We start from the raw sequence: 113,022 nt of genomic DNA on the forward strand, positions 1-113,022 counted from the left end.
TGGCCGGCGGGACCACGACGTCCGGGTAGGGGCTGCGGATGATCATCGTGTGGCCGCCGGCTGGGGCGCCTTCGGTTCTTGCGGTCTTTTCGGTTCTTTCGGTTCTTTCGGAAGCCCGAGCAGCAGTTCGCCGACGATGCCGCGCTGCACCTGCGACGATCCGGCGTAGATCGTGCCGGCGCGCGAGTTCAGGTACACGCTGGTCCAGGACGCCGAGGAGTTGGGCGCACCGGGATCGTCGGTCTGGTACCAGTTCGGCGACGGCCGCCCGGACGGGGCGAGCGCGTCCAGGCCCAGCACATCCAGCGCGAGCTCGGTGGAGACCCGGTGGTACTCGCTCCACAGCAGCTTGAACGAGGCCGCCTCCGCTCCCGGCTCCTGTCCGGCGATCAGCTTGGCGGCGGTGCGGGCGCCGTGCGCGCGCAGCTGTTCGACCTGCACGTGGCACCAGGCGACCCGGCGGCGGATGTCCGGGTCGGCGGCCAGGTCGTGCTCCCTGACCAGCTCGATCAGTCGGTTCAGCTCATTGCGGAACCGGATCGGGGCGTGCAGCGCGGTCTCACCGCGCTCGAAGCCGAGCAGCGTCATGGCCACCGACCAGCCGCCGTCCAGCTCGCCGACGACCAGCCCGCGCTCGGTCGTCGCGTCGTCGAAGAACACCTCGTTGAAATCGGCGTCGCCGGTGAGGTTGCGGATCGGTCGGACGTCGACGCCCGGTTGGTCCAGCGGAACCAGCAGCATGCTGATGCCCCGGTGTGGCGCGGCGGTGGGGTTGGTCCTGGCCAGCACGAACATCCAGTTCGCGCGGTGCGCCCCGGAGGACCAGAGCTTCTGGCCGTTGAGTACCCAGCGGTCGCCGTCCGGCTCGGCGCGCAGCGCCAGGGCCGCCAGGTCGGAACCCGCGCCCGGCTCGGAGAAGCCCTGGGCGAACACGTACTCGCCGGAGACGATCTTCGGCAGGAAGCGCTGGCACAGCTCGGGGGAAGCCGTCCGCAGCATGGTGTTGCCCAGCATGCTGATGCCGAACGCATCGTTGTCCGAGCCGAACGGAACGCCCGCCCCGGTCAGCTCCTCGGCCAGCACCACCAGCTCGCGCGCGCCCAGCCCGGCGCCGCCGTACTCGGCCGGCCAGGCCGGGGCGACCCAGCCGCGCCCGGCCAGCGCGGCCCGGGCCGTGGCAAGGAACTCGGCGTGCTCGCGGTCTTCCAGCGCCCCGATGCCCTGCCAACCGGGTGGCACCAGCCCGGCGATGAACTCGCGTACCGCCGCCCGGAACTCGTCCACTCGGCTACCTCCTCATATGCCTCTGAACACAACAGTTGCGTAGATAGACCCACTAGTCAATGCTTTGAGGCGGACTTGTCGACGGCGAGGAGCACGAGATGGTGGACGGCTGGACCGGGCTCACCGAGGAGCACCGCGAGCTGAGCAGGACCGCTGCCCGGCTGCTCGCCGACGCGGCCCGCAAGGACCCCCTGCCGCCGGACTGGGATGCGCTGCCGCTCGGGCTGAATCGGTCGCTGTGGGCGGCCCTGGGCGAGCTCGGGCTGCTCGGCCTCGCCGTGCCGGAGGCGCTGGGTGGCGGCGGCGCCGGCGTGCTCGAGCAGTGTCTGCTGGCCGAGCAGGTGGGTGCGGCGGTACCGGCGGTGCCGTTCGCCGTGACCGCTGCGGTGACCGCTGTATTGACCGCTGTGTTGACCCGGAGTGCCGGTGCGGGGGCGGCGTTGAGCGGTGCGGCGTTGAGCGGTGCGGCGTTGAGCGGTGCGGCGGCCGACGTGCTGCGGGACGTGACCGCGGGGTCGGCCGTTGCGACGACGGCGTGGCAGACCTGGCCGGCATCGGTGGTGCCCTGGCGGCGTCCCGGAGTGTTGTCCTCGGACGGCTCGGTGGTCAGCGGGACCCTCGGCGCGGTGCCGTTCGGGATGGACGCCGACTGGCTGCTGGCGTTCGACGCCGGCGGTGCACCGTTGCTGGTCGACCTGGCCGGGCCGGGGGTGCGGCGTGAGTCGGTCGACTCGCTGGACGTCACGGAGCCGGTCGCCTCGGTGCGGCTGACCGACGCGCCGGCCACCGTGCTGCCGCTGCCCGAGCTGCCGGTCGCGGAGATCCTCACCGTGTTCGCGGCGGAGCTGGTCGGTACCGGGCAACGGGCGCTGGACGGCGCGGTCTCCTACGCCAAGGAGCGGCGCCAGTTCGGCCGCGCCATCGGGTCGTTCCAGGCGATCAAACACATGCTGGCGGACCGGTACGTGCAGCTGGACGCGGCCCGCCTGCTGGTGCGGACCGCCGCCGCCGATGCCGGGGCGCCGGCCGGACCGGAGTCGGAACTGGCCGCCCGGACCGCATTGGCCGCCGCCAGCGACGCGGCCGACGCCGCCACCGGCGACGCGCTGCAGACGCATGGCGGCATCGGGTTCACCTGGGAGCACCCGTCGCACGTGCTGCTCAAGCGCGCCAGAGCCCGCCGCGCGCTGCTCGGCTCCCAGGCACGCCAGCTCGCCGCCATCGCCGACCACGTGCTCTGACCCCCAAGGCCAAACTCCGCGGCCGGCACAGACCAGGTGCCGGCCGCACAGGGCGTACAAGCTCTGTACGGCCGCACCAGATGTGTGCGCCACCGAGCAACCTGGCCACCGCGACGGCGTCAGCGGGCGGTGGCCGCCTGGACTACCTCGCGGACCCGTTCGCTGTCCCGCTCGGCGGTGGCGCGCTCGACCTCGGTGGCCGGTTCCAGGCGTACCGGCATGTCCTTGTGGTGCGGGGTGCCGGCGATCGGGTCGCGGTCGGCGGCGTCGGTGATCACGTTGATCCGGGGGCCGTTGGTGACCCGGCCGCCGTGCCCGTCCGGGTAGGACATGCCGAACCCGTGCGGCAGTGCGAGCTGCATGGGGCGAAGGCTCTCGTCCGCCTCGGCGCGCACCACGATCCGGCCGACCGGAGTGACCACCGCGACCCAGTCGCCCGGGTCGAGGCCGACCGTGGCGAGGTCGGCCGCACGGGCCCGCAGGGCGCCCTCCGGGTCGGTCCGCCGCCAGGCCGGGGCGCGCAGGATCTGGTTCGCGTTGTGTGACCGGCGCTGCCCGTTGACCAGCGAGAACGGGTACCTCGGATCGACCTGCTCGGCCGCCGGGTCGAGCTCACCCAGCCAGGACAGCAGCTCCGGCACGGCGAGCTGGATGCGCTCGCGCTTCACCAGGTCCCAGACCTCGTCGTAGGTGTGCGTGCTGAACGGGGTGCCGCTGGGGCTGTCCAGGATCCGGGTGAACAGCTCCTCGCCCAGCTCAGCACCGGTCGCCGAGGTACCCAGCGCACGCCGCACCGCCACCGTCATGGTCGCCGCCGCCCGGTGGCAGCCGGCCCACAGCGGCGCCATCGAGGCCGACCCTGGCTGACGCTCGTCCAGAGCTGCGCCCAGCGTCCGGTAGAGCAGTACCGCGGCGATCGAGGCCAGCTCCGGGTTCTTCTTCATCAGCCCGCCGGCCGCCGATAGCAGCTTGGCCCGGTCGGTACGGGCGAGTCGGGTGAGCTCCGCCAGCTCGTCGGCCGACGGCAGCGCACCGAGCTCCTCGAACAGCCGCGCGTAGATCTCCGCCTCGACCAGCGTGCCGGGCAGCGGGTCGAGCAGCGGGCGGCGGATCTGGAAGTAGTTCGTCGGCCACTCGAAGTCGAAGAGGGTGAACTCCCACTTCTCGTGCTGCGACGCGGCGGGCAGGACGTACTCGGCCAGCGCCGCGGTCTCGGTGTAGGCGATGTCGACCACAACAGAGAGTTCAGCCAGCTCGACCGCACGCTCGACCGAGGCGGTGTCGGCGTAGGTGTTCGCCGGGTTGGACGACTCCACCCAGAGCACCCGGGCGCGGTTCGGGTGGTCGGCGAGGATCTCCTCGGCCATCGTGTTGGACGGCAGCAGCCCGCCGATGTACTCGAAGCCGGTGATCTCCGAGCGCTCGCCCCGGGAGTTGCCCCACAGCGGCACCAGCCAGGAGTGCAGGTTGTTCGTGCCCTCACGGCCGAAGTGGCCGGTGACCAGGTAGAGCAGCTTCTCCAGGTAGCTGTTCAGGGTGGAGTGGCGGCCCTGCTGGATACCCAGCTCGACCCGCACCGTCATGGCGCGGGCGGCCAGGATCATGTCCACCGCGCGCTCGACGTCGGCCCGGTCCAGCTCGGCGTGCGCGATCCACTCGTCCACCGGCACCCGGCCCAGCGCATCCCGCACCGCCTCGAAACCCTCGGTGTGCTCGGCCAGGAACTCCTCGTCCTGCCCGCGCCGCTCGAGGATCAGCGCGATGATCGCGGCGAGCAGGTAGGCGTCGGTGCCGGGGCGCAGCGGCAGGTGCAGCTCGGCGATGTCGGCGGTCTCGGTGCGCCGGGGGTCGATCACGATGATCTTGCGTTCCGGGTCGTTCTTGATCGCGTTCAGCGCGTGCCGGGCGTTGCTGAACCCGTGCGCCAGCCACGGGTTGCAGCCGATCACGAACAGCAGGTCACACTCCTCGACGCCCTCGGAGGTGTGGCAGTTCTGCGCGCCGAACATCTTGCCGTTGACCCAGAAGTCGCCGGTCTTCTCCTGCGACAGCGCGTTGTAGTACCGGGTGGAGTTCATCCACTTCATCAGCGCCGTGCCGTAGCCGCCGCCGGAGTGGTTGCCCTGCCCGCCGCCACCCACGTAGGAGAACGAGCCGGGCCGGCCGGCCTCGGTGTCCGCGTCCCGCACCGCCGTCAGCCTGGCGGCGATCTCGCGCAGCGCCGTGTCCCAGTCGATCGGCTCGTGGCCGCCGCCGGGAAGCCGGCGCAGCGGGCTGGTCAGCCGGTCGCCGTGGTTGCCGTACCAGGTCAGCCGCTGCGCCTTCTGGCACAGGTAGCCCGCCGAGCGCGGGTGCGCCTTGTCGCCCCGGACGCGGGTGATGGCCCGGCCGTCCAGCTGCACCTCCAGCCCGCAGTTGAGGTAGCAGAGGCTGCACGCAGTCTTGTGCCAGTCGGCGGCCGGGGCTTTCGGGGCGGTCATGGGCTCGTCCCTACGTGGTGGGTTACAGCGCGTGGAGGGTTACAGCGCGTGGAGGATGTCGAGGGCGCGGCCGAGGGTGGTCAGCTTCGCGTCGACGGTGTCGCCGTTCGGGTAGAGCCGGACGGTGTCCACGCCGGCGTCGCGCCAGACCCGCAGCCGCGCGCGCACCATGTCCTCGGTGCCGATCAGCGTGGTGCCCAGCACCATGTCGTCGGTGACCAGCTCGGCGGCGCCGTCCCGGTCACCGCCCTGCCAGCGCTCCCGGACCGCCGCCGCGACGTCGGCCCAGCCTTGGCGGCTGTACGCGCCGTTGTAGAAGTTGGTCTGCGCCGAACCCATCCCGCCGAGGCTGAACGCCAGTTCCTTCTTGCGACTGGCGACCATCGAGCGCAGGGCGTCTTCGTCCTCGGCGAAAGCCACCTCGGCGCCCTGGCAGACGTCCAGGTCGGTGCGCTTGCGGCCGGCCTTGGCCAGCCCGGCGTCCAGCGGGTCGAAGTAGGCCGACGCGCCCTCCGGCACGAAGCTGGTGCCCAGCCAGCCGTCCGCGATCTCGCCGGTCAGCTCCAGCGTCTTCGGCGAGATGGTGGCCAGATAGATCGGGATGTCCGGGTTGGCGTCCATGGACAGGCGCATCGGCTTGCCCTCGCCGCCGGGCACCGGGATCTGGAACTGGTTGCCCGAGTAGGCGACCTTCTCCCCGGCGAACACCTGCCGGATGATCTCCACGGTCTCCCGCATCCGGGTCAGTGGCTTGGCGAACGGCACCCCGTGCAGGCCCTCGATCACCTGCGGCCCGGACGCGCCGAGGCCGAGCAGGAACCGGCCCTGCGACATCTCGGCCAGCGTCAGCGCGGTCTGCGCGATGGCCACCGGGGTGCGGGTGCCCAGCTGGATGATCCCGGAGCCGAGCAGCATCCGTTCGGTGCGCGCGGCGAAGTAGCCCAGCGCGGACGGGCCGTCCGAGCCCCACGCCTCGGCCACGAAGCAGACGTCGAGGCCGAGCTTCTCCGCCTCCAGCACGAAGGTCAGGGTGTCCGCCCAGCTGCCCCGGTTGGACGCCTCGACGGTGGTGGCCGCGCGCATCAGACGCCGGCCGAGCTGGTCGCGGTGGCGCTCTCGACGCGCTCCTTGATCGCGGCCAGGGTGCCCGCCATGTTGGTCTCGAACTCGCGCATCCGGACGAAGACGATCTTCTGTTCCTTGTCCGGCATCTTGTCGATGGCGAAGCTCAGCCCGGAGCGGGCCGGCCCCATCTGCATCCACTGGCGCAGCGTCGTGCCGCTGTCGCGCGGTTCCAGGGTGAACCGCCAGACCGCGGTCGGCACCTCGACGTCCTGCACCGCCCAGGCGAACACCCGCTCCGGCTCGTACTCGATGACCGTCGAGGTGGTGTGCCACTCGCCGAGCGCCTCGTGCTTGCTGTACCCGACGAAGGTGGCGCCGACGCTGGGGCCGGTGGCGCCGTCCTGCCACTCCACGCGCTGCAGCTCGGGGCTCATCGACGGCATCAGCGCGACGTCGGAGACGAACCCCCACACCGCGGCCGCCGGGGCGTCGATGAACGTCTCGACCTCAACCGTCGGCTTGTCCGCGTAGCGCGCTCCGGTCCACTCCATTTGGCTCGACATCTCCTCGTCATTGGGGCTCTGAGCACCAGAGTTGCGTAGATAGACCTAGATGTCAACGCAGAGCGGGGCAGGCCACCCCGGCTCGGGCGCTCCTACTGGGCGAAGCGGCGGGCGACGTCCGGGCGCTCGGCGAGACGGGGCGGGTAGCCGGGGCCCATCCGGGCGCTGACGTCCCTGGCGTGCAGCGGCTCGCGGCAGTGCGCACAGACCACCTCGGCGTGGGTGTCGTGGTCGCAGGTCCGGTGGTGCAGTGTGATCGGCGGGCCGGCCTCGTCGGCGAGCCAGCGGTCGCCCCAGCGGGTCATCGCGGCGATCACGCCGTAGAAGTCGCGGCCCATCTCGGTGAGCACGTAGTCGTAGCGCACCGGTTCGGACTGGTAGGCCCGCTTCTCCAGCAGTCCCTCGTCGACCAGGCGGCGCAGCCGGTCGGCCAGGGTGTTGCGGGCGATGCCCAGCTCCTGCTGGAACTCGTCGAAGCGCCGGAAGCCGTAGAACGCCTCGCGCAGCACCAGTGGCGTCCACCAGTCGCCCAGCAGGTCCATGGTGCGCGCGACCGAGCACGGCCAGTTTGCGAAGGAGGTCCGCCTCATGATCGGAGCATACCGTCCGACCAGCAAAGTCTCTGAATTAAACTATGAATGCGGCGGATCGGGGGCGGCCAGGGTTTCCGGTTCGGCCCCGCTGGTCCCGACCGTGGCCGGCAGAGCTGACGGTCGCGCGCGGTCCGACGGTGAGGTCCATACTGAACGCGATCCGAGTGCGGGCGTGGTCGGGGAGGAACACACGGTGGACGCGGTGGCCGGGCGGGCACGATGACTTCCGGCCCCATCCACCTGGCGGTCTCCGGTACGGCGCCGGCCGGGCGGCGGTTGCCCGGCCGGGACGTCGCACCGCGCCGGCTGCTGGTTATCAGCGCGACGACCGGGCAGGGGCACAATGCCGCGGCGGCCGCCGTCGAGGAACAGGCCGGCCGGCTCTGGCCGGGTTGCGAGATCCGCCGGGTGGACACCCTGGACGCGATGGGTCCGGTGCTCGGCCCGGCGTTGGGACTGGCCCATCGGGTGAGTGCGGACCGGACCCCGTGGCTGTCCGGCCTCTGCTACCGCCGGCTGTGGCGCCAGCCGTGGTTCGCCGAGACGTCCGGCCGGCTCACCGGAGCCTGGACCGGGCGGGCGCTGCGCCCGGTGGTCGCCGAGTTCCTGCCGGACCTGGTGGTGTCCACCTACCCGCTGGGGACCGCCGGGCTGGACTGGCTGCGCCGCCGCGGCGGGCTCGACCTGCCGGTCGCCGCGATCGTCGCCGACTTCGTGCCGCACCCGTTCCGGGTGTACCCGGAGATCGATCTGCACTACGTGGCGAGCGAGCCCGGCCTGCGGGAGATGTGGCTGGCCCGCCCGGATACGAGGGGAGCGGTCGGCGCGCCGCCGGTGGTGTCGGCGTTCCACCCGGTGGGCACCGAGGACCGGGCGGCCGCGCGGGCAGCGTTCGGCCTGCCCCCGGACCGGCCAGTGCTGCTCATCTCCCTCGGCCCGGCCGGCTCCGGCTCGGTGCGGCGGGCCGTGCGCGGCGCGCTGGCCGCCGACCCGGGGACCTGCGTTGTCGTCGCATGCGGGCGCAACGAGGCGCTGCGCCGGCGACTGGTCGGCGGGGACGAGCCGACCGGCCGACTGGTGGCGCTGGGCTGGACGGACCGGATGCCCGAGCTGATCTCGGCGGCGGACGTTGTGATCACCGGTGCGGGCGGGGCCAGCGCGTTGGAGGCCTTGGCCACCAGCCGGCCGGTGTTGCTGTTCGAGCCGGTCGCCGGGCACGGCGAGGTCAACGCCGCACTGATGGAACGGGCCGGCCTCGGCCGGGTCTGCGCGGACCCCGTCCAGCTCACCGCCACCCTCCGCGGCCTGCTCCGCTCCCCGGACCTGCTGGCCGCCGCCGAGCGCCGGGCGGCGGAGCACACCGGTGGCCTTGACTTCACCGCCGAGGTCGCCGCGCTGCCCGGGCTGCCCCGCCACCGGGGAAGCCGGCCGCTGGCCGCCGCCGACGCGCTGTTCGTGGCCGCGGCCAGCGAAGCCGTGCCCCAGCAGGTCGGCGCGGTCGCGCTGCTGGAGGTTTCCGAGGCCGCCGCGTTGGACCCGGAGCGGATCGCGGTGGGCCTGCGGGCCCGGCTGTTGGCCAGGTCCGCGCAGCTACCGGTGTTGCGCCGGCGACTGTGGCTGCGGCCCGGGCGGCGGCCCCGCTGGCTGGACGTCGACGACCTCGACCCGGCGCGGCACATCACCTCCCGGGTGGTCCGCGGCGGTTCCGGGCCGGACTGGGCGGAGGCGCTGCGGGAGTTCTTCGACGTGCCCCTGCCGCTGGACCGCCCACCCTGGCAGCTACAGGTACTGCGGGAGACCGAGCCCCGGGCGGCGGTCGGCGAGCGGACCGCGGTGCTGGTCAAGCTGCACCACGCGCTGGGTGGCGAGCAGGTGGCCATCGCCACCCTGGCCGGTCTGCTGTCCGACCGCCCGGCGCCCGGCCTGCACGCGGTGCCCCCGGTCGAGCATGCGCAGCGGAGTCGGGGCGGGACGGCCGGGCGGAGCGGCCCGCGCCGGCTGCGCGGGGCGATGGCCGAACTGGGCGACACTCTGCGGGCCGCCGCGCGCACCCCGCGCCCGAACAGCCCGAGGCGTCACTACACCCTGGTGCGGCTGCCGGCCGGCGAGGTCCGCGTGGTGGCTCGCCGGCTCGGCACCAGCACCAGCGCGCTGCTGCTCGGCCTGCTCGGCGAGGCGCTGTACCGGCAGCGAGCGCCGGCGACCGGGGCGGCCCGCCGGCTGCGCACGATGGTGCCGATGACCGCGCGCGGCGGCCCGGGGACAGCCGGCTCCGAGCCGACCTCGGCCGTGTTCGACCTCCCGGTCGGGGCGATGTCGGTGCGGCGGCGGATCGACGAGGTGGCCGACGCGCTGGACTGCCCCGGTGGCCCCAGGTCGGTGGCCGCCCGGTTCGCGGTGCGGGCGCTGGGTCGGCTGCCCGGCGCGGCGCAGACCCGGCTTGCCCGGCTGGTGTACGGCGGCCGGTTCTTCGGCCTTGTCGCCTCCGTGCTGCCGGATTGGCGCCGTGAGCTGCGGCTGCTGGGTGTCCTGGTCACCTCGGTCCACCCGGTGTTGCCACTGGCCGACGGAGTGGCGCTGGCGGTCGGCTACCTGAGCTGGGGTGAGGTGCTCGGCGTCGGGGTGACGGGCGACAGCGCGCTGTTCCCGGACGCCGACGGTCTCGCCGACAACCTGCTCGGGGTCTTCGCCGAGCTCGCCGGCGACATCCGGATCGGCCGCACCGGCGAGTTGGCCGGGCGGCTCTAGCACTGGCTGTCTGGCTACCGGGCTACCGGCAGAGTTCCGCGATCAGCTGGTCCAGGATCGCGCCGACCCGTTGGCGCTCGTCCTCGGCGACCGCCGCGACCGCGGTGTCCTCTGCCTCCCGGACGAGGGGCGCGGCCCGGTGCAGCGCGCGCTCGCCGGCGGCGGTGAGGGTCAGTCCGATGGGCAACCCCGGGCTGCTCGCCGCGCGTTGGACGAGCCCGGCTGTCACCAGTCGCTGCACCAGCCCGCCGACCGCCTGCGGTGTGGTGAGCAGCAGGCGGGCGACGTCCGCCCTGCTCAGGCCCGGTGTTCGACCCACGTGGGCGAGCACGGTGAACTGGCGCAACGTCAGCCCCACCTCCTCGAGCGCATGGTCGAGACGCTGCTCGAGCAGATGCTCGGCCTTCGCGAGCCGATAGGTCAGATGGTTGACGTCGATCGGCTCGACGTCATCGAGCGCTGTGATGGCGCGGACAGACTCCACGGCCGGACCCCCCTGGCTGTGCACCGGACCAATACTGGCGGGTAGTTAGCCCGTCGAACAAGCCCCGAAAGGCGGTCCCCGCACGGCCGAGTTCGGCTGGCGTTCGGCCGGCGTTCGGCGAGTGAAACCCCTACCTGCCGGCCAATCGGTGCTGAGGAGGCGCCACCAAGGGTTGACGTTGTCGTCGTGGCCGAACAAGCATGGAACGGGCCGCGCGCCGTCGGGCGCGGGCGGGATCACCGGCCGGCTCCGGATCTGTTCGACGTGGGTGGGGGATGGGTTGAGATGACGGATCGCCTCGGCTGGCCGATCTACAACAGCATGTGGCAGTTGCGCCGGGACACCTGGAGCAACCTCGAGGAGCTGTGTTCCCGACTCACTCCCGGGGCCGGTGGCGTGGTGGACCCGACCGGGTCGAAGGCGGTGCTGGACCGGGTACGTGAGCTGCTGGCCACGTTGGAGCCGATGGAGCACTACTGGGGTTTCCCCGGGCGGCGGCGCTTCCAACAGGTGCAGCGCCTGCTGGCCGGCGGTGACGTCAGCGGCCTCTGCCGACTGGTCAGCGACATCAACCGGTCACTGGTGAACGACTCCTTCCGTGGCGGCGTCGGGCTGACCTCGCCGGAGCAGGACGGTGCCGCGCAGCCGGAACAGCCGCGCACCGAGGCCGCCGGCCGGCCCTACTTCGAGGTACTCGTGGTGGGCGAGCTGACCTCCGCGCAGGAGCGGGCGCTGCGCGAGGAGCTGCGCCGGCTGCGCCGCCGGGAGGACGAGTTCGTCTACGAGCTGGTCGTGGTGCCCAGCTTCACCGACGCGGTCACCGCCGTGTTGTTCAACTTCAACATCCAGGCGTGCATCATCCGGCAGCGGTTCGCGCACCGATCCGCGCACGACCTGTCGGACCTCGGCGTGGTGCTGGACGAGCGGCTGTCCGAGGAGTCCGCCGACCAGCCGCCGGACCAGCGCGCCCAGGCGCTGGGGCGCCGGCTGCACGACATCCGCCCGGAGATCGACCTGTACCTGCTGGCCGAGGTGGCGGTCGAGGAGATCGCCGGGCGCCTCGGCCAGGACTTCCGCCGGGTGTTCCACGCCCGCGAGGGGTCGCTGGAGCTGCACCTGAGCGTGCTGCGCGGGGTGGCGCACCGGTACCGGGCGCCGTTCTTCAACGCGCTGCGCGACTACAGCCGGCAGCCGACCGGGGTGTTCCACGCGCTGCCGGTGTCGCGGGGCAAGTCGGTGGTGGACTCGCACTGGATCCGCGAGATGGTGGACTTCTACGGGCTGGACATCTTCCTGGCCGAGACGTCGTCGACCTGCGGCGGACTGGACTCGCTGCTGGAGCCGACCGGGCCGCTGCGCGAGGCCCAGCAGCTGGCGGCGGAGGCGTTCGGCTCCCGGGAGACGTTCTGGGTCACCAACGGCACCTCCACCGCGAACAAGATCGTGGTGCAGGCCCTGGTCAAGCCCAACGACATCGTGCTGGTCGACCGCAACTGCCACCAGTCGCACCACTACGGGCTGGTGCTCGCGGGTGCGCAGGTCAGCTACCTGGACGCGTACCGGCTCAACGAGTACTCGATGTACGGCGCGGTGCCGTTGCGCGAGATCAAGCGGACCCTGCTGGAGCTGCGCCGGGTCGGCAAGCTGGACCGGGTCAAGCTGCTGATGTTGACCAACTGCACCTTCGACGGCGTGGTCTACGACGTCGAGCGGGTGATGGAGGAGTGCCTGGCGATCAAGCCCGACCTGGTCTTCCTCTGGGACGAGGCATGGTTCGCCTTCGCCCGGTTCCACCCGGTCTACCGCTCGCGGACCGGGATGGCCTCGGCGAAGACGCTGCTCGAGCGGTTGCGCGACCCGGAGTACCAGCTGGAGTACGCGCGCTACGCGGAGCAGTTGGCGGCCGGGTCCGACGGGCCGGTCAGCGACGAGACGCTGCTGGACACCCGGCTGCGGCCGGACCCGGCGAAGGCCCGGGTGCGGGTGTACGCCACCCAGTCGACGCACAAGACGCTCACCTCGCTCCGCCAGGGCTCCATGATCCACATCTTCGACCAGGACTACAGCCAGAAGGCCGAGGAGACGTTCCACGAGGCGTACATGGCGCACACGTCGACCTCGCCGAACTACCAGATCCTCGCCTCCCTCGACCTCGGCCGGCGCCAGGTCGCGCTGGAGGGCCTCGAGCTGGTGCAGAAGCAGGTCGAGTGCGCGATGAGCCTGCGCGACGCGATCGACAACCACCCGCTGCTGAGCCGCTACGTGCGCTGTCTGACCACGGCCGACCTGATCCCGAGGGAGTACCGCCCCAGCGGCATCGACCAGCCGCTGCGCTCCGGGCTGACCAACATGATGACCGCGTGGCACTCCGACGAGTTCGTCCTCGACCCGTGCCGGATCACCCTGTCCATCGGCGCGACGGGGATCGACGGCGACACCTTCAAACGGACCCACCTGATGGACAAGCACGGCGTGCAGGTCAACAAGACCTCCCGCAACACGGTGCTGTTCATGACCCACATCGGCACCACCCGCAGCTCGGTGGCCTATCTCATCGAGGTGCTCGTGGAGATCGTCCGCGAGCTGGACGAACGTTTCGCCGACCAGAGCCCCCGGGAGAAGGCCGCACGCGCCGCGACCGTGGAGGCACTCACCGTCCCGACCGCCCCGCTGCCCAACTTCAGCGCCTTCCACGACACGTTCCGGGCCGGCGAGAACCCGGTCACCCCCGAGGGCGACATGCGCCGCGCCTTCTTCACCGCCTACGACGAGCACCTGTGCGAGTACCTCACACCGGCCGAGGTGACCGCGCGGATGGCGGGCGGCGAGCAGGTGGTCTCGGCCACCTTCGTCACGCCGTACCCGCCCGGGTTCCCGGTGCTCGTGCCGGGGCAGTGCTTCAGCAGCGAGATCCTCGAGTTCATGTCCAGCCTGGACACCCCGGAGGTGCACGGCTACCGGCCCGAGCTCGGCTACCGGGTACTCACCGCGGAGGCACTCAAACCCGACACCGCCGCCACCCAGCACTGAGGGCCGGCCGGGCACTGAGCCGGCACCGGGCCGACACCGCGCCGGCGCCGAGCCGGTGCTGACCGTCAGCCGTGCAGGTCCCGGTACGCCGCGACGGCGCCGGGGTGCAGCGGGATGCCGGCGGTGACGATCAGGTTGCGCGGGTCCAGGAACTGGGTGCCCAACGCCTGCTCGGGCACCAACCGCGCGGCGTGCGTGACCAGCACCCTGGCCACCGTGGCGGTCAGCGCGGGGTCGGCGTCCGGGTGGCAGACCAACAGGTTGGCCACCCCGATGGTGGCCACGCCGGCGGCCGGTCCGTAGGCGTCGGCGGGTACCGCGGTCGGCTCGTACACCGGGCCGTAGGCCGAGCGCAGCGCGGGGATCACGCTGTCCAGTGCCAGCAGCCGGATCGGGCGGCGGCCGGCGAGCGCGGCCAACGCCGGGGTGGGCACCCCGCCGGACCAGAGCAGCGCGGCGATCTGGGCGCGCTCCAGGGCGGCGGTCGCGTCGGCGAGCAGCCGGTGTTGCACGGTGACCCCGGCGGTGGCGTTCGGCCCGCTGGCGTTTGGTCCGGCGGGGTTTGGTCCGGCGGGGTTCGGTCCGGCGGGGTTCGGTCCGGCGGCGCTGAGCCCGGCGGCGGCCAGCAGCCGGTCGCCGATCAGTTCGGCCCCGGAGCCGTGGGCGCCGAGTGACGCGGTCCGCCCGGCGAGGTCGGTCAGACGGTGCACCGGGCTGTCCGCCAGCACGACGAGCTGCAGGTAGTTCTCGTAGACCCGCCCGATGGCCAGCATCGGCACCGGTGTCGGCAGCCGCCCCCCGGTCGTCGCGGTGGCCTGGGCGGCGTCCGCGAGCACCAGCGCGAGGTCGGCCTTGCCGTCGGCCAGCAGCCCCACGTTGTCCAGGCTGCCCTCGGTGGGTACCGCGACCGCGCGCAGCCGGGGCTCCTCGTCGGTGATCTCGGCGGCCAGCAGCTCGGCGAACTCGATGTAGAACCCGCCCGGCTCGCCGGCGGCGATGGTCACGGTCCGGGCCGGCCCGGTGTAGCCCCGCTGCCCACAGCCGGCGGCGGTCAGCCCGAGCGCGGTCAGCCCCAGCGAGGCCAGCACCGCCCGCCGGGTGAGTGCCCCCGGGCCGTGCCCGCTCATCGGTCGGACGCCGCGGGATCGGACGCCGCGGGATCGGGAGCGACGGTCTCCGGGGGCGCGGTGGCGTCGGCGTGCGGGAGCGTCACCTGCACGGCCAGGCCGGTCGGTTCGCCGGGCCGCAGGCGCAGGCTGCCGGCGCGCGCGGTGACCAGGCGTTCCGCGATGGCCAGGCCCAGTCCGGTGCCGGGGCCGTTGCCGTCCTTGGCGGCCCGCCAGAACCGCTGGGTGGCCCGGGCCCGGTCGGCGTCGGGCAGGCCGGGGCCGGAGTCCTCGACGACCAGCCGAACCGCCCCGGGCTGGCGGTCGGCGCGCACCCGGGCGGCGGCGCCCCGGCCGGCGTAGCGGATCGCATTGTCCAGCAGGACGTCCAGGATCTGGGCCAGCTCGGAGTCGGTGCAGCCGACCGGGCCGATCGCGTCGTCCTCCGGCGGGAGCTCATCCACCAGCCGCACCCCGGCGTCGCGCGCGGCCGGCCGCCAGGCCGCCAGGCGGGCCCGCACCACCACGTCCGGCCAACACCAGGTGTCGTGCCCGAGCTCCGGGTGGGCGGCCACCTCGTCGGCGGAGGCCAACGCGAGCAGCCCGTCGAGCAGTGCCTCCAGCCGCTCGACCTCGGTGGCCAGCGAGTGGTAGCCGGCCAGGGCCGCCGGCGCGACGTCGGGTGCCAGTGAGTCCACCCGCAGCCGCAGCGCGGCCATCGGGTTACGCAGCTGGTGCGAGGCGTCGGCGACGAGCTGGCGTTCCTTGTCCGCCGCCGCGACCACGGCGTCGGACATCCGGTTGAACGACACGGCCAGCGCGCGCAGCTCGGGCGGGCCGCCGAGACCCGGTACGTGGGCGCCCCGGCCGGCGGTCACCGCGAGCACCCCGCGTTCCAGTTGCGCGAGCGGGCGCAGCACCCACCGGGCCAGCACCGTCGCCAGCAGGACGAAGCCCACCGCGGCGGTCAGCGCGCCCAGCACGATCAGCAGCCAGCGCCGGGCGACGTCGGCGGCCGCGGCGGTGACCGAGATGCGCAGTGCCACCACACCGCTGATGTGGGTGTCGGTCCCGACCGGGCGGATCAGCACCACGTGGCCACTGGACCAGGGACGCAGCTGGGGCAACCGCTGACCCGGCTCGTTGCGCAGCGCCCCGTCGATCAGCGGCTTGAGCCCCGGGTCGTCGGGGGTCATCCCACCGGCCGCGAGCAGCGGGCGGCGGCGCTGGTCGAGGAGCAGCACCCCTTCCCGGTAGAGCTCGGCGTAGGCGGTGGCCTCGGCGACCAGCGTGGTGGGGTCGCCGGTGTTGATGCCTTGCTGGGCGAGCACCGCGAACCGGTCCAGCGTCGCGGTGCGGTCGATGAGCAGGCGCTGGGTCCGCTCGGCGGCGGTGCTGCTCAACAGCGGCCAGGCGAACCCGGTGACGGCCACCGCCGCGAAGGTCAGCAGCGCGATCAGCAGCCGGCGCCGCACGCTGTCCCCATCCCGGCGCCCGTCGGCGGAGCTGTGCTCATCCCAGGCTCATCCGAGGCTCATCCGAGCCGGTAGCCGTAGCCGCGGATGGTGTGCAGCAGCTCCGGGCGGTCGAGCTTGGCGCGCAGCGTCGTCATGTGCACGTCCAGCGAGCGGGACACCGCCAGGTACGCGTCGCCCCACACCTGGTCCATGATCTGCTGGCGGCTGACCGCGGTGCCGGCCTTGCGGGCCAGTACCGCGAGTACGTCGAACTCCTTGGTGGTCAGCTCCACCGGTTGGCCGGCCACCCGCACCGTGCGGGCGTCCAGGTCGACGGACAGATCGGTCACCCGCACCACCGGTTCGGCCGGTTCGCCGGCGGCCGGTGCGCGCCGGCTCACCGCCTCGATCCTGGCCAGCAGCTCGCCCAGCCGGATGGGTTTGACCAGGTAGTCGTCGGCGCCGCCGCGCAGGCCCCGGACCACGGTGCGCTCGTCGCCGCGCGCGGTGAGCACCAGCACCGGGACCGTGCTGATCCGGCGCAGCCTGCGCAGCACCTCCAGCCCGTCGAGGTCGGGCAGCCCGAGATCGAGGAGCACGACGTCGGCGTCCTGGTGCGAGGTCAGCGCGTCCGCGCCGAGGCGACACCAGGTGGGCCGGTGGCCGTTGGCGCCGAGGACGTCGACGAGCGCGTTCGCCACCGCGTCGTTGTCCTCGACGAGCAGTACTCGCATCAGTGCTCTTTCACTCCGAGGGGAGAGCCTCGGCGTTGGCCCCGATCCGGGCGTCCAGCGGCGAGTTGCGCGAAGTTTCCCGCATCCAGCCGTAGACCAGCAACGAGATCAACGCGCAGCCCGCAACGTAGTAGAAGAACACCTCCTCGTGGCCGGCGTTCTTCAGCGCCAGCGCGACGTACTCGGTGCTGCCGCCGAAGATGGCCACGGTGAGGCCGTAGGGCAGCCCGACGCCGAGCGCCCGGATGCTGGTCGGGAACAGCTCGGCCTTCACGATCGCGTTGATCGAGGTGTAGCCGGTGACGATCACCAGGCCGGTCATCATGATGGCGAACGCGCCGACCGAGCTCCGGGTGTTCGCCAGCAGCATCAGCAGCGGCGCGGTGAGCAGCGTGGCGCCGATCCCGAAGAACATCAGCAGCGGGCGCCGGCCGATCCGGTCGGACAGTGCCCCGGCGATCGGTTGCAGGGCCACGAACAGCACCAGCGCGAGGAAGTTGATGACGGTCACGGTGCTGTTCGGAATGCCGCTGGTGAGATGCATGAACTTCTGCAGGTACGTGGTGAACGTGTAGAACGAGACGGTGCCGCCCAGGGTCAGGCCGACCACCAGCAGGCACTGCCGGGGGTACTGCAGCAACAGTCGCAGACCGCTGCGCGGCCCGTCGCCGGTGTGTGCGACCTCGGCCTCGAAACTCGCGGACTCGTCCATGGTGCGCCGCAGGTACATCGCCACCACCGCGCCGGTGGCACCGATGGCGAACGCGATCCGCCACCCCCAGCTGGTCAGCTGCTGCTCGGTCAGCACCCACTGCAGCACGATCTGCAGGCCGAGCGCGATCAGCTGGCCGGCGATCAGCGTGACGTACTGGAAGCTGGAGTAGAAGCCGCGCTTGCCGGGGGAGGCCACCTCGGACAGGTAGGTCGCGGACGTGCCGTACTCGCCGCCGACCGAGAGGCCCTGCAACAACCGGGCCAGCACCAGGATGACCGGCGCGGCCACACCGATGGTGCCGTACCCGGGGGTCAGCGCGATCAACAGCGAGCCGAACGCCATCAGCGTGACGGATACGGTGAGCGAGCGCCGGCGCCCGTACCGGTCGGCGAACCGCCCGAACAGCCAGCCGCCGAGCGGGCGCATCAGGAAGCCGACCGCGAAGATCGCCGCGGTGTTCAGCAGCTGGGCGGTGAGATTGCCCTTCGGGAAGAACGTGGCCGCGAAGTAGACGCTGAAGGCGGCGTAGGTGTACCAGTCGTACCACTCGATCAAGTTGCCGATCGAGCCCTTCATGACGTTGGCGATCACTCGCCGTTCGCTGAATTCGGTGGTGCTCGCTGAGCGCATCTTCGGGCCTCCCGCGTGTGGTCCGGTTCACAGTCGCCGCTGGATCCCGTGCTGACAAGCGCGAGTGGGCCGGCTTTACAGTCGCTTAGGTCTGTCGGCCGCTCAGGTCTGTCGGCGCTCACCCTGGGGCCGGGGTACTAGGCTCGGTTCCCCAATACAACGCAGGTGGGGGTGTGCGGTGCCGAACTTGGCGGACGCGGTCGAGCTGGGCCGGCCGGAGGGCTTCCTGGTAGTGGTGTCGACGGCCCGGGCGGACGGCACGGTGCAGTCCTCGGTGGTCAACGCGGGAGTGCTGCCCCACCCGGACACCGGCGATCAGGTCGTCGGGCTGGTCACCTACGGCCGGGCGAAGCTGGCCAACCTGCGGGCCCGGCCGTGGCTCACGGTGACCTTCCGGAGCGGGCCGAGGTGGCTCGCGGTGGAGGGCACGACGACGATCATCGGGCCCGACGACCCGCACCCGGGCATCGACGGCGAGGCGCTGCGGCTGCTGCTGCGCGAGGTGTTCACCGCCGCCGGCGGCACGCACGACGACTGGGACGGGTACGACCGGGCGATGGCCGAGCAGCGCCGGGCCGCGGTGCTGGTCACGCCGACCCGGATCTACAGCAACGGCGGCAGCTGAGCGGCGCCGGCGCGGTCGGGGTGAGCTTCGGCGCCGCGGTGCTGTGCCGGCCCGGCGGGGGTGGTGCGGCGGTGCTGTGCCGGCCCGGCGGGGTCGGTGCGGCCGTGCTGTGCCGGCCCGGCGGCGGCCCGCGCCGGCGATTGGCCATGATGGGCACATGGCGGTGCGGCTCGATCGGTTGTGGCTCGGTGTGGCGGCGGGTACCTGGGTACTCACGATGGTGGCCGGATGTGGTTCTTCCGCCTTGACCAACACGGCGCCGGCGAATACCGCGCCGCCGACCGCGAACGCCACCCCGACCGCCGGCCACGCGGTGGCCAACGCGGTGACCAAGCTGAACCTGATCAGCCAGGACGGCTGCCAGATCAGCCCCCCGGACCAGGTGTACCCGGTCTGCGACCGGTACCTCGCCGAACTGCGCTCCGCCGTGAACACGGTGCGCAACGGGTCGGCCCAGCTGCCCAACGGCCCCGCGGTGCAGACCACCTCGGCGGGGATCCTGGCCGCCGCGGACGCCTTCGACCGGGACGGCTGCGGCAGCGGGCCGTATGCCTCGGGCCCGGAGAACGCGGCGATCTGTACCACCGACCTCGGCCATGTCCGGGCCGGTCTGAGCACGCTGATCGAGCAGACCCGGGGTGTCGCCGGCAGTTGAGCGGGCGCGGGTGGCTGAGCCGGCGCGGCGGTTGGTGGCTGGGGCGGGCGGTCAGCTTCGCGGCGGCGCGGCGGCGGCGCTGATCCGGGTGCGACGCCGCCGCGGCCGTAAGGTCAACATCGTGACGAGCCCGCCGGCCGAGCAGTCGGCCGACGACCCGGCCGAGCCGGCGTGGCGCCGCCGTACCGAGGGGGAACACCGCTGGCCGCAGGCCCTCGCGGTGGTGGTCGCGATCGGACTGCAGCTGCCGTTGCCGGACCGGATGGTGCCGCAACAGCGCTACCTGCTGCCGGTGGCGGAGCTGGTGCTGCTGGTCGGGCTGGTGGTGGCAAACCCGTTCCGGCTCAACCGCGAGTCCGCCGTGCTGCGCGCCGGCGGATTGCTGCTCACCGGACTGATCGGGCTGTCCAACGGGTGGTCGGCGGTGCTACTCGTCGACGCATTGGTTCTCGGACGCCCGTTCACCCCGACCGAGCTACTCACCGCCGGCGCGACGATCTGGTTGACCAACGCGATCGCTTTCGCGTTGATCTACTGGGAGCTGGACCGGGGCGGTCCGGCGGCCCGGGCCGCCGGCGTCCGGGACTACCCGGACTTCGTGTTCGCCCAGATGCAGAGTCCCGAGCTCGCCGATCCCGACTGGGAGCCGACGTTCGTGGACTACCTCTACCTCTCGTTCACCAACTCCACCGCGTTCAGCCCGACCGACGTTCTGCCGCTGTCCAGATGGGCAAAAATGATCATGATGGTGCAGTCGGTGGTGGCGCTCGTGGTGGTCCTGCTGGTGGTGGCTCGCGCGGTGAACGTGCTGCGCTGAGCCGTCCTCGGTTACTCCACCGTAGGCCTAATCGCGATCACCTGACGGTGGGCTGTGCGGGGAGCGCCCCGGTGTGGTTGGGACCGGGGACTCGCGTGGGCGGAGCGATCGGCGCCCGCCCGGGCTGAGGAGCCAGTGCGATTTGCGTCGCGACTGGTCGGTGTCGATCGACGTTGCCGCGGCGCGGGTCGGCCGTGATCGCGACTCGGTCGCGACTCGGTCGCATCTATGGCCGGAGGTGCGCCGCGTTGCGGGTGCCGAGGATCCGGCGTACCGCATCGGCCGGGATGCGGAACGAGCGACCGACTCTGACGTGGGTTATCTCGTCTGAGTGCACCATTCGATAGATCGTCATCTTGGAGACCCGGAGTAACGCGGAGACTTCAGCGACCGTGAGTAGCTCTTTGCCGCTCGCCAATCGTGGATCGTCCTCCGCGTCGGGTCCGAGGCCCCCCGTGACCTTCTGCTCGCCGAGATTCATGTCAGTCAGGTCGCCAGCGTCCGGTGAACTGTTACGAGTGGGGAGCATGCCTGCGCCTGATTCACCAGTACGGGTAAATGAGGGTCCTCATTTGGGGCATGCACTACTGAAAGTAGCCATTCGTCTATGTCGCGGGTATGTCGGTCCTGTGCGTGAGCTGTGTGGCCGCCGAGTTGTCCACAGGAGATCGGGATGCGTTGCGGGCGCGGCTGCCCCGGGTGCCGTCCGTGCTGTTCACGCTGTTGATGACGTCCGTGCGTGGTCGCCCGGTCCGGCCCGGTTCCGTTAGGCGCCGGCGAACCGCTGCTCCAGTTCGGTGATCTCGGGCAGGCCGACGAGGTCGGTGAACTCGGTGAAGCTGGGCAGTCCGGGCAGCGCCGCGGCGGGGGTGCCGTCGCTGCGCAGCCGTGCGAGGAGTGCCCTCATCCCCGCGGTCGCGGCGAGCAGGGTGCCGATGGGATACAGCACCATGGCGAAGCCGAGCTCCCGGATGCGCGCCAGGGTCAGCGGCGGCGTGCGCCCGCCCTCCGCCCAGTTGAACACCAGCGGCGCGACCCCGCGCAGCTCGGTGGCCACCCGCGCGATGTCAGCCTCGCTGATCGGCGCCTCGACGAACAGCGCGTCCGCGCCCGCGTCGGCGTAGCGGCGGGCCCGGGCGATCGCCTCGTCCAGCCCGTGTACGGCGGCCGCGTCGGTCCGGGCGATCAGTACGAAGTCCGGGTCACGCCGGGCGGCCACCGCGGCCCGGATCTTGCCGACCATTTCCTCGGTGGGGATCACCGCCTTGCCGCTCAGGTGGCCGCACTTCTTCGGCATCACCTGGTCCTCGAGGTGGATGCCGGCCACCCCGGCCTGCTCGTAGGCGGCGACGGTGCGCAGCACGTTGACCGCGTTGCCGTAGCCGGTGTCCGCGTCGGCGATCACCGGGCGGTTCACGGCGGCCACCATGCGGCGCGCGTTGTCGACCATCTCGGTGCCGGTCAGCAGGCCGACGTCCGGCCGCCCCAGCAACCCCGCGGTGCTGCCGAACCCGGTCATGTAGACGGCGTCGAATCCGGCCTGCTCGATCAGTCGCGCGGACAGTGCGTCGTAGCCGCCCGGCGCGATCAGCGGCTCCGGCGCGGCGAGCAGTTCGCGGAGCCGGGCCCGGGGCGAACCGGTGTCCGGTGCGGCGGTCGAGGGCAGTAGGTCTCCCACGGTGTGCATCTCCCGTCCGTGCCGATGTTGCATACATCTAGCCGGAAGATACGCGCGATATGGTGGTTCTGCCGATCGGTCGACCTAGATTGCACACAATCATCGGGGGCAAAGTGACACGAGCAGCGGCGTCCTCGCAACCGGCGGGACCTGCGTCGTCGCCGCCGGCAGCGGGGGCGTTCTCGCAGCCGGCGGGACCTGCGTCGTCGCCGCCGGCAGCGCAGGCGTCGCCGCCGCCGGCAGCGGGGACGTCGTCGCCACCGGCAGCGGGGACGTCGTCGCAGCCGGCAGCGGGGACGTCGTCGCCGCCGACAGGACCTGCGTCCTCGCAGGCGGCGGAACGGGCGTCGCCGCCGCCAGCGGGGACGTCGTCGCAACGGGCCACCGGCGCGTTGCGCGAGCTCATCCTGCGCGGTGACCTCGCGGCCGGCGCGCGGCTCGGTGAGGTGGAGCTCGCGGACCGCCTCGGGGTCAGTCGTACGCCGGTCCGCGAGGCGCTCGCCCGGCTGGCCGCCGAAGGGCTGGTCGAGCTGGTGCCGAACCGGGGCGCCCGGGTGAGCCGTTGGACGGTCGACGAGCTGCGGGCTGTCTTCGACCTGCGCGTCCAACTGGAGCCCGCGCTCACCGAACTGGCCGCGTCCAGGGCCACCCCGGAAGACGTCACCGCGTTGCGCCAGCTGGCCCGCGCGATGCTCGCCGCCGGTTCGCCCGGCCCGCACCAGGACCTGGACGCGATCGTCACGCTGAACCGGCAGTTCCACGCCCGGCTGGTGAGCATCGCCGACCAGCCCGCCATGGCCTCGGCACTGGCCGGCGCGGTGCACCCGCCGATCGTGCTGCGCAACTTCCACACCTACGACGACGAGTCGCTGCACCGGAGCCTGGCGCACCACCTGGAGATCGTCGCGGCGATCTCGGCCGGTGACCCGGTCTGGGCGGGGGCGGTGATGACCGCGCACATCCGCAACGCCAGGGCCGTGATGCTCGCGGCGGCCCCTGCATGAGGATGGGTGCGGCTGACGGTGCCCAGCTGAGGTGGCTGAGGGTGCCCAGCTGAGGTGGCTGAGGGTGCCCAGCTGAGGTGGCTGACGGTGCCCAGCTGAGGTGCGCGGGTACCCCGGGCCGGGGCGGGCCTTGTGAGCTGCCGACCGCCGCGCGCGAAATCCCCGATCCCCGGGCGCCGCGCACCCTGTGTCGTCGCCGCACAACCACTGCGGCGGGTGTGCCGCGACGACACAGGGTGTGCTGTGTGGACTGAGCGCTCAGCACTGCGCTCCGACGCAACAGTGCGCCCGGGACCGGCGACCACCGGGTGCTCGCCGAGTGGTACACCAGCGGGGTTGCGGTCATGATCAAAGCCCGCTGGCGTACCACTCGGCGCCACCCCCGCCACCCCCGCCACCCCCGCCGCCACCGCCACCGCCGGCGAGGGCGCCGTGCTAGGTGGGCTCTAGGCGGCGCACGTCTGGTGTCGGCCGCACAGAGCGTGTACGCCCTGTGCGGCCGGCACCCGGTCTGTGCGACCGGAGAGGTTGGCCCCGGGCGGCGCCAGGGCGGGTGCGGCGCCGGGGTGCGGGGGAGTATGTATATGCCGTGCTGCTGCGCCAACTGGAGTACCTGAGCGCGCTGGCGCGGGAGCGGCACTTCGCGCGGGCGGCGGCGGCCTGTGGTGTCTCGCAGCCGGCGCTCTCGGCGGGCATCCGGCGGCTGGAGGCCGAGCTTGGGGTGCAGATCGTGCGCCGCGGCCGCCGGTTCGAGGGGTTCACGCCCGAGGGCGAGCGGGTGGTGCGCTGGACCCACCGGATCCTGGCCGACCAGGAAGCGCTGCGGCACGACCTGTCCACCCTGCGCGGCGGCCTGTCCGGGCAGCTGCGGATCGGTGCGATCCCCACCGCGCTGACCGCGATCTCGCTGCTCACCGCGCCGTTCCGGGAGCGGCACCCGTTGGTGCGCATCTCGGTGCAGTCGCTGTCCTCGCGGGAGATCGTGCACCGCCTCGCCGAGTTCGAGCTCGACGTCGGCATGACCTACGTGGACGGTGAACCGCTCGGCACCGTGCGCACGGTGCCGCTCTACGCCGAGCGGTACCTGTTGCTCACCGCGTCCGACGGCAAGTTCGCCGGCCGGGATGAGGTCGGCTGGGCCGAGTTGGCCGACACCGAGATGTGTCTGCTCGCGCCCAGCATGCAGAACCGGCGCATCCTCGACTCGCACTTCGCCGAGGCGGGCGTCACGGTGCTGCCCTCGATCGAGGCGGACGCGGTGTCGGTGTTGTACGCGCACGTGGGTACCCGGCAGTGGTCCACGGTCATCGCGCACCCGTGGCTGTACATGTTCGGCGTGCCGGCGGGCATGCGGGTGATCCCGATGGCGCGCCCCAGCCGCACCTACCAGGTGGGCCTGGTGCTGGCCGACCGTGACCCGGAGCCGATGCTGGCCCGGGCCCTGCTCGAGGTGACCAGGGAGATCGACCTCAGGGCCGCGCTGAACGACGTGGTGCGCACGCACCTCGACTCGCCGTGATAACCACCGGTTATCACGGCATAGCCGCAACTGGTCTTGACCGAGTGGGCCGGAACAGCCCACAGTATCTAGTATGCAATCTGGTCTGACTGACGTTTTCGCAGCTGAGAAGGTCAGAGCCATCGCGACCGCGCACAGCGGCCAGCGTGGCGCGCTGCTGCCCATCCTGCACGAGGTGCAGGCCGAGTTCGGTTACGTCGACGCGGCCGCGGTGCCGATCCTGGCCGACGTGCTGAACCTGTCCGTCGCCGAGGTGCACGGGGTGGTCACGTTCTACAAGGACTTCCGCCGCGAGCCGCCGGGCCGGGTCACCGTCCGGATCTGCCGGGCCGAGGCCTGCCAGGCGGTCGGCGCGGACCGGGTGCTCGCGCACGCCGAGGCCAGCCTCGGCACCAAGGCCGGCGCCACCACCGAGGACGGCGCGGTGACCCTGGACGAGGTGTTCTGCCTGGGCAACTGCGCGCTCGGGCCGACAGTGGCGGTCGGCGACCGGCTGCACGGGCGGGTCAGCCCGGCCCGGTTCGACGCGCTGTTGGGAGACCTGCGATGAAGGTGTTCGTCCCCCGGGACTCGGCCGCCTGTTCGGTCGGCGCCGACGAGGTGGCCGAGCGGATCGCCGCGATCGCCCCCGACGTCGACATCGTCCGTACCGGCTCGCGCGGCATGCTCTGGCTGGAGCCGCTGGTCGAGGTGGACACCCCGGCCGGTCGGGTGGGCTACGGCCCGGTGCTCGCCGAGCAGGTGGACGGCCTCCTCGCCGCCGGTCTGCTGGACGGCGCGCCGCACGAGCTGAACCTCGGACCGGTCACCGAGCTGCCCTGGATGCGGGCCCAGCAGCGGGTCACCTTCGCCAGGGTCGGCGTGGTCGACCCCCGCTCGGCGACGGACTACGAGCGGCACGGCGGACTGGTCGGACTGCGCCGGGCGCTGGCGATGGCGCCCGAGGACGTGGTCGCCGAGGTGACCGCATCCGGGCTGCGCGGCCGCGGCGGCGCCGGCTTCCCGACCGGGATCAAGTGGAAGACAGTGCTCGGCGCCAGCTCCCCGCTGAAGTTCGTCTGCTGCAATGCCGACGAGGGCGACAGCGGCACCTTCGCCGACCGGATGCTGCTCGAGGGCGACCCGTTCACCCTGATCGAGGGCATGACGATCACCGCGCACGCGGTCGGCGCCACCGAGGGCTACATCTACGTGCGCTCGGAGTACCCGGACGCGGTGGCCGCGCTGCGCGCCGCGATCGACGCCGCCTACCTGCAGGGCTGGCTGGGCGACCGGGTGCTCGGCAGCGACCTGCGGTTCGACCTGTACGTCCGGGTCGGTGCCGGCGCCTACATCTGCGGCGAGGAAACCTCCATGCTGGAGAGCCTCGAGGGCAAGCGCGGCACGGTGCGCCCCAAGCCGCCGATCCCCGCGCTGGAGGGCCTGTTCGGCCAGCCCACCGTGGTCAACAACGTGCTCACTCTCGGCTCGGTGCCGGCGATCCTGGCCGGCGGCGCGCAGGCGTTCGCCGACCTCGGGGTGGGGCGCTCGCGGGGCACCCAGGTGTTCCAGCTCGGCGGCAACGTCGCGCGCGGCGGCGTGGTGGAGACCGCGTTCGGCATCACGCTCGGCGAGCTCGTGCAGACCTTCGGCGGCGGTACCGCGTCCGGGCGCCCGGTGCGCGCGGTGCAGGTCGGCGGCCCGCTGGGGGCGTACCTGCCGCCCGCGCAGTTCGACCTGCCGATGGACTACGAGGCGTTCGCCGCGTCCGGGGCGATGGTCGGGCACGGCGGCATCGTGGTGTTCGACGACACCGTGGACATGAGCAAAATGGCGCGCTTCGCGATGGAGTTCTGCGCCGAGGAGTCCTGCGGGCGGTGCACCCCGTGCCGGGTCGGCGCGGTGCGCGGTGTGGAGACGATCGACCGGATCCGCGCCGGGGAGGACCGCAAGGCCAACCTGGTACTGCTGGGTGACCTGTGTGACCTGATGACCGACGGCTCGCTGTGCGCCATGGGTGGGCTCACCCCCATGCCGGTCCGCAGCGCGGTCAAGCATTTCGCCGAGGACTTCGGTGTGGATGATCTGAGAGCTGACCTGGAAGGCGCCACATGAGCCTGCTCAAGGAACCCGACTTCGGCACCCCGGCGCGGCCCGGTGCGGCCACCGTCGAACTGACCGTGGACGGGATGGCCGTCACCGTGGCGCCGGGTACCTCGGTCATGCGGGCGGCCAAGCACGCCGGCGTCGACATCCCCAAGCTGTGCGCCACCGACAGCCTCGAGGCGTTCGGTTCCTGCCGGCTGTGCGTGGTTGAGATCGACGGCGCGCGGGGCACCCCGGCGTCCTGCACCACCCCGGTGGCGCCGGGCATGGTGGTGCGCACGCAGACCGAGAAGGTCGCCAAGCTGCGCCGCGGCGTCATGGAGCTCTACATCTCCGACCACCCGCTGGACTGCCTGACCTGCTCGGCCAACGGCGACTGCGAGCTGCAGGACATGGCCGGGGTGACCGGGCTGCGCGAGGTGCGCTACGGCTCGGGGGTCGACGCCGACGCGAACCACCTGGACCTGCTGAAGGACACCTCCAACCCGTACTTCGACTTCGACGCCTCCAAGTGCATCGTGTGTTCGCGCTGCGTGCGGGCCTGCGACGAGGTGCAGGGCACCCTGGCGCTGACCATCGAGGGGCGCGGCTTCGACTCGAAGGTCTCGGCCGGCGCCGGGGTTCCGTTCATGGAGTCCGACTGCGTGTCCTGCGGTGCCTGCGTGCAGGCCTGCCCGACGGCGACGCTGCAGGAGAAGACGGTCGTCGAGCTGGGTATGCCGACCCGGTCGGTGATCACCACGTGTGCGTACTGCGGCGTCGGCTGCTCGTTCAAGGCCGAGCTGCGCGGTGACGAGCTGGTCCGGATGGTGCCCTACAAGGACGGCGGGGCGAACGAGGGCCACTCGTGCGTGAAGGGCCGGTTCGCCTTCGGGTACGCCTCGCACCCGGACCGGGTGCTGGAGCCGATGGTGCGCGACTCGATCGCCGACGAGTGGCGCACGGTGTCCTGGGAGGAGGCCATCGGCTTCACCGCGCGGCGGCTGCTGGAGATCCAGGCCGAGCACGGGACCGGCTCGATCGGGGCCATCACCTCGTCCCGCTGCACCAACGAAGAGGTCTACGTCGTCCAGAAGATGGTCCGGGCGGCGTTCGGCAACAACAACGTCGACACCTGCGCCCGGGTCTGCCACTCACCGACCGGCTACGGGCTCAAGCAGACCTTCGGCACCTCGGCGGGCACCCAGGACTTCAAGTCCGTCGCCAAGGCCGACGTGATCATGGTGATCGGCGCGAACCCGACCGACGGGCACCCGGTGTTCGCGTCCCGGATGAAGCGTCGGCTGCGCCAGGGCGCGAAGCTGATCGTGGTCGACCCCCGGCGGATCGACCTGGTCCGCTCCCCGCACATCGAGGCCAGCCACCACCTGGCGCTGGCCCCGGGCAGCAACGTCGCGATGATCAACGCGATGGCGCACGTGGTGGTCACCGAGGGCCTGCTCGACCGGGAGTTCGTGGACGCCCGCTGCGAGGACGTCGCCGGGTGGGAGTCGTTCATCGCCGGCGACGAGCACAGCCCGGAAGCCGTCGAGTCGATCACCGGGGTGCCCGCCGCCGAGGTCAGGGCGGCGGCCCGGCTGTTCGCCGAGGCCGGCAACGGGGCGATCTACTACGGCCTCGGGGTGACCGAGCACAGCCAGGGTTCGACGATGGTGATGGGCATGGCCAACCTGGCGATGGCCACCGGCAACATCGGCCGCGACGGCGTCGGCATCAACCCGCTGCGCGGGCAGAACAACGTGCAGGGCTCCTGCGACATGGGCTCATTCCCGCACGAGCTGCCCGGCTACCGGCACGTCTCCGACGACGCGGTGCGGTCGGTGTACGAGGAGCTGTGGGGCGTCCAGATGCTGGACGAGCCCGGCCTGCGCATCCCGAACATGTTCGACTCCGCGCTGGACGGCTCGTTCCGGGCGCTGTTCGTCCAGGGTGAGGACATCGCCCAGTCCGACCCGAACACCAAGCACGTGCACGCCGCGCTCGCCGCGCTGGACCTGGTGGTGGTGCAGGACCTGTTCGTGAACGAGACCGCCAAGTTCGCCCACGTGCTGCTGCCGGGCACCTCGTTCCTGGAGAAGGACGGCACGTTCACCAACGCCGAGCGGCGGATCAACCGGGTCCGCCCGGTGATGGCCTCCCGCACCGGCAAGCAGGAGTGGGAGATCATCGCCGAGATCGCGCAGGCGATGGGCTACCCGATGCACTACGACAGCTCGGCGCAGATCATGGACGAGATCGCGCTGACCACGCCGACCTTCGCCGGCGTCTCGTTCGAGCACCTCGACCGGGTGGGCAGCGTGCAGTGGCCGTGCAACGCCGCCGCCCCGGAGGGCACGCCGATCATGCACGCGGACCGGTTCGTGCGCGGCAAGGGCCGGTTCATCCAGACCACGTACGTGCCGACGAAGGAACGCAGCACCCGCAAGTACCCGCTGATCCTGACCACGGGGCGGATCCTGTCGCAGTACAACGTCGGCGCGCAGACCCGGCGGACCGCCAACGTCGCCTGGCATCCCGAGGACGTGCTGGAGATCCATCCGCACGACGCCGAGGTGCGCGGCATCAACGACGGCGACCTGGTGTCGCTGGCCAGCCGGGTCGGGCGCACCACGCTGCGCGCGATCATCGCCGACCGGATGCCGGTCGGGGTCTGCTACACCACCTTCCACCACCCGGTGACCGGCGCGAACGTGGTCACCACCGACCAGTCCGACTGGGCGACCAACTGCCCGGAGTACAAGGTGACGGCTGTGCAGGTGGCGCTCGCGGCGGGGCCGGTGGACGTCGCGCACGACGAGGCCGCGGTGCCGGTACGGGTGGCGGTGGCCGGTGGCTGAGCTGGCTGGTGTCACAGGGGTGACCGGGCACGCCGCGGTGGCTGGGCACTCCGCGACGGCTGGGCACTCCGCGACGGAACCGGTGCTGCGGCTAGCCGGTGAGATCGCCGCGCAGTTCGAGGGCCGGCCGACCACCGAGACCGCCGCCGTGATGGCCGACCACATCCGGCAGTTCTGGGATCCCCGGATGCGCAAGACACTGCTGGCCGCGGTCGACGCCGGGGCGGTGCACGACCCGGCCGTCCTCGCCACCGCCGAGCTGATCCGCCGCTGAACCCTGGGCTTTTAGTGCGACGGTCAGCGGTGGAAGACGACGCTGCGGCAGGCCAGGTGCAGGGCGAGGCGTTCGTCGGGGTCGGCGAGATCCACCGCGAGCAGCTCGCGGATCCGGGTGATCCGGGCGGCGACGGTGTTGCGGTGCACGCCGAGCACCGCGGCGGTCTCGGTGAGGGAGGACTCGGCGTCCAGGAACGCGGTGAGGGTCAGCAGCAGCTCGCCCGGCTGGCCGTCCAGCGGCTCCAGCAACGACCGCGCCGCCGGCAGGAAGGTGTCGGTGCGGGTCCAGGCCAGCAGCATCTGGCCGAGCCCCATCCGGTCCACGTGCACGTAGTGCCCGCTGGTGGAGCGCCCGGTGGCGAGCCGGGCCGCGTCGCCGGCCTCGCTGAGCGTCCGGACCAGGCCGGGTACCCCGTGGTGGGCCCGCCCGACGCCCATCGACGTCGGCAGCGACGAGCGCAGCAGCCACTGCAGCCGCCGCGCCGCCGAGGCGTGGTGCTGCAGCTCGGCGGGGCTGGGGGCGTGGTCGAAGGTCGACCAGGCGCCCCAGCCGGAGCCCTGCTCCACGACGACGGCCCGCAGGTGGGCGGCGGACACCGCGCGCAGGACCTCGGGACGGATCGCCACCGGGTCCACCGCGCCGGGCACGTCGATCCGGATGCCCACGTGCCAGCCCTCGATCTGCCAACCCGCATCGATCACCCGGCGCCGGGTGCCGGAGGTCAGCTCGCCGCTGCTCTGCGCGATCTCGGCCAGCAGCGCCATCCGCAGCCGGGCGTCCCGCTCGACGGCGAGGCGCTGCTCGGCCAGCCGCTGGCCGACCGACTCGACCGCGACCCCCAGCGCGGCGGTGATCGCGGCGACTTCGGCCGACACGCCCGCGGGCACCGCCGCCGCCAGCCGGGCGCCCCGGCCCTGGGGTCCCAGTGCCCTCTCCACCAGCTCGGTGCCGGGACCCCGCCCATTGTCGGGACCCGAGCCGGGACCTGAGCCAGGGCCGGGGCCGGGTTCGGGGCCGGCGACCACCCGGCCCGCCGCGTCCAGCAGCCACACCGGCCGCCGCCAGAGCCGGCCCAGGTCCGCGACCAGCGCATCGGTGCCCTGGCCGGCGTCGGCGCACGTGGCCGCGGTCCGGGTGACCAGGTCGGCGACCACCCGGTCCTGCTCGTGGATCAGCCGGGTGGCGGCCATGGTCGCGGCCAGCGGGTCCGGCGCACCGAGTACCGGCAGTCCGATGCGCTCGGCCAGCGCGAGGCTCGCCGGCTGCAGCGCCTCGGTCCCGGGCAGCAGCACGGCGGCGGCACCCTCGGCGTCGGCCCGGCGCAGCAGTGCGTCCAGGTGCCAGTCCGCGCGCGGTGCGGACAGCACGACGGCGAGCAGCTGGCCGGCGGCGCCGCGGGGTTCGGCCAGCACATCCGGCACCACGAGCACACCGTGGACCGGGTTGTCCGACTCGGGCGGCCCGGCCAGCACCACGACCGACGACCAGCCAGGGTGGCCGAGCAGCGCGGCCACGGCGACCCCGGCACTGCTCATACCGGCAACTCCACCGACGTCGACGGTGCCGCCGCCGACGGCGGTTCCGGCAGCAGCACGGCGTCGCAACCGAGGCCGAACGCGCGCGGGTCGACGTGCCGCAGCCGCTCCGGGGTGGCCCGCCACCAGGCCGGCCCCGGCAGCACCACGACGATCAGGTCGTCGCCGGGGCGCAGCGAGTCCACCGCGATCGGCGTGGCGGTCCGGCGGTCGAGCACGCAGATCAGGTCCGGGCAGCTGGCCACCGGCTCGCCGTCGAGCAGCACCAGCAGGTACTCGTTCTCCGCCTCCAACCGCAGCACTGGCCCCGCGCCGCCAGGAGCGCCGCCAGCAGTGCCGCCAGCAGTACCGCCGCGAGCGCCGCCGGGGGTGCCGCCGCCGGTGGACCGGCCGAGCACCGTGATGCTGGCCCGGCCGAACGAGGTCGACGGCAACCGGCTGATGTCGGCGGCCCGCCCGACGCCGAGCAGGTGGCCGCCGAGCGCGGCGGCGACCAGCTCCGGTTCGGGTTTGGCCGGCAGGTCGCGGTGTGCCCGACCGAGCCGCAGCGCGCGGCCGAGGCTGCCCAGACAGCAGTCGCGCAGCGCGTCGCTGGCCGGCGCCGGCACCATCGCAAAGCCGGCCCAGCCGCTGCCCTGCGCGACGAACGCCCGCGCGATCCGCTCCAGCCCGTGCGCGGTGGCGGAGGTGACCAGCACTGTCTGGCCACCCGGCTCGGACATGCCGATCGGGGTCACCGCACCGCCGTGCACCGCCCGGGTGAACTGGTCCACCCGGGGCAACGCACGGCCCATCAGGTCGGCGTCCACCAGCGGCAGTCCGAGCTGGGCCGCCGTGGCAACAGCCAGCGCGCCGTTCAGCCCGGCCGCTTCGAACGGCATCAGCGCGGCCGGCTCGACGCCGGTCCAGCGGGTCAGCGCCCGCAGTGCGGCGATGATCTCCTGGCCGCCGGGTAGTTTCTCGGCGAACATCCGGGTAGCGCCGAGCATGCCGACCGGCACCACCGCCGCATCGCCGAGGTCGGCCGGGTCGTGCAGCACGATCTCGGTGTGCCGCAGCGCGGTGCGCAGCGCGTGCCGATACGTCTGCGCCTCGCCGCCGCCGCCGGACCCGAGCAGCGCGAGGCCGGTGATGAAGGCGTCCACGTCCGCCGCGCCCAGCCGCACCCCGGTCACCCGAGCATGGTGCGCCACCGCCGCGCCGAACCGCGAGCGGACACCTAGCGGCCCGAGATGAGGCCGGCCACCCGCGCGTACCGCGAGGTGTGCAGCGTCTGGTCGTTCTCCCTGCGGTCGGCGGCCCGGTACAGCGCGTAGATCAGCTGGACGCCGAGCCAGCGCAGCGGCTCCGGTTCCCACTGCCGGACCTGGCGGCCCACCCAGGGCAGCCGGGTCAGCTCGGTGTCCTGGCGCAGCACCAGGTCACGCAGGGTGCGACCGGCCAGGTTCGTGGTGGTGACGCCGTGCCCCACATAGCCGCCGGCCCAGCCGAGGCCGCTGGTGTGGTCGACGTGCACGGTCGAGCACCAGTCCCTGGGCACCCCGAGCACTCCGCACCAGGCGTGCGCCAGCCGGGCGTCGGCGGCCTCGGGGAACAGTCGGGTGATCATCCGCCAGAGCGCGACCACGGTGCGGTCGTGGGTGGTGCCGCGGTTGTCCCAGTGCGAGCCGTACCGGTAGGGCACGCCGCGGCCGCCGATCGCGATCCGGTCGTCCGCGGTCCGCTGGGCGTAGATGTAGGCGTGCGCGCCGTCGCCGAGCAGCTCGCGGCCGCCCCAGCCGATCTGGTCCCACACGTGCGGGGGCAGCGGCTCGGTGGCCACCATCGAGCTGTTCATCGGCAGCCACTGCCGGTGCTGCCCGGCGATGCCGCTGGTGAAGCCCTCCACGGCACGGATCACGTACTCGGCGCTCACCTCGCCGCGGTCGGTCACCGCCACCGCGCTCGCCCCCGGGTCGGTCCTCGGCCGGATCTCGGTGACCGTGGTGGCTTCGAAGATGTCCACGCCGAGCGCTTCGACGGCCCGGGCCAGTCCCTGCACCAGCTTCGCCGGCTGGATGCGCGCGCAGTGCGGGGTGTACGACGCGTCCAGCGCGCCGGCGACCCGCAGCCGGCGGGTGCGCTCGCCCGGGTCGAGCAGCCGCAGGTCCGCCTCGCCGACCTGCCATTCGCGCGCCTCGGCGAGCTCGGTGTGCAGCCGCCGCCGCTGCGCCGGGTTGGTGGCGACGTGCAGCAGGCCGCCCTTGACGATGTCGGCGTCGATCCCCTCGGCCTCGGTGACCCGGATGACCTCATCGATGGACTCCCACATGGCACGTTGCAGCGCCACCACGGGCGCCCGGCCGTGCGTCTTCGAGTACCGCTCGCGGGAGCCGGACAGCTCGCCGCTGAGCCAGCCACCGTTGCGGCCGGAGGCGCCGAAGCCGGCGAACTCCCGCTCCAGCACGGCGATCCGCAGCTCGCGCCGGGCACGTTTGAGGTAGTACGCGGTCCACAGCCCGGTGTAGCCGCCGCCGACCAGGCACACATCGTAGGACCGGGGCCCGGGCAGCGGGGCGCGGCCGGCCGGCTGCCCGGTCCGGCGGTACCAGAAGGACACGTCGCCGTTGACGAAGTCGCTGGTGCGCGGGACGTCGTCGAGCGCCGTCGAAGTGCGGGCGTGCGGGATCACGTGACAGCAGCCTCCACATCGGGTCTTCAGGATCATCGGGGTCAGACCGAGGTGGGTGGACTGATGATCCACAGCACCTCGGCCGCGGAACTGCCGTGGCTGTCCAGTCGGTGCGGGCTCGACGTGCGGTACTCGATGCTGTCGCCGGCGCTGAGTCGGTGTTCGTCCTGCTGGCCCGGTTCACCCAGCCAGAGGACGACCTGGCCGTGCAGGACCAGCAGGAACTCCTGTGCGTCGCCGTGCGTGTACGGGTCCGGGCCGGTACTGGCGCCCGGTTCGAACTGGCCGGAGTAGACCTCGACGTTCTGCACCGGCTGCCGCGAGATCAGGAACTTGCGGGCACCGGGCCCGGCCGGCAGCTCCGGCCGGTCGGCGTGGCGCAGTACCCGAGGTCCGCTCGCGGCGTCCTCGCTGAACAGGTCGGCCATGGTCAGCCCGAGCGAGCCGGCGATCCGCCGCAGCATGCCGACGCTCGCGCTGGTGTGGCCCCGTTCGAGTTGACTGATGAAGCTGGCGCTGGCCCCGGCGTACTCGGCCAGCGAGCGCAGCGACATCTTCCGCATCGTCCGGTAGGCGCGGATCCGTGCGCCGAGGCGTTCCCGGTCGGAGTTGGCGGGGCCGTCAGACTCCACTGAACGCACTTTCGATGTCACTTAACAAGATGTTCAGTGGCATCGCATGAAGGTACAGCCGCCGTCGTTTCACCCGCAAGAGTGGCGACACGGGATGACAAACTTGGGGACGTGGCTGAGGCACTAGTGGTGGCGACTGCGTTCGCCGCCCACCTGCTGGTGGACCACCTGTTCGCCGGCCGGTGAGCCCGCTCGTCCGCCCCGCGCGGCCGACGGACGCCGAGGCGATGGGGCGGGTGACCGTCTCCAGCTACCTGGCCGCGCACCGAGGTCAGGTGCCCGAACCCGTCTGGCTGGCCCGCCGCGAGCACTGGACGCCGGAGGTCTCCGCCCGGGCCTGGGCGGCCGCACTGGCCGAGATCGCCGCCGACACCGACCCGACCGCGTGCGTCTACCTGGTCGTCGAGCCGTCCGCCGGCGAGGCCGGAGCCGCCCGTGAGTCGGGTGGGGAGGTCGTGGGCGTGGCGATGGGGCAGCGGGCCGATGCGGCACCGTGGCCGCGTACCGGCGAGGTCAGCGCGCTGTACGTGCTGCCCGGCCACCAGGGCCGTGGCCTGGGCCGGCTGCTGGTGTGGGCGGTCGCCGCCCACCTGCGGGAGCGCGGGCTGCCCGCCCTGACCATCGCCGTGCTGGTCGCCAACACTCCGGCCCGCCGCTTCTACCAGGCATTGGGCGGCCGCGAGGTGGCGGCGGAGGTGACCGAGGAGTCCGGTCACCGGCTGCCCCAGGTCGTCTACGGCTGGCCGGACACCGCGCACCTCGCGCCGGGGAGCAACCCGTGAGTGGCGAGTGGTCCTAGGGGACCACCCGCCACTCACGGGTGGTGCTCTCGACCGGGACGAACGGCTGGTCCAGGCCGAAGCAGCCGGGGCCGAACACGGCGAGCGCCTCGGGGGTGCGCATCAGCGCGGGGGTGGAGATGCCGACCACGACGACGCGCTGCCCGTAGCGCAGCGTCTCGGTGGTGATCGGCTCGGCGGACTCCGCCTCCAGCACGCAGATCAGGTCCGGCACGATGGCCCGCACCTGGCCGTCCACCTCGGCGACCAGGTTCTCGTTCTGGAACACGGTGCGCAGCGTCGAGGTGCCGTCGAACGAGGTGAACCGGGCGCGACCCTTGGCGAAGCCGTCCACGGTACGCCGCTCGACGTCGGCGACCTTGCCGGCGAACAACACCCGCAGGTGCGCGTACAGCGTCGGCGCCAGTGCCTCGGCCAGCGCGGAGATCGGGTCGCGCAGCTGCTCGCGGGCCTCGCGGATGGCCCGCCCGACGGTCAGCCCGAGCGACAGGGTGCGCGGGACGGCCGTGCGCTTGACCTCCGCGCCGGTCATCGCGTACTCGGCGATCAGCGCCGCGCCGCCCATCCGGATCGTGGCGCCGCGGGCCAGCCACTCCATCCGCTTGTTGTCGGTGCCGGTGTCGATGAGCACCAGCTCGCCGTGGTCACCGCTGACCGCCATCGGTGAGCCGGACACCCCGTAGACCCCGAACGTCTCCATCTGCAGCTCCGGGAACGCCCGGCCCATGCCGTCGGCGTCCACCACCGGCAGCCCGGTCGTCGCGGCCACCACCAGCGGGATCATCGAGTTGATACCGCCGCACTCGATCGGCATGGTGGCGTCCGCGGTGCGCCCCAGGTGCCGTTCCAGCGCGCGCAGCGACAGCACCGCCTCGTCGCCGCGCGGGATCTTCTCGATCATCACGGTCGGGGCGCCCATCATCGCGGTCGGGATGACGAACGCGTCGTCGGCCACCTCGTCCGGGTCCAGCACGGTGACCGGGCCGTGGCGGCGCATCGCCTCGGCGACCATCAGCCGCCCGACGTGCGGGTCACCGCCGCCGCCGGTACCGAGCAGTGCCGCGCCGCGGGCGAGGTCGGGCAGGTCGTCCGGGCCCAGGGACCAGCTCACCGGGCACCTCCGGGCCGCGCCGAGCCACCCCAGACCCGCACCGGGTCGTGGTCGTAGCCGAAGTACCTCGGCCCGACCAGTTCGATCGCCGCGGCGGAGTGCCAGCGCGGGTCGGCCGGCGCGCCGAGCACGCTCACCCGGTGCCCGAAGCGCAGCGCCTCGGTGGTGACCGGCTCGCCGGTGTCGCTGTCCAACACGATGATCAGGTCCGGTGTGCTGACCAGCACGTCCCCGTCGCGCACCGCCACCAGGTGCTCGTTCTGGAACCGCAGCTCCAGCACGCCGTCCGGGCCGGCGACCGTCGCGTCGCCCCGGGCGAACCCGGTGGTGGTGCGCCGCGCCACGTCGGTGACCTTGCCGGTGTGCAGCACCCGCCCGCCCAGCTCGTCGGCGACCGCGGCCACCGGGTCGCCGTGGTCGGCGCGCACCGCCTCGATCCGCCGGCCCAGCGTCCGGCACAGGCTCAGGGTGCCGGCCACCAGCGACTCGCGGGCCTGCGGGCCGCTCATCAGGTAGTTGGAGATGATCGCCGAGCAGCCCATGGTGATGGTCAGCGTCCGGGCCAGCGACTCCGCCCAGTGGTTGTCGATGGTGTGCAGTACGCCGACGTTGCCCTTCTCGTCGGCGATCGACATCGGGGTGGCGGCGATCCCGGACAGCGTCGGCAGCACCATCTGCAGCTCGGGGAAGGCCCGGCCCATGCCGTCGCCGTCCACCAGCGGCAGACCGAGCTGCGCGGCCGCGACCAGCGGAATCGTCGAGTTGATCCCGCCGGCCTCGATGCACGCCAGGTGCGTCGGGGTGACCCGCAGGTGCTCGGCGAGCGCGGTGACGGTGCGCCCGATCAGCTCGACCGACGGCGTCTTCTCCACCATCACGGTCGGCGCGCCCATCATCGCCACCGGCACCACGCAGGCGTCGTCGGGCAGCTCGGCGGGGGAGACCAGCCGCACCGGGCCGTACTCCCGCAGCGCCTGCTCGGCGAGCAGCCGCCCGACGTACGGGTCACCGCCGCCGCCGGTGCCCAGCACGGCGGCGCCGCGGGCCAGTGCGGCCAGGTCCTCGACGTGGACCAGATCGGCCACCGCCGTCGTCGCGGCGCTCACCGGACCTGCCCGGCGGTCGGGCGCGGCGAGCTGCTCTGCTCGATCCGCAGGTCGCCGACGGCCTTGCAGCGGATCCGGGTGGCGTTGCCCGGCAGGTACGGGATGGGTACCTCGTCGAAGTCGACGATGGTCACGCTGGCTGGGTCCGCGCCGGCCACCACCGCCCGGTCGACCGCCTCCTGGCGGGCCTCGTCGACCACCGCGTCGCGCCGCCCGGGTTCGATCGCGAACACCCGGTCCACCTCACCGCCGACCTGCGCGATCGCCGCGCCGATGGCGTTGGCCACCGCGAAGTGCTCCGGCCGGTGCACCGCGCCGAGGCCGGGGAACGCGTCGGGCAGCAGCACGGAACCGCCGCCGACCGCGACGACCGGCAGCGGGTCCGCCGAGATCCGCATCCGGTCCACCACGTCGGCCACGTCGGTGGCGATCCGCTCCAGCGCGGCCTCGACCAGCGCGCGCGGCAGGTCGGCCACCCGGGCCGGGTCACCGATCGAGGCGCGGCCGGCTGCCACCGCGATGTCCGTGGCGGTCAGCGTGTCACCGCCGAACACCAGCGCCCGCTCGGTCAGCCGGTAGCCCACCGAGTCCGGCCCGACGGTGAGGTCGGATCCGGTACCCCGGACTAGGCTGCCGCCGCCGAGGCCGATGCTGAGCACGTCCGGCATCCGGAAGTTGGTGCGGATGCCGGCCACGCTGACCTCGACGGTGGCCTCCCGGGGGAAACCGCCGGTGAGTACGCCGACATCGGTGGTGGTGCCGCCGACGTCGACCACCGCGCAGGTACCCAGCCCGGACAGCACCGCGGCGCCGCGCATCGAGTTGGTAGGCCCGGAGGCGAAGGTGGCCACCGGGTAGCGCCGCGCGTAGCCGACGTCCATGAGGGTGCCGTCGTTCTGGCTCAGGTACAGCGGGGCGGTGATGCCGTGGCCCTGCACCGAACCGGCCAGCGCATCCACGATGTGCGCGGCCAGCTCACGCAGCGCGGCGTTGATGATCGTGGCGTTCTCCCGCTCGAGCAGCCCCACCCGGCCGATCTCGTGGGACAGCGACACCGGTAGGTCCGGACCGAGCTCCTCGGCCAGGATCTCCGCGGCGCGCAGCTCGAACTCGGCGTTGACCGGGGAGAACACCGACGACACCGCGACCGAGCGCACGCCGTTCGCGGCCATGTCGGCGGCGTGGCGGCGCAGCTCGCCCTCGTCCAGCGGGGAGATCTGTCGGCCGTCGAACTCGTGGCCGCCGTGTGCCAGGTAGGCGCGGCCGGCAATCGCCTCGACCAGCCGGGCCGGCCAGTCCACCATCGGCGGCAGCGACGCGGTGGCCGGCAGGCCGAGGCGCAGCGCGGCGGTCGGGGCCAGCCGGCGCGCCTCGACCAGCGCGTTGATGAAGTGCGTGGTGCCGATCATCACCGCGTGCACCCCGGTCGGGTCGAACGCGTGCTGGGCCTGCAGGCCGTCCAGCGCGGCGACGATGCCGGAGGTGACGTCGGCGGTGGTGGCCGCCTTCACCGCGGCGAGCACCCGGTCGGACTGGGCGCCCGAGTCCATCAGGACCGCGTCGGTGTTCGTGCCGCCGACGTCAATGCCGATGCGCATCTCTCTCCTCTACTCCGAAACCGGTGTGGGGTGGGGGCTCGCGGCCGGCTCGATCGCGGCGGGGCGCGGCGTCACGCTGGTCCCGACACCGCGGACCAGGCCCAGTTTGCCCGCGACGACGTACAGCAGAAATGCCGCGACCAGCGAGTTGATGCTCGGCAGGCCCCACCCGACCAGGCCGCCGAGCAGCGCCGAGGCCAGCCAGATGAGCAGGGTCGCCGGCACCCAGGTGGGCGCGGACTCGGGCAGCTCGCCGGCGGCCCTGCTGCGCTCCAGCTCCGGGCGCCACAGCTTCACGACGAAGTACTCGGCGACCATGATCCCGGCGATCGGCGGGAACGAGACGCCGAGCAGCACGAGGAAACCGGTGAACTTCGCCAGGATCCCGCCGGCGGCCAACAGGCTGCCGACGATGCCGAGCACCAGCGTCACCACGCCCCGGTTCACCTGCCGGCCGAACACGGTGCTGACAAAGTTCACCACGCCGAGCCCGGAGCTGTAGAGGTTCCAGTCGTTGATCTTCAGCGTGCCCAGGATGATCACCAGGGTGCCCACCCAGCCGACCGATGAGGTCACGATGGTGATGACGTCGTCGGAGCGGACCGCGTGCGCCAGCAGAACGCCGGACAGGCCGATCAGGTACTCGCCGACGGTGAAGCCGAGCACGGTCTGCTTGACCACGTCGGCGGCGGTGCGGTTGAAGCGGGTCATGTCCGGGGTGATCACCGCGCCGACGATGAAGCCGCCGGCCACCAAGCGTGGTCCCCTGCAGCAGTGACATCGGCGGCCCGGGCGGCGCCGCGCTGAGGAGTGGGCCGAGCTGCTGGCCGAGCAGCTCCCGCCCGATGGACCAGGCGACCAGCACAAGGAACGCCGGCACCGTCACGAACGCGACCCAGTTCATCGAGGCGAAGCCCCACAGCACGATCAGCGTGACGACCAGCCCGAAGACCAGCGACCAGGCCCACGCCGGGAGCCCGCCGATCAGAGTGACCAACCCCTCGGCCGAGACCCCGGACTGGACCCCGAACCAGCCGATCAGGCTGATCCCGATGGCCACCCCGATCACCGCGCTGCCGCCGTGGCCGAAGCCGGTCCAGCGGGTCAGTACCGAGGTCTGGAGCCCCTCGCGGGCGGCGATGATGCCGACCCCGATGGAGACCAGCTCCAGCACCAGCGCACCCAGGGTGAACGCCCAGAACGCACCCCAGAACGTCATGCTGAACCCGATGGTCGAGCCGAGCAGGAACTGGCTCAGCGCGGACACCTGGCCGAACCGCTGCACCGCGACCGACCACCAGGAGTACCGCGCACTCAGTGGCACCCTCGCCAGGGCGTAGTCGTCGACTCCCACATGACCCGAGCTACCCATGGCGAGACCTCCTCGCGACGCTGATAGCGCACGACGGTAGGCGCTGGTCAGGGCTGCGTCACGAGTCAGGTTGCCAGGTCAGGTAGATCAAACAGTGCATATCGCACAGTGACCCTCCCTCGGTGGGTTCGCTCTTGCGGGGCGAGCCCACCGCACGGGTGCTGATCAGCTGTCAGAGGGCTTCGAGGAGGGTGGCGTTGGCCAGGCCGCCGGCCTCGCACATCGTCTGCAGCCCGTACCGCGCGCCGCGCTGGCGCAGGGCGTTGACCAGGGTCGTCATGATCCGGGCACCGCTGCCGCCGAGCGGGTGGCCGAGCGCGATGGCGCCGCCGTTGACGTTCACCTTCGCGAGGTCGGCGCCGGTCTCCCGCTGCCAGGCCAGCACCACGCTGGAGAACGCCTCGTTCACCTCGAACAGGTCGATGTCGGAGAGCGACAGGCCAGCGCGCCGCAGCACCTTCTCGGTGGCCGGGATGACCGCGGTGAGCATCATCAGCGGGTCGTCGCCGACCACGGTGAAGCTGCGCAGCCGGGCCAGCGGACGCAGGCCGAGCTCCGCCGCCTTCTCGCTCGACATGATCAGCAGCGCCGCGGCGCCGTCGTTGATCGGGCTGCTGTTGCCGGCTGTGACCGACCAGTTGATCTGCGGGAACCGCCGCGCCATCACGTCGTTGGCGAACGCCGGGCGCAACCCGGCGAGCACCTCGGTGGTGGTCCCGGGGCGGACCGACTCGTCGGTGGTGACCAGACCGTTCGCCGTGCTGACCGGGACGATCTGGCTGTCGAAGAGCCCCTGCGCGTGCGCGGCGGCGGCCCGCTGGTGCGAGGTGGCCGCGAACTCGTCCAGCTCGGCGCGCGACAGCGACCACTTCGCCGCGATCAGCTCGGCGCTGATCCCCTGCGGCACCAGCCCGTCCGGGTAGCGCCGGGCGATGTCCGGGCCGAACGGATCGGTGCCGGGCAGCACGGCGGAACCCATCGGCACCCGGCTCATCGACTCCACGCCGCCCGCGATCACCACGTCGTAGGCGCCGGAGATGATGCCCTGTGCCGCGAAGTGCACCGCCTGCTGGCTGCTGCCGCACTGCCGGTCGATGGTGGTGGCCGGCACGCTCTCCGGCAGTCCGGCGGACAGCGCCGCCCAGCGGGTGGTGTTGTACGCCTGCTCGCCGACCTGGCTGACGGTGCCGCCGATCACGTCGTCCACCAGGGCCGGGTCGATCCCGGTGCGCTGGATCAGCTCCCGGATCGCGCCGCCCAGCAGCTGGACCGGGTGCACGCCGTGCAGGGCGCCGCCCGGCTTGCCCTTGCCGATCGGGGTGCGTACCGCGTCCACAATCACTGCGTCTCGCATCTGATGCCTCCTTGCAGCGGATGTACTCCTACTGCAACGCTTCCACCACCTAAGTTGTATTTCAAGACTCAGTCGGTCGGGTAAAGTGTGGCCATGGCGACACGAGTGAGGGAGTGCTCGATCGCGGACGCACTGGCCGTGATCGGGGAGCGGTGGAGTCTGCTCGCGCTCCGGGAGGTCTTCTTCGGGGTGCGTCGGTTCGACCAGATCCAGCGCAACACCGGCGCCAGCAGGGACATCCTCGCGACCCGGCTGCGCACGCTGGTCGGCGCAGGCGTGCTGGAGAAGGTGCAGTACGAGCAGCATCCGCCGCGCTACGAGTACGTGCTCACCGATGCGGGCCGGGACCTGCAGGCGGTGCTGACCACAGTGCGCGAGTGGGGCGAGCGCCACGTCACCGAGGGCGAACCGCCCACCGTCTGGCGGCACAGCTGCGGGGCCGAGCTGGCGACCAGGACGGTCTGCGTCCACTGCGGCGAGGAACTGCGCCCCGGCAGCCTCGAGCTGATCCGAACCCGCTGGCTCGAGCCCGCGTAGCCGCGATGGCACGGCCGGCCCGGGCGTGGCCGGCGGTGCCGGGGTTGGCCGGCGGTGCCGGGGGTGGCCGGCGGGCCGGCGGTGCGCGGGGGTGGCCGGCGGGCCCGGGGGTCGCCGGGGGTGGCCGGCGGGCCCGGGGGTGGCTGGCGGGCCCGGGGTTGGCTGGCGGGCCTGGCGGTGCTGGGGAGTGGCCGGCGGGCCCGGGGGTGGCCGGCGGTGCGCGGGGGTGGCCGGCGGTGCGCGGGGGTGGCCGGCGGTGCGCGGGGGTGGCCGGCGGGCCCGGGGGTCGCCGGCGGTGCGCGGGGGTGGCCGGCGGGCCCGGCGGGCCCGGGGGTGGCCGGCGTGCCCGGGGGTGGCTGGCGGACCCGGGGGTGGCTGGCGGACCCGGGGGGTGGCCGGCGGTGCCGGGCTGCGCGTGTTACCGAGCTGCACACGGTGCAGGTTTTTCGGCGCGCGAACCTGCCTGTTGTGCAGCTCGGTAACACGGTGCAGGTGTTTCGGCGCGCGAACCTGCCTGTTGTGCAGCTCGGTAACACGCGACTCGACGGGCTGTCGGTCTGTGCGGGGCGGCCGGGGATGGACGGGGCGACGTGGTGTCGCAAGGTGCGCGGCAACCGCGTGAGGTGCGCGGTCACCGCGTGAGGTGCGCGGTCACCGCGTGAGGTGCGCGGCGACCGCGTGAGGTGCGCGGCAACCACGCGCGGTGCGGCAACCAGCCGCGGAACGGTCACCCGGCAGCTGAACCCGACGCCGCTCAGCCCGACATCGCCGAGCCCGACATCGCCGAGCCCGACATCGCCGAGCCCGACATCGCCGAGCCCGACATCCCTCAGCCCGACTTCTCTCAGCCCGACAGTCCGGAGCCCGGCGCGGCGGACTCCGGTACGGCCGCCCCGGCGGCGGTGCTCTCCGCGCAACCCCGCCGATGGTGCCGCGACGCCCACCGTCCGGCGGGCAGCCCGGTCTCCAGGTCGGTCGGCACGAGGCTCGCGGACGCCGGCCGACGCCGCCAGCGGTCGCCCGAGCTGAGCAACAGCAGCACCAGCGCATAGGGGACCAGGGCAAGCAGACCGCAGGCGACCAGCAGTGCCAGCTCGAGCGGGCGGGCCGGTGCGAGCGCGGTGACCACCCACCAGCCCAGCGCGATGACCGGCAGCATGGCGGCGGTGGCGGCGGTGACCGTCAGAGCGTGCTTCCGGTCGAACATCGGCTCGGGGCACATCGCCCGGCGCAGCCGGATCAGCGCGGTCAGTCCGCCGGCCAGCTCGCCGGCCAGGATCGCCACCGCCAGGCCGGTGAGCCGCCCGCCGGCCACCGGCAGCAGCAGCGAGCCGGCGCTGACCAGCACGGTGGCACCGAGTGCGGTGAAGCTGGCCAGCCGGGGCCCGCGGTCGTCGAGCCGGGCGAACAGCGCCTGCTGCCCGAAGTCGTGCAGCCCGCCGATCAGCTGGGCGAACGCCACCACCGCCAGGCAGGCGGCCAGTTCGGAGATGAGCTCGCCGTCCCGCAGGCCGCCGTTGGCCAGGATGTCGGCGGTGGGCCGGGCGAACACCGCGAGCAGGCACAGCAGCGGGATGCCGACGACCATCACGTAGAACACGCCCTGGCGCCAGGCGGTGCCGAAGCGCCGGTGGTCGCGCGCGGTCATCGCCTCGGCCAGGCCGGGCAGCGCGGCCATCGACACCGCGCGGGCGCCGACGAACGACAGTGCGTAGAACACCTGGTAGGACAGCTGCACGATCAGCACGCCGCCGGGGATCGTGGCGGCCACCACGGTGAGGCCGTAGTTGGCCACCGCCGGGCAGGCGGCCACCGGGATCGACCGGGCGATCCGGCGCAGCGAGTCGCGGGCGTCCGGGTCGTCGCGCCAGCCCCGACGCGGCCGCAACGCGACGCCGGCCCGGTACGCGCCGTAGCACTGCAACGCCGCGTGCAGCAGTACCGAGCCGGTCGTGCCCAGCCCGAGCAGGACCATCATGGACAGCGGCGCCTGCCCGACGTCCAGGCCGCCGCCGTAGATCCACACCGTGACCAGCAGCGTCGCGATCGTGCCCATGCTCTCCACTGCCGGCGCCGCCGCCGCGAGCGCGAACCGCTGCCGGCCCTGCTGAGCGGCCACCCCGAGCTCGGCCACCGTGTAGAGCAGCACCTGCGGCGTCACGAACAGGATCAGCACGATGCTCAGCAGCCAGGCCTTGCCGCGCTCCGGCTCGGGCACGTCGAACACCAGCGTCCAGGCCAGCGCCGGCGACAACAGCGCCAGGCCGACCGCGCACAGCCCGGCCACCGCGAGCAGTCGCCCGGCCACCCGACCGAGCACCTCGGACGCCCGGTCCAGCCCGCCGAGCGCCGCGGCACGGACCACGGCGGGCACCACGACCATGCCGAGCACCGGACCGGCCATCACCGTGAAGACGTTGCTGGGCAGCACGTAGCCGGCCTGGAAGACGTTGCTGAAGTAGGTCGAGCCGAGCAGCGCCCCGATCACCAGTACCCGCAGCAGGCCGGCGACCCGGCTCAGCAGGGTCCACGCAGCCACCGTCACCGAGTTGCGCACCGTCGAGCCGGTGCCGCGCTCGGCCGTGCCGGTGCCGGTGCCGGTGCCGGGCTCCGTCGTGCCGCCTCGCTCGGCGCCGTTCACCAGGTGCTCCGGGATCTTGGCCGCCGGTGCGGCTGGCACCTCGATTCGCCGTTGTCCATCGCGGACGAGCAGTGGGTCGCGCCGGTCATCGGCCACCGCGTACTCGTCGAACCACGGCTCGTAGGGTACGTCGTCCCTCGACTGTCGGTGCATGGCGCGCGGACGGGTGGCGCCCGCACGGCCGGGTGCCGAGGGGGTGGCGGACCGGTGACCGGGTCAGCGGTGCAGCACGGTGCGCAGCGCCTTCGCCAGCTCGCCGGGGTCGGCGCCGCGCCAGGCCACGATCCCGTCCGGGCGGACCAGCACGGTGCCGCGCGGGTCGGCGCCCAGCGGAGCGGCGGTGTGCACCTCATGGGCCCGCAGGTCGATCTCCAGCTCGGCGGCCGCCGCCCGGGCCGCCGCCACCCCGTCCGGGGCGCCGGTGAACACCAGGAAGTGTGGGCCGAGCAGCTCGCGCGGTGACACCGGCCCGTCCGGCCCGGTCAGCCGGGTGTGCGGCACTCGGGTGCCGGGCCGACCGGACGGCGCGTCGGGGTCGTCGAACATCGCCGCGCCGGCGCCTGGCTCGGCCACGAAGGCGCCGGCCGGGCAGGCGTAGCCGAAGCCCAGTGCGACCGGGTCCATCGGCTCGCCGATGCTCTCGTCGGCCAGGTCGGGGCGCTGCCGGACCACCATGTTGGCAACCTGCCAGTCGCACATCGCCTCGGCGTAGGGCCGGCGCTCGGCGTCGTGGCTGTCCAGCAGGGCCGGGCCGGCGTCGCCTCGGACCACGGCGGCCAGCTTCCAGCCCAGGTGGTAGCCGTCCAGCAGCGCTGTGTTGCCGCCCTGGCCACCGGTCGGCGGCATCACGTGCGCGGCGTCGCCGACCAGCAGCACCCGGCCGGCCTGGAAGCGGTCGGCCACCCGGTGCCCGATGTCCCAGGTGGCGCCGCCGAGTACGTCGAGCTCCAGGTCGGGTACGCCGACCAGGGTGCGGATCACCGCCGCTGTGGCCGCTTCGTCCCGCTCCGGGTCGGCCGCCATCCCGGCCACCCATTCGCCCTGCGTGTCCGTGCTGACCAGCACACCGGAGCCACCGGGCAGCGCGGCGTTGCGCAGGTAGTGCAGCACCACGGCGTCCCCACTGGCCCATGCGGAGAGGTCGGCCGTGAACCGCACGGTCGTCATCCGTTCGAAGATGCCCCGCCCGTGCGAGCCGATGCCGGCCAGTTCGCGCAGCCCGCCCCGGTGGCCGTCGGCGGCCACCACGTACCGGGCGCGCACCTCTCGCACCAGGTCGCAGTCCAGCGAGCGCAGCGTCACCGTGGCGCCGGCGGGGTCCTGGCTGACCGCTTCGCAGCGGGTCCGGAAGCGCAGCCGGGCGCCCAGCTCCCTGGCCCGGGCGGTCAGCGCGGCCTCGGCCCTGGCCTGGCTGGCCAGGCCGACCGGCGCGGGGGAGTACCGGGTGAGGTCGGGGTAGGTCTCGCTGAGGCTGTGCAGCACCGGCCCCGCCATGCTCCCCGAGATCACGATGCTCACCGCTTCCCGGCCCGGCGGGGCGGCGGCCAGGATGGCCCCGGTCAGGCCGGCGGTGCCCAGTGCCTCCATCGCGATCGGGTTCTGGCCGCGCGCCTTGGGCTGCACGGAGGTGCCCGGGTGCCGGTCCACAACCAGCGCCGGTACCCCGTGCAGGCCCAGGAAAACCGCGGTGGACAGCCCGGCGAGGCCGGCTCCCACGACCAGGACGTCGGTGCTCTCCTCGACCATGTGCCAAATCCCTTCGCCGGACCCTGGACAATTCGATGCGGTGGACAGCTCCGCTGCCGAGGTATCTTGACACGTGGGATATCTCGATGCATCGGAATAAATCCTGAGGAGGCGCGGTGTCGACCGGTAACCGGGGCGAGCGGGAGGATCAGCTGGTCGCGATCCTGCGCGAGCGGGCCAGTCGCACGCTGATGTTCCACCAGGCGGTCACCGACCTGGCCGGTCTCGGGCCCACCGACATGAAGGCCCTCGACCTGGCGCGCAACGAGGCTGACCTCACCGCAGGGCGGCTGGCCCAGATCACCGGGCTGAGCACGTCGGCGACCACGGCGGTGCTGGACCGGCTCGAGCGGCGCGGCTTCGTCGAGCGCCGCCGGGACCCGGCCGACCGCCGCAAGGTCGTCGTGATGGCCACCGGCCGGCACGACAGCGTGCTGGGGTCGATCTTCGGCGAGGTCGAGTCGTTCACCCGGGAGGTGCTGGCGGACTACGACGAGGACCAGTTGGCGCTGCTGGCCGAGTTCCTCGAGCGCCTCAACCGGGGCAGCGACCGGCTGACCCGGCAGGTCACCGCGCGGCCCCGGATCGGCTCGGCCGGGGTCTGCCAGCGGGCCGCGCGGGACTGAGCGGCGGTGCTGTCCGGCTTGTGGCGCGGGACTGAGTGGCGCGGGGCTGAGTTGTGGCGCGGGACTGAGTTGCGGTGCGGCACTGAGCTGCCACGATGGGTCCATGACGGACACCGTGCTCGGCGACCGGGCGCTGGGCTGGCTGCGCTTCCTGCACCGCAAGGCCACCACACCGGACGACTGGAGCGCTTCGGGCCGCCCGGCGCCGTGGTGGGACGACCGCAGCACCCCGCCGGTGCTGAACTTCGCCCGGTTCGACCTGTCCGAGTCCAGCTACGCGGTGCCGATGATGGCCGATGTCACGCCGGCCTGGCGCGAGGTCTACGTCGAGATCATGGACGGCCTGCTGGCCCGGCACACCACGCACTGGGCGGCGATCGACTGGCTGACCCAGATCGGGCACGACCCGGACCGCGCCAACTATCCGGCGGAGATGGTCAAGCTCTGGATGCCGTCGCACCTGGCCGGCAACTACGACATGCCCGGTTGGACCGCCAACGGGGTCGAGCCGTGGGGCCTGGCACCGGATCCGGTCGGCGCGGAGGGCAACCTGTTCTTCAAGGGCTGGTTCAACCTGATGCTGGGGTTCCACGGTTACGTGTCACGGGACCGCCGGTGGAACGAGCCGTTCAACGTGGCCGGGCTGGACGGCGCGAGCTTCTCCTGGACCCACGACGGCATCAACGCGCTGCTCGCCCGGCAGTGGACACAGCGCCCGGAGGGGCCGCACTGCGAAAACACCAAGATCTGGCCGTACTGCCTGAGCGCGGCCGGCCTCGGGCTGCGGATGCACGACATCCTCACCGGCGGCGCTGACCACTGGGTCTACGACCAGTGGCTGGAGATCGCCCGACAGCGGTTCCTCGGCATCACCCCGGGCGGGCGGGTCGAGTGGATGGCGCTCTACCACGACCCGATCGCCGACTACACGCACCGCGCTGGGCCGACCGCCGGGCTGTCGGTGGCCATCTACCTGCTGCCGCAGGAACCCGCGCTGGCCGAGATCCTCTACCGCACGGCCGTGGACAAGATCGGTTGGAGTGACCCGGCGCGGCCGGTCCGATCGCTGCCCGATCCGAGGTTCCTGCTGCTCGGGGTGGTGCTGGCCCGCGAGTTCGGCGACGAGATCACCCTGGCCCGGCTGTCCCGGTACGCGGCGGACACCTTCCAGCCCGGGTTCGCCGGGGCGGGGCTGGAGACTCCCGACGAGTTCGGCTGGGGCTTCGGGCTGGACGAGCCGTACCCGCGCGGCCAGCTCAACGGGCTGCTGATGATGGCCGAGATCGGGGCGCCCGGGGCCTGGTCGCGGGTGTTCACCGAGCCGAACCTGGCCAAGTTCGACGAGCCCACGGTGTGCGGGGTGGACTTCCCCCGCCTCGGCATCCGGGAGGCCTGGAACTCCCCGGCCCGCTCCGATGGCTCCGCCCGCGCGGGCGGAGCCATCGGAGCGGACAGCGGCGCGGTGCTGCACATCGGCAGCTACCCGGCCACCGCGTCCGAGCGCGGAGCGCCGACCTCGTTCCGGGTCACCCAGCTGCCCGATGCGGCGTCCTGCGTGCTGCGTTGCGACGGCGCGCCGTACCCGCGCTGGCGGGTGCTCGACCCGCACACCATCGAGGTCGACCTGGACGTCGGTGAGCACCGGATCCAGGTGTTCAGCACGTCGGCCGCCGCCGCCGACTGGAGGCCCGACCCGGCCTCGGCCTCCCGCCCCGCCGGACCGGCCGGACCGGCCGGGTCCGATGGTGCACCCGGCGGTCCCGAGCCGCTCCCCGCTGTCGGCGTCCCCCGCCCACCCTGCCCCTGCTGCTGACCACCCGGCCGCCGCTCCCGGCGAGCAGGCCAGCGACCTCGGATTGGCCCTCGACTCGATCTCCGGCGCCGCATAGAACTGGGAGTCGTGGTTACCTCCCGAAAACTGGACCTCTCGCCGGTGAGCCTCCGGCAGCGCCCGGTCACCCGACTCGCCCAGCTGCTCGTCGGCCTGGCGCTCTTCGGTACCAGCATGGCGTTGTTGTTGCGGGCCGGGCTCGGGTTGGACCCGTGGGATGTGCTGCACCAGGGGCTGGCGCCTCGGCTGGGCTGGAGCTTCGGGGCGGTCACCGCGCTCACCGGCGTGCTCGTGCTGCTGGTCTGGATCCCGCTGCGGCAACGCCCCGGGGTGGGCACGGTGGCCAACGTGGTGGTGATCGCGCTGTCGGTCGACCTCGCACTGGCGCTGATCCCACCGGCGACCCGGTTGGGCTGGCAGATCGCGCTGATGGTCGGCGGTGTGGTCCTGAACGGGATCGCCACCGCCTGCTACGTCGGCGCCCGCCTCGGCCCCGGTCCCCGGGACGGGCTGATGACCGGGCTGCACGCCAGGACAGGGTGGTCGGTGCGGTGGGCGCGCACCGGGATCGAGCTCACCGTGCTGGCCGCGGGGTGGCTGCTCGGCGGCACGGTCGGCGTCGGCACGGTGCTCTACGCGCTGGCGATCGGCCCGCTGGCCCAGCTGTTCCTGCCCTGGATGGCGTACCGACCCGCGCCGCGTCCCACGGTGGTGCCGGCGTGCGCCGCGGCCGCCCCGACACCGGCCCCGGGCGTCGTGTGCGGCGAGGAGCCGCTGGCGGGGTGAGTCGGAGTGCGCCCAGGCCGAGGTGGCCGACGTCAGTGGCGCGCCAGTAGCTCGGCGAGCCAGCGCCGGGCCCGGTTGTCGGTGCGCACCGGGTGGTCGGCCGGCAGCACGCCGCGCCGCACCCGGTCGTCCAGGTGGAGCTCGAGCAGCACCGCCACCCGGTAGGCCGCGAACAGGTCGAACCACGCTCTGGCCCGGGGCGGCCGCCCGGTCCGGTCGCTCCACCCCAGCCACACCTCGTCCTCGGTCAGGAAGCCGGGCAGCGGCGGATCGGTCCCGGCGCGCAGCCGGTTCATCGCGTTGAGCCAGCTGACGTCGAACTCGGCGGCGCCGGTGCCGGCCAGCTCCCAGTCCAGCAGCGCGACCACGGCGAACCGCTCGTCGACCACGGTGTTCGCCGGCCGGGCGTCACCCCACAGCAGTACCGGGTGGCCGTCGTCCGGCGGCATCGTCGCGGCGAGCACCCGGTGGGCCCGCTCCAGCGGGTCGGGCGGGTCTGGCGGGTCGGGCGGGTCGCCGCCGGGCGGGCTGGCGCGCTGGCGCCGGCACCAGGACAGGTGGTCCGCGTTGAGGTAGAAGCGGTCGAACCAGCCCGGCGCCGCGCCCGGCGGACCGTGCGCGGCGAGCTGGTCGTCGACTGTCGTGGTCAGCGGCAAGGAGACTCCACGGGGTCGGCTCGGCGCCCTGATTCTGAATCGATATTAAAAAACGGCGCGCCGCTGACGCTACCCCGGGGCAGTAGGAGCAGCGCGGCGAGCAGCCCCAACACGGCGAACCCGCCGGCCACCCCGAACCCGACCTGCTCGCCGAGCACCAGCCCGGCGTCACCGAGGTGCCCAGCGGGACGCGCGGCGCCGGCCACCGCGGCGGCGACGCTGGTGCAGACGGCGACGCCGAGCGCGGTCCCGATGCTGAACGAGGTGTCGACCACCCCGGCGGCCAGCCCGGAGTCGGCGTCCGCCGCGCCGTCCAGAGCGGCGATCTGCGCACAGACGAACGCGGCGCCCATACCCACGCCGAAGACGAGCTGGCCGGCGATCAGCACCCCGAGCGAGCCGGCGGTGGACACCTGGGTGAGCAGCAGGCAGCCGCCGGCGAGCAGTGCCGCGCCGGTCACCGCCACCCGGCGCAGCCCGACCGCGAGCGCCAGCCGCTGGCTGACCAGGCCGCCGACCACCGAGGCCACCGTCATCACCGCCGCGACCAGCCCGAACCGCAACGCCGACCAACCCAGCGCCAGCTGTACGTGCCCGGTCAGGGTGATCAGCATGCCGTCCACCGCCATGCCGGCGGCGAGGACGAGTGCGTTGCCGCCGAGCAGGGTCCGGGAGCGCAGCAGCCGGCGCGGTATCAGTGGCGCCGCCGAGCGGGACTCCAGCAGGCAGAACAGGCCCATCAGGGCAGCCGAGGCGGCCAGCGTGCCGACGGTCCGCCAGGTCCAGCCGCCGGTCGGCAGGTCGACGATCGCGTACACCAGCAGCACGAGCGAGGTGGTGCTGGTCAGGACGCCGGGCAGGTTCAGCGGGCGCCGGCTCACCGGGGTGCCGATGTCGCGCAGCAGTCCGAGGCCGAGCGCCAACACGGCCAGCCCGACCGGGACGTTGATCAGGAACACCCAGCGCCAGCCGAACGCCTCGGTGATCACTCCGCCGAGCAGCAGCCCGGAGGTGGCGCCGACGCCGCCCAGCCCGCCCCAGATGCCGAGCGCCCGGTTGCGCTCCGGCCCGTCCGGGAAGGTGGTCATCAGCAGCGACAGCGCGGCCGGCGCGATGACGGCCGCCGAGATGCCCTGCAGCGCGCGGGCCGCCACCAGGAACTCCACCGACGGCGCCAGCCCGCAGAGCAGGGCGGCGGCCACCCGCAGCGCCATGCCGGCGAGGAACACCCGCTTGCGCCCGAGCAGGTCCGCCAACCGCCCACTGCACAGCAACAGACCGCTGAAGGCCAGTGCGTAGCCGGTCACAGTCCACTGCACGCCGACGGCGGAGACACCGAGCCCGGCGGAGATGGTCGGCAGCGCGGTGAGCAGGATCGTGCTGTCCAGGACGGTCATGAAGAAGGCCGCGCCCAGCAGTACGAGCACCTGCCAGCGGCGGGGGTCCGGTCGGTCGGTCATCACGCACTCCTCGGTCGGCGGTGAGCCCGCGGCGGCGGGCTGTCACCCAGTGGTCGGAGACGGGACCGAGTTCCGGACATCCGGCGGCGGCGGAAACCTCTCGCGGTGGCGATGTCGCTTGCGCCACGGTGGCTCCGACCTGTTGGCGAGACCTGTTGGCGCGACCCCGAACGGAGTGAACCGTGAAGTACATGATGTTGATCTACAGTTCGCCGGCCACCTGGGATGCGCTGTCCCAGTCGGAGCGCGACCAGATGGAGGTCGACCACTCGGAGCTGTACCGCGAGCTGGTGCGGTCCGGGGAGTGGGTGGGCGGCAACATCCTCGCCGACCCGTCGCGGTCGATCGGCGTGCGGGTACGCGGCGGTACGGCAGTGACGACGGACGGGCCGTACGCCGAGGTCAAGGAGCACCTGGCCGGCTACGACGTGGTGGACTGCGAGAGCCTGGAGCGGGCGTTGGAGATCGCCGCCCGGATCCCGGACGCCGCCGTCTGCGGGGTCGAGGTGCGGCCGATCATGGACGTCGGGGGTTTGGAGATGTGATGGCCCGGGATGTCGCGGCGGCCGACGGGCAGTACGGCGGTCTGCTGCGTGAGCTGGCGCCCCGGGTGCTCGGCGCGCTGCTGCGCCGCCACGGCGACTTCGACCGCACCGAGGACGCCGTGCAGGAGGCGTTGCTGGCGGCCGCGTTGCAATGGCCGGCCGAGGGGGTGCCGCGCAACCCGCACGGCTGGCTGGTCACGGTCGCCTCCCGGCGGCTCACCGACCAGTGGCGCAGCGAGGCGGCGCGGCGGGACCGGGAGGCCAACGCCGCGGCGATGGCAGCGGCCGCAACCCCGCCGGCCGACAGCGGGTTCGACACCGCCGACGGGGCCGACAGCGACGACACGCTCACCCTGCTGCTGCTCTGCTGCCACCCCGCGCTGAGCCCGGCGTCGCAGGTGGCGCTCACCCTGCGCGCGGTGGCCGGCCTGACCACGGCGCAGATCGCGAGCGCGTTCCTGGTCCCCGAGGCCACCATGACCCGGCGGATCACCCGGGCCAAGCACAGCATCGAGGAAGCAGGCGCGCGGTTCGGCCCGCCACCGGACGGGGACTACGCCGAGCGGCTGGGCGCGGTCCTGCACACGCTGTACCTGATCTTCAACGAGGGATACACCGCGACCAGCGGCGACGAGCTGCACCGCGCCGAGCTGACCGGTGAGGCGATCCGGCTGACCCGCCAGGTGCACCTGCTGCGCCCGGCCGACGGCGAGGTCGCGGGGCTGCTCGCGCTGATGTTGCTGACCGAGGCGCACCGACCGGCCAGGACCACCGCCGACGGCGCCCTGGTGCCGCTCGCCGAGCAGGACCGGAGCCGCTGGGACGGTGCGCTGCTGCACGAGGGCATCGAGCTGATCACCGCCACCCTGCCCCGTTCGGTGGTCGGCCCGTACCAGCTGCAGGCGGCCATCGCGGCGGTGCACGGCGAGGCACGGCGCGCCGAGGACACCGACTGGCCGCAGATCGTGGCGCTGTACCGGATGCTGGAGCGCCGGGCGCCGAACCCGATGGCCACCCTCAGCCACGCGGTCGCGGTGGCCATGGTGGACGGCCCGAGAGCCGGCCTCGACCTGATCGCCCCGCTGGACGACGACGACCGGATGGCCGGGCACCACCGGCTCGCCGCCGTCCGGGCGCACCTGCTGGAGCTGGCCGGCGAGCCGGTCGCCGCCCGCGAGGCCTACCTGCTCGCCGCCCGGCAGACCACCAGCGGCCCGGAACGGCGCTACCTGCGGGGCCGCGCCGCCGCGCTGGGCGGGTGACGGCTGGTCGTCGTTCTAGGTTGCGGCGGCCGGCTTGCGGGCCGGAGCCGGCTTGCGGCGCAGCACGTACCACTCGGCGAACAGCAGGTTGGCCACCCAACTCAGCCACACCGAGGCCGCGGCGGCCGTCTGGATCCGCGTGGTCTCGTCGCCGCCGAACAGCCCCGCGACCGACGGCACGTCGATCAGGATCAGTAAGAGGATCAGCCAGACCCGGTTGAACACGATCGACAGGGTCAGCGCGAAGTTGCGGACCATCCAGGTCCGGTGGTCGGCGAAACGGCGCTGTCGGGCCGCGCGGTAGCCGGCGGCCGCGGTGCCCAGCCAGAGCACGGCGAGCGTGGTGTTGCCGACGGCTGAGGTGAACCCGGTGCTGCTGACCGGCGCCACCCCGAGCACCAGCACGCCGGCCGGGAAGACGCCGCCGAACAGGTACAGCCGCCCCGACCACCGGTGCACCCTCGGGAACCGGCCGCGCAGCCACGGCCAGACCTGCAGGCAACCGGCCAGCAGCGCAACCGAGCCGAACATGATGTGGCCGACCAGCAGCGGGTAGTGCAGCGGATAGTCCGCCCGGGTCGGCAGTCGGGACCTCGCCGGGTCGAATCCGAGGTAGGGCGGCAGCGAGAAGATCAGGAACGGCACGCTCAGCACGATCAGTGGCGGTAGCCAGGCACGTTGCCGCGAGGTGCGGCCCCGGCGGGGTGGGCCGTCGGGCGCGGCATCGGGGGCTGCCTCAGGTGGTGTCTCGGTGGGAGCGGGGTGAGAAGTCATGGGCCGGCGGGCTTCCTCTGGTCGAATACTGCGTATTGAGTACGCAGTGAGCATGTCGGCCGCGGGGCGTATGAGATACGCAATAATCGGCCGGCGTCGGAGTGGCGGCGGAACCTCGGAGTGGGCGTCGGAGCCGGAGGAGGGCGCGTGGACAGTGAGGCGCTGCTGTGGGGCGAGGTGAGTACCCCCAGGCGTGGTCCGAAGCCGCTGCTCAACCGTGGCCGGATCGTGTGCGCCGGTATCGACATCGCCGACGCGGAGGGGCTGGACGCGTTGTCCATGCAACGGGTCGCCGGTCGGTTGGGCGCGGCAACCATGTCGCTGTACCGCCACGTGCCGGGCAAGGCCGAACTGGTCGCGCTGATGCTCGACGCCGCGATCGGACAGCCACCGGAGCTCCCGGGCGACACCGGGTGGCGGACCGCGCTGGCCGACTGGGCGCGCGGCAACCGGGATGTCTTCGTGAACCACCCGTGGACGTTGCCGCTGGTCACCGGCGCCCGGACGATGGGGCCGAACGAGCTGGCCTGGACAGAGGCGGCGCTGCGGGTGGCGTCCGGAACCGGGCTCCCGACGGCTGCGCTGCTGGACGTGCTGCTGTTGATCAACGGCTACGTGCGGGGTGCCGCGGTGGGGCTGGCCGGCGGGCCCACCGTGCCGGGTCCGGAGACGCTGCTGAGGTTCGGGCTGCTGGACCACTACCCCGTGCTCGCCGGGGTGCTCGACCGGGCCGGCACCCCGGAGGGGCCGGTCAGCCAGGATGCCCGGTTCGAGTTCGGGCTGGCGAGGGTGCTCGACGGCATCGGCCTGTACGTCCGCACGCACGGCTAGGGCTCACGCGAGCTCGGTCCGGCCAGTGGTCAACTCAACCTGAGCCGGGTTCGATCACGGTTTCGGGACGGCTCAGGTTGAGTTGACCATGCAACTCCCGGCGCGGCTCAGCTGACCGCGAGGATGCGGGCGAACGGGCCGGACCGGGGACGCATCGCGGCGAGCCCGACCGGGCCGGCGTCCGACGGTTCCAGCCGCGAGGACACCCGCTGCAGCAACCGTTCCAGCAGCACGGTCAGCTCGGTGGTGGCGAACGCGGCGCCGAGGCAGCGGTGTGGGCCGCCGCCGAACGGCAGGTACTCGTGCGGCCCCGGCTTGCGGGCCTCCGCCCGGTCCGGGTCCCAGCGGGTCGGCTCGAACCGCAACGGGTCCGGCCACAGCTCCGGCAGCCGGTGGGTGACGTAAGGGCTGTAGATCAGCTGGCTGCCGGCGGGCACCTCGACGCCGGCGAAGCTGAACGGCTCGGCCACCGACCGCACGCTGACCACCGCCGGTGGATACAGCCGCAGTGTCTCGCTGACCACGCCGTCCAGGTACCGCCAGCCCACCGCGCGGTCCAGGCTGGCCCTGGCCTGGCGCCACACCGAGCGGTCGGTGAGCAGTGCGCGCACGGCCCAGGCCATCGCGGCGCTGGTGGTCTCGTAGCCGGCCGCGATCAGGCTGATCACCTGGTCGGTGATCTCCCGATCGGTCAGCCCGGAGCCGGCGTCGTCCCGGCTGCCGACGAGCAGGCTGAGCACGTCCGAGCGGTCCGGGTCGGCAGCGGATGCCCAGGTGGCCGCGCGCCGCCGCTGCTCGACCTCCGCCAGGACGCGGTCGGCGACGGCCGCCCTGGCCGAGGTCGCCCGGCGCCAGGCCGGCGTTCCGAGCCGCTGCAGCCGTTGCCACGGCGGTGGTCGCTCCACCACGGCGAGCGCGTGCTGCAGCAGCCGGCCCAGCTCGGGCTCGTCGTGGGCCAGTCGGGGGCCGAACAGCACCTGGATGGTGGCGCGCCGGATGACGCGGCGGAACTCCTGGTAGAGGTCGACCCGCTGGCCGGGGCGCCACTTGTCGATCGCGGCGTCGGCGGTCGCGCGCATGGTCCGCGCGTAGCCGTCGATCTGGCGGCGGGTGAACGCCGGCTGTACCAGTCGCCGCCGCCGCTGGTGGTCCGCGCCGTCGCTGACGATCAGCGCCGTCTCGCCGTCCACCACGACCAGCGCGTCGAACGCCTCCCGCCAGCGGAACAGCTCGGAGTGGCCGAGTACGAACCGGTTCGCCTCGGCGCCGAGCAGGAACACATTCCGGGTGGACCCGACCCCGAGGGTGCACACCGGGCCGAACCGGCGGTACAGGTTCGGCAGCGCGCGGTGCGGATCGGTGGCCAGTTCGACGGTGCTGCGGAGCTGGTCGATCGCCCGGCGCGCCCTCGGTTTCGGGCCCGCCCCGATCAGTGGCGCGGTCGTGACCATCCGCTCATCTAACCGCCACCGGCCGGCTCTCAGGTACCGCAATCGCCCGGCGGGTGGGCGGCTGCCCGGTACGGGGTTAACTGGCGGCGGGACGGGCGCGGGATACGGGGATACCGGGATATTCCGGAAGGCAGGTTGCGGTGAAGCGCAGGTGCGCGGTGCTGGACGACTACCAGGGCGTGGCCATGGACATGGCGGACTGGGGCCCGGTGCTCGGCCAGGTCGAGGTGGACGTGTTCCGCGAGCACCTCGACGACGAGGACGCACTGGTCGAGGCGCTGGCCGGGTACGAGATCGTGGTGCTGATGCGCGAGCGCACGCCATTCCGGCGCGCGCTGCTGGACCGGCTGCCCGCCTTGCGCCTGCTGATCACCACCGGGATGCGCAACGCCTCGGTGGACGTTGCGGCCGCGGCCGAGCGTGGCGTGCTGGTGTGCGGTACCGGCGGCCTGGGCACCGGGACCGTGGAGCTGACCTGGGCGCTGATCCTGGACCTGGCCCGGGGTGTGACGGCGGAGAACGTCGGACTGCGCGCCGGCGGACCCTGGCAGCGGACCGTGGGGATGGACCTGGCCGGCGCCCGGCTCGGGGTGCTCGGGCTCGGCCGGCTCGGCGCGCAGGTGGCCCGGGTCGGGCTGGCCTTCGGCATGGAGGTCTCGGCCTGGAGTGCGAACCTCACCGAGGAGCGCGCCGCCGAGGTCGGGGTCCGGCTGGCCGGGTCGAAGGCGGAGCTGCTGTCCGGCAGCGACGTGGTGAGCGTGCATCTGGTGCTGTCCGAGCGGTCCCGGGGCATTCTCGGCGCCGAGGAGCTGGCGCTGCTGCGCCCGACGGCCTACCTAGTGAACACCTCGCGCGGCCCGCTGGTGGACGAGTCCGCGCTCATCGAGGCGCTGCGGGCCGGCCGGATCGCCGGCGCCGGGCTGGACGTGTTCGAGGTCGAGCCGCTGCCCGCCGACCACCCGTTCCGCTCGCTGCCGAACGTGCTGGCCACCCCGCACCTCGGCTACGTCACCCAGGGCGGCTACCGGATCTTCTACCGGGACATCGTCGAGGACATCGCCGGCTACCTGGCCGGGAAGCCGGTGCGCACGCTGGAGTGAACGCCCGGGATCTGTGATTTCCCCAGGCCCCGGAAGGCGTTAAAAGAGGTACCGTTTCCTCGGGAGTTGTTACGCGACGCCACCGGGAAGGTGCTGCGCACTCCGCTGTGCGGCCGGCCCGGAGCGCGAACTCCGCTTCGCCAAAGGGGGCCAGGCATGAGTGCGCCGAAGGTTGAACACCGCGTCCAGTTCAGCGCCAGGGCCAGAGTGATCCACGGGTTGGCCCGCTGGGTCGCCCGGCCGGTCCTCAGTCTCTGGCCACTCACCCCGACGAGCCTGCGGGTGCTGCCGGCGCTCGAGCTGCTCGCGGCACTGCGGAAATGCGCCAGCCGGCACCCGGACCGAGCGGCTGCGCATCGGCGGCTTCCTGGTCGAGTGGGTCAAGGCCGACGGGGTGGCCCCCGGCCTGCCCGACCCCTCGGCCGGCGCGGTGCTGTACTTCCACGGCGGTGCGTTCGTCAGCGGCGGCATCGGGACCCACCGCCGTTGCGTGTCCGCATTGTCCCGGACCTCGCGCAAGCCGGTGCTGTCGGTGGCCTACCGACAGTTCCCGGCGACCCATCTCGGCGGCTCGGTGCGCGACGGCGTGTTCGCGTACCGGTGGCTGCTCGCGCACGGCTACCCGGCCGAGAGGATCGTCTTCGCCGGCGACTCGGCCGGTGGCTACCTCTCGTTCAGCGTCGCCCTCGACGCGATCGCGGCCGGGCTGCCGGCGCCGGCCGGGGTCGTCGGTATCTCGCCGCTGCTCGACTGGGACTGCACCGACAAGCAGGTGCACGCGAACCTGCGCCGGGACGCCTACATCCCCGGCCGCCGGCTGCCCACCCTGTACCAGCTGATCGCGCCGGTAGCCGGTCCGCTCGACCCGGAGCTGTCGCCGATCAACCGAGACCTCCAGGGGCTGCCGCCGGTGCTGCTGCAGGTAGCCGGGTCGGAGGTACTGCGCTGCGACGCGGAGGCGATGTCGCGGCGGTTGGCCGCCGCCGGGGTGGACTGCACGCTGCAGATCTGGGACGGCCAGATCCACGCCTTCCCGGTGCTCGCCGGCCTGTTGCCGGAGGCGATGGCGGCGTTGATCGAGGCCGGTTCGTTCATCCAGGAGGCGACGGCGCGCCCCCGCCGCGCCGTCACCGACCTGACCGGGCCGCCCGACATGGAAGCGACCGCTTAGCACGACCTGTGCAGTACCGCCAGACCGGCGCCCGGCAGCGCGGCCGGATCCGGCGGCAACCCGTCGCCGACCAGCCGCAGCACCCCGCCCAGCCCCTCGAGCAGGGCGCGCGGGTCGATCTGGGCCACCACGAGCGCCTGGCCCAGCAACAGCAGACGGACCAGGACCGCCAGCAAACGCAGGATCCGGCGCGGCGCGGCGCGCGGCCGAGGGTTGACGGTCGTTCGCACAGACCGGCTGCCGGCCGCACAGACCTCGCACAGTCTGTGCGGCGTGCACCGGTTCTGTGCGGCCTGGGTGACTTGGTTCACAAATACAACTCTTATGGTTGAGATTGCGGGCGCAACGCGGTTAGCGTCGCCGGCGTGGTTGGACGTCTGATGCTCACCAAGCGGGGTCACATCGACCTGTCGCGAGTGTCGTCCGCCCTCTGTCCGCGCTGACCCGCACTCCGTGGCGCCGGGCGTCGCCACGTGTCGAGGTTCGGGCGCATCCGCCCAGCTCATTCCGCTACCCGGGTCGTTCGGGTACACCTGGCCCCGCGCGGACCGGTCCGCTCCGGGCTCGGTCGAGGCCCCGAGTCGTCCACGAGGAGGACACCGTGACGGTCGAGTTCATCGGGATGATCGGCACCCAGCACGTCTCCGAGATCCAGCCCGGCGTCGGGCCGCTGATCGACCGCGATTTCGTGCGGGCGTTCACCCGTGCGCACGAGGAGTCCGGCTTCGACAAGGTGCTGGTCGGGCACAGTTCGAGCACTCCGGATGGGCTGCAGGTCGCGGCCTACGCGGCGGCGCACAGTGAGCGGCTCGCTTTCCTGGTCGCGCACCGGCCGGGGTTCGTCGCGCCCACGCTGGCGGCCCGGAGCTTCGCCACCCTGGACCACTTCTCCGGCGGCCGGGTGGCGATGCACGTGATCAGCGGCGGCAGTGACGTCGAGCAGCGCCGCGACGGCGACTGGCTCAACAAGGACGAGCGCTACGACCGCACCGACGAGTACCTCGACGTGCTGATCCGGACCTGGACCGAGGACGGCCCGTTCAGCCACCACGGCCGGCACTACCGGGTGGCGGACGTGAACGCCGAGATCCGCCCGCTGCAGCGCCCGCGCATCCCGGTCTACTTCGGCGGCTCGTCGGCGGCGGCGTACCGGGTCGGCGCCCGGCACGCGGACGTGTTCGCGCTGTGGGGCGAGCCGCTGGCCGAGACCGCCGAGCAGATCGCCTCGGTGCGTGCCGCCGCCGGCGCCGCCGGGCGGGCCGAGCCGCCGCGGATCAGCGTGTCCTTCCGACCGATTCTGGGCGCGACCGAGGAGCTCGCCTGGGAACGGGCCTACCGGATCCTGGACCAGATCACCGCCTCCCGAGGTGGGCACGGCTCGTTCACCGGCAACCGGATGCGCGAGGGCACCCAGAGCGAACCGGCCAACGTCGGGTCGCAGCGGCTGCTGGCCGCCGCCCAGCGGGGTGAGCGCCACGACCGGGCGCTGTGGACTCCCACGGCCGCTGCGACCGGTGCGGCCGGCAACTCCACCGCGCTGGTCGGCACCCCGGAGACGGTGGCCGCCGCGCTGCTCGACTACGTGGACATCGGTGTCAGCACGCTGCTCATCCGCGGTTACGACCCGCTGGCGGACGCCGTCGACTACGGCCGCGAGCTGCTCCCGCTGGTCCGCCAGGAGCTGGCGCACCGCGAGCGGACCGGTGGGCGGTCGCGCGCCGGTGAGCGGGAGCCGGCGTCCGGGGCGGCCCGGTGACCGATGTCTGGTCGCCGGACGGAGCGACCTCCCGGGGCACCGTCGTGGTGCTGCCGGGTCGCGGTGAGCACCCCGGCGTGTATCAGCGGTTGGGTCGGCGGCTGGCGGTGGACGGTTACACCGTCGTGGTGGCCGACCTCGGTCCCGCCGCCGACCCGGACGACGACGCGGACCCGCATGCCGCCGCCGACCCGGACGACGCCGCCGCCCTCGCCCCGCACAGCGCCGCCGTGACCGCGCTGCTCAGCGCACACGGCACGGCATCCCGGGTGCTGCTCGGCGTCGACTCCGGCGCGCTGCTGGCCTGGCGGCTCGCGGTGGGCGGCGAGGTGGCACTCGATGCGTTGGTGCTGGCCGGGCTGCCACTGTCGCCCGCCACCGCCGACGTGCCGAGCCGGCGGGCCGAGCTCGCCGCCCGCACCGCGTGCCCGGTGCACCAGGCGCTGCTCACCGGCGACCGGTCGTTCCGCTGGGGTGAGCTGGGCACCGAGGTGAGCCGACCGCCGGCCGCGCTGGCCGACCTGCCGACTCTGATCGTGCACGGCGAGGTCGACCGGATCGCGCCGGTCGACCCGGTCCGCGAGCTGGCCGCCAGACATCCGGCCGCCGACCTCGCGGTGGTCGCGGACGGCGTGCACGACGTGCTCAACGACCAGTTCCACCGCAGCGTGGCCGCCCGACTGGTGTTGTTCCTGGAGCGGGTCGGCAAGGGCGCGGTGATCCGTGAGCAGGTCGACAACGGCGCGCCGGCCCGCCCGGTACGCGCCCGCCGTGCCGCGCCGCTGCACGTCTCGGCCCGGCTGGACTATGCGCTGCGAGCGGTCGCGGAGCTGATCACCGCCGGCGGCAGTGACCGCCCGGTGCGCTGTGAGGCGATCTCCCGTGCCCGAGGGATCCCGCTGAACTCGCTGGTCAACCTCATGGTCGAGCTGCGACGTGCCGGCTTGGTGCGCAGCCAGCGGGGGTGCGAGGGTGGTTACTGGTTGGCCCGACCGTCGTCCGCGATCACGGTTGCCGATGTGGTGCGCGCGGTGGAGGGCGAGGTGGTCTCGCTGCACGCCGACGGCCCGGACTCCTGGCTGTGGCACCAGCTCGGCCGGACCGTCGCCACGTTCCTCGAAGGATGGTCCGTCGAGAGCGTCGAGGCCAACCGGACCGGGGCGGCCGCCGAGCGGGACCGCCCGAAGGAGGCAGCACGGTGAGCGAACCCACCAACGACGCATTCCACCCGGACCTGACCCAGCGCGGCGATGCTCCGCTGCGCACCCGGCTGCACCACGTCCGCGCCGGCGAGCTGGACGGGAACACCGCGCAGAGCGGCGGCATGACCCGGCTGGCCGCGGTCAGTGGCCAGCGGGTCGGCTCGGAGGCCATCTGGATGGGGGAGACGCATGTCGCCCCGTCGACCGCGTCGGACAACCATCACCACGGCGAGTCGGAGACCGCGATCTACGTGGTCAGCGGCCGGCCCGAGTTCGTCTTCCACGACGGCACCGACGAGGTCCGGATCAAGACCGGCCCCGGCGACTACATCTTCGTTCCGCCGTTCGTGCCGCACCGCGAGGAGAACCCCGACCCGGACGACCCGGCTGTCGTGGTGATCTCGCGGAGCACCCAGGAGGCCATCGTGGTCAACCTGCCCGAGCTCTACCCCCTAGAAAGCCCAGCTCAGACCCCGTGAGTGGCGAGTGGCCTATGAGACCACTCGCCACTCACGGGTCCTGACCAGCGGGTTTGTGACGCTGTACGAGGAGACCCATGCTCAGCCCACGCCGACTCCTGCCCGCGCTGGCCGCCGCCGCACTGTTCGCGCTGGCGGCGTGTTCCGGCGCGCCGAAGGCGGACGGCCCGGTCGACCTCGCCTCGGTGACGCTGCGGGTCGGTGACCAGGCCGGCATCCAGCAGGCGTTGCTGCGGGCGTCCGGCGCGCTCGACGGCACCCCGTACAAGGTCAGCTGGGCCGAGTTCCCGGCCGCGGCGCCGGTGCTGCAGGCGCTGCAGGGCGGCGCCATCGACCTCGGGGTGGCCGGCGATGCGCCGACCCTCAACGCGTTGGCCGCCACCACGGACATCACCGTGGTTGCCGCCAACCGGTCGCCGAAGCAGGGCGGGCTGGCCATCGTGGTGCCGAAGGACTCGCCGATCAGGACGGTGGCCGACCTGCGCGGCCACACCGTGTCGCCGACCACGCAGGGCAGCATCGGGCACTACCTGCTGCTTCAGGCGCTCGGCGAGGCCGGGCTCAGCGCGAACGACGTCAAGATCAGCTTCCTGCAGCCGGTGGACGCTGCCGCCGCGCTGCGCTCCGGGGCGATCGACGCCTGGTCGACGTGGGACCCGTACACCGCCGTCGCGCAGACCGAGCAGGGCGACCGGGTGCTGCGGGACGCATCCGGGTTGGCCTCCGGGCTGAGCTTCCTGGACGCGAACAACGACTCGCTGCGCAACGCCTCGACGGCGGCCGCGATGGCCGACTTCGTCCGTCGCTTCAACGGGGCGCTGCGCTGGGCGAAGGCCAACCCGGAGCAGAACACCCGCATCTACACCGAGCTGACCAAGCGGTCCCCGTCGGTCGCCGCCCTGGTGGCGCAGCGCTCGGTCCGCGACGCCACCCCGCTCGACCCCACGGTGGTCGCCGAGCTGCAGGGGATCGCCGACAACTACCAGCGCTACGGCGTGCTGCGCAGCAAGATTGTGGTCGGCCAGCGCATCCGGGACCTCGCCGCCACCGGCTCCTGATGCCGAACCTCGAACCCGCCCGAAACCAGTCAGAGGAGCTCCCGATGGCCACCCCGACCGCGGCTGAGACCGCGAGCCCGGCTCCGGCCCGACCACGTCGGGCGGCGATCGCCGGCCTGGTCGGCACCACCATCGAGTGGTACGACTTCTACCTCTACGCGACCGCGGCCGCGCTGGTCTTCGGCCCGCTGTTCTTCACCTCGGTGGACCCCTCGGCCGGTGTGCTGGCCTCGTTCGCCACCTACGCCGCCGGATTCGGTGCCCGGCCGGTGGGTGCCCTGGTCGCCGGGCACCTGGGGGACCGGCTCGGCCGGCGCTCGATGCTGGTGGCCTCGCTGCTGCTGATGGGCGTGGCGACGGCCGCGATCGGGGTGCTGCCGACCTATCCGAGGGTCGGGTTGCTGGCACCGGCGCTGCTGGTCGTGCTGCGGCTGCTGCAGGGCCTTGCGGTCGGCGCCGAGTGGGGCGGCGCGGTGCTGATGTCGGTCGAGCACTCCGCGAACCGCCGCCGCGGCCTGTTCGGCAGCTTCCCGCAGATCGGTTCGCCGGCCGGCATGCTGCTGGCGTCGGGCATCTTCGCGGTGGTGCGCGGGTCGATGGACAAGGCCACCTTCCTGGACTGGGGCTGGCGGGTCCCGTTCCTGCTCAGCCTGGTGCTGGTGGTCGTCGGGCTGGCGATCCGGCTCAGCCTGCAGGACGCGCCGGTGTACCGGGAGGCCCGCGCGCGCGACGAGGTGGCCCGCCGGCCACTGCTCGAGGTGACCCGCACGCACCGGCGCAACCTGTGGCTGACCATCGGCATGCGGATGTCGCAGAACGCGCTGTACGTGCTGTGCACGACGTTCGCGCTGACCTACCTGACCCAGGGCAGGACGGCCGACCCCGGCGCCGGGCTGACGGCGGTGATCATCGCCTCGGCGATCGGGCTGGTCAGCACGCCGGCCTGGGCGGTGCTGTCCGACCGGATCGGCAGGCGCCCGGTCTACCTGTGGGGGGCGATCGGCGCGACGGTCGCCAGCCTCGGCTTCTTCCTGCTGCTGGACACCGGGTCGACCGTGCTGATCGTGCTCGCCATGGTGATCACGGTGAACGTGTTCCACGACGCCATGTACGGGCCGCAGGCCGCCTGGTTCACCGAGCTGTTCCCGACCGGGGTGCGCTACAGCGGCGCGTCCATCGGCTACCAGTTCGGCTCGGTGCTCTCCGGCGGGACGGCGCCGCTGATCGCCGCCGCGCTGCTGATCGCCGGCGGTGGTCGGCCGTGGCTGATCTGGGCGTACTTCCTGGTGCTCTCCGCACTGACGATCGTCTCGACCCTGCTCGCGCCGGAGACGTTCCGCACGTCGATCACCGAGCGGGACACCGGAGAGGAGAAGATCGCCGAGTGAGCCGGATCCTGCTGAACGCCTTCGACATGGCCTGCGTCGGTCACCAGTCCGCCGGGCTGTGGCGCCACCCCGACGACCAGGGCTACCGCTACCGCGACCTGGACTACTGGACGGAGCTGGCCCAGCTGTTGGAGCGCGGCGGCTTCGATGCGCTGTTCCTGGCCGACGTGCTCGGCGTCTACGACGTGTACGGCGGCTCCCGGGACGCGGCGGTGCGCCAGGCCGCCCAGATACCGGTGAACGACCCGGTGCTGGCGGTGCCGGCGATGGCGGCGGTGACCGAGCGGCTGGGTTTCGGGGTCACCGTGTCGCTGGCCTACGAGCAGCCCTACGCACTCGCGCGCCGGCTGACCACGCTGGACCACCTGACCAAGGGCCGGGTGGCCTGGAACATCGTCACCTCCTACCTGGACAGCGCGGCGCGCAACCTCGGCCGCGGCGAGCAGATCCCGCACGACGAGCGCTACGAGCTGGCCGAGGAGTACCTGCAGGTCTGCTACAAGCTGTGGGAGGGCTCCTGGGAGTCCGACGCGGTGGTGCGCGACGCCGTGCGCGGGGTGTTCTCCGACCCGGCCAAGGTGCACGACATCGAGCACAAGGGCCGCTACTTCGACGTGCCCGGCCCGTTCCTGTGCGAGCCGTCGCCGCAGCGCACCCCGGTGCTGTTCCAGGCCGGTGCGTCACCGCGCGGCAGCCGGTTCGCGGGCACCCACGCGGAGGCGGTGTTCGTCAGCGGGCCGTCGCCGGCGGTGCTGCGCCGCTCGGTGGACGCGGTCCGGGCCAGCGCCGAGGCGGCCGGCCGGGACCCGGGCGCGGTCAAGGTGTTCGCCATGCTGACCGCCATCGCCGGCGCCACGGACGCGGAGGCGATCGCCAAGCGGGACTCCTACCTGCGCTACGCCAGCCACGAGGGCGCGATGGCGCTGTTCGGTGGCTGGACCGGGGTCGACCTCGCCGACGCCGACCCCGCGCGGCGACTGGAGTACGTGGAGACCGACGCCACCCGCTCCGCGCTGGCCTCCTTCACCACCGCCGACCCGGACCGGGAGTGGACCGTCGGCGAGGTGGGCCGGTTCATCGCGATCGGCGGCCGGGGCCCGGTGGTGGTGGGCTCCGGCGCGACGGTGGCCGACGAGCTGGAGCGCTGGGTCGACGAGTCCGGGGTGGACGGGTTCAACCTGGCCTACGCGGTCACCCCCGGCACGTTCGTCGACTTCGTCGAGCACGTGGTGCCGGAGCTGCGCAGCCGCGGCCGCGCGCAGACCGAATACGCCGCCCCGACCCTGCGGCAGAACCTGGGCACCGCGCCCGGCCCGCTGCTGGCCGACGACCACCCTGGCTCGCGCTACCGCCGCTGACCCCGTGAGTGGCGAGTGGCCCCAGGGGACCACTCGCCACTCACGACCCCCGGGAGTACGTCGGCGGGCGCTCAGGTGGTGGAGCGCAGCACCATGTCCGCCTTGAGCCGCACCATGCTCGGTTCCTCGGTGCCGAGCAGCATGCCCAGTGCCCTGGCCGCGATCTCCTCCACCGGGTGCCGCAGCGCGCTGATCGGCGGGTCGACCAGCTCCAGCAGGTCGGTGCCGTCGTAGCCGGTGATGGCGATGTCGTCCGGTACCCGCACGCCGTGCTTGAGCAACGTGCTGAGCAGGCCGACCGCGAGCACGTCCGCCGAGCACAGCGCGGCGTCCGGCAGGTCACCGTCCTTGAGCAGCTGGGTGGCCGCGTCCCGGCCGGCCGAGGTGGAGAAGCGGGGGAGCAGGATCTCGCGGTCACCGGGTCGGGCCCTGGCCCGGAACGCGGCGAGCCGCTCGTCACCGGCCGAGGTCTCCTGCTCGGCGCCGACGAACACGATCCGCCGGCGCCCGGAGCCGCGCAGAAAGTCGATCACAGTGCCGATACCGGCCTCGTTGTCCACGCCGACGAAGCCGCAGCCGGCGCCGGTCGCCCAGCGGTCCACCTGAACCACCCGGGAGCGCTCCCCGGCCCGGCGGATCGCCGCGCCGCTGCGGGACAACGACGTCGGCACCACGGCGAGGCCGTCGACGAAGGAATGGTGGAACGCCTCGATCCGGGCCGCCTCGACCTCCGGGTCGTCGCCGCAGTCGGCGAGCACCACGCCGAGCCCGGAGTTCCTGGCCACCTGGGTGAACGCGTCCACCAGATGCACGAAGTACGGGTTGCGGATGGACGGCACGAGGATCCCGAAGTTGCCGGTGGTCTGGCGGCGCAGCGCGCGGGCCACCGGGTTGGCGCGGTAGCCGAGCTGCTCGCTCGCGGCGATCACCCGCTGGGCCAGGTCCGGGTCCACGTTGCGATCAGTGCCGGCGAGCACCCGGGACGCGGTCGACCGGGACACACCGGCCGCCGTAGCGACGTCGTGCAGGGTGGCGCGACCGACCATCCTTCAGACCTCCCCGGGGGCCGTACCTGGCGTAACGGCGTTCCCGGGGCCGATCCTAAGGTAAATTCAAGATCCGGTAATCGTTTTCCCCCGCTGGTGGAGCTCCGGCGGCTCCTCGGCCTGGTCGCGCTTTGTTCCGGCCCGGGAGACGGAAGCCGCACAACGTCCGAAGCTGACCGGGTGCTGAGGCGCCGGCCGAATCTTGTTCGGCGAGGAGCGTGTACCCCGATGGTTCTCCCTACCGTCGAGCTCAGGAGCGTATGTCGTTTGTTCGGCGTGCCCGGTGACTACAACCTGCGGTTCCTGGACGTCATCGAGGCCCACCCGGAGTTGGAGTGGGTGGGCAATGCGAACGAGCTGGACGCCGCCTACGCCGCCGACGGCTACGCCCGGATCCGGGGGTTCGTGGTGCTGGTGACCACCTACGGCGTCGGCGAGCTGTCCGCGATGAACGGCCTGGCCGGCAGCTTCGCCGAGTCCGTGCCGGTGCTGCACATCGTCGGTTCGCCGGCCACCCCGGTGCAGCGTGACGGCCTGCCGGTGCACCACAGCCTGCTCGACGGCGACCCCGGGCACTTCACCAGGGCGCTGGACGAGGTCACCTGCGCCTCCTCGGTGCTCACCGCCGCCAACGCGGCCGATGAGATCGACCGGGTGCTGGCCAGCGTGTTCACCGAGAAGCGCCCGGGCAGCATCAGCCTGCCGGCCGACCTGGTGCACCACCCGATCGGCCCGTTCGAGCCCGAGCCGGCGTTCGCCCACCAGCCGGTCGACGAGCAGCAGTTGGCGGCCTTCCGGGAGCGCGCCGCCGCCCTGTTCGACGGGGAACCGCGCGATGGGGCACCGCGTGATGGGGCACCGCGCGGCCGGGTGGCTCTGTTGGCGGATCACCTGGCCCAGCGCCAGCTGGTGCGTGCGGAGCTCGACGCGGTGGCTCGCATCCCGGGCGTCGGCTCCGCGGTCACCGCACCGGGCAAGGGGGTGCTGGACGAGACCGCGCCGGGGTTCCTCGGGCTCTACATCGGCGCGCTGAGCGAGGAGCGGGTCCGCGCCGCGGTCGAGGGCGCGGACGTGGTGATCGGGGCCGGCCTGCGGCTCGCCGACCTCAGCTCGGGCGGGTTCACCGCGCGGCTGGACCCGGCGAAGCTGATCGACCTGCGGGACCGGCACGCGGTGCTCGCGGGCGAGTCGTTCCCGGTGGGGATGGCCGCCGCGCTGGGCGTGCTGCGCGAGCTGCTGACCGAGCGCGCGCCGCTGCCCGCCGCGGTGCCACGGCCGGAGCCGGCCCAGGTGTCCGAGCCCGTGTCAGACCCGGTGTCCGAACCTCTGGCCGGGCCGCTCACCCAGCTGAGCTTCTGGGCACGGATGGCGCGCTTCGTGCAGTCCGGCGACATCATCGCCGCTGACCAGGGCACCCCGTTCTACGGTGTCGCCACGCTGCCGCTGCCCAGTGGGGTGGACGTGGTGGCCCAGCCGCTGTGGGCCTCGATCGGGTACGCGCTGCCGGCGGTACTGGGTGCGCAGCTGGCCTCCGAGGGCCGGCGCCGGGCGATCCTGCTGATCGGCGACGGTTCGGCGCAGATGACCATCCAGGAGCTGGGCACCCTCATCCGACACGGCCTGGACCCGGTGATCTTCCTGCTCAACAACGACGGCTACACGGTCGAGCAGGCGATCAACGGCCCGACCGCGCGGTACAACGTCATCGCGGCCTGGAACTGGGCGCTGTTGCCGGCCGCGATGGGCGCGGCGGCGGACACCGTGGTGCGCCGCGTCGTGACCGGGGCCGACCTGGACCAGGCCTTGTCCGACTGCGCCGACAACGCCGGCAAGCTCACCTTCATCGAGGTCGTGCTGGACCGGATGGACCTGCCGGCGCTGCTCGCCAGGACGGCCGACGCGGTGGCCAACCAGAACCGCTAGGCATCTCGTGGCCTCCATGTGGGTTTAACCGTACGGCGTTCGGGGTAACATCGTGACTGCTGTCACCCACGTTCACCTCAGTTCCAGTTGTCACGCTGTGCAGCCGGCCGACACGGTCGGGCCACTCACACGGAGGTGCCATGTCCGTCGATCCGACCGTGGACAGCCGGGGCGCGCGGCCCGGCTCGCCCGGTGACGCCGGCAACGGCAAACGTGCTGTGCACAGCATGGAGGTGCGCAACCTGCACAAGTCCTTCGGTAGCGCGTCGATCCTGTCGGGTCTGGATCTGATGTTCCAGGACGATGCGATCACCACGATTCTGGGGCCTTCGGGTACCGGTAAGAGTGTGTTGATCAAGCATCTGGTGGGGTTGTTGGAGCCGGACGACGGTGAGGTGTTGATCTTCGGTCGGGATCTGTGGCAGATCTCGGAGAAGGAGCGCTACGAGCTGCGGACGCGGATGGGGGTGCTGTTCCAGGACGGTGCGCTGTTCGGGTCGTTGAACGTCTATGACAACACGGCGTTCCCGTTGCGCAAGCACACCGACAAGTCCGAGGACGAGATCCGCGAGATCGTGATGAAGCGGCTCACCGAGGTGGGGTTGGAGAAGTCGTGGGCGAAGCTGCCCAACGAGGTCTCCGGTGGGATGCGCAAGCGGGCCGGGTTCGCCCGTGCGTTGGTGATGGACCCCTCGATCGTGTTCTTCGACGAGCCGGACTCGGGTCTGGACCCGGTGCGGACGAGCCTGTTGAACGATTTGATCCTGGATATGCACGCCGAGCACAAGGGCACGTATCTGTTGGTGACGCACGACATCCGGACCGCGCGCAAGGTCAGCGACTACGTCGGGCTGATCTGGAAGGGCAAGGTCGTGCACTACGGCGAGGCCGAGGAGGCGTTCGCCTCCGAGGACCCGTTCGTCCGCCAGTTCCTCTCCGGTGAGTCCGCCGGACCACTCGGCATGGACTGAGCACTCCCAGGGCCGGCGCGGCCGCCGGTGAGCTTGACCACATATTCAAACGCCGATAGTTTTCGGCGGTCCCCGCGCATCCCCGAGGAGACCGCCGATGACCACGACCAGTCAGCAGAGCTGCCCTCTGGAGGACGTGAGCCTGATCAGCTCGCTGCCGAAGGTGGGCCTGCAGTACGACCGGCTCGCCGAGGCCCGGGCAAGCGGCTGCCCGGTGATCGAGTCCCGCTTCCACAACATGTTCGTGGTCACGCGGTACGCGGACGCGCGCTTCGTGATGGAGCACCCCGAGCTGTTCTCCTCCCGCGACCCGAACATCTACGGCCCGCTGCCGGTGCGGCTGCCGCCGCTGGACTCGGACCCGCCACTGCAGCAGGACTTCCGCAAGCTGCTCAACCCGTTCTTCACCCGGGGCTACTTCGCCAAGTTCGAGCGCGACATGCGGCGAATCGCCGCCAACGCCATCGACGGCTGGCTGGACCGGGGACATTGCGAGTTCGCCTCCGAGTTCGCCATCCCGTTCGCCGGTGGGGTGCTCGCCCAGCTGGTGTTCGACGAGACCGACGCCGACCGGCTGGCCAGGGCGATCGGTTACGTGACCGCGGTGGCCGAGGAGCAGACCCGGGAGTCGTTCGCCAACCTTGCGTCGCTCGCCGGGGAGTACCTGGTGGAGCAGCGGGAGAGCGGGCGCGCCGGGCAGAACAACATCCTGAGCGCGCTCGCCAACGGCACCGTGGGCGGCCGGCCGCTCACCCCGGAGGAGCAGATCGGCGTGATCACCGTGCTGTTCCTCGGCGGCCTGGACACCACCAGGGGCGCGCTCGGCAACATCGCCACCCACCTGGCCACCGACCCCGGCATCGAGGACCGGCTGCGCGACCCCGCCTGGGTCCGGCACGACCTGGAGGAGTTCATCCGCTTCGACTCGCCGGTGATCACCATGGCGCGCACCGTGCTGGCCGACGTGGAGCTGGGCGGCCGGCAGCTGCGGGCCGGCGACCGGATCGGGCTCAGCTTCAACTCCGCGAACCGCGACGAGGAGAAGTTCGACGCCCCCGACGAGCTGCGCTTCGACCGCCCGCGCGCCGGGCACGCCGGCTTCGGGCTGGGCATCCACCGCTGCATCGGCATGCACCTGGCCCGGTTCCAGATCGCGGTGGGGTTCGAGGAGCTGCTGGCCAAGGTCACCCGACTCCGGCCGCGCCCCGGCACCCGTCCGGAGCTGGCGCCCGGCGTAGTCCTGGGTCCGCACACCCTGCACCTGGAGTTCGACCGCCGCTAGCGCGCCGGCGCCCGGTGGCCGCCGCCCGGGGGGCCCGGTGGCCGCCGCCCGGGGCGCAGTGGCGTGGCGGTGATGCAGCTGGCGTGGCCGGCGACGGTTCGACGGCGGCGTGCGGCGTGCGGCACCGGCACCGCAGAGGCGGTGGCGCAGAGGCGGTGGCGCAGTGGCGGTGGCGCAGTGGCGGTGGCGCAGTGGCGGACGGTTGTTACCGAGCTGCACAGTGTGCAGGTTCAGCGGCGGAAAATCCTGCCTGGTGTGCAGCTCGGTAACCTCAGACAGGCGAGCCCGGTGAGCGGGGCCGGCGCGCCCGGTACGGCCGCCGGCGCCAGCGGGCCCCGCGGTGCCGGTAGCGAGTGCCAGTGCGGCCAGGGCCCATGCGGCCAGTGCGCGCCCATGCGGCCAGTGCGGTGCCGGTGGGGAGCGCCAGTACGGCCAGCGTCGGTGCGGCCAGCGCCAGTGAGGCCAGCGCGGTGCGGCTCGCGTCGGTGCCGGCCCGCGCCGTGCCGCCCTCGGTGCCGCCGGTCGGGTTCAGTGACGTGCCCGGCCCGCGCACCCGTTACGGACCCAGCACACCCACTGCAGCGGATGTGCTGGGTACGAAGTGGGTGCGCGGTGGTAGCGCTCGAGCGGTCACGTGGCGCTGCCGCCCCAGCCGTAGCGGGCCAGGGGGCGGGTCCAGCTCGCGGTGAGCGAGTCGACGGACTGGCGGCCCTCGACCAGCGCCACCTCCAGCCGCCGGGGGCTACTCGCATCGCCGATCACCCGCACCACCGGCGCGGAGCCGTCCAGCGAGTGTTGCAGCTCCCGGTCCGGCACCCCGCCGCACAGGAACACCACGTCGTCGAACGCGAGCTCCCGACCGAGTTGCGGTGCCTCGTGCGGTGCCACCCAGGCCCGCCCCTCGGCCACCCGGTGCAGCACGCTGCGGCCGTGGAAGGTGAAGTCGCCGCGCATCAGGCGGGCCAGCAGCGGCGCGCCGACCATCTCCCAGCGCATCTCCAGGTTGGCCGCCACCAGCGCGTACCGGCTGACCTGGTGCACCCGGTGGCCGGCGTCGACCAGCCGCTGCGCTACGTCCACCGACTCGTAGTGGCCGATCTCGTCGAGCAGCAGAACGGTGTGCCCGAGCGGCGCGCCGGCCAGCACGTCCCAGCCGGTGTACGGGGTGACCTGGTCGAGCCCGGGAAGCGGTACCGAGGGGCGAAGCGTCTGGAAGCCGTCGCGGCGCGGCGCGGCCCCGGCGGCGATCAGCACCGCGTCCGGGCGCAGCGCCCGCACGGCGGCGGCATCGGCCCGGGTGCCCAGCCGCACGTCGACCCCGCGCCGGGCCAGCTCACCGGCGTAGAACGCCACCAGCCCGGCGACCTCCGGGCGCGACGGCGGCACCAGCAGCAGTTGACCGCCCAGCGCGTCGCCGGCCTCGAACAGGGTGACGCGGTGCCCGGCGACGGAGGCCGCGCGGGCCGCCTCCATGCCGGCCGGGCCGCCGCCGACCACGACCACCCGCAGTGGCGTCGGGGCCACCGTGATGGCCGCGTCGCCGTGGGTCAGCTCGCGCCCGGCCGCCGGGTTGACCGCACACATCGCGCGGCCCCGGGTGTTCAGCCCACCGGCGCAGCTCTGCAGGCAGGCGATGCACGGCCGCACCTCGTCGACCCGACCACTGATCGTCTTCGTGACCAGCTCCGGCTCGGCCAGGGTGGCCCGGACCATCGACACCAGGTCCGCCGCGCCGGACGCGATCACCTTCTCCGCCTGGGCCAGGGTGCCGAAGCGGCCGGCCACGATGGTGGGCAGCGCGGTCTGCCGGGTGATCTTCTCGCTGCTCGGCAGCTGGTAGCCGGGCGGCTCGTGGGCGCCGCCCATCAGCAGGTCGCGGCCGTAGTGCGAGCCCAGCGAGACGTCCACGAAGTCGATCAGCCCGTCCCGCTCCAGCCGCTGGGTGAGCGTGGTCAGGTCGGACGCGGTGGTCTGGTCGGCCGGCCCGTCCGGGGACATCCGCACGCCGACCGGGTAGTCGGGGCCGAGGGCCGCGCGCACCTCGGCGAGCACCTCGCACAGGAACCGGGCCCGGTTCTCCGCCGAGCCGCCGTACCCGTCGGTGCGGTGGTTGGTGGCCGGGGACAGGAAGCTGGAGAACAGGTACCCGTGGCCCGCGTGCAGCTCGATCCCGTCGATACCGCCGTCGCGGGCCCGCAACGAGGCGTCCACGAAGCACTCGATCAACTCGTCGATCATGGCCTGGGTCATCGGCACCGGAAGCATGCCCAGTCCGGGATCCGGCACGTGCGATGCCGCCCACGGGGCCGAGCTGTCCCAGGTCAGCTGGGTGGGGCCGCCGTGCCAGATCTGTTGGAACAGCTTCATGCCCTCGGCGTGCACCGCGCCGGTGAGCCGAACCAGGCCGGGCAGGCAGCGGTCGTTGCTCAGGTCGAGCATGCCCGGCGAGCTCCAGTGGATCTGGGCGACGTCGGCGAAGGAGAGCGCGACACCGCCCCGGGCGCGCGCCACCAGGAACTCGATCATGTCGTCGCTGACCTGCTGGCCGGCCCCGAGACCGGTGCCCTGCGAGGTGCGCACCACCCGGTTGCGCAGCTCGACCGGGCCGATCCGGAACGGGCTCAGCACATGGCCGAAACCGGCGGGGCTAGTCAACGGGCTAGTCAACGGCGAGCGTGGCCGGGGTGAAGGCGACCTCGAGCCGTTCCGGGCCGAGTGTGTTGCTGCCGCCTCTCCAAGTGATCTTGGTGATGTCCCGCTCGCCGACGATGTGGTAGTCCGGGATGGCGGCCAGGACCTCCTCCAGCACCACTGTCATCTCGGTGACGGCCAGGTGCTCGCCGATGCAGCGGTGCCGTCCGGTGCCGAAGGACAGGTGCCGGTTGGACGCCCTGTCGATGTCGAAGTTGGTCGGCTCGGCGAACGTGGCCGGGTCGCGGTTGGCCGCCCCGTAGTTGAGCATCACCTTGTCGCCCCGGCGCAGGGCCGAGTCGGCACGCCGGTGGTCGTCCACCACCGTCCTGGCCATGTGCATGATCGGCGGGTCGATCCGCAGCGACTCGTGCACGGTCGGGCGCAGCAGTGCGGGGTCGGCCAGCAGCCGCTCCTTCAGCCCGGGCTCGGCGGCCACCCGGAACAGCAAACTCCCGATGCCGTGCACGGTGGTCTCGTGCCCGGCCACCACCATCAGCTGCACCATGCCCAGCGCGGTCCGCGGCGGCATCGGCTCGCCGTCGACGGTGGCGTTGACCAGTGCGCTGAGCGTGTCGTCGGTGGGCCGCTCGCGGCGCGCCCGGATCTGCTCCTCGAGCCAGCCCTCCAGCTCCCGGGCCGCTTTGATCTTGGCTTCGAGTCCGACCTTGGCCGAGGACAGGAAGGTGCCGGCCAGTCGGCGGATGTCGGCACAGGCCGCCGGATCCAGGCCCAGCGCAGCCCCGATCACCAGCGGGGGGACCACCTCGGCCATCGACCGGACCAGGTCGGTGTGCCCGTCGGCGGCGAACGCCCCGATGCACCGGCGCACGATGGCGCGGATCTCCGGTTCCAGCCGGGCGGTGGCCGACGCGGTGAAGAACGGCAGCGCGAGCTTGCGGTACGGGGTGTGTTCTGGCGGGTCCAGCTCGGCCGGGATCACCGGCATGGAGGCACCGGTCGGTGGGATCATGATGCCCTGGGTGGTGGTGTAGCGCTCGTGGTCGCGCGCCGCGTCCTGTACGTCGGCGTAGGTGCTGAGCAGCCAGAACCCGCCGTACCCCTCGCTCCAGCCCACCGGGCACCCGGTCCGCAGGTCGGCCAGCTGGTCGTGCAGGGTGGCGCGCCGGGCGGGGTCGGCGAAGTCGTAGTCGATCACCGGGCAGCGTGGCTCGGGTAGGTCGCCGGGCCGGGTCCCGAGGGTCGGCGTCGTGGTGGGCTGAGCGTCAGCGGTCATCGGCGAGGCTCCCAGGAGTGAGCGGTGACAAGAAAAACTAACGCTATTTGGTTGAAGTCGTCAAGCGCGTGCGGGCTCTGGACGGTGAACCACCCGGCGATAGCATCGGCTGGGAACCACCGCGAACCAGCGTTGCCGAAGGGTGTCGATGAACGCACCGATCTTCCCGACCGCCACCGAGCGGGCGGTGGTGGTCGGCGGCGGCATCACCGGGCTGACCGCGGCGTTCCGGCTGCGCCAGCGCGGCTTCGCGGTCACCGTGCTGGAGGCCGGGCCGGCCGCCGGCGGCAAGATGAGCAGCCTGCGCCGGGACGGCTACACCGTGAATCTGGCCGCCGGCATCCTGCCGTCCTCGTCCGCCGCGCTGCGCTCGCTGATCGACGTCACCGGGCTCGGCGAGAAGGTCACCCCCGACGAGGCCGTCGTGGCGGTGCCCAGGGACGGGCAGCTGCACCGGCTGCGGGCCAGCGGCACGGGTCTGCTGCTGGACGGCATCAGCACCGGGCTGCTCTCACCGAGGGCCAAGCTGCGGCTGGGCCGGCTGGCGGTCGACGCGCTGCGGATGAGGAGCTCGCTGAGCTACGCCAACCTCGGCGCGGCGGCCCGCTTCGATACCGAGACGGTCGGCGAGTACTGCGCCCGCCGCCTCGACCCGGAGCTCCGGGACTACCTGGTTGAGCCGATGTTGCGGGCCCTGTACACCAGCAACGCCGACACCGTCTCGATCGTCGACTTCTTCTTCGCGGCGGTGAACTTCATCGGCTCCGGCCTGATGCGCTACCCGGGCGGCATCGACTTCCTGGTCCGCGAGCTGGCGAGCCACCTGGACGTCCGCACGGCTGCCCGGGTGACCGAGGTGAAGGAGACCCCGGACGGCGTCGCGGTCAGTTGGACCGGCCCGGACGGTGAGCACGTCGAGGAGGCGGCGGCCGCGGTGCTCGCGGTGTCCGGCGCGCTGGTGCCCCAGTTGTACCCGCAGCTGGACAGCGTCCGCCGGGAGATCCTGGCCGAGCACCTGCACTACTGCGTCACCTACACCGGCCACTTCGCACTGCGCCGCCGCCCCGACGAGGAGGCGCTGATCGTGCCGGTGCCGCGCTCGGTGGACGAGAATCTCTGCGCGGTGACCTTCGTGCACAACTCCAGCCCGGACAGCGTGCCGCCCGGTGCCGGGTTGCTGTCCAGCTACTGGCTGCACGAGTGGAGCGTGGCCGGGCGGGACCGGAGCGACGACGAGCTGATCGCCGAGATGCTGCCGTCCGTCGCCAAGATCGTGCCCGACCTCGAGGACAACCTGGCCTTCGCGCACCTGGCCCGCTGGGACCCGGCCGTGGTGCGCAGCTACCCGGGTTGGTACTCCCACGTCGCCAGGTTCAGCGCGCGGCTGGACCCGACCGAGCGGGTACAGCTGGCCGGGGACTACCTGTCCGCGTCCAGCACCAACGCCTGCGCCGTCTCCGGCGAGCTGGCCGCGAAGCGGGTGGAGCGGGCGGTGTTCCGCACCGACACGCTCGCCGACGTCTGACCCGACCCGACCCGAAACGGAGACACCCGGCCATGGTGACCAGGATCGATTCGCTGGAGGACGCCAGCGGGTTCGCGCTCAGCCCTCGGCGCCAGGAACTGCTGCTGGCCGGCGAGCTCGAGTGCACCTTCTGCTGGACCAACGCCGACGGCCACCCGGTCGGCATCACCCAGGCGTTCGTCTACACCGACGGCGTCTTCTGGATGGTGTCCGAGGCAGCCAGGGCCCGGGTCAGAGCGGTCCGCCGGGACCCGCGCAGCGCGGTGGTCGTCGCCGCCACCGGTCGGTCCAAGACCATGTCGTTCAAGGGCCACACCGAGGTCGTCGAGGACCGCGAGACGATCCTGCGGACGCTGCGCGAGATCGCCCGGCGCTACGACCCGGACGACGAGCAGGCCCAGGCCGCGCACGTGGCGGCCGCCGACTCGCCGGGTCGGGTGGTGCTCAGGTTCGTGCCCGAGAAGGTCACCAACGCGTTCGACGGCGGCCTGGCGAGGCGCCAGGAGCCGTAGAGTCCGGCCCGCACAGACCGCGGGCCGCTTGCACAGACCGTGCAGCCTCTGTGCGAGCGGCACCAGGTCTGTGCGGGCCGAGCTCAGGTGTAGCCGGCGCGGCGGCCGTCCACGAAGTCGCCCCGGGCCTCGCGCGCCTCGCCGGAGATGTTCAGCTCGAAGGTGTAGCTGAGCTCCTGGCGGTATGCGGTGCGGATGTCGCGGCCGATACTGCCGGCCAGCGCCGCCTTGAGGCCCCGGATGACGTTGGTGCGCTTGCCCGCGATGGTGCGGGCCACCGCGTGGGCGGCGGCCGGCAGCTCGCCCGGCGGCACCAGCTTCAGCACGCTGCCGAAGGCGAGCAGCTCGGCGGAGTCGACCGGCTCGCAGGTGAACAGCGCGGCCCGCAGCCGTTTCTCCGGCATCAGGCCGATCGCCTGGATGATCCCGGTGGTCGCGCCGTTGTCCGCCTCGGCGAGCACGAACGGGACGTCCGGCGCGGCGAGCAGGATGTCGCAGACGCCGGCCACCAGCACACCCAGCCCGATGCAGTAGCCGTGGATCGCGCCGATGACCGGCACCGGGCAGTCCGCGATGGCCAGCGTCAGGTTCAGCGAGCCGCGGATCTGGCCGAGGATGCCCTCGAAGCCGGGCAGGCTCTGCACCTCCTTGACGTCGCCGCCGCCGCAGAACCCCCTGCCCTCGCCGCGCAGCACCACCGCGCGCACCCGCCCGTCGTCGGCGTAGCCACGCAGGTGCGCGATCAGGGTGTCGATGTCGGCCAGGTTGTACGCGTTGACCGGCGGGTTGTCGATCACCAGCTCGGCGATGCCGTCGTCGTCGACCGTCTCTCGGATCATGGGTTTCCGTACCGTTCCCTGAGCGCGTCGCGGGACACCTTGCCGGTGACGTTGCGCGGCAGCTCGTCGACCAGCACCAGCTTCTTCGGCAGCTTGAACCGGGCCAGTCTGTCCCCGGCGAACTCGAGCAGCTCGTCCAGGTCCAGGCTGATGCCGCCGATGGGCACCACCACGGCCACACCGACCTCGCCCCACTTCTCGTCCGGTGCGCCGATCACCGCCACGTCGGCCACCGAGGGGTGCACCGAGAGCACGTTCTCGACCTCCGCCGGGTAGACGTTCTCGCCGCCGGACTTGTACATCTCCTTGGTCCGCCCGGCGAGGTAGTAGAAGCCGTCGGAGTCGCGGCGCGCGGCGTCGCCGGTGCGGAACCAGTCGCCGGTGAAGAAGTCGTCCCGGTTCTTGCGCCAGTACCCGACCGTGACGCTGGGCCCGCGCAGCCAGATCTCGCCGGTCTCACCGTCCGGCACGTCCAGGCCCTGTGGGTCGACGAGCCGGATGTCGGTGTGGAACGCCCGGCGCCCGGTCGAACCCGCCTTGGACTTCTCCAGCGAGCCGAACTCGTCGTCCATCGCGGTGGCCATCGGCCCCATCTCGGTGCCGCCGTACTGCGGCTGCAGCGCGATGCCCCGGTCGGCCCACAGCTGGTGCAGCTCAGGGGTGCCGATCGCGCCGGCCACGATGAAGTGCCGGGCGTGCGACAGGTCGGCGTCGGCGAAGCCGGGCTGCGCGGCGATCGCCCGGTACATCAGCGGGATCGCCGCGAAGTGGGTGATCGGCGGGGTGGAGCCGGCGAGCTTGGTGAGCACCAGGTCGGGCACGAACCGGGTCATGGTGGTGACCGCGCCGCCGAAGTACAGGATCGGGTTGGCCATCACGTGCAGCCCGCCGGCGTGGAACAGCGGCATCGGGTTGAGCTGGTGGCAGCCCGGCTGGGAGTAGCCGGTGGTGTGCGCGTTGTTCAGCGACTGCCAGACCAGGGTGCCGGCGGTGGTCAGCGCACCCTTCGGCCGGCCGGTGGTGCCGGACGTGTACATGATGTGGGTGGGGTCGTCCAGGGTGGCGATGTCGGCGGGGCCGGAGTAGCGCGCCGCCGCCAGGCTCGCCTCGTAGTCGGGCACCCCGGCGGCACTGTCCGACGCGGGTGCGCCCCAGGCCAGCCGCTTGCTGATGCCCGTCTTGTCCGCGATGGCAATCGCCGCCTCGGCCCAGGTGCTGTCGTGCACCAGTACCAACGGCTCGGCGTCCAGACAGATCTCGGCCATCTCGTGCACGGTCAGCCGCCAGTTCAGCGGCACGAACAGGGCGCCGAGGCGCATCGCGGCGAACTGGACCTCGAAGACCCGGGGGTCGTTCTCGGTGACCAGCGCGACCCGGTCGCCCTTGCGGACACCGAGCCCGGTCAGCACCGTGGCGAGGCGGCCCACCCGGTCGTCCAGCTGACCCCAGCTGACCGTCCGGCCGTCCTCGGCGCAGCCGAACGCCATGGCGTCCGGACGGTGGTCTGCGTGGTGGGCAACCCAGTCGTGCGCGCCGAATCCCATGCATTCCTCCGCTCGTCGCCCGCCCAGATATCAAACACCATTGGGTTACGAAACGCCATGCCGAAACGGGGGGCACCGGGTACTCCGGTGCCCCCTCGGTCCGGTCGGGTCGGGTCATTCGTCGAGGAGGCGCTCCAGGCCCTGTTCCTTCAGGAACGTGCGGTACATCGCGAACGCCGGCTGCAGGGCCGGCAGCAGCTTGAGCAGCTTACCGATCTGGCCGTCCACCCGGACCTTCTTGCGGGCCAGCGACATCGGGATGTTCAGCTCGCCCAGCCAGAACTTGTGGCCGTTCTCGCAGGACATGAACATGTCCACCTCGACGTCCTCCGCCCTGGCAGCGTCGCCGCGCTTGACGACCGGCGGGTCGACGGTGGTCACCAGGCTGACGAAACAGTCCGGGTCGGTGTAGTTGGCGCGGAACGAGGTGGCCGCGGCGACGAACTTGGGTCGCAGGTCCGGGTCCGAGGTGACGTACTCCATGAACGCGCCGAAGACCTCCTCGGCTTCCTGCTGGGAGCTGAAGACAGCCACGTTGTCGTCCTTTCGCCGCGCTCGCCCCGACGTCCTTGACCGGGTCACCAAATGTCGTTAGGTTAGCGTCGCGCCGGTCACCGCCGCAACGCCCCGGACGAGCGGCGGTGGCAACACTCGGTAACCCGGGTGCACGTTCGGCGGAAGGACGGTGACAGCGGCGTGACACACGTGACGATCAATGGTGACAAGTGCCAGGGCCACGGCCGGTGCGCCCTGATCGCGCCCCATCTCTTCGACGTCGATGACGACGGCCTCGGCCTGGTCCAGGTCGACACGGTCGCCGGCGCGGACCTGCCGGACGTCGAAGAGGCCATCCTCAGCTGCCCGGAGAGTGCGATAACGCTGGCCGGCTGAGCGGGCCCTCTCTCCATTGACCGGTAAGGGAACAGATGAAGACGAAGGCCGCCATTCTCTGGGAGCAGGGCCAGCCCTGGAGTGTCGAGGAGATCGAGCTCGACGCGCCCAAGGAGAACGAGGTCCTGATCAAGCTCGCGGCCACCGGGCTGTGTCACTCCGACGACCACGCCCGCACCGGCGACATGCAGATCGCCACCCCGGTGATCGGCGGCCACGAGGGCGCCGGCGTCATCGAGGAGGTCGGCCCCGGGATCAAGCACCTGGCGCCGGGCGACCACGTGGTGATGTCGTTCATGCCGGCCTGCGGGCGTTGCCGCTGGTGCGCGATCGGGCGGCAGAACCTGTGCGACTACGGCCAGTTCCTGATGCAGGGCTTCATGATCACCGACGGCGGCTACCGGGCGCACGCGCGCGGCAGGGACCTCGGCACCATGTCGCTGTTGGGGACCTTCGCCGAGCACTGCGTGGTGCACGAGAGCTCGGTGATCAAGATCGACGACGACATCCCGCTGGACAAGGCCGCGCTGGTCGGCTGCGGCGTCACCACCGGCTGGGGCTCGGCGGTGCACATCGCCAAGGTGCAGCCCGGTGAGACAGTTGTCGTGATCGGCATCGGCGGCCTCGGCGCGAGCGCCATCCAGGGCGCGAAGCTGGCCGGCGCCGAGACCATCGTGGCCGTCGACCCGGTAGCGGCCAAGCGGGAGTACGCCGAGCAGTTCGGCGCCACCCACAGCGTGCACAGCATGGCCAGGGCGCAGGCACTGCTCACCGAGCTCACCCGGGGCGTGATGGCCGATGCGGCGATCCTGACCGTCGGCGTCGCGCAGGGCTCGCACATCGCCGAGATGAACGCGCTGATCTCCAAGGGCGGCCGCGCCGTGGTGACCTCGGTGGCGCCGTGGACCACCGTCGACGTGGAGCTGCCGCTGCAGGAGTTCACCCTGTTCCAGAAGGAGCTGCGGGGCAACGTGTTCGGTGGCGCCAACCCGCGCGCGGACATCCCCAAGCTGCTCAGCCTGTACCGCAACGGGCTGCTCAAGCTCGACGAACTGATCACCAACACGTACAAGCTCGAGGACGTCAACCTGGGCTACCAGGACATGTTGGAGGGCAAGAACATTCGCGGCGTCATCCTGCACGATTAACGATTTGCCCCAGTCTGTCCGCCCCCCGCGTTCGTCGCCGTCCCCGGCTCAGGTGGCGGCGGCGAAGCGGACCACCGCCGCGCTGCTGGTGGGCCTGCTCGCCGCGCTGTCGCTGCTGGGCTGCGGCGCCGGGGCCGCGCCCGAGGGGCCGTCCATCCCGTTCCTGGCCGCGGCCGTGACCGAGGCCGGCCCCGGTGCTTTCACGATCAGTTGGCAGGCGCCCGGAGCCGGCCAGGTCACCGTCTACGCCGGCACCGACCCGGCGCGGGTCGGGCGCACCCGCCAGCTGGCCGTCGGCGCGGGGTCGGAGACCCGCCAGGTCACCGGGCTGCCGGCCGCCGACCGCTGGTGGTTCGAGCTGGTGCCGGCCACCGGGCAGTCCCTGGTGCTCGCGGACCGGTCGCTGCACCTGGCCGGCGCACCCAACTTCCGCGATCTGGGCGGCTACCGCACCCAGGACGGCCGGTGGGTCCGGATGGGTGTGCTCTACCGGTCCGACCAGCTCGACAAGCTCACCGATGCCGACCTGGCGAAGGTGACCCGGCTGGGGATCCGGACGGTGGTCGACCTGCGCACCGCGGCCGAGCGCTCGGCCGGCCCGGACCGGGTGCCGGCCGGGGCGAGGGGACAGGTGGAGGACGTGCTCGCCGGTTCCGGGGTGTCGACCGACATCGCGGGCCAGCTGAGCGCCGCGGCCGCGGCGACCGACACGATGCGGGCCGTCGAGCGCGTCATGGTCGACTCGCCGGGTGCGCGGTCCGCCTACCGCGGCCTGGTCGCGGCGGTGGCCGATCCGGGTGACCGGCCGCTGGTGTTCCACTGCACCGCCGGCAAGGACCGCACCGGGTGGGCCTCGGCGAGCATCCTGACCGCGCTCGGGGTGCCCGAGCAGGCCGTGCTCGACGACTACCTGCGGAGCAACACCTACGTGCTGCCGAAGTACGCACCCCTGCTCGCCGCGCTGCCGGCGGCCAAGGCGGCCCAGGCGCGGCCGCTGCTGGAGGTCCGCCCGGAGTACCTGCGCGCCGGCACCGACGAGGCGGCGCTGCGCTACGGCTCGATGGACGGCTACCTGCGCCAGGCACTGGGCGCCTCGCCCGACCAGCTGCGCGGCGAGCTGCTGGTCGGTCGGCCCGGGTAGCCGCTGGGGCGCTGTTCGGTCTTGACCGGCGATTCCAACGACGTTAGTTTTTCGGCGTCACGGTACGGAGGTCGAATGGCTGCCAAGCTGGCTGGGCGGGTCGCGCTGGTCACCGGCGCGGGCTCGGGGATCGGGGCGGCGAGCGCGGCCGCACTGGCCGCTGCCGGCGCGGCGGTGGCGGTCACCGACGTCGACGAGGCTGCCGCGGCCGCCGTCGCCAAGGCCGTCGCGGAGTCGGGTCACCGGGCGTTGGCGCTGCGCCTGGACGTGGCCAGCGAGGCGCAGTGGCGCCGGGCGGTCGCCACGGTGGCCGAGGAGCTGGGGCCGATCACCGTCCTGCACAGCAACGCGGCGCTCACCGCACACGCCTACTACGCCGCCGACCTCGGCGTGGTGGACCTGTCGGTGGAGGTGTTCGACCGGATCATCGCGGTGAACCTGCGCGGCGCCATGCTCGCCTGCAAGCACGTGGTACCCGGCATGCTGGCGGCCGGCGGCGGCTCGATCGTGCTCACCTCGTCGGTCAAGGGCAGCACCGGCAGCGCGCACCGCACCGCGTACTCGATGTCGAAGGGCGGTCTGGACGCGCTGATGCGGGCGGTGGCCACCGGCTACGGCAAGGCCGGTGTGCGGTGCAACGCGATCGCGCCCGGCATCGTGGCCACCGAAGCGATCGGCGCGGTGCCCCCCGCCCAGCTCGCCGCGCTCCTGGACGCCCACCTCACGCCGTCGCTGGGCACCCCCGCCGACATCGCCAACGCCGTCGTGTTCCTGGCCTCCGACGACGCCGCGTTCATCACCGGCCAGGTGATCGACGTGGACGGCGGCCTGACCGCGCACACCGCCGCGCTCTCCCCACCCGGGACGCGGCAGGCACCGTCCACAACGCCCGAGGGGAACCTGGGATGAACGTCGTGCTGCTCGGCGCCACCGGCAAGGTCGGCGCACCCATTCTGGCCGAGCTGCTGGACCGGGGTCATCGGGTGACCGCCGTGGTCCGGGACCCGTCCCGCTTGGCCGCCGAGTCCGCGCGGCTGCGGCACCGCACCGGAGACGTGTTCGACGCGGCCTTCCTCGCCGACGCGGTGGCCGGCGCCGACGTGGTGGTCTGCTCGGTGGCCCTGCGGGACCCGGCGCAGCGCGGGCGCACCCCGGTCGAGCTGTTGCGCGGTGTCGCGGCTGTCGCGGCCGATGCCGGGGTACGACTGCTCACCCTGGGTGGGGCCGGCAGCCTGCGCACCGCCGACGGCGTCGACCTGGTGGACACGCCGGGCTTCCCCGAGGCGGCCAAGCCCGAGTCGCTGGGTTTCCGGGCCGCGCTGCACGAGCTGCTCGAGCGCGCGCCGGCCGAGTTGTCCTGGGCGATGCTCTCGCCGCCGGCCTCGATCGAGGTGGACGGGCCGCGCACCGGGGAGTACCGGGGCGGCGACGACACGCTGATCGTCGACGAGGACGGGGCGTCCCGGATCTCCGCCGCCGACCTGGCCGTAGCGCTTCTCGACGAGGTGGAGAACCCCAAGCACCACCGGCGGCGGTTCACCGTCGGCTACTGAGGGCACCGGGGCGCCGCCAGGGGTTCCGCTGGCCGGTGAGCTCGTTGCGCCGCCAGAAACGTTCGATCCAACCGTCGGTCTCCTCGCCGTCCCAGCGCAACCGCGCCGGCCCCTCGACGGCGATCAGGTCGTCCGCGCCGGTCCGGGTGCCCAGCGTCATGCCGACCGGGTTGTCCAGGGTGTAGTTGGTGCGGTGCTTCATCGCGACCTCGATGCGCGCGGTGCCGGCCGCCGTGACGAGCTCCGCGGTGAACTCGGTGGGCGCGCCGTCCACGCCGGCGAGCCGGGGCGCGCGCAGGTCGGTCACCTGCCGCCGGCCGTTCTCGTCGTCCACGAAACCGACCACGTACGGCGGCACCTCGGTGCCCCGCGTCCACACCACGATGGCCAGCACGGTGCGCCCGCTCGGGAACACGCCGCTGACCCAGACGTCACCGAGGATCTTGGCGTAGTCCCGGGGGCCGTAGGAGTGGTCCCGGAACCCCGCCGTCGCGAAGGTGACCCGCCGCCCGTCCAGCTCGGCTGAGCCGGTGATCCGCCCGGGCTGTTCCAGGTGGCCGTCGGCCCACTCCTGCTCGCCAAGCCCACGGGCGCTCCAGGCCGGGGCGAGACCTTCGAAGTCCGCCTCGAACCGCACCGGCTGCCACGGGCCGTCGGCCAGTGGGGCGGCGGTGACCTCGGCGGTGCTGGTGCGCCGCATCATCCCGTCCAGGCACACCGACCAGCGGCGCAGCGGTTCGACACAGCGGAACGACAGCGGCCCCGAGCTGGCCGCGCTGGAGTCGGGGCCGGCGCCGAACGAGCGGTGCAGCAGCAGCTCACCGCCGGGCCGGTACAGCGCGAGCACCGCCTCCCAGAGGTCCGGCCGGGCCGGCACCCGGCTCCAGTGCGCCCAGCCGGCGAGGCCCGCGCCGCTGTCGTACATGACGAACAGCAGGTTCTCGGTCCAGTTGGGCACCGCGCCGATCCGCTGGATGGTGTCGTGCGCCGGGAGCAGGTGTTCGGTTGTGGTCATCGCCGCGCTCAGATCAGGTCGAAGGCGAGCTCGAGGCGCTCCGGGCCGTTGGCGATACCCGGTGCCCAGTGCACCTGCTCGGCGCCGCCGCCCTCGGCGAAGCGCAGGTTGGTGACCCGCTTGAACAGCTCCTCGAACGCGACGGTGATCTGGATCCGGGCCAGGTGCACGCCGAGGCAGCGGTGGATGCCGAGGCCGAAGCCGGCGTGCCCGCTGCGCGGGGTGCCGAAGGTCAGCTGGTCCGCGTCGGGGAACTTGGCGTCGTCCCGGTTGGCCGAGTCGAAGCGGACCAGCAGCTGCTCGCCCTGCTTGATCCGGGTGCCGCCCAGTTCGACGTCCTTCATGGCGGTGCGCCCGAGGCAGCCCACCGGCGACTCCAGCCGGATGAACTCGTCCATGTCCTGGCGGATCCACCTCGGGTCGCGCAGCCGCTGCTCCAGCTCGGGCTGGCGGGCCAGGTGGTAGGCGATCGCGCCGATCGCGCCCCGGGTGGTGTCCAGGCCGCCGAGGAACAGCACGGTGATCACCCCGAGCCGTTCGTCCTCGGTGAGCGGTCGCCCGCCGAGCACGGTCCCGGTGGTGATCGCGTTGAGCACGTCGTTGCGGTCGACCGGGTTGTCCTCGCGCTCGGCGATGTACTCGGCGGCGAGTACCGCCAGGTGGAAGTACGACTCGTCGCCGCCCTCCAGTGCCACCGCGGTGACGATGTCGATGCCACGCTGCGTCTTCGCCGCGTCCTGCTCGTCGAACACGATCTGGGCCAGCACGCTGCCCACGTACGGTGCGGCGAACTCGCTGATCAGGTCGACCGTGCCGCGGTCGATCCAGTTGTCGATGAGGTCGACGGCGCTCTTGCGCATCTGCGGCTCGAACTTCATCAGGAAGGTGCGGGAGAACAGCGGGTTGAGGATCTTGCGCAGGTCCGGCTGGAACGGCGGGTCGGCGTCCAGCGGGTTCAGCGTCACCGGGGCGGGCCGGGGCGCGACGCCGGTCGAGGAGAACGTCGCCGGGTCCTCCAGCACCCGGCGGACGTCCTCGTACCGGGTGACGACGTACTGCCCGCCGCCGTCCGCGTCGGTGTGCGCCACCGGGCAGCTCTGCCGGGCGTGGGCGAACACGTCCCACTTGACCTTCTCGTGCTCCGGGTCCCACATGCTGTAGTGGTCCAGGATCGCCGCGGGGTCAGGTCCGATGGTGGAGGACACCGGGCACGCTCCTCTGAGTCGTCGGGGCGTGGTCGAACCTAGTGGTGTGGACCACGTATATCAAGCAGTGTTAGTTTAATCGCGTGCGCGAACCGGAGAACCTGTACGACTGGAATTATTGGCTGACCACCTGGCCGGCGGAACCGGTGCTACTCACCCGGGCGAACGCGGCGGACGGTTACCCGCGCGCGCTCACCCCGCTGAGCCAGGACCTGATCGTGCGCTTCGAGGACGCCGGCGTGCGCCGCTTCTTCGAGGAGACCCTGGGCGCGATGAAGCCCTCGGACGCGCCGGTGCCCTACATGTGGGCGCTGTGGGGCCACGTGTACATCAACGCCGACCAGCTGGCGAACCTCGGCGAGGTGATACCGGGCAGCTCACGGCAGTCGATCTACCAGCAGTACATGGGTCTGCGACCGGACCCGGACTTCCGGCCCGGCGCCACCTCGCTGGGCAGCCGGCTCGGCGCGCTGCGTTCGGTCGGCCCGGTGACCGTCGGCATGCTCAGGTCGGCAAGGACGGCACGGGCCCGGTTCGCCGCCCAGATCGCCGAGATCAAGGCGATGCGCCCGATCGGGTTGGCCGGCGAGCTGCCGAGCGAGCGCGCCTGCCTGGCCTGGCTGCTCGCGCTGGAGTCGGTGATGACGGCGGCCTGGGAGAGCCTGATGATCGGCCCCGGCATCGCCAGCGCGACCTTCGAGGTGTGCGAGAAGGTCATCGCCAAGGCCACCGGTGTGCCCGCCGCCGACCTGAACAACCGGCTGCACGTCGGGCTCGGCGGCAACGAGAGTGCCGAGGCGGGCCGGCTGGTCGGTCGGCTGGCGAGCCTGGCCAGGGCCAACCCGGCACTGGTCGAGGAGCTCGGCGCGGCCGCCTCGGTGACCCGGATCCGGGAGCTCGACCCGAACTTCGCGCGCGAGCTGGACGCCGGCCTGGAGCGGTTCGGCTTCCACACCGCGCCCGAGCTCGAGCTGGCCCAGCCGACCTGGCGCCAGCAGCCGGGGCAGCTGCTGGCCATGGTTGCCCGCGAGCTGCAGCGACCCGCCGAGACCGCCGACCGGGCCACCGAGGTCCGCCGCACGGCGGAGGCCGAGCTGGCCGCGAAGGTGCGCGGACCGATGCGGGTAGTGGTGCAGCGGGCGCTGCGGCTGTCCCGGAGTCAGATGGCACTGCGGGAGAACGCCAAGGTGCCGATCGTGATGATCTTCGATGAGGTCCGCCGGGTGCTCGAGTCGGCCGCGCCGTCACTGGTGGCCCGCGGTGCACTGGTCGCCCCGGCCGACGCGGTCTACCTGCGCTACGACGAGCTCAAGGGGATCCTGGCCGGTGCCGGCGCGCCGTCGCCCTCGGAACTGGAGCGGCGCGCGGCCGAGCACGAGCGGTGCCTGCGGCTGACCCTGCCGGAGCTGGTCGAGGCCGGCCCCGGCTACGCGGCGCCGATCACCGAGCGGCACGTGCGGGAACGCGGCCTGCTGCCCGCCGCCGTGGTCGACGAGCGGACCACGCTGCTGACCGGCACCGGCGCCTCGGCCGGCCGGATCACCGCGGTGGCCAGGGTGATGGACGACCCGCTCGACGACTTCGAACCCGGCGACGTCCTGATCGCCAAGACCGTCGACCCCGGCTGGGCGGCCGCACTGTCCTGCGCCGGGGCCGTGGTACTCGATATCGGCGGCGGCCTCTCGCACGGCGCGGTGGTGGCCCGCGAGCTGGGCATCCCCTGCGTGGTCAACGTCAAGGCCGGCACCACGGCCATCCGCGACGGCAGCACCGTCACCGTCGACGGCTCCACCGGCGAGGTGTTCCTCGAGGGCCACCCGGCCTGAGCTGTCCCGATCTCCCGATCTCGCTGTGACCCGACTCGACCGACTGGGGAAGGAGCGGCTGTGCCGCTGCGGTACGACTACAAGGACGAGGGCACCCACGCGATCGGGTCGGACGACCCGCACTGGCAGGAAAGCGTGTTTGTGCACTGGTACGACCTGGCCGCCGGCCTCGGCGGGGTGCACCGGCTGGGACACGAGGCGAACCGGGACGGCGGCAGGGCGGCGCTGCAGTGCGCACTGTTCCGGGCCGACGGGCTGCGCTACAGCCGCAGCGACGACGAGCTGCCCCTGGAGGAGCCGAGGAGCGAGCGCGGCTTCCGGGCCGGCGGCAGCAACTGGCACGTCGACGGCGCGGTGCCCCGCATCGAGGTGCACGAGCCGGGCCTCGACCTCGACCTGGAGCTGCACGACTTCTACCCGATCACCAGCTTCTTCCCGTCCGACGGCAGCCTGGTCGAGGAGTTCGCCGCGCACCACTACGAGTCCTCCGGCCGCGCGGTGGGCAGCGCCACCGTCGAGGGCGAGACGGTGCCGATCGAGGCGACCTTCCACCGCGACCACTCCTGGGGCGTGCGCAAGACCGAGACGTTGCTGACCCACCGCTGGGTGTCCGGCTCGTTCGGCCCGGAGCTGTCGTTCGGCTCCACGGTGTGGCACGCCGCCGACGGCTCGTTCGTCAAGGTCGGCTACGTGGTGCGCGACGGCGAGATCACCTTCGCCGAGGACGTGGACGTCGTCACCTGGCTGGAGGCCGACGGGTACACCCACCGCGGCGGCGTGGTCACCTGGTACCTGCGGGGCGGCGAGGAGCTGCGGCTGGAGTGCCACCTGATCGACGCGGTGGTCGCGAAGCTGCACTCGGCGAAGTACGTGGACGCGCTCTGCCGGATCGAGCACGGCGGCAAGGTCGGCGTGTGCGACTTCGAGATCAGCAACAACGCGCGCAACGGCGGCGGTACGCCGAGCCTGGCACTGGCCGCCAACGGCACGGACGGCTTCAGCCGCCGCTGACGCGCGGGCCGGCGTGGGCCGGCGCTGCGCGGCGGGCGTGGTGGCGTGGCGGGCGTCGTGGCGGGCGCCGCGCGGCGCGGTGGCGGCGTGGCGGTGCGTGGCGGCGTGGCGGGCGCGGTGGCGGCGTGGCGGTGCGTGGCGGGCGCGGTGGCGGCGTGGCGGCGTGGCGGTGCGTGGCGGCGTGGCGGTGCGTGGCGGCGTGGCGGTGCGTGGTGTTACCGAGCTGCACACCAGGCAGGTTTTGAACGCCTCCGACCTGCCTCCTGTGCAGCTCGGTAACAACAGGCCGCAGCCGCCACGGGGATATGCACGGCGGGCCATCGCGCGAGCGAGGGAACCGCGACCGGTTTGCTTCCGTCTAGCGAGGTATGGGGCCCACTGGTTCGTTTCGCGGCAACGCCGCCCGAGGGAGTGGTCTGGTCACCCGGGCAATGCTCGCGGGCCCGCGCTACCGCCAGGTGTTTCCGAACGTGTATCTGTCCGCCGACGCGCCGTTCACGCTGGCCAGTCGTTCTCGCGCGGCCTACCTACTGGTGGCGGAGTACGGCGCGCTGGCCGGATACTCGGCCGCCGAGCTGCTCGGAGCCCGGTGTGCACCGGCGGACGCGGACGCCGAAGTGATCGTCCCGCGCCGGAACTTCCGCGAGCGCCCCGGACTACGGGTGCACCGCGACCGCCTGGCCGACAGTGAGATCACCGAGATCGACGGTATCCAGCTCACCACGCCGGCGCGCACTGCCTATGACCTCGCGCGCTGGCTGCCGCTCATCGACGCGGTTCCGGCCGTCGACGCGCTGCGCTGGAGTACCGGGCTCACCGTCGCGTCGATCACCGCGATCGACCGCCGCTACCCGCGTGCTCGGTGGCGCTCCCGGGTCGCCGGGGTGCTGACGCTCAGCGATGCCGGTGCTCAGTCGATGATGGAGTCGCGGTGTCGGCTTGCGCTCGTCCTGCGCGGACTGCCGCGGCCGCGAACCCAGTACCCGCTCTCGGTGCCGGGCCTGGGTTGGGACATCCACCTCGACATGGCCTATCCCGACGAGCGCGTCGGCATCGAGTACGACGGCGCCGGTCATCGGTCTCGCGCGGCACTACAGGCCGACAACGAGCGCCACAACCTGATCCTGTCGGCGGGGTGGACGGTGCTCCGGATGACCTCCGACGACGTGCTCCGCACCCCGGATGCCATGGCACACACCGTGCGGCAGGCGCTCGCGGCGGCATCCTCACCGCCCGCGCACCCCGCGCACCCCGTGCGCACCCCGTGCACCCCGCGCGCCCCCGTGCACCCCGCGCGCACCCGCGCGCACCCGCGCTCCGCGCGGAGCACTCCCGTTACCGAGCTGCACACGAGGCAGGTTGTGAGCGCCGAAAACCTGCCTCCTGTGCAGCTCGGTAACGAAAGGCAGGTCGGCTACCGTGCTCCGGTCGGCTACCGTGCTCCGGTCGGCTACCCGCGCTCCGCGCGGCTACCGCGCTCCGGTCTCGCGGTGGTGGCTGTCCAGCACGGTGAGGAAGGCGGCCGTCGCCGGGGACGCCGGGCCCTGCCCCCACACCAGGTGCTCGACGCGGGCCGGGGCGTCGCTCAACGGGAGCACCCGCACCCCGCTCAGCTGGGTGGCGAAGTCGGCGGGCACCAGGCCCACCCCGAGCCCGGTGCCCACGAGCTGGCCCAGGAACTCGACGCTGGACACCTCGAACGCGACGTCCCGGTCGATGCCGGCCGCGGCGAACGCCTCGTCGGACTGGGCACGGGCCGCGCTGCCGGCCGGGAAGTCGACGAACGCCTCGGCGGCCAGGTCGCGCAGCGCTGCCACCGGCCGCCCGGCCAGCGGGTTCGCGGGGCCGAGTACCGCGACCAGCTCGCCGACCGCCAGCCGGCGGTGCCGCACCCCGGTGGGCCGGAACCCCGATGGGACCCCCAGGAACGCGGCGTCCAGGCCGCCGGCCCGCACCTCGGCGATCAGCTCGAGGCTGGCCCCGGAGCGCAGCGCGATCCGCACGTCGGGGTAGCGGGCGTGGAAGTCGGCCAACAGGGCGGCGAGGTCGACGGCGGTGACCGTGCCGATGGCGCCGAGCGCGAGCCTGCCGCGGACCTCGCCGGTCACCGCTGCCACCTCCGCGCGCGCCCGGGCGGCCGCGTCCAGCGCCTGCCGGGCGGCCGGGACGAACGCCTCACCGGCGGCGGTCAGCCGCACCTGCCGCCGGGTGCGGTCGAACAGCCGGGCGCCGAGCTCGCGCTCCAGCTTGGCGATCTGGTGACTCAGCGCGGACTGCACCACGTGGCAGCGTTCGGCGGCCCGGGTGAAGTGCCCGGTCTCGGCCACCGACACCACGTACCGCAGTTGGCGAAGCTCCATCCACTGATCGTGAATCACGATCGTCGACATGACAAACATGTCTTGGACCGATCAGTGCGGCGGCGGAACACTCGGGGCATGAACACGTACCCGATCTGCGCGACCTGCGGCGTGCAGTACCCGCCCGACGCCGACCTGGCGCACTGCAAGATCTGCGAGGACGAACGCCAGTACGTCGGCTACGGCGGCCAGCGCTGGACCTCACTCGCCGAGCTGACCGAGCAGGGCAGGACCGGTGTGCTCCGGGAGGAGGCACCCGGGCTGTACGGCATCGGCACCGAGGCCAGCTTCGCGATCGGGCAGCGCGCGCTGCTGGTGCCCGGCGCCGGCGGCAACCTCCTGTGGGACTGCGTCAGCTACCTCGACGAGCCGACCGTCGCCCGCATCGAGCAGCTGGGCGGGCTCGCCGCGATCGCGCTGTCGCACCCGCACTACTACGGCGCGATGGTCGACTGGAGCCGCGCGTTCGGTGACATCCCGATCTACGTGCACGCCGACGACGAGCAGTGGCTGACGCGCCGCGACAACGTCGAGCTGTGGAGCGGTGACCGCCTCGAGGTGCTGCCCGGCCGGACACTGCTCAACGCCGGGGTGCACTTCGCCGGCGGCACCGTGCTGCACTGGGCGGACGGGGTCGACGGGCGCGGCGCCCTGTGCACCGGCGACATCTTCAACGTGGTGGCCGACCGCCGCTGGGTGACCTTCATGTACAGCTACCCGAACTTCATCCCCGAGCACCCGGACACCGTCCGCCGCGCCCTGGACCTGGTGGAGCCGTACGCCTACGAGGCGCTCTACGGGGCCTGGTGGGAGCGCATCATCACCGCCGACGCGAAGGGTGCGGTGGCCCGCTCCGCGCGGCGCTACCTGCACCACCTGGGCCTTGAGTAGATTTCCCGCTCGCACAGAGCTGGCACCGGCCGCGCAGACCCTGCAACCCCGGTGCGACGGGTACCAGGTCTGAGCGAGCTCGGAAGGGCGGCGCTCAGTCCAGCTGGGGGATGACCCGTGAACCGATCAGGTCGACCATGTCACGGAACTCGCCGGCCGGCTGGCCACCCATGTCGATGTAGATCAGGTTGGTGTCCGCGCTGAGCATCTCCGCCGAGGAGTTGAGCCGGTCCGCCACCTCGTCCGGGCTGCCCACCAGCGCGGGCCCCCGGCTGGTCAGGAAGTCGAAGTCGAACGGCTTCCTGATGAAGGCCGGCGGATCGGGGTTGACCCGGGGGATGATCTCCTTCATCAGCTCGAAGTAGGCGCGGTAGCGGGGCTCCCAACGGTCCCGCGCGGCCTGGCTGGTCTCGGCCACGTTGACGTGCCAGCAGGCGCCGACCCTGGGCCGGCGCGGATGCCCGTAGGAGGCGAACCGCTCGCGGTAGGTGTCGACCACGGACCTGAACATCTCCGGGTTGCCGAACGCGCTGGGCAGCATCAGGTCCAGGCCCAGCCGGGCGGCCAGCTCGGCGGTGGACTCCGAGGCCCCGCCGCCGATCCACAGCGGCAGCCCCCCGACCGGCGGCGGCTGCAGCACGAACCCCTCGATGGCCGCCCGGTGTGCCGAGCCGGGCCAGTTGATCTCCTTGCCGCTCCACAGCTGGACCAGCAGCTCCACGTTGTCGCGGAACAGCTCGTGCGAGTCCTCGATGTCCTGGCCGAACAGCGAGTAGGTGGACACGAAGAAGTTGCCCCGGCCCACCACGACCTCGCAGCGGCCGCCGGACAGCACGTCGACCGTGGCGTAGTCCTCGGCGGCGCGCACCGGGTCCAGGTTGGCGGCCAGGGTGACCGCCGTGGACAGCCGCAGCCGCCGGGTGCGCTCACTGATAGCGGAGAGGATCACCGGCGGGGCCGAGAAGAGGTACTCCAGGCCGTGGTGCTCGCCGATGTGCACGCCGTGGAATCCCACCCCGTCGGCGACGGCGGCGGCCTCGACGATCGCGCGGTGGCGCTCGGCCGGCGTCTCGCGGGTTCCGGTCACCGGGTCGGTGACCAGATCCCCCAGAGTCATCAGACTCAGCTTCATCGTGCTGCCTCCCGGGCTTCAGGTGCTCACGGAGAGAATATCAAACAACGTTTGGTTAATCTATGTCTGGCGTGCGGCGATGGGGGTGGCCTCGGCCGCTACCCGGTGGCGAACCCGTGCCGGCGCATCCAGTCGTGCACCAGGTCGGCGGCCGTCCTCAGGTGCGACTTCTGGTCCGAGCCGCTGAAGTAGTGGTTGGCCTCGGGTAGCTCGACGAGCTCCTTGTCGCTGTGCGGGATCGCCTCGAAGACCTGGGTGGGGTGGCTGCGCGGCACCGCGTCGTCGCGGCCGTTCATCAGGACGAGCACCGGCTTGGACACCCTCGGCGCGGCGTCGCCGGCGTCCACCTGGGCGGTGTCCAGGCTCCACTGGGACAGCCAGCTGCGCGCCGTGGTGAACCGGAGCAGCGCGCCGGGGCTGGTGTTGGCAACCGACGGGTCACCGAGGTAGCTCCAGCCCGGCCGGCGGCCGTTCGGCTCGATGGTCGGGTCCAGCCAGCGCGGGTCGGCCATGGTGCCGTGCACCACGAACGCGTGCTCGTTGTGCGGGTGCCCGGCCGCGGCGAACCCGGCCAGGGTGGCCTGGGCGAACTCGGTGATCCGGGCGGAGCGGGCGCGCTGCCGGTTGCGGTACGCGGCCAGGAAGTCGGCCGAGTACGGCGCCTGGTTCGGGTTGGCGGGGTCGTAGAGGTTGAACTCGGTGTCCCGGTCGCGGTCCGGCTCGAGCTCGTTGGTGATCGACGCGTCCAGGAAGTCGGTGAGCAGCCGGTGCCGGCTGCGCGGCGCGGCGAGCAGTAGGACGCCGTCCGCGGCGGGCAGCTCGGTGTCGGCGAGCAGGGTGGGCTCGCCGGCCGCCGTGCGGGTGATCGCCGGCTTCTCCGCCTCGGCCTGGTAGCCCATCATCGGCGAGCCGCCGCCGCTCCAGCCGGCCAGCACCACCTTCTCGTAACCCAGTCGCTCGCGGGCGTCCCGGATGCACTCGCCGAGGTCGAGCAGCACGTTCTCCATCTGCAGTGCGGAGTCGCCGAGTGAGTAGCGGTTCGCGCAGCCGATCACATGCAGGCCGGTGCGGGCGAGTTCGGGGAACAGCGGCAGGTACGCCGGCGAGCCGACCGGGTGCATCGCGACGATCACGGTGTCCGAGTCGTGCTCGCCGCGCAGCAACTGGGCCTGCCGCACCACGTGGTCGTCGATCGACCCGTACACGTCCGTGCGCACCGACGCCTCGCGGGACACGACCAGGTACGGGCTGCGCCGGTACTTCGACCGTTCCGCGTGGGGTGGCTCGACGTGCCGTGGCGCTGCGTTCTCCGGCATCCCGGTCGCTCCGATCCGTGTGGTCCGCTGGATACGAAGCTTACCATTCAACGTTTGGTTAATGGGTGTGACGGACCGGTCCCGTTCAGTCGCCGGCCGATGCGGCCCGGCCGGCGCGCAGCGCGGCGTGTGCGGCGATGCCCCTGGTCGTCTCGGGTGACAGATCGGAGCCGGCGCAGCGCTGGATGGCGACGACGTTGCTACCTCGGGCGTCTTTCGGGCTGTGTTCCCGGAACTGTCCGTCGGATCGGGTGAGCACGTACTGTTCACAGAGGAAGCAGAACGCCTCGCGCGCCATCGGGGTCCGCCCTTGCCTCGAGACCGGGGTCGCGCAAGTTTATCAAACTTTGTTTGATTCTAATGTGTCGCTTGGGTCACCCGCGACCGACGGGACGCTCGGGGGACGCGACCGGTCGCCGGCGCGGTCTCCGCTGCCGGCGGCCGATCGTGGCCAGGTTCTCAGGCGGTGGCTTTGGCCTCTTCGGCCCGGGTGTCCGCCGCCTTGCGTGCCGCGCCGGGAGAGGTGGACCCGCCGCGCTCGACGGCCGTCATGATGACGGTATCGATGATCTTCTCGCAGACCGTGTCGAAGATTTCGTCGGCGGTCAGCGCCCGCTGCTCGAAGGCCCGGCTCAGGTGCGGGGTCTTGGTCGGGTCGTGGTCCGCGCCGGGCGCGTCGCCCCGGCTCTCGTGCAGGGCGCTGCCGATCGCGTAGAGCTCGAGGGCCTCCAGCATCGGGGCGATCGCGCCGGTCGGCACGTTCTCCTCCTCGAGCAGTGCCACGGTGGCATCCATCTGAGCTGCACCGATGCCCAGTGGCTGACGGCGCAGCATCACCGGGACGAGGTCGGGGTGCTCCCGGAACGCCTGCCGCAACCGGCGCGCGTTGCGCAGGATCCAGACCCGCCACGGCTCGTCGTGGGTCTGCGGGGTGCGCACCTCCTCCAGCGCCAGCTTGGCGGCGCCGACGACGATTTCTTCCTTGTTCTCGAAGTGGTGGTACAGCGATGCGCCATTGACCTTGAGGCGTTCGGCCAGCCGCCGGATGCTCAGCGACTCGATGCCCTCGTTGTCGATGATGTCCAGTGCGACCTCGAGCGCCTTGCGCTTCGAGATCAGTGGAATTTTCGGTCGCGCCACCGGCTTGTGCCCTTCTCTAGCGACGCCCGCCCTCGGGTTTACCGTCGACGGTCGTGCGTCCCCCTCGGCCCGGGCCCCGTTGTCTCGAGGTCATCGTCGAGCCAGTCCTCCGCTCACGATACCAAGCATTGCTTGCTTCACCCTGGCTTTGCGCGCCGCGCGCCCGCCCGCTGCTGATCTTCGATCAGTTGCTGCATCACCCGGCGGTCCAGGTCCAGCCGCGCCGCCACAGTGGTCGCGGACTCGTTGCGTAGTAACCGCTTGGTCTCGCGCAGTGCTACGCCGGGCTTACCGGCCAGTGCCTGGACCCGGTCCTCGACCAGGGCATCGAGTGCGGCCCCGTCCTCGGTCACCGCCGTGACCAGCCCCAGCCGGTGCGCCTCGGCCGCGTCGAACGGTTCGCCGAACAGGGTGAGCTCGGCCGCCTTCTGCGCGCCGACGAGCCGGGGCAGCAACAGGGTGGACGCCGCCTCCGGGACCAGGCCCAGATTCACGAACGGGAGCCGGAAAATGCTGCGCGCGGTGGCGTAGACCAGGTCGCAGTGCAGCAGCACGGTGGTGCCGACGCCGATCGCCGGCCCGTCGACCGCGGCCACGAGCACCGGGCGCAGTGCGGCGAGCGCGTCGAGGAAGCGCAGCGGGGGAGCGTCGTCGCCCAGCGGCGGGTTGGCGGCCATGTCGGCCAGGTCGTTGCCGGCGGTGAACGAGCCGCCGGAACCGGTGAGCAGCACGACCCGCACGTCGTCGTCCGCATCGGCGCTGGTGAACGCGTCGGCCAGTGCGGCGTACATCGCGGAGGTGATCGCGTTGCGCTTCGCCGGGCGCGTCAGTCGCACCGTGCGGACCCCCGGCGCGGTGCGGACCTCCACGTCGGACGTCGCTGCCTCGGGTGTCGCTGCCTCGGGCGCTGCTGCCTCGGACCTCGCTCCCTCGGACGTCGCTGCCTCGGGCGCTGCCGACTCGGGCGCTGTCGTCTCGGGCGCTGTCGTCTCGGGGGCCGTGACCCCAGCGGGTTCCACCCGGCAGAGCTTAACCATATGCTGTTCGGTTGCATACCGGTGTCACCGAGTGAGAGGACCGCCGATGCGGGACAGCGAGGACCGTTCGCTCGCCGGGCGCCGGGCCCTGGTCACCGGGGCCAGCCGGGGCATCGGGGCGGCCATCGCCCGCCGCTTCGCCGAGCTGGGGGTCGACGTCGTGCTGGCCGCCCGGAGTGTGGACGCCATCGGCGCGCTGGCCAAGGAGCTGAGCGGGCTCGGGGTGCGGGCGGTGCCGGTCCGGGCCGACCTCACCGACCGGGAGTCGCTGCGCGCGCTGGCGGAGCGGGTCGGCGACGAGTTCGGTGGGCTGGACATCCTGGTCAACAACGCCGGTGTGCTGCCGGTCGCGGAGCGGGCCGAGCGACTGGGCTGGGACGCCTGGGACGACACCCTCGGGCTGAACCTGTCCGCGCCCTGGTACCTGGCCTGCCGCGCGAAGGAGCTGATGGGTGACGGCGGCGGGGTGATCGTCAACAACGCCAGCACGGCGGCGTACTTCCCGTCCCGGGGTCTGGTGGCCTACAACGTCAGCAAATCGGCGCTGATCATGCTGACCCGGGTGCTCGCGCTGGAGTGGGCCCGCGACGGTGTCCGGGTGGTCGGCGTGGCGCCCGGCAAGGTGGAGACCGACCTGGTGCAGCCGATCCTGCGCTGGACCGAGAAGCACGAGCTGCCGCTCAACCCGCTGGGTCGGATCGGCGCCGACCACGAGGTCGCCGACCTGGTGGCCTTCCTGGTCTCGGACCGGGCCGGCTACCTCACCGGCATCACGGTGCCGATCGACGGCGGTGAGCTGCTGACCGCCGGATCCGAGCCGGGCCGCTGAAACCAAACGACGTTTGACCGAGTGTGGTCGGGCCACTACAATGTGCGGCAATCTGGCGCCGCTGTAGGCGCTCCCAGGCACATTCGGTCGCTGATCCAGCGGCACAACGGTCCTTGACGAGGAGAGGTCGACGGTGACCACCGAGCTTCGGGTGTTGCAGGCGCTGCGGTTGAAGGGGCGCGCCACCCCCCAGGACGTGGCCGCGGCTGCCGGGGTGCCGGCGGAGCGGCTCGAACCGGTGCTCGCGGAGCTGGGCGCCGCCGGGCACTGCGAGCAGGCGCGGGACCGGTTCAAGCTCACCAAGCCGGGCCGGGCCCACCTGGAAGACCTGCTCGCCCGGGAGCGCACCGCGGTGGACCAGGCCGCGCTGGCCGCCGCCTACCACGAGTTCGACGCGCACAACTCCGCGTTCAAGCAGCTGGTGACCGACTGGCAGCTCAAGGACGGCACCACACCGAACGACCACACCGATGCCGAGTACGACGCGAAGATCGTGACCCGGCTGGCCGAGCTGCACGCCGGGTTCGCGCCGCTGGTGGACACCTTGGTCGGCCTGGCACCCCGGCTCGAGCCCTACCCGGCCCGGTTCGGCGCCGCGCTGGCGAAGGTCGAGGCCGGCGAGCACACCTGGCTGGCCCGTCCGATGATCGACAGCTATCACACGGTGTGGTTCGAGCTGCACGAAGACCTGATCGGGCTGGCCGGTCTGTCCCGGGCGGACGAGGCGGCGGCCGGGCGGGCCGAGTGACCGAGCCGGTCGACCCGGTCGAGCCGGTCGACCCGGGCCTCAGACTGGTGACCGAGCCGGCCGACCCGGGCCCCAGCCAGACGGGCGGGGTGACCGAGCCGGCCGACCCGGTGGACCACCCGGACTGCGACCCCGACGTGTCCTGGACCTCCGGCAACGTGGCGGAGGCGTTCCCCGGGGTGTGCACGCCGCTCGGCTTCAGCTTCATGCACGCGCCGGTGGAGCTGGCGCTGCGCTCGGCGTTCCGCGACATCGGCGTGTTCACCGACGCCCAGGTGCGGGTGCCGGCGCGGGTGGAGCAGCAGTTCTGGAGCGTGTTCGCCGGGCGGGCGGCCGCGAACATGGACCAGTTCCGGGCGCTGGCCGACCTGACCCCGGGGACCTCGGCCACCGCCGTCGAGCAGCAGCTGTTCGGCTACGTCCGCCCGGGCACCGTGGACCGCAACTCCTACCGCCGCTACCCGGCCATCGCGGTCAAGGCGCCGGGAGTGGTGGCCCGGCTCGGCGCCCGGCACGACGCCCGCTTCGCCGAGCTGCGTACCTGGCGCACCGCGACCCTGCGCGGGGTGCCGGAGCTGGACCGGGCCGGCTGCCTGCGGGTGATCGGCGTCGCCCAGCGGCAGTTCCAGGAGATCATGCGGCTGCACTTCCTGGCCACCTTCGTCGGCAACGGCGTGGTGGACAAGCTGACCGGGCTGGCCGCGCGCCACGGCGGGCCCGGGTTGGCCGCCCGGCTGCTCTCCGGGGTCGGTTCGGACGAGAACGAGGTGGCCGCCGACCTGTGGGAGCTGGCGCACGGCCGGCTGGAGCAGACCGAGTTCCTGGACCGGCACGGCTACCACGGCCCGAGCGAGGGCCAGCTGGACAGCGTGTCCTGGCGGGAGAACCCGGAGCTGCTCGCCGCGCGGCTGGCCGACTACCGGGCGATGGGCGACTCGAGCCCGAGGGCGCCGAGGCCACGCAGCGCCGCGCAGCGTGGCGAGGGGGTCGGCGCATCCGGTGAGCTTGCGGCCGCGCTGCCGGCGTTGCGGCGCCCGTCCGCCCGCCTGCTGGTCCGTCTCGCCGGGCGTTACCTGGCGTTGCGCGAGCAGGGCAAGGCCGGTTACCTGATCACGTTCGACGTGGCCAGGGCGGCCGCGCGCCGACTCGGCGGGCAACTTGTCGGGGCCGGCGTGCTCAGCGAGGTCGGCGACGTGTTCTTCCTGACCGACGCCGAGCTGCGTTCGGCCGACCCGGGCCCGGCCGCCGCGCTGGTCCCGGCCCGGCGCGCGGTGTACCTGGAACGGCAGGGCCAGCGGCTGCCGGACGCCTGGTGCGGCGTGCCGGAGCCGATCGCGGTCGCCGCGCCGGGGGCCGGCGGCCCGGCCGCACCGGCCGGTACCACGCTCACCGGTGTCGGAGCCTGCGGCGGTGTGGTGGAAGGCCGGGCCAGGGTGGTCGCCGACCCGGAGAAGACCGAGCTCGACGAGGGCGACCTGCTGGTCTGCGAGGCCACCGACCCGAGCTGGATATCCCTGTTCGTGGTCGCCTCCGGTGTGGTGACCGATCTGGGCGGGATGCTCAGCCACGGCGCGATCGTGGCCAGGGAGCTGGGCATCCCCTGCGTCGTCGGCACCCGCACCGGGAGCAGGCAGATCCGGGACGGTCAGCGGATCCGGGTCGACGGTGCGCGCGGTGTTGTCGAGCTCCTGGACTGAGTACTGGTTCGGTGCGACCGAGTGAAGGGGACCGCCGGTGAGTAACCCGCTGCACGAGGTCGGGAGCCCGACCACCGCCTGGACCACGGTGAACACGGCGGAGAACTTCCCCGGGGTGGCTACCCCGCTGGGTTGGACGTTCTGGCGCGACCCGCTGGAGCGCGGCATGAAGGGCGCCTTCCACGACATGGGGGTGCTGCCCGGATCCGCCGTGACGGTGCCGGAGTCGATCGACGACCGGTTCTCCGCCGCCGTGTTCGGCCGGTTCGCCGCGAATGTGGACTGCCTGCGCCGGATGGCGGACCGGATGCCCGGGACCTCCGGCGAGGCGCTGGAGGCGCAGCTGCTCGGCTCGGTGCGCCCGGGGGTGCCGAGCTATCCGTCGCGGCGGCGGTACCCCGTGGTGGCGGCCAAGATGCCGGCCGCCGTGGTCCGGCTGCCGCGTCGGCTGCACCGGTTGCGCGCCGAGACGGACGCCTGGTGGCGCGCGGTCACCGCGCCCGGCGCGATCGCCACCGCGGCGCGGGCCAGGGCGGTGCTGGCCGAGTCGGCGGCCCGGTTCGAGGCGGTCATGCGCCCGCACGCGTTCAGCACGCTGCTCGGTACCGGCATCTACGACCAGGTTGCCGCGCTGGCCACCGCGAGCGGGCATCCGGGGCTGGAGACCTCGCTGGTCACCGGCTACGGCGATGTCGAGGAGGCGCAGGCGGCGGGCGAGCTGTGGCGGGCGGCCAGGGGCGAGCTGACGCTGGCGGAGTTCCTCGCCGACCACGGTTACCACGCGCCGACCGAGGCGGAGCTCTCCAGCCGGTCCTGGCGGGAGGACGACGCACCGGTGCGCCGGCTGATCGAGCAGTACGCCGGGCTGCCGGAGTCGGCCTCTCCGGTCGACCGGGCCCGGCGGCAGCGCCAGGAGCGGGAGGACGCCGAGGCGCGGGTGCTGGCCGGGACGGCCGGCCCGGCGCGGGCCGGCGCCCGGCTGCGGCTCGCTCTGGCCCGTCGCTACATCCCGCTGCGCGAGGTGGGCAAGGCGGCGTTCCTGCAGACCATCGACGGCGGTCGGGCCGCGGCGCGCTACCTGGGGGCCGAACTGGTCGCCGGGGGAGAGTTGACCGAGCCCGGCGAGGTGTACTTCCTGACCGTCGAGGAGCTCACCGGGGTGCGGCTGCCGGCCCGGGTCGGCGAACTGGTGGCGCGGCGGCGGGCCACCTTCGAGGAGTACCGCGCGCTGCGGCTGCCGGACAAGTGGGTCGGCGAGCCCGAGCCGCTGGCCGAGCCGGTCGCCGGCCCGGGAGCCGCGGTGACCAGGGTGACCGGGATGGCGGTCAGCCCCGGCGTGGTCGAGGGGGTGGCCAGGGTGGTGCACAGCGCCGAGGAGAACGACCTGGAACCCGGCGAGATCCTGGTGTGCAAGACGACCGACCCGAGCTGGGCGTCGTACTTCGTGGTCGCCTCGGCGGTGGTGATCGACATCGGCGGCCCGCTCAGCCACGGCGCCATCGTGGCCCGCGAGCTGGGCGTCCCCTGCGTGATCAATACCGGCAACGGCACCCGGGCGATCCGGTCCGGCGACTACCTGCGGGTGGACGGCGGCGCGGGCACCGTGGAGATCCTGCTGCCGGCGCTGACCGAAGCCTGACCCTAACTCATATGTAGGCAAACATACTTTGTAACACGGCGCTGTCAGCGCGGCGGGCTGGCCGCTGCCGCGTCGGCCACTCGGCCGAGCTCGGTGATCACGGCGTCGAACGGGGCCGCCGACTGGGTGGCCCTCTCCGCGGCTTCTCCTTCATGATCATCAGTACTTGAGGGCTGTTTCAGCGCCGCGAAACAGCCCTCAAGTACTGATGATCACGCTCGTCACGGCCGACCCGGAACTGTCGGACCGGCGGGGCACCATGTGGGTATGTCGGAGAATTCGGTTCGTGCCGCGTGCCGCGCGGTGCTGGAAGCAATGGCCGCGCTGCGCGCCGAGCTCGAGCGCACCGGCGACCGGAAGGCCCTGCACGATGCGATGGACTTTTATGACATCGCGGCGTACGAGTACGGCGAGGACGAAGACCTGGAGCTGATCGTCGGGGAAGGCGTGAACGACTGCTCCTACCTGGAGGCCGGGCACCTCGCGGCCGACATCCGGGCGGGTCGCAAGCCGGTTCCCTACGTCCCCGCCAACACTCGATGGATCCGCGCGGCCCTGGCCGCACCGTCCTCGGCGCGGGTCCCCGGACCGCCTGAATGGCCGGGCCGCCCGGAATAAGCCTCGGTGGTGCCGGGTTCGCCGCAGGTATGAAGGCTGTGGGCGTGTGGCGGTTCGGCGGACCGGAACAACTGCGGGTGGTCGAGCTGCCCGACCCTGAGCCCGGCCCCGGTGAGGTCCGGATCCGGGTGCACGCGGCGGCGGTCAACCCGACCGACACGCTGCTGCGTGCCGGTGCGCAGCAGGCCCGTCTCGCGGCGGTGCCACCGCCCTACCGGCCCGGCATGGACGCTGCCGGGGTGGTCGACAAGCTCGGCCCCGAGCTGGACGGGCGGCTTCAGCTCGGCCAGCGGGTGGTCGCGCTGGTGCTGCCGAGCGGGCCGCACGGCGGTGCCTACGCGGAGCAGGTCGTGGTGCCCGCCGCGTCGGTGGTGCCCGCTCCGGCCGGCGCGGACTTCCCCGCCGCCTCGACGCTGTTGATGAACGCCCTCACCGCGCGGGTCGCCCTGGATTCGCTGGCGCTGCGCCCCGGCCAGATCCTCGCCGTCACCGGGGCGGCCGGCGCCTTCGGCGGCTACGCCATCCAGCTGGCCAAGGCCGACGGACTGCGGGTGATCGCGGACGCGGCGCCGGCCGACGAGGAGCTGGTGCGGACGCTCGGGGCGGACGAGGTCGTGGCCCGTGGCGCGGATGTCGCGGACCGTATCCGCGCGCTCGTCCCGGGCGGCGTGCCCGGAGTCGCCGACGGCGCCCTGCTCAACGAGCTCGCGCTACCGGCGATCGCGGACGGCGGTGGGTTGGCCGTGGTGCGTGGCTGGACCCCCGCTTCCGGCAACGCCGGCGCTTCCGGCACCGCCGGCGCTTCCGGCACTCGCGGGATTTCGGAGCGCGGGATCACCGTCCACCCGGTGCTGGTCAGCCGAGCCGCCGCCGCCACCGCCGCACTGGACCGGCTCCGTGCCCAGGCCGAACAGGGCATTCTCACCCTGCGCGTCGCTCGGATACTGCCGGCCGCAGAGGCCGAGCAGGCCCACCGGCTGCTCGAAGCGGGCGGGGTCCGCGGTCGGCTGGTGCTCGACTTCGCCACCGGGCTGGACAGCGCCCCCGCCCAGGTCCCCGCCAGCGCCACCCCTTAGCTGGCGCGCCGGCGCGGTCGGGGTAGCCGGCAGGACAAGATTCCCAACGTGTGTGGGCCAACGCCGTTGGCCTACACTTGTTGCATGGCGTTCACGGCACGGTCCGAGCCGACCAGGGCGGCCATCCTGGCCGGTGCGCGGCGGTTGCTCGCCGAGAAGGGCTACGAGGGCACCACGATCCGGGCGGTGGCGGCGGAAGCGGGCGTCGACGCGTCCATGGTGATGCGCTACTACACGAACAAGGCCGGGCTGTTCACCGCGGCGGTGGATCTGGATCTCCAGTTCCCGGACACCTCGGACTGGCCGCGCGAGGAGCTCGGCGAGCGGATGGCCCGGCACTTCGTGGCCCGGTGGGAGGGCGAGCTGTCCGACGAGCTGATCCGGCTGCTGCTCCGCTCGGCGGTGACCAACGCGGCGGCCGTCGAGCAACTGCGCGCGGTGTTCGGGGGCCAGGTGCTGCGCGCGGTCCGCCAGGTGGTCGGGGACGGGCCCGAGGCCTCGTGCCGGGCATCGATGCTGGCCACCCAGGTGCTCGGGGTGGCGTTGTGCCGGTACGTGCTGGAGCTGCCCCCGGTGGTGGCGATGGACGCGGACACGCTGGCCTCGATGATGGCGCCGGTCATTCAGCACTACCTGACCGGCGACCTGGCCGCCGCGGTCTGACCAGCCCGGCCGTGCTGGCCGCCGCGGCCTGGACCCGCCGTGCCGGCCACCGCCCGACCCGCCGCGGCCGTGCTGACCCTCCGCGGTCTGACCCGCCGTGCCGGCCACCGCGCGACCCGCCGCGGCCGTGCGTGCTGACCGCGGCCGTGCTAGCCGCGGTCAGCTGTGGAAGTAGTCCCGTGCCCAGGCCGGGAACTCCTCGGCGGTGCCGACCCAGCCGAGGTACCCGTCCGGGCGCACCAGCATCAGCCGGTCCACCGGCCGCGCCAGCTCCGCCGCGTCCACCTGCGGGGGCAACGCCACCATGGCGGCTCCCGCGCCGATGAGCACGAACCGGCCGCCGTGCAGTGCGTCGTAGAGCCGGCCGGTGCGCAGCGCGAGGTTCGGCACCCGGATGCCCACCCGCCGGTCCGCACCGCTGGGCGCCGGGTAGCGGACGTTGATCGCGGAGATCGTCCCCGCCGCCGCGGCAAGGACCGGCGGCAGCTTCAGCATGGCCGTGGCCAGCGCGTTGCGTACCGCGCGGCCCCACGACGACCTGATCAGCGCGAGCCGGACGAGCACCCCGCTGCTGCGCAGCACCGCGCGGCCGACCGGGTGGCGCTCGGTGTGGTAGCTCTCCAGCAGCTCGGTGTCGCCCCAACCCCGTACGGCGGCGGCCAGCTTCCAGCCGAGGTTGGCCGCGTCCTGCAGGCCGGTGTTCATGCCCTGACCGCCGGCCGGGGAATGGCAGTGCGCGGCGTCGCCGGCCAGGAACACCCGCCCCACCCGGTAGCGCGGCACCTGGCGCTCGTCGCTGTGGAACCGGGACAGCCAGCGCGCCTCGCCCATGCCGAAGTCGGAGCCCAGTGCGCGGCGGGTGACCTCGCGGATCTCGGCCAGCTCGAGCGGCGCGGAGTCGTCCACCTGGTGCCGGCGGTTCCAGGCGAAGACGCGGTACCAGCCGTCCCCGAACGGCGCGACGAAGGCGAAACCGTCACCGACCCCGTTGACCGTGAGCACGTCCGCCGGGGGAGTGCTGAGCCGGACATCCGCTAGCATGATCGACTTGATCACCGACCGGCCGGGGAACGGCAGCCCCAGTGCGGTCCGCACCGCGCTGTTCACCCCGTCCGTGCCGACCGCGTAGCGCGCCCGGTAGCTGGTCACGGTCCCGTCCGCGGCCCGTGCGGTGATGTCCACCCCGGTGCCGTCCTGGGTCACTCCGACGACCTCCGAGCCTCGGACGACCGGCACGCCGAGCGCGTCGACGCGCTCCCGCAGCACCCGTTCGGTCTGGTACTGCGGTGTGATCAGCAGCGAGCTGAACTCGCTCGGCAACCCGGCGAGGCTGACCTGCGCGCCGCCGAACAGCCGGAGCGACCGGATCGATGTGCCGGTCTTGGCCAACTCGCCGGCGAGGCCGCGGATCTCCAGCTCCTCCATGGTGCGGGCGTGCACCGCGAACGCCCGGGTCACGTTCGAACCGTGCTCGCGGCGCTCGAGGAGCGTGACCCGTACGCCGGCCTCGGCAAGGTCACCGGCCAGCAACAGCCCGGTCGGACCGGCACCGACCACCACGACATCGGTCTCCATCGCGGAGCCTTCCTTTCGTCAACAAGCGTTGGCAACTTGCCGTGCACGGTAGCCCGACCGTTATCGCATGTCAACGGTTGTTGGCCAACGGTCGTTGGTATCTGCAGGCCCGACCTCCGGGGTGCCGGCGTCCGTGTCGCGGATCCGGTCTCGACCTCGTTACCAGGCAATTAACAGAAATGGGAGTAATGCAATAGGCCATTTAGCCCAAAGCAATTCTGGTTACGGGCGGACTGCCGGAACGGCACTGAGGGTAACCGAGTAGAAAGGTACCGCCACGATTGACGATCGGGGATGACGAAAGTGGAGGACCCGCTTGTTGACCGCATTCGTAAAGAACCTGGTGGAAACCCACACGCATCGCCCACCACGTTCCGGTTGCCCCGTCAACGGTCACGTCGCCCCCGCTCAGCGCATCGCATCGCCGGACACCGAGCCGGTCTGCGTGCCCGTCGACCCGGCCGAGGCGAAGACGTTTCTCGAGCAGTTCTACGCCGAGACGGCCCCGTTCGAGCCCTTCGAGCAACGGCTGCGGGAGATCCGCCAGGAGATCGCCGAGACCGGTAGCTACGAGCACACGCCGCAGGAGCTGACGTTCGGCGCCCGGGTCGCCTGGCGCAACTCGGCGCGCTGCATCGGACGGCTGTACTGGCACGGGCTGCGGGTGCGCGACCGCCGGCACCTGAAGACGCCGACCGAGGTGGCCGATGAGTGCGTCGAGCACCTGCGGCTGACCACCCGGGGCGGCCAGATCCGCTCCACGATCACCGTGTTCGCCCCGGACCGCCCCGGCCGGCCCGGTCCCCGCATCCACAACGAGCAGCTGATCCGCTACGCCGGATACAGCAACGCGGACGGCACAGTGCAAGGCGACCCGCGCAACGCCGGCTTCACCGACCGGGTCACCGCGATGGGTTGGCGGCCGCCGACCCCGTCCGGCCGGTTCGACCTGTTGCCCCTGCTCATCTCCGGCCTGGGTACCCGACCGGAGCTGTTCGAGATCCCCCGGGACGCGGTGCTCGAGGTGCCAATCCGCCATCCCGACTACTCGTGGTTCGCCGACCTGCGGCTGCGCTGGCACGCGGTGCCGGCGATCAGCAACATGCCGCTGATCATCGGCGGCGTCCGGTACTCGGCGGCACCGTTCAACGGGTGGTACCTGAACACCGAGATCGGCGCGCGCAACCTGGCCGACGCGGAGCGCTACGACATGCTGCCGGCGGTCGCCGAGGCACTCGGCCTGGACACCAGTTCGGTGCGCACGATGTGGCGGGACCGTGCGCTGGTCGAGCTGGTGCGCGCGGTGCAGTACTCGTTCGACGCGTCCGGGGTGAGGATGGCCGACCACCACACCGAGTCCGAGCGGTTCCTGGTGCACGTGGACAACGAGCGCAAGGCCGGCCGGCCCTGCCCCACCGAGTGGAGCTGGATCGTGCCACCGCTGTCCGGCGCGCTCACCCCGGTGTTCCACCAGTACTACGACGAGCCGGACCCCGACGCCCGGCCGGCCTTCCTGCCGCCTCCGGGTGCGTCCGTGGCGTAGCGCGCGGCGGTACCGCCCTCGGTGGTGTCGCCCCTTGTCCCGGGAAGAAGGTCTGCCATTGTCAATGGGCGGCGAATGGTTTATGAGGAGTGCGACTTTCGATTTCCGGCACGGTTAATTCGACGTCGTCCTATTTGTGGTGCCGAGCGGCGCCGAGTGGCGCCGCACCACGCCGGACCAGGGTCGGGCCGGCGCTGAGCTGGGCGCGTCATTCTCGCCGGGCGGGCCCGCGAGGGCGGAAATCGGTACCGCCGACGGCGAGTCCGCCCGCTGGTCCCGCTGATCGTTACTCGATCGTGGCAGAGTGTTCGGTGGTCCCGGAGAGCTAGTCTGGGATTGGCTCCCACGGGCCGAACGGTCCTGTTCACGGCCCGCCGGTGAGGTGTTGACGATGATCGCCCTGGACATCGACGACTACATCCTGCCCACCGAACGGCGGATCCTGCGGGTCCGAGGGCACTGGGCCCTGTTGGTCAAGGACATCCTCGAGTCGGCGCTGGCGATCGCACTGCTCATGGCGCTGGACGCCTACCTGCCGTCCAGCCAGGTGATCGACACGCTGACCTGGTACGCCGGGCTGGTGGTCACCCTGCGGCTGACCATCCTGGTCCTGGACTGGTGGATCGAGCGGATCGTGATCACCGACAAGCGGGTGATGATGTCCACCGGCATCATCACCCACCGGGTGGCGATGATGCCGCTGCGCAAGGTCACCGACCTCACCTTCCAGCAGACCGTCATCGGCCGCACCCTCGGCTACGGGACGATGGTCGTGGAGTCGGCCGGTCAGATCCAGGGCCTGAACCGGATCGAGTACATGCCCCAGCCTGACGAGATCTACGAGGCACTCACCGAGATGATCTTCGGTGAGAAGAAGCAGACCCGGTCGCACCTGCTGCCCAAGCCCCGCCGATAGCCCGGACGGCGGAGCGGGACTGATGCGCGTACACCACCTCAACTGCGGAACCATGCGCCCGCTGGGCGGCTCGCTGCTGGACGGTCGGCCGGGGTGGCGCCGCCGTGCCGAGCTGGTCTGCCACTGCCTGTTGCTGGAGACCGACTCGGGACTGGTACTGATCGAGACGGGCGTGGGGACGCGGAGTTCCAGTCGCCCCGACGAGTGGCTCGGCCGCCAGTTCCGGCTGGCCTGCGCGCCGACGCTGGACGGCGAGGAGGCTGCCGCGGTCCAGGTCGAGCGGCTCGGTCACCGCGTCTCCGACGTCCGGCACATCGTGCTCACCCACCTGGACCTGGACCACGCCGGCGGCCTGGCCGACTTCCCCGAAGCCACGGTGCACGTCTACGCCGACGAGCTGAGCGCCATGCGGGCCCCACACGGACAGGCCGAGCGGAGCCGGTACCGGGTGCCACAGTTCGCGCACCAACCGAAGTTCCGGCCGTACCGGACCTCGGGGGAGCCCTGGTTCGGTTTTCGGGCCGTCCGCGAGCTGGACGGGCTGGGCGGCGTCGCGCTGGTGCCGCTCACCGGGCACAGCCGAGGTCATTGCGGGGTCGCGGTCGACACCGGGGACGGCTGGCTGCTGCACGCCGGCGACTCGTACTTCTACCGCGGCGAGGTCGACCCGCTCACGCCGCACTGCCCGCCCGGTCTGCGGGTGTTCGAGACGCTGGTGCAGTCCGGCCGGCGGGACCGGCTCGCCAACCAGCGGCGGGTGCGCGAGCTGGTCGGCGCGCACGGATCCGAGGTCACCGTGTTCTCCGCGCACGACGCGGTCGAGTACCGCCGCCTGGCCGGCCTGTCCACCGACCAGCACTAGCCGCGCGCCGGGCGCCGGGTGGGCCGCGCGCCGGGCGTGGCTCGCACAGACCCCGTCCGGGCCGCACAGACGTTGCAGCCTCTGTACGGCGCGCACGGGGTCTGTGTGGCCCAGGGCCGGCGGGCCCGTCGACCGGTACCGTGGCATCCCGAGGACCGCGGCGGGCGGACGGACGACAACAGGGAGTTCCAGTGAGCGAGGCCTGCAGCCACCTGGACAGCATCGAAACGGTCTCGCCAAGCGACGACGGCTGTCACGACTGCCTGCTGGTCGGCGGCCGGTGGGTACACCTGCGGGTGTGCCAGTCGTGCGGGCACGTCGGGTGTTGCGACAGCTCGCCGGCCAAGCACGCCACCGCGCACAGCCGGGGCACGGCACACCCCATCGTGCGCTCGTTCGAGCCCGGCGAGGAGTGGTTCTGGTGTTACCCGGACCAGCTGGCGTTCGAGCTGCCCACGGCGGACCCGGCACCCTCGCACCCGTAGCCGCCGCCGTCGGCCCGGCGCCCGAGCATCCGTCGTACCGGCGGGGTCGACCGGCCCGGGTCAGATGCTCCGGCCGAAGCGCGCCGGTACCAGGTCCACCACGACGCAGGGCGGGCGCTCGTCATCGGTCAGCACCCACTTGACCCCGGACACCTTGTAGAACTCGCCCTCGGCCCCGGACTTCAGCTCGACGACCGCGTCGCGGTCCGGCCAGGTCACCAGGTCGTGCTCCTGCTCCCAGTGGTTGAGATTGCGAAACACCACCCGCATGGGGCCGAGCCTGACAGAGGCATCGGCCATTCGGAAGACAGCCGCGAGCACCGTTCCAGCTAGTTGTCAGACGACGGCACCGCGTATCGACACGTACGTCGGGCACCGGCGATCACTCGGTGGTCCGGATCAGCTCGAACTCGTAGGCGCCCTCGATGAAGTAGGTGCGCGAGTACGCCAGCAGCTGGTGCGCCGCGTCGTAGTGCAGCTGGTCGAGCAGGATGAACAGCCGGTGCTTGGCGGCGTCGCGGCCCCAGGCGATGTGCGCGGACTCCACCGCGTGCACCCTGGCCAGCCCGAGCGTGGGGTGGATGCCCAGCCGGTGCTCGAAGTAGCCGAACACCGAGCCGTTCAGCTCCTCGGGGTCGAACCGCTCCGGCAGCAGCCGCCGCGGGATCAGGTCGTAGGAGTACGCGACCACGTCGCCGTCCGCGGTGATCCGTCTGCGCAGCTCGAGCGCCTCGGTGTCCGGGGCCACGCCCATCCGCTCGGCCTCGTCGGGCAGCACCTGGCGCAGGGTGCGGCGGGCGTACTCGTGGCCCGGGGTCTTGCCGCTGGCGCTGATCGACTCACTGATCGAGCCCATCCGCTCCAGTCCGTCGCGCACGCTCGGACGGGTCGCGGCGAAGGTGCCGACGCCGTGCTGGGTGCGCACCAGGCCGAGCACGTCGAGCTCCTTGACCGCGCCGCGCACGGTGGCCCGGGAGACCCCGAACCGCGCACACAGCGCGGCCTCGGTTGGCAGCCGGGTGCCGGGCGGGTAGACGCCGTCCCGAATCTCCGCCTTCAGCGCCCGCACGATGTCGTCGGCAAGGGTCCGCCGCGCCGTGGTCGCCATAGAACCATCTTGACGTGGACACCAGTTGTCCGACAACCTCAGTTTGTTGACCGGGTCACCCGATCGTGGGCGCTACAGCGCGCCCATTCGGGTCCGCGAGCGGAGGGGGGCGGATGCGCACGATCGACTGGGTGCCGGCGGACGGTCCCGGGCCGGGGCACATCCGGATGGTCGACCAGACACGGCTGCCGGACACGTTCGCCGAGCTGCGGATCAGCACCGTCGACCAGCTGGTGGACGCCATCCAGCGGCTCTCCGTCCGAGGGGCGCCGGCGCTCGGCGTGGCCGGTGCGATGGGGGTGGCACTGGCGGTCCAGACGCTGCCCACCGACGAGGTCCGCACCGCCGTCGACCGGCTCCGCGCGGCCCGGCCCACCGCCGCCAACCTGGCCGTCGGGGTGGATCTGGCCTGGGCGCAGGCGCAGCGCGGGGGTGGGTCCGCGGCCCTGGACGCCGCGTTGGCCATGCGCGACGAGGACATCGCCGGCTGCCGGGCGATGGCCGCTCGCGGCGCCGAGCTGCTGAGCCGACTGTTGCCCGACCGGCCCCGGCTGCGGGTGCTGACCATCTGCAACACCGGGGCGCTGGCCGCGGTGGAGCACGGGACCGCGCTGAGCGTCATCGAGCGGCTGCACGGCGAGGACCGGCTGGACCGCGCGCTGGTCTGCGAGACCCGGCCGCTGCTGCAGGGGGCCCGGCTGACCGCCTGGGAGCTGTCCCGGATGGGCGCCCGCTACGAGCTCATCGTCGACTCCGCGGCGGCGAGCATCATGGCCGGCGGCGGGGTGGACGCCGTGCTGGTGGGGGCCGACCGGATCGCCGCGAACGGCGATACCGCGAACAAGATCGGCACCTTCGCCCTGGCACTGGCCGCCGCGCACGCGGGCGTCCCGTTCCTGGTGGTGGCCCCGGAGACGACGGTGGACACCGCTACCGCGAGCGGCGCGGACATCGAGATCGAGGACCGGGGCGCCGACGAGGTCCGGGCCTTCCGCGGCGTGCCGACCGCGCCGGCGGACGCCCCGGTCCGCAACCCCGCGTTCGACGTCACCCCGGCCGCGTTGATCACCGCGATCGTCACCGACCGGCGAGTCGTCGACCTCACCGCCCACCAGACTCCGGCTGGCCGCTCCGTCAACGTCGGACCGTCCCTCAACGAGGAGGAAGCATGAAATCCACCGCGCTCCGTTTGATCGGCGTAGTGGCCGCCGCCGCGATCGCGCTGGTCGGCTGCTCGCAGGCGCCCGCGCCACCGGCTTCCGGCGGCGGTGGTCAGGCCGCGGGGCAGGCCGCCGGGCAGCCCTGCGACCGGAAGGTGCAGAACGACTTCGCGCTGCCCGGTGAGAAGCCGTCCGCCGCGAAGCCCGCCTTCAAGGTGGCCATGGTCCGCCAGTCCGGCGTCGGCGACTACTTCGAGCAGTGGGGCAACGGAGCCGCCAGCCAGATCAAGGCGGCCGGCGGGACGATCGACGTCTACGACGCGCGCGGCGACAACGCCAAGCAGGTCGCGCAGTTCAACGACGCGATCACCGCGAAACCAGACGTGATCATCGTCGACCACGG

102 protein-coding genes and 2 pseudogenes (2 of these 104 only partly in view) are annotated in these 113,022 nt (G+C 72.5%); 56 read left to right on the top strand and 48 right to left on the bottom strand.

Annotated features, from left to right (window positions below; translation table 11 throughout):
• Together ACTXG6_RS15040 and ACTXG6_RS15045 are read right to left on the bottom strand one after the other, a co-directional pair.
• Positions 1–46, bottom strand: the 5' end (the start) of a protein-coding gene (locus ACTXG6_RS15040) for an AMP-binding protein (protein ID WP_445188419.1). Its footprint begins 1,556 nt before the window's first position; the window shows 46 of its 1,602 coding nt (coding positions 1–46); the start codon lies at positions 44–46; its stop codon lies beyond the left edge, outside the window.
• Positions 43–1,284 carry an acyl-CoA dehydrogenase family protein gene (locus ACTXG6_RS15045; protein WP_445188420.1) on the bottom strand — a complete coding sequence of 414 codons (1,242 nt, stop codon included), beginning with the start codon at positions 1,282–1,284 and terminating at the stop codon, positions 43–45. The genes ACTXG6_RS15040 and ACTXG6_RS15045 overlap by 4 nt, the downstream gene beginning before the upstream one ends.
• A gap of 98 nt (positions 1,285–1,382) precedes the next feature.
• On the opposite strand from ACTXG6_RS15045, the gene ACTXG6_RS15050 reads away from it, so the two are divergent.
• Entirely contained in the window at positions 1,383–2,525 is a 1,143-nt protein-coding gene (locus ACTXG6_RS15050; RefSeq protein ID WP_445188421.1) for an acyl-CoA dehydrogenase family protein, read from the top strand.
• A 119-nt stretch (positions 2,526–2,644) separates the two neighbouring features.
• On the opposite strand, the gene ACTXG6_RS15055 is transcribed toward ACTXG6_RS15050, so the two are convergent.
• From ACTXG6_RS15055 to ACTXG6_RS15070, 4 genes are all read right to left on the bottom strand, one after another.
• Positions 2,645–5,005, bottom strand: a complete 2,361-nt coding sequence (locus ACTXG6_RS15055) for a molybdopterin-dependent oxidoreductase (protein WP_445188422.1) — start codon at positions 5,003–5,005, stop codon at positions 2,645–2,647.
• Positions 5,006–5,044: 39 nt separating this feature from the next.
• Entirely contained in the window at positions 5,045–6,088 is a 1,044-nt protein-coding gene (locus ACTXG6_RS15060; protein WP_445188423.1) for an LLM class flavin-dependent oxidoreductase, read from the bottom strand.
• Complete coding sequence (locus ACTXG6_RS15065) at positions 6,088–6,621, bottom strand: SRPBCC family protein (protein ID WP_445190011.1); 534 nt, start codon at positions 6,619–6,621, stop codon at positions 6,088–6,090. The genes ACTXG6_RS15060 and ACTXG6_RS15065 overlap by 1 nt, the downstream gene beginning before the upstream one ends.
• A gap of 104 nt (positions 6,622–6,725) precedes the next feature.
• Entirely contained in the window at positions 6,726–7,223 is a 498-nt protein-coding gene (locus tag ACTXG6_RS15070; protein ID WP_445188424.1) for a winged helix-turn-helix transcriptional regulator, read from the bottom strand.
• Between the two features lie 222 nt (positions 7,224–7,445).
• Here ACTXG6_RS15070 and ACTXG6_RS15075 point away from each other — a divergent pair, with 222 nt between their 5' ends.
• Positions 7,446–9,974, top strand: a complete 2,529-nt coding sequence (locus ACTXG6_RS15075; protein ID WP_445188425.1) for a wax ester/triacylglycerol synthase domain-containing protein — start codon at positions 7,446–7,448, stop codon at positions 9,972–9,974.
• 22 nt (positions 9,975–9,996) lie between these two features.
• Here the strand turns inward: ACTXG6_RS15075 and ACTXG6_RS15080 are convergent, their stop codons facing one another.
• Positions 9,997–10,458, bottom strand: coding sequence for a MarR family winged helix-turn-helix transcriptional regulator (locus ACTXG6_RS15080; RefSeq protein ID WP_445188426.1), 462 nt, complete (start codon positions 10,456–10,458; stop codon positions 9,997–9,999).
• A 285-nt stretch (positions 10,459–10,743) separates the two neighbouring features.
• Here ACTXG6_RS15080 and ACTXG6_RS15085 point away from each other — a divergent pair, with 285 nt between their 5' ends.
• Positions 10,744–13,488, top strand: coding sequence for an aminotransferase class I/II-fold pyridoxal phosphate-dependent enzyme (locus ACTXG6_RS15085; protein WP_445188427.1), 2,745 nt, complete (start codon positions 10,744–10,746; stop codon positions 13,486–13,488).
• 65 nt (positions 13,489–13,553) lie between these two features.
• Here ACTXG6_RS15085 and ACTXG6_RS15090 read toward each other — a convergent pair whose 3' ends face one another.
• The 4 genes from ACTXG6_RS15090 to ACTXG6_RS15105 are packed head-to-tail and all read right to left on the bottom strand — an operon-like array spanning position 13,554 to position 18,130.
• Positions 13,554–14,615, bottom strand: a complete 1,062-nt coding sequence (locus tag ACTXG6_RS15090) for a TAXI family TRAP transporter solute-binding subunit (RefSeq protein WP_445188428.1) — start codon at positions 14,613–14,615, stop codon at positions 13,554–13,556.
• The gene (locus tag ACTXG6_RS15095) at positions 14,612–16,069 is read right to left on the bottom strand and encodes an ATP-binding protein (RefSeq protein WP_445188429.1); all 1,458 of its coding nucleotides are present in this window, start codon (positions 16,067–16,069) and stop codon (positions 14,612–14,614) included. The genes ACTXG6_RS15090 and ACTXG6_RS15095 overlap by 4 nt, the downstream gene beginning before the upstream one ends.
• A 59-nt stretch (positions 16,070–16,128) precedes the next feature.
• A complete protein-coding gene (locus ACTXG6_RS15100) occupies positions 16,129–16,785 on the bottom strand; it encodes a response regulator transcription factor (RefSeq protein ID WP_445188430.1) in 657 nt (218 codons plus the stop codon).
• A gap of 10 nt (positions 16,786–16,795) precedes the next feature.
• Positions 16,796–18,130: an MFS transporter gene (locus ACTXG6_RS15105; RefSeq protein ID WP_445188431.1), complete on the bottom strand. Its 1,335-nt coding sequence runs from the start codon at positions 18,128–18,130 to the stop codon at positions 16,796–16,798.
• Between the two features lie 178 nt (positions 18,131–18,308).
• Between ACTXG6_RS15105 and ACTXG6_RS15110 the strand changes: the two genes are divergently transcribed.
• From ACTXG6_RS15110 to ACTXG6_RS15120, 3 genes are all read left to right on the top strand, one after another.
• A complete protein-coding gene (locus tag ACTXG6_RS15110; RefSeq protein WP_445188432.1) occupies positions 18,309–18,755 on the top strand; it encodes a TIGR03618 family F420-dependent PPOX class oxidoreductase in 447 nt (148 codons plus the stop codon).
• Positions 18,756–18,912: 157 nt separating this feature from the next.
• Positions 18,913–19,410 (top strand): hypothetical protein, encoded by a 498-nt coding sequence (locus ACTXG6_RS15115; protein WP_445188433.1) that lies wholly within the window; start codon positions 18,913–18,915, stop codon positions 19,408–19,410.
• A complete protein-coding gene (locus ACTXG6_RS15120; protein ID WP_445188434.1) occupies positions 19,394–20,227 on the top strand; it encodes a hypothetical protein in 834 nt (277 codons plus the stop codon). The genes ACTXG6_RS15115 and ACTXG6_RS15120 overlap by 17 nt, the downstream gene beginning before the upstream one ends.
• Positions 20,228–20,453: 226 nt before the next feature.
• Here the strand turns inward: ACTXG6_RS15120 and ACTXG6_RS15125 are convergent, their stop codons facing one another.
• Both ACTXG6_RS15125 and ACTXG6_RS15130 read right to left on the bottom strand, forming a co-directional pair.
• Positions 20,454–20,708, bottom strand: a complete 255-nt coding sequence (locus ACTXG6_RS15125; RefSeq protein WP_445188435.1) for a helix-turn-helix domain-containing protein — start codon at positions 20,706–20,708, stop codon at positions 20,454–20,456.
• Positions 20,709–20,993: 285 nt separating this feature from the next.
• A complete protein-coding gene (locus tag ACTXG6_RS15130) occupies positions 20,994–21,914 on the bottom strand; it encodes an isocitrate lyase/PEP mutase family protein (RefSeq protein WP_445188436.1) in 921 nt (306 codons plus the stop codon).
• A gap of 50 nt (positions 21,915–21,964) precedes the next feature.
• Between ACTXG6_RS15130 and ACTXG6_RS15135 the strand changes: the two genes are divergently transcribed.
• From ACTXG6_RS15135 to ACTXG6_RS15160, 6 genes are all read left to right on the top strand, one after another.
• A complete protein-coding gene (locus ACTXG6_RS15135; RefSeq protein WP_445188437.1) occupies positions 21,965–22,909 on the top strand; it encodes an FCD domain-containing protein in 945 nt (314 codons plus the stop codon).
• A gap of 589 nt (positions 22,910–23,498) precedes the next feature.
• Entirely contained in the window at positions 23,499–24,428 is a 930-nt protein-coding gene (locus ACTXG6_RS15140) for a LysR family transcriptional regulator (protein ID WP_445188438.1), read from the top strand.
• A gap of 73 nt (positions 24,429–24,501) precedes the next feature.
• Positions 24,502–24,978 (top strand): formate dehydrogenase subunit gamma, encoded by a 477-nt coding sequence (locus ACTXG6_RS15145; RefSeq protein ID WP_445188439.1) that lies wholly within the window; start codon positions 24,502–24,504, stop codon positions 24,976–24,978.
• Positions 24,975–26,522: a formate dehydrogenase beta subunit gene (locus ACTXG6_RS15150; RefSeq protein WP_445188440.1), complete on the top strand. Its 1,548-nt coding sequence runs from the start codon at positions 24,975–24,977 to the stop codon at positions 26,520–26,522. Before ACTXG6_RS15145 ends, ACTXG6_RS15150 begins: the two co-directional genes overlap by 4 nt.
• The gene (gene fdhF, locus ACTXG6_RS15155) at positions 26,519–29,350 is read left to right on the top strand and encodes a formate dehydrogenase subunit alpha (protein WP_445188441.1); all 2,832 of its coding nucleotides are present in this window, start codon (positions 26,519–26,521) and stop codon (positions 29,348–29,350) included. Before ACTXG6_RS15150 ends, fdhF begins: the two co-directional genes overlap by 4 nt.
• A complete protein-coding gene (locus tag ACTXG6_RS15160) occupies positions 29,343–29,624 on the top strand; it encodes a formate dehydrogenase subunit delta (protein WP_445188442.1) in 282 nt (93 codons plus the stop codon). Before fdhF ends, ACTXG6_RS15160 begins: the two co-directional genes overlap by 8 nt.
• Before the next feature lie 23 nt (positions 29,625–29,647).
• Here ACTXG6_RS15160 and ACTXG6_RS15165 read toward each other — a convergent pair whose 3' ends face one another.
• From ACTXG6_RS15165 to ACTXG6_RS15180, 4 genes are read right to left on the bottom strand one after another with little or no spacing between them, the layout of a single operon-like run.
• On the bottom strand, positions 29,648–31,162 hold the full coding sequence (locus ACTXG6_RS15165) for a PucR family transcriptional regulator (RefSeq protein ID WP_445188443.1): 1,515 nt from the start codon (positions 31,160–31,162) through the stop codon (positions 29,648–29,650).
• Positions 31,159–32,355, bottom strand: a complete 1,197-nt coding sequence (locus ACTXG6_RS15170; protein WP_445188444.1) for a DUF917 domain-containing protein — start codon at positions 32,353–32,355, stop codon at positions 31,159–31,161. Before ACTXG6_RS15170 ends, ACTXG6_RS15165 begins: the two co-directional genes overlap by 4 nt.
• Positions 32,356–32,381: 26 nt before the next feature.
• Positions 32,382–33,833 carry an NAD(P)/FAD-dependent oxidoreductase gene (locus tag ACTXG6_RS15175; RefSeq protein WP_445188445.1) on the bottom strand — a complete coding sequence of 484 codons (1,452 nt, stop codon included), beginning with the start codon at positions 33,831–33,833 and terminating at the stop codon, positions 32,382–32,384.
• Between the two features lie 41 nt (positions 33,834–33,874).
• Positions 33,875–34,465, bottom strand: a complete 591-nt coding sequence (locus ACTXG6_RS15180) for a helix-turn-helix domain-containing protein (protein WP_445188446.1) — start codon at positions 34,463–34,465, stop codon at positions 33,875–33,877.
• A gap of 182 nt (positions 34,466–34,647) precedes the next feature.
• Here ACTXG6_RS15180 and ACTXG6_RS15185 point away from each other — a divergent pair, with 182 nt between their 5' ends.
• On the top strand, positions 34,648–35,247 hold the full coding sequence (locus tag ACTXG6_RS15185; protein ID WP_445188447.1) for a GNAT family N-acetyltransferase: 600 nt from the start codon (positions 34,648–34,650) through the stop codon (positions 35,245–35,247).
• Positions 35,248–35,260: 13 nt separating this feature from the next.
• Here the strand turns inward: ACTXG6_RS15185 and ACTXG6_RS15190 are convergent, their stop codons facing one another.
• From ACTXG6_RS15190 to ACTXG6_RS15210, 5 genes and pseudogenes are all read right to left on the bottom strand, one after another.
• On the bottom strand, positions 35,261–36,376 hold the full coding sequence (locus ACTXG6_RS15190; protein ID WP_445188448.1) for a DUF917 domain-containing protein: 1,116 nt from the start codon (positions 36,374–36,376) through the stop codon (positions 35,261–35,263).
• Complete coding sequence (locus tag ACTXG6_RS15195) at positions 36,373–37,482, bottom strand: DUF917 domain-containing protein (RefSeq protein ID WP_445188449.1); 1,110 nt, start codon at positions 37,480–37,482, stop codon at positions 36,373–36,375. Before ACTXG6_RS15195 ends, ACTXG6_RS15190 begins: the two co-directional genes overlap by 4 nt.
• Entirely contained in the window at positions 37,479–39,080 is a 1,602-nt protein-coding gene (locus ACTXG6_RS15200; protein WP_445188450.1) for a hydantoinase/oxoprolinase N-terminal domain-containing protein, read from the bottom strand. Before ACTXG6_RS15200 ends, ACTXG6_RS15195 begins: the two co-directional genes overlap by 4 nt.
• A 9-nt stretch (positions 39,081–39,089) precedes the next feature.
• Positions 39,090–40,452, bottom strand: a pseudogene (locus ACTXG6_RS15205) (purine-cytosine permease family protein).
• Positions 40,453–40,624: 172 nt separating this feature from the next.
• Entirely contained in the window at positions 40,625–41,806 is a 1,182-nt protein-coding gene (locus ACTXG6_RS15210; RefSeq protein WP_445188451.1) for a thiolase family protein, read from the bottom strand.
• 93 nt (positions 41,807–41,899) lie between these two features.
• Here ACTXG6_RS15210 and ACTXG6_RS15215 point away from each other — a divergent pair, with 93 nt between their 5' ends.
• Entirely contained in the window at positions 41,900–42,343 is a 444-nt protein-coding gene (locus tag ACTXG6_RS15215; RefSeq protein WP_445188452.1) for a winged helix-turn-helix transcriptional regulator, read from the top strand.
• 844 nt (positions 42,344–43,187) lie between these two features.
• On the opposite strand, the gene ACTXG6_RS15220 is transcribed toward ACTXG6_RS15215, so the two are convergent.
• Both ACTXG6_RS15220 and ACTXG6_RS15225 read right to left on the bottom strand, forming a co-directional pair.
• Positions 43,188–45,137: a lipid II flippase MurJ gene (locus ACTXG6_RS15220; protein WP_445188453.1), complete on the bottom strand. Its 1,950-nt coding sequence runs from the start codon at positions 45,135–45,137 to the stop codon at positions 43,188–43,190.
• A 63-nt stretch (positions 45,138–45,200) separates the two neighbouring features.
• Positions 45,201–46,730, bottom strand: a complete 1,530-nt coding sequence (locus tag ACTXG6_RS15225; protein ID WP_445188454.1) for an FAD-dependent monooxygenase — start codon at positions 46,728–46,730, stop codon at positions 45,201–45,203.
• Positions 46,731–46,846: 116 nt separating this feature from the next.
• Between ACTXG6_RS15225 and ACTXG6_RS15230 the strand changes: the two genes are divergently transcribed.
• From ACTXG6_RS15230 to yczE, 3 genes are all read left to right on the top strand, one after another.
• Positions 46,847–47,356: a MarR family winged helix-turn-helix transcriptional regulator gene (locus ACTXG6_RS15230; protein ID WP_445188455.1), complete on the top strand. Its 510-nt coding sequence runs from the start codon at positions 46,847–46,849 to the stop codon at positions 47,354–47,356.
• Positions 47,357–47,459: 103 nt separating this feature from the next.
• Complete coding sequence (locus ACTXG6_RS15235; RefSeq protein ID WP_445188456.1) at positions 47,460–49,169, top strand: linalool dehydratase/isomerase domain-containing protein; 1,710 nt, start codon at positions 47,460–47,462, stop codon at positions 49,167–49,169.
• Between the two features lie 78 nt (positions 49,170–49,247).
• On the top strand, positions 49,248–49,973 hold the full coding sequence (gene yczE, locus ACTXG6_RS15240) for a membrane protein YczE (protein ID WP_445190012.1): 726 nt from the start codon (positions 49,248–49,250) through the stop codon (positions 49,971–49,973).
• A gap of 32 nt (positions 49,974–50,005) precedes the next feature.
• On the opposite strand, the gene ACTXG6_RS15245 is transcribed toward yczE, so the two are convergent.
• Positions 50,006–50,629 (bottom strand): phosphotransferase, encoded by a 624-nt coding sequence (locus tag ACTXG6_RS15245; RefSeq protein WP_445188457.1) that lies wholly within the window; start codon positions 50,627–50,629, stop codon positions 50,006–50,008.
• Positions 50,620–52,089, bottom strand: a complete 1,470-nt coding sequence (locus tag ACTXG6_RS15250) for an MFS transporter (protein WP_445188458.1) — start codon at positions 52,087–52,089, stop codon at positions 50,620–50,622. The genes ACTXG6_RS15245 and ACTXG6_RS15250 overlap by 10 nt, the downstream gene beginning before the upstream one ends.
• A 191-nt stretch (positions 52,090–52,280) precedes the next feature.
• On the opposite strand from ACTXG6_RS15250, the gene ACTXG6_RS15255 reads away from it, so the two are divergent.
• Positions 52,281–52,634, top strand: a complete 354-nt coding sequence (locus ACTXG6_RS15255; RefSeq protein WP_445190013.1) for a YciI family protein — start codon at positions 52,281–52,283, stop codon at positions 52,632–52,634.
• Positions 52,634–53,896 (top strand): RNA polymerase sigma factor, encoded by a 1,263-nt coding sequence (locus ACTXG6_RS15260; RefSeq protein WP_445188459.1) that lies wholly within the window; start codon positions 52,634–52,636, stop codon positions 53,894–53,896. Before ACTXG6_RS15255 ends, ACTXG6_RS15260 begins: the two co-directional genes overlap by 1 nt.
• 15 nt (positions 53,897–53,911) lie before the next feature.
• Here ACTXG6_RS15260 and ACTXG6_RS15265 read toward each other — a convergent pair whose 3' ends face one another.
• Positions 53,912–54,670, bottom strand: a complete 759-nt coding sequence (locus ACTXG6_RS15265) for a DUF2306 domain-containing protein (protein ID WP_445188460.1) — start codon at positions 54,668–54,670, stop codon at positions 53,912–53,914.
• A 147-nt stretch (positions 54,671–54,817) separates the two neighbouring features.
• Here ACTXG6_RS15265 and ACTXG6_RS15270 point away from each other — a divergent pair, with 147 nt between their 5' ends.
• Complete coding sequence (locus ACTXG6_RS15270) at positions 54,818–55,501, top strand: TetR/AcrR family transcriptional regulator (RefSeq protein WP_445188461.1); 684 nt, start codon at positions 54,818–54,820, stop codon at positions 55,499–55,501.
• Between the two features lie 107 nt (positions 55,502–55,608).
• Here the strand turns inward: ACTXG6_RS15270 and ACTXG6_RS15275 are convergent, their stop codons facing one another.
• Positions 55,609–56,952, bottom strand: a complete 1,344-nt coding sequence (locus ACTXG6_RS15275) for a cytochrome P450 (RefSeq protein WP_445188462.1) — start codon at positions 56,950–56,952, stop codon at positions 55,609–55,611.
• Between the two features lie 185 nt (positions 56,953–57,137).
• Between ACTXG6_RS15275 and ACTXG6_RS15280 the strand changes: the two genes are divergently transcribed.
• Together ACTXG6_RS15280 and ACTXG6_RS15285 are read left to right on the top strand one after the other, a co-directional pair.
• Positions 57,138–58,052 carry a D-2-hydroxyacid dehydrogenase family protein gene (locus ACTXG6_RS15280; protein WP_445190014.1) on the top strand — a complete coding sequence of 305 codons (915 nt, stop codon included), beginning with the start codon at positions 57,138–57,140 and terminating at the stop codon, positions 58,050–58,052.
• 394 nt (positions 58,053–58,446) lie between these two features.
• Entirely contained in the window at positions 58,447–59,223 is a 777-nt protein-coding gene (locus tag ACTXG6_RS15285) for an alpha/beta hydrolase (RefSeq protein ID WP_445188463.1), read from the top strand.
• Here ACTXG6_RS15285 and ACTXG6_RS15290 read toward each other — a convergent pair.
• Entirely contained in the window at positions 59,220–59,453 is a 234-nt protein-coding gene (locus tag ACTXG6_RS15290; protein WP_445188464.1) for a hypothetical protein, read from the bottom strand. The two genes, ACTXG6_RS15285 and ACTXG6_RS15290, sit on opposite strands and share 4 nt — an antisense overlap.
• A 150-nt stretch (positions 59,454–59,603) precedes the next feature.
• On the opposite strand from ACTXG6_RS15290, the gene ACTXG6_RS15295 reads away from it, so the two are divergent.
• The 7 genes from ACTXG6_RS15295 (at position 59,604) to ACTXG6_RS15325 (ending at position 66,464) form a co-directional block, all read left to right on the top strand.
• The gene (locus ACTXG6_RS15295) at positions 59,604–59,666 is read left to right on the top strand and encodes a putative leader peptide (protein ID WP_445190015.1); all 63 of its coding nucleotides are present in this window, start codon (positions 59,604–59,606) and stop codon (positions 59,664–59,666) included.
• A 158-nt stretch (positions 59,667–59,824) separates the two neighbouring features.
• Positions 59,825–60,979 (top strand): LLM class flavin-dependent oxidoreductase, encoded by a 1,155-nt coding sequence (locus tag ACTXG6_RS15300; RefSeq protein ID WP_445188465.1) that lies wholly within the window; start codon positions 59,825–59,827, stop codon positions 60,977–60,979.
• Positions 60,976–62,181, top strand: coding sequence for an Rrf2 family transcriptional regulator (locus ACTXG6_RS15305; protein WP_445188466.1), 1,206 nt, complete (start codon positions 60,976–60,978; stop codon positions 62,179–62,181). The genes ACTXG6_RS15300 and ACTXG6_RS15305 overlap by 4 nt, the downstream gene beginning before the upstream one ends.
• On the top strand, positions 62,178–62,660 hold the full coding sequence (locus tag ACTXG6_RS15310; protein WP_445188467.1) for a cupin domain-containing protein: 483 nt from the start codon (positions 62,178–62,180) through the stop codon (positions 62,658–62,660). Before ACTXG6_RS15305 ends, ACTXG6_RS15310 begins: the two co-directional genes overlap by 4 nt.
• A 77-nt stretch (positions 62,661–62,737) precedes the next feature.
• Positions 62,738–63,718, top strand: a complete 981-nt coding sequence (locus ACTXG6_RS15315; RefSeq protein ID WP_445188468.1) for an ABC transporter substrate-binding protein — start codon at positions 62,738–62,740, stop codon at positions 63,716–63,718.
• A gap of 44 nt (positions 63,719–63,762) precedes the next feature.
• Positions 63,763–65,106, top strand: a complete 1,344-nt coding sequence (locus tag ACTXG6_RS15320) for an MFS transporter (protein ID WP_445188469.1) — start codon at positions 63,763–63,765, stop codon at positions 65,104–65,106.
• Positions 65,103–66,464: an LLM class flavin-dependent oxidoreductase gene (locus ACTXG6_RS15325; protein WP_445188470.1), complete on the top strand. Its 1,362-nt coding sequence runs from the start codon at positions 65,103–65,105 to the stop codon at positions 66,462–66,464. Before ACTXG6_RS15320 ends, ACTXG6_RS15325 begins: the two co-directional genes overlap by 4 nt.
• Positions 66,465–66,535: 71 nt before the next feature.
• On the opposite strand, the gene ACTXG6_RS15330 is transcribed toward ACTXG6_RS15325, so the two are convergent.
• Entirely contained in the window at positions 66,536–67,510 is a 975-nt protein-coding gene (locus ACTXG6_RS15330; protein ID WP_445188471.1) for a LacI family DNA-binding transcriptional regulator, read from the bottom strand.
• A gap of 228 nt (positions 67,511–67,738) precedes the next feature.
• Here ACTXG6_RS15330 and ACTXG6_RS15335 point away from each other — a divergent pair, with 228 nt between their 5' ends.
• The 3 genes from ACTXG6_RS15335 (at position 67,739) to ACTXG6_RS15345 (ending at position 71,686) form a co-directional block, all read left to right on the top strand.
• A complete protein-coding gene (locus ACTXG6_RS15335; RefSeq protein WP_445188472.1) occupies positions 67,739–69,433 on the top strand; it encodes an alpha-keto acid decarboxylase family protein in 1,695 nt (564 codons plus the stop codon).
• A 140-nt stretch (positions 69,434–69,573) separates the two neighbouring features.
• A complete protein-coding gene (locus ACTXG6_RS15340; protein WP_445188473.1) occupies positions 69,574–70,404 on the top strand; it encodes an ABC transporter ATP-binding protein in 831 nt (276 codons plus the stop codon).
• A 97-nt stretch (positions 70,405–70,501) separates the two neighbouring features.
• Positions 70,502–71,686 (top strand): cytochrome P450, encoded by a 1,185-nt coding sequence (locus ACTXG6_RS15345; RefSeq protein ID WP_445188474.1) that lies wholly within the window; start codon positions 70,502–70,504, stop codon positions 71,684–71,686.
• A gap of 271 nt (positions 71,687–71,957) precedes the next feature.
• Here the strand turns inward: ACTXG6_RS15345 and ACTXG6_RS15350 are convergent, their stop codons facing one another.
• The 3 genes from ACTXG6_RS15350 to ACTXG6_RS15360 form a co-directional block, all read right to left on the bottom strand.
• Positions 71,958–72,239: a hypothetical protein gene (locus ACTXG6_RS15350; RefSeq protein ID WP_445188475.1), complete on the bottom strand. Its 282-nt coding sequence runs from the start codon at positions 72,237–72,239 to the stop codon at positions 71,958–71,960.
• A gap of 77 nt (positions 72,240–72,316) precedes the next feature.
• Positions 72,317–74,341: an oxidoreductase gene (locus ACTXG6_RS15355; RefSeq protein WP_445188476.1), complete on the bottom strand. Its 2,025-nt coding sequence runs from the start codon at positions 74,339–74,341 to the stop codon at positions 72,317–72,319.
• 4 nt (positions 74,342–74,345) lie between these two features.
• The gene (locus ACTXG6_RS15360) at positions 74,346–75,614 is read right to left on the bottom strand and encodes a cytochrome P450 (protein ID WP_445188477.1); all 1,269 of its coding nucleotides are present in this window, start codon (positions 75,612–75,614) and stop codon (positions 74,346–74,348) included.
• A gap of 148 nt (positions 75,615–75,762) precedes the next feature.
• On the opposite strand from ACTXG6_RS15360, the gene ACTXG6_RS15365 reads away from it, so the two are divergent.
• Together ACTXG6_RS15365 and ACTXG6_RS15370 are read left to right on the top strand one after the other, a co-directional pair.
• Complete coding sequence (locus ACTXG6_RS15365) at positions 75,763–77,139, top strand: protoporphyrinogen/coproporphyrinogen oxidase (RefSeq protein WP_445188478.1); 1,377 nt, start codon at positions 75,763–75,765, stop codon at positions 77,137–77,139.
• 32 nt (positions 77,140–77,171) lie between these two features.
• Positions 77,172–77,651: a pyridoxamine 5'-phosphate oxidase family protein gene (locus tag ACTXG6_RS15370; RefSeq protein ID WP_445188479.1), complete on the top strand. Its 480-nt coding sequence runs from the start codon at positions 77,172–77,174 to the stop codon at positions 77,649–77,651.
• Positions 77,652–77,734: 83 nt separating this feature from the next.
• Here the strand turns inward: ACTXG6_RS15370 and ACTXG6_RS15375 are convergent, their stop codons facing one another.
• The 3 genes from ACTXG6_RS15375 to ACTXG6_RS15385 all read right to left on the bottom strand — a co-directional run bounded on the left by ACTXG6_RS15375 (position 77,735) and on the right by ACTXG6_RS15385 (position 80,568).
• A complete protein-coding gene (locus tag ACTXG6_RS15375) occupies positions 77,735–78,490 on the bottom strand; it encodes an enoyl-CoA hydratase-related protein (protein ID WP_445188480.1) in 756 nt (251 codons plus the stop codon).
• Complete coding sequence (locus ACTXG6_RS15380) at positions 78,487–80,034, bottom strand: AMP-binding protein (protein ID WP_445188481.1); 1,548 nt, start codon at positions 80,032–80,034, stop codon at positions 78,487–78,489. The genes ACTXG6_RS15375 and ACTXG6_RS15380 overlap by 4 nt, the downstream gene beginning before the upstream one ends.
• A gap of 114 nt (positions 80,035–80,148) precedes the next feature.
• A complete protein-coding gene (locus tag ACTXG6_RS15385) occupies positions 80,149–80,568 on the bottom strand; it encodes a hypothetical protein (RefSeq protein ID WP_445188482.1) in 420 nt (139 codons plus the stop codon).
• Positions 80,569–80,730: 162 nt separating this feature from the next.
• Here ACTXG6_RS15385 and ACTXG6_RS15390 point away from each other — a divergent pair, with 162 nt between their 5' ends.
• The 5 genes from ACTXG6_RS15390 to ACTXG6_RS15410 all read left to right on the top strand — a co-directional run bounded on the left by ACTXG6_RS15390 (position 80,731) and on the right by ACTXG6_RS15410 (position 84,767).
• Entirely contained in the window at positions 80,731–80,925 is a 195-nt protein-coding gene (locus ACTXG6_RS15390) for a ferredoxin (RefSeq protein WP_445188483.1), read from the top strand.
• A gap of 35 nt (positions 80,926–80,960) precedes the next feature.
• Positions 80,961–82,073: an NDMA-dependent alcohol dehydrogenase gene (locus ACTXG6_RS15395; protein WP_445188484.1), complete on the top strand. Its 1,113-nt coding sequence runs from the start codon at positions 80,961–80,963 to the stop codon at positions 82,071–82,073.
• 52 nt (positions 82,074–82,125) lie between these two features.
• Positions 82,126–83,214 carry a tyrosine-protein phosphatase gene (locus ACTXG6_RS15400; protein WP_445188485.1) on the top strand — a complete coding sequence of 363 codons (1,089 nt, stop codon included), beginning with the start codon at positions 82,126–82,128 and terminating at the stop codon, positions 83,212–83,214.
• Between the two features lie 75 nt (positions 83,215–83,289).
• On the top strand, positions 83,290–84,123 hold the full coding sequence (locus ACTXG6_RS15405) for an SDR family NAD(P)-dependent oxidoreductase (protein WP_445188486.1): 834 nt from the start codon (positions 83,290–83,292) through the stop codon (positions 84,121–84,123).
• Positions 84,120–84,767, top strand: coding sequence for an NAD(P)-dependent oxidoreductase (locus ACTXG6_RS15410; RefSeq protein WP_445188487.1), 648 nt, complete (start codon positions 84,120–84,122; stop codon positions 84,765–84,767). Before ACTXG6_RS15405 ends, ACTXG6_RS15410 begins: the two co-directional genes overlap by 4 nt.
• Here the strand turns inward: ACTXG6_RS15410 and ACTXG6_RS15415 are convergent.
• The gene (locus ACTXG6_RS15415) at positions 84,751–85,782 is read right to left on the bottom strand and encodes a DUF7065 domain-containing protein (protein WP_445188488.1); all 1,032 of its coding nucleotides are present in this window, start codon (positions 85,780–85,782) and stop codon (positions 84,751–84,753) included. The genes ACTXG6_RS15410 and ACTXG6_RS15415 overlap by 17 nt on opposite strands.
• An 8-nt stretch (positions 85,783–85,790) precedes the next feature.
• A complete protein-coding gene (locus tag ACTXG6_RS15420; protein ID WP_445188489.1) occupies positions 85,791–86,987 on the bottom strand; it encodes a cytochrome P450 in 1,197 nt (398 codons plus the stop codon).
• An 83-nt stretch (positions 86,988–87,070) separates the two neighbouring features.
• Here ACTXG6_RS15420 and ACTXG6_RS15425 point away from each other — a divergent pair, with 83 nt between their 5' ends.
• Together ACTXG6_RS15425 and ACTXG6_RS15430 are read left to right on the top strand one after the other, a co-directional pair.
• Positions 87,071–88,813 carry a PEP-utilizing enzyme gene (locus ACTXG6_RS15425; RefSeq protein ID WP_445188490.1) on the top strand — a complete coding sequence of 581 codons (1,743 nt, stop codon included), beginning with the start codon at positions 87,071–87,073 and terminating at the stop codon, positions 88,811–88,813.
• Positions 88,814–88,873: 60 nt separating this feature from the next.
• Positions 88,874–89,824 (top strand): DUF7064 domain-containing protein, encoded by a 951-nt coding sequence (locus tag ACTXG6_RS15430; RefSeq protein ID WP_445188491.1) that lies wholly within the window; start codon positions 88,874–88,876, stop codon positions 89,822–89,824.
• Positions 89,825–90,480: 656 nt separating this feature from the next.
• On the opposite strand, the gene ACTXG6_RS15435 is transcribed toward ACTXG6_RS15430, so the two are convergent.
• Entirely contained in the window at positions 90,481–90,900 is a 420-nt protein-coding gene (locus ACTXG6_RS15435) for a hypothetical protein (protein ID WP_445190354.1), read from the bottom strand.
• Between ACTXG6_RS15435 and ACTXG6_RS15440 the strand changes: the two are divergent.
• Positions 90,850–90,978, top strand: a pseudogene (locus ACTXG6_RS15440) (DUF559 domain-containing protein); the annotation flags it as partial. The gene ACTXG6_RS15435 and the pseudogene ACTXG6_RS15440 overlap by 51 nt on opposite strands.
• 315 nt (positions 90,979–91,293) lie before the next feature.
• Here ACTXG6_RS15440 and ACTXG6_RS15445 read toward each other — a convergent pair.
• Positions 91,294–92,184: a LysR family transcriptional regulator gene (locus ACTXG6_RS15445; RefSeq protein WP_445190016.1), complete on the bottom strand. Its 891-nt coding sequence runs from the start codon at positions 92,182–92,184 to the stop codon at positions 91,294–91,296.
• Between the two features lie 78 nt (positions 92,185–92,262).
• Here ACTXG6_RS15445 and ACTXG6_RS15450 point away from each other — a divergent pair, with 78 nt between their 5' ends.
• Complete coding sequence (locus ACTXG6_RS15450) at positions 92,263–93,075, top strand: MBL fold metallo-hydrolase (protein WP_445190017.1); 813 nt, start codon at positions 92,263–92,265, stop codon at positions 93,073–93,075.
• A gap of 94 nt (positions 93,076–93,169) precedes the next feature.
• Here ACTXG6_RS15450 and ACTXG6_RS15455 read toward each other — a convergent pair whose 3' ends face one another.
• From ACTXG6_RS15455 to ACTXG6_RS15475, 5 genes are all read right to left on the bottom strand, one after another.
• Positions 93,170–94,192 carry an LLM class flavin-dependent oxidoreductase gene (locus tag ACTXG6_RS15455; RefSeq protein WP_445188492.1) on the bottom strand — a complete coding sequence of 341 codons (1,023 nt, stop codon included), beginning with the start codon at positions 94,190–94,192 and terminating at the stop codon, positions 93,170–93,172.
• 113 nt (positions 94,193–94,305) lie between these two features.
• The gene (locus tag ACTXG6_RS15460; protein WP_445188493.1) at positions 94,306–95,523 is read right to left on the bottom strand and encodes a hypothetical protein; all 1,218 of its coding nucleotides are present in this window, start codon (positions 95,521–95,523) and stop codon (positions 94,306–94,308) included.
• Positions 95,524–95,608: 85 nt separating this feature from the next.
• Positions 95,609–95,821 (bottom strand): hypothetical protein, encoded by a 213-nt coding sequence (locus tag ACTXG6_RS15465; protein ID WP_445188494.1) that lies wholly within the window; start codon positions 95,819–95,821, stop codon positions 95,609–95,611.
• A 161-nt stretch (positions 95,822–95,982) separates the two neighbouring features.
• On the bottom strand, positions 95,983–96,663 hold the full coding sequence (locus ACTXG6_RS15470) for a TetR/AcrR family transcriptional regulator (RefSeq protein ID WP_445188495.1): 681 nt from the start codon (positions 96,661–96,663) through the stop codon (positions 95,983–95,985).
• 137 nt (positions 96,664–96,800) lie between these two features.
• Positions 96,801–97,532 (bottom strand): enoyl-CoA hydratase-related protein, encoded by a 732-nt coding sequence (locus ACTXG6_RS15475; protein WP_445188496.1) that lies wholly within the window; start codon positions 97,530–97,532, stop codon positions 96,801–96,803.
• Positions 97,533–97,746: 214 nt separating this feature from the next.
• On the opposite strand from ACTXG6_RS15475, the gene ACTXG6_RS15480 reads away from it, so the two are divergent.
• The 7 genes from ACTXG6_RS15480 to ACTXG6_RS15510 all read left to right on the top strand — a co-directional run bounded on the left by ACTXG6_RS15480 (position 97,747) and on the right by ACTXG6_RS15510 (position 104,970).
• Positions 97,747–98,529: an SDR family NAD(P)-dependent oxidoreductase gene (locus tag ACTXG6_RS15480; protein ID WP_445188497.1), complete on the top strand. Its 783-nt coding sequence runs from the start codon at positions 97,747–97,749 to the stop codon at positions 98,527–98,529.
• Positions 98,530–98,662: 133 nt separating this feature from the next.
• Positions 98,663–99,277, top strand: a complete 615-nt coding sequence (locus ACTXG6_RS15485) for a hypothetical protein (RefSeq protein WP_445188498.1) — start codon at positions 98,663–98,665, stop codon at positions 99,275–99,277.
• Complete coding sequence (locus tag ACTXG6_RS15490) at positions 99,274–100,974, top strand: PEP-utilizing enzyme (protein WP_445188499.1); 1,701 nt, start codon at positions 99,274–99,276, stop codon at positions 100,972–100,974. Before ACTXG6_RS15485 ends, ACTXG6_RS15490 begins: the two co-directional genes overlap by 4 nt.
• Positions 100,975–101,011: 37 nt before the next feature.
• On the top strand, positions 101,012–102,613 hold the full coding sequence (locus tag ACTXG6_RS15495; protein WP_445188500.1) for a PEP-utilizing enzyme: 1,602 nt from the start codon (positions 101,012–101,014) through the stop codon (positions 102,611–102,613).
• Positions 102,614–102,880: 267 nt separating this feature from the next.
• Positions 102,881–103,231 carry a hypothetical protein gene (locus tag ACTXG6_RS15500; RefSeq protein ID WP_445188501.1) on the top strand — a complete coding sequence of 117 codons (351 nt, stop codon included), beginning with the start codon at positions 102,881–102,883 and terminating at the stop codon, positions 103,229–103,231.
• A 29-nt stretch (positions 103,232–103,260) separates the two neighbouring features.
• Positions 103,261–104,307 (top strand): NADP-dependent oxidoreductase, encoded by a 1,047-nt coding sequence (locus ACTXG6_RS15505; protein WP_445188502.1) that lies wholly within the window; start codon positions 103,261–103,263, stop codon positions 104,305–104,307.
• A gap of 84 nt (positions 104,308–104,391) precedes the next feature.
• Positions 104,392–104,970, top strand: coding sequence for a TetR/AcrR family transcriptional regulator (locus ACTXG6_RS15510; protein ID WP_445188503.1), 579 nt, complete (start codon positions 104,392–104,394; stop codon positions 104,968–104,970).
• A 159-nt stretch (positions 104,971–105,129) separates the two neighbouring features.
• Here ACTXG6_RS15510 and ACTXG6_RS15515 read toward each other — a convergent pair whose 3' ends face one another.
• On the bottom strand, positions 105,130–106,545 hold the full coding sequence (locus ACTXG6_RS15515; RefSeq protein ID WP_445188504.1) for an FAD-dependent oxidoreductase: 1,416 nt from the start codon (positions 106,543–106,545) through the stop codon (positions 105,130–105,132).
• Positions 106,546–106,864: 319 nt separating this feature from the next.
• Here ACTXG6_RS15515 and ACTXG6_RS15520 point away from each other — a divergent pair, with 319 nt between their 5' ends.
• The 4 genes from ACTXG6_RS15520 (at position 106,865) to ACTXG6_RS15535 (ending at position 110,351) form a co-directional block, all read left to right on the top strand.
• The gene (locus tag ACTXG6_RS15520) at positions 106,865–108,088 is read left to right on the top strand and encodes a nitric oxide synthase oxygenase (RefSeq protein ID WP_445188505.1); all 1,224 of its coding nucleotides are present in this window, start codon (positions 106,865–106,867) and stop codon (positions 108,086–108,088) included.
• A gap of 391 nt (positions 108,089–108,479) precedes the next feature.
• Positions 108,480–109,004, top strand: a complete 525-nt coding sequence (locus tag ACTXG6_RS15525; RefSeq protein WP_445188506.1) for a PH domain-containing protein — start codon at positions 108,480–108,482, stop codon at positions 109,002–109,004.
• A 22-nt stretch (positions 109,005–109,026) separates the two neighbouring features.
• The gene (locus ACTXG6_RS15530; RefSeq protein ID WP_445188507.1) at positions 109,027–109,866 is read left to right on the top strand and encodes an MBL fold metallo-hydrolase; all 840 of its coding nucleotides are present in this window, start codon (positions 109,027–109,029) and stop codon (positions 109,864–109,866) included.
• Positions 109,867–110,057: 191 nt separating this feature from the next.
• On the top strand, positions 110,058–110,351 hold the full coding sequence (locus ACTXG6_RS15535; protein WP_445188508.1) for a UBP-type zinc finger domain-containing protein: 294 nt from the start codon (positions 110,058–110,060) through the stop codon (positions 110,349–110,351).
• Positions 110,352–110,411: 60 nt separating this feature from the next.
• On the opposite strand, the gene ACTXG6_RS15540 is transcribed toward ACTXG6_RS15535, so the two are convergent.
• Both ACTXG6_RS15540 and ACTXG6_RS15545 read right to left on the bottom strand, forming a co-directional pair.
• Positions 110,412–110,621, bottom strand: coding sequence for a hypothetical protein (locus ACTXG6_RS15540; RefSeq protein ID WP_445188509.1), 210 nt, complete (start codon positions 110,619–110,621; stop codon positions 110,412–110,414).
• Between the two features lie 112 nt (positions 110,622–110,733).
• Positions 110,734–111,459, bottom strand: coding sequence for a GntR family transcriptional regulator (locus ACTXG6_RS15545; RefSeq protein WP_445188510.1), 726 nt, complete (start codon positions 111,457–111,459; stop codon positions 110,734–110,736).
• 113 nt (positions 111,460–111,572) lie between these two features.
• Between ACTXG6_RS15545 and mtnA the strand changes: the two genes are divergently transcribed.
• The gene (mtnA, locus tag ACTXG6_RS15550) at positions 111,573–112,631 is read left to right on the top strand and encodes an S-methyl-5-thioribose-1-phosphate isomerase (protein ID WP_445188511.1); all 1,059 of its coding nucleotides are present in this window, start codon (positions 111,573–111,575) and stop codon (positions 112,629–112,631) included.
• Positions 112,628–113,022 carry the 5' portion of a sugar ABC transporter substrate-binding protein gene (locus ACTXG6_RS15555; protein WP_445188512.1) on the top strand. It continues 745 nt past the right edge of the window, so the window shows 395 of its 1,140 coding nt (coding positions 1–395); the start codon lies at positions 112,628–112,630; its stop codon lies beyond the right edge, outside the window. The genes mtnA and ACTXG6_RS15555 overlap by 4 nt, the downstream gene beginning before the upstream one ends.

Source organism: Pseudonocardia sp. Cha107L01, from assembly GCF_052566575.1.

Bases quoted from the DNA above. Each gene is read 5' to 3' on its own strand.
- ACTXG6_RS15280 (WP_445190014.1), top strand. From the start codon at position 57,138: ATGGACATGGCGGACTGGGGCCCGGTGCTCGGCCAGGTCGAGGTGGAC.
- ACTXG6_RS15515 (WP_445188504.1), bottom strand. From the start codon at position 106,545: ATGGAGACCGATGTCGTGGTGGTCGGTGCCGGTCCGACCGGGCTGTTG.
- mtnA (WP_445188511.1), top strand. From the start codon at position 111,573: ATGCGCACGATCGACTGGGTGCCGGCGGACGGTCCCGGGCCGGGGCAC.
- ACTXG6_RS15145 (WP_445188439.1), top strand. From the start codon at position 24,502: ATGCAATCTGGTCTGACTGACGTTTTCGCAGCTGAGAAGGTCAGAGCC.
- ACTXG6_RS15115 (WP_445188433.1), top strand. From the start codon at position 18,913: ATGGCGGTGCGGCTCGATCGGTTGTGGCTCGGTGTGGCGGCGGGTACC.
- ACTXG6_RS15360 (WP_445188477.1), bottom strand. From the start codon at position 75,614: ATGACCGCTGACGCTCAGCCCACCACGACGCCGACCCTCGGGACCCGG.
- ACTXG6_RS15545 (WP_445188510.1), bottom strand. From the start codon at position 111,459: ATGGCGACCACGGCGCGGCGGACCCTTGCCGACGACATCGTGCGGGCG.
- ACTXG6_RS15260 (WP_445188459.1), top strand. From the start codon at position 52,634: ATGGCCCGGGATGTCGCGGCGGCCGACGGGCAGTACGGCGGTCTGCTG.
- ACTXG6_RS15105 (WP_445188431.1), bottom strand. From the start codon at position 18,130: ATGCGCTCAGCGAGCACCACCGAATTCAGCGAACGGCGAGTGATCGCC.
- ACTXG6_RS15340 (WP_445188473.1), top strand. From the start codon at position 69,574: ATGTCCGTCGATCCGACCGTGGACAGCCGGGGCGCGCGGCCCGGCTCG.
- ACTXG6_RS15380 (WP_445188481.1), bottom strand. From the start codon at position 80,034: ATGGGATTCGGCGCGCACGACTGGGTTGCCCACCACGCAGACCACCGT.
- ACTXG6_RS15395 (WP_445188484.1), top strand. From the start codon at position 80,961: ATGAAGACGAAGGCCGCCATTCTCTGGGAGCAGGGCCAGCCCTGGAGT.
- ACTXG6_RS15085 (WP_445188427.1), top strand. From the start codon at position 10,744: ATGACGGATCGCCTCGGCTGGCCGATCTACAACAGCATGTGGCAGTTG.
- ACTXG6_RS15225 (WP_445188454.1), bottom strand. From the start codon at position 46,730: ATGGTCGAGGAGAGCACCGACGTCCTGGTCGTGGGAGCCGGCCTCGCC.
- ACTXG6_RS15455 (WP_445188492.1), bottom strand. From the start codon at position 94,192: ATGACTCTGGGGGATCTGGTCACCGACCCGGTGACCGGAACCCGCGAG.
- ACTXG6_RS15125 (WP_445188435.1), bottom strand. From the start codon at position 20,708: ATGAATCTCGGCGAGCAGAAGGTCACGGGGGGCCTCGGACCCGACGCG.
- ACTXG6_RS15235 (WP_445188456.1), top strand. From the start codon at position 47,460: ATGACGGACACCGTGCTCGGCGACCGGGCGCTGGGCTGGCTGCGCTTC.
- ACTXG6_RS15375 (WP_445188480.1), bottom strand. From the start codon at position 78,490: ATGATCCGAGAGACGGTCGACGACGACGGCATCGCCGAGCTGGTGATC.
- ACTXG6_RS15530 (WP_445188507.1), top strand. From the start codon at position 109,027: ATGCGCGTACACCACCTCAACTGCGGAACCATGCGCCCGCTGGGCGGC.
- ACTXG6_RS15255 (WP_445190013.1), top strand. From the start codon at position 52,281: ATGATGTTGATCTACAGTTCGCCGGCCACCTGGGATGCGCTGTCCCAG.
- ACTXG6_RS15445 (WP_445190016.1), bottom strand. From the start codon at position 92,184: ATGGAGCTTCGCCAACTGCGGTACGTGGTGTCGGTGGCCGAGACCGGG.
- ACTXG6_RS15200 (WP_445188450.1), bottom strand. From the start codon at position 39,080: ATGCGCATCGGCATTGACGTCGGCGGCACGAACACCGACGCGGTCCTG.
- ACTXG6_RS15320 (WP_445188469.1), top strand. From the start codon at position 63,763: ATGGCCACCCCGACCGCGGCTGAGACCGCGAGCCCGGCTCCGGCCCGA.
- ACTXG6_RS15330 (WP_445188471.1), bottom strand. From the start codon at position 67,510: ATGGTCGGTCGCGCCACCCTGCACGACGTCGCTACGGCGGCCGGTGTG.
- ACTXG6_RS15050 (WP_445188421.1), top strand. From the start codon at position 1,383: ATGGTGGACGGCTGGACCGGGCTCACCGAGGAGCACCGCGAGCTGAGC.
- ACTXG6_RS15210 (WP_445188451.1), bottom strand. From the start codon at position 41,806: ATGCGAGACGCAGTGATTGTGGACGCGGTACGCACCCCGATCGGCAAG.
- ACTXG6_RS15415 (WP_445188488.1), bottom strand. From the start codon at position 85,782: ATGACCACAACCGAACACCTGCTCCCGGCGCACGACACCATCCAGCGG.
- ACTXG6_RS15090 (WP_445188428.1), bottom strand. From the start codon at position 14,615: ATGAGCGGGCACGGCCCGGGGGCACTCACCCGGCGGGCGGTGCTGGCC.
- ACTXG6_RS15150 (WP_445188440.1), top strand. From the start codon at position 24,975: ATGAAGGTGTTCGTCCCCCGGGACTCGGCCGCCTGTTCGGTCGGCGCC.
- ACTXG6_RS15165 (WP_445188443.1), bottom strand. From the start codon at position 31,162: ATGAGCAGTGCCGGGGTCGCCGTGGCCGCGCTGCTCGGCCACCCTGGC.
- ACTXG6_RS15070 (WP_445188424.1), bottom strand. From the start codon at position 7,223: ATGAGGCGGACCTCCTTCGCAAACTGGCCGTGCTCGGTCGCGCGCACC.
- ACTXG6_RS15510 (WP_445188503.1), top strand. From the start codon at position 104,392: ATGGCGTTCACGGCACGGTCCGAGCCGACCAGGGCGGCCATCCTGGCC.
- ACTXG6_RS15480 (WP_445188497.1), top strand. From the start codon at position 97,747: ATGCGGGACAGCGAGGACCGTTCGCTCGCCGGGCGCCGGGCCCTGGTC.
- ACTXG6_RS15135 (WP_445188437.1), top strand. From the start codon at position 21,965: ATGGTGGTTCTGCCGATCGGTCGACCTAGATTGCACACAATCATCGGG.
- ACTXG6_RS15465 (WP_445188494.1), bottom strand. From the start codon at position 95,821: ATGGCGCGCGAGGCGTTCTGCTTCCTCTGTGAACAGTACGTGCTCACC.
- ACTXG6_RS15525 (WP_445188506.1), top strand. From the start codon at position 108,480: ATGATCGCCCTGGACATCGACGACTACATCCTGCCCACCGAACGGCGG.
- ACTXG6_RS15060 (WP_445188423.1), bottom strand. From the start codon at position 6,088: ATGCGCGCGGCCACCACCGTCGAGGCGTCCAACCGGGGCAGCTGGGCG.
- ACTXG6_RS15275 (WP_445188462.1), bottom strand. From the start codon at position 56,952: ATGGTCACGACCGCGCCACTGATCGGGGCGGGCCCGAAACCGAGGGCG.
- ACTXG6_RS15335 (WP_445188472.1), top strand. From the start codon at position 67,739: ATGGTTCTCCCTACCGTCGAGCTCAGGAGCGTATGTCGTTTGTTCGGC.
- ACTXG6_RS15100 (WP_445188430.1), bottom strand. From the start codon at position 16,785: ATGCGAGTACTGCTCGTCGAGGACAACGACGCGGTGGCGAACGCGCTC.
- ACTXG6_RS15265 (WP_445188460.1), bottom strand. From the start codon at position 54,670: ATGACTTCTCACCCCGCTCCCACCGAGACACCACCTGAGGCAGCCCCC.
- ACTXG6_RS15540 (WP_445188509.1), bottom strand. From the start codon at position 110,621: ATGCGGGTGGTGTTTCGCAATCTCAACCACTGGGAGCAGGAGCACGAC.
- ACTXG6_RS15500 (WP_445188501.1), top strand. From the start codon at position 102,881: ATGTCGGAGAATTCGGTTCGTGCCGCGTGCCGCGCGGTGCTGGAAGCA.
- fdhF (WP_445188441.1), top strand. From the start codon at position 26,519: ATGAGCCTGCTCAAGGAACCCGACTTCGGCACCCCGGCGCGGCCCGGT.
- ACTXG6_RS15435 (WP_445190354.1), bottom strand. From the start codon at position 90,900: ATGACCGGCGCCGTCGTACTCGATGCCGACGCGCTCGTCGGGATAGGC.
- ACTXG6_RS15460 (WP_445188493.1), bottom strand. From the start codon at position 95,523: ATGCCGGAGAACGCAGCGCCACGGCACGTCGAGCCACCCCACGCGGAA.
- ACTXG6_RS15065 (WP_445190011.1), bottom strand. From the start codon at position 6,621: ATGGAGTGGACCGGAGCGCGCTACGCGGACAAGCCGACGGTTGAGGTC.
- ACTXG6_RS15075 (WP_445188425.1), top strand. From the start codon at position 7,446: ATGACTTCCGGCCCCATCCACCTGGCGGTCTCCGGTACGGCGCCGGCC.
- ACTXG6_RS15215 (WP_445188452.1), top strand. From the start codon at position 41,900: ATGGCGACACGAGTGAGGGAGTGCTCGATCGCGGACGCACTGGCCGTG.
- ACTXG6_RS15370 (WP_445188479.1), top strand. From the start codon at position 77,172: ATGGTGACCAGGATCGATTCGCTGGAGGACGCCAGCGGGTTCGCGCTC.
- ACTXG6_RS15220 (WP_445188453.1), bottom strand. From the start codon at position 45,137: ATGCACCGACAGTCGAGGGACGACGTACCCTACGAGCCGTGGTTCGAC.
- ACTXG6_RS15365 (WP_445188478.1), top strand. From the start codon at position 75,763: ATGAACGCACCGATCTTCCCGACCGCCACCGAGCGGGCGGTGGTGGTC.
- ACTXG6_RS15315 (WP_445188468.1), top strand. From the start codon at position 62,738: ATGCTCAGCCCACGCCGACTCCTGCCCGCGCTGGCCGCCGCCGCACTG.
- ACTXG6_RS15450 (WP_445190017.1), top strand. From the start codon at position 92,263: ATGAACACGTACCCGATCTGCGCGACCTGCGGCGTGCAGTACCCGCCC.
- ACTXG6_RS15405 (WP_445188486.1), top strand. From the start codon at position 83,290: ATGGCTGCCAAGCTGGCTGGGCGGGTCGCGCTGGTCACCGGCGCGGGC.
- ACTXG6_RS15505 (WP_445188502.1), top strand. From the start codon at position 103,261: ATGAAGGCTGTGGGCGTGTGGCGGTTCGGCGGACCGGAACAACTGCGG.
- ACTXG6_RS15250 (WP_445188458.1), bottom strand. From the start codon at position 52,089: ATGACCGACCGACCGGACCCCCGCCGCTGGCAGGTGCTCGTACTGCTG.
- ACTXG6_RS15130 (WP_445188436.1), bottom strand. From the start codon at position 21,914: ATGCACACCGTGGGAGACCTACTGCCCTCGACCGCCGCACCGGACACC.
- ACTXG6_RS15345 (WP_445188474.1), top strand. From the start codon at position 70,502: ATGACCACGACCAGTCAGCAGAGCTGCCCTCTGGAGGACGTGAGCCTG.
- ACTXG6_RS15410 (WP_445188487.1), top strand. From the start codon at position 84,120: ATGAACGTCGTGCTGCTCGGCGCCACCGGCAAGGTCGGCGCACCCATT.
- ACTXG6_RS15055 (WP_445188422.1), bottom strand. From the start codon at position 5,005: ATGACCGCCCCGAAAGCCCCGGCCGCCGACTGGCACAAGACTGCGTGC.